Source organism: Acidimicrobiales bacterium (genome assembly GCA_041394265.1).
GTDB lineage: Bacteria > Actinomycetota > Acidimicrobiia > Acidimicrobiales > SZUA-35 > JBBQUN01.
In genome coordinates this window covers 1376179-1487948 of the sequence record JAWKIO010000005.1, presented here as the reverse complement: position 1 = coordinate 1487948, position 111770 = coordinate 1376179, and the positions used below count along the sequence as shown (strand labels likewise).

Sequence of the window (111770 nt, the reverse complement as noted above, 5' to 3'; positions counted from 1 at the left end):
AGCATTCATCGACGCGCTCACCATCGGTCTCGAACGCGAGGGGTTCGAGGTGCGGATCGCTCGCGACGGTGCCGAGGCGATCGCCGCCTTCGATGAACGGGAACCCGACCTGATCCTGCTCGACCTCATGCTCCCGCGGATCTCGGGCATCGACGTCTGCCGCGACATCCGCACCAAGTCTCGTGTCCCGATCATCATGGTCACGGCCAAGTCGAGTGAGATCGACGTGGTCGTCGGACTCGAGGTCGGCGCCGACGACTACATCACCAAGCCCTACCGAATGCGTGAACTCATCGCACGAATGCGGGCGGTGATGCGCCGGTCCGACGATGTTCGTGACGACGCCGACCGGACGCCCGACGAGGTGCTCGAAGTCGGCGACGTCCGCATGGATCGAGCGAGCCACGAGGTCTTCGTTCGCGACGAGAAGGTCGCGCTACCGTTGAAGGAGTACGAGCTCCTGTCGCTGCTGCTCGAGAACGCTGGGCGGGTCCTGGCGCGCGACACGCTCATCGACCGCGCCTGGGGTCACGACTACGTCGGCGACACCAAGACGCTCGACGTCCACATCAAACGGTTGCGGGGCAAGATCGAAGACAACCCGAGCCAGCCGGTCAGGATCGTCACGGTGCGGGGCGTCGGCTACAAATTCGAGCGAACTGCTCCCTGAGCGCCGAACATCGCGCCTGCCAGCACCTACCATCGGGTTCGTGACGCCATCGGGCAAGAACGACACGCCGCCAAAGGGCGAGCAGCGCCGAGTTCGGCGTTCCAACCGCGAGTGGAAGTCGGTCGACCCGGCGACGTCGAAGAGTCGCGGCGCCAAGGCCTTCGTCGTCAGCCCCTTCGCCCGGTTCGCCCGCGCCCATGGACTGTCGGTTGCCGGCGACGCGCTCGTCACCATCTCCCTGGCCGATTCGTTCTTCTTCTCGCTCGACCCGAACGACGCCCGCTACAAGGTTGCGCTGTACCTGATTCTCACCGTCGCACCCTTCGGTCTGATTGCGCCGTGGCTCGGTCCGGCAATCGACCGACTCAAGGGCGGGCATCGCTACATGGTCATCGGTTCGGCGGTGGTGCGGGCCACGCTGGCACTGCTCATGGCGCTGAACACCGACAGTCTCGTCATGTTCCCGCTCGCGTTCGGGATGCTGGTGATGGGCAAGGCGTACCACGTGGCCAAGAGCGCCATGGTCCCGACGCTGGTGCCCGACGAGACACGATTGGTCCAGGCCAACTCGCGGCTGTCGATCATCACCGCGCTGTCGGCAGCGGTCGCCGGCATCCCAGGTGTGCTGCTGCTCACCATCGGCGGGGCGTCGTGGACGCTGTACTTCGACGTCTTGATCTTCCTCGCGGCTGCCGCCCTGGCGATGAAGATTCCCGCAACCAAGGTCGCAAGCGAGAAGGCCAACGAAACCGAACGGCACGAACTACGGGGCAACAACATCGTGTTGGCTGCGAGCGCCATGGGGTACATGCGGGCCGTGGTCGGGTTTCTCACGATGCTCCTGGCCTTCGAGCTGCGAGGTGGCGTCGATCCGGGTCCGACGGCCACCGGTGTCGAGATCGGTCACCGGATCCGTGAACTGACGGGCCTCGGTCGCCTCGACCTGTCGTCGGGTGGTGCCCCGGCGTGGCACTTCGGTGTCGTGCTCGCGTTCACCGGTCTTGGTGGCCTCGGCGGCGCGGTCACCTCACCCAGGCTGCGGGCGATGGTGAAGGAGGAGAAGATCCTTGCCGGTTCGCTGGCGGGTGTCGGGGTCGCCGGTGTGCTGGCGTCGCTGGCGGGCGGTCTCGTCGGTGCGGCCACCATCGCCTTTGCGGTTGGTGTCGCCGGCGGCGATGGGGAAGCAATCGTTCGATGCCATCGTGCAGCGAGACGCACCAGAAGCCAATCTCGGTCGTTCGTTCGCCAAGTTCGAGAGTCAGTTCCAGTTGCTGTGGGTGTTCGGCGCCGTGATCCCCGTGATCATCCCGATCCCGGCCCGGCTCGGGTTCCTCGGGCTGGCCGGCACCGCCGGTTTCGCGGCCGTCAGCTACTACCTCGGGCGCGACCCTGCGCCGACGGTCAAGGCGCCGAAGGCGGCCACCGAGCGGCTCCGCCGCGTCAGCTTCCGCCGTGGCCGGACGGCAGCAGACACCAACGGCGCCGACACCGGCACCATCGATCTCGCCGACCGGCCGCCCGCCACCGAGACCACCGACCTGTTCGATCAAGACCTCTTCGCTGACGACGATCCGGTGTTCGAGGCCGAACCGACTCGGGAGTATGTGCTTCCGCCGCAGGCGCCGCCGACCGGACCGCCAACGGTCGATCGGGACTGAGAGGCCCGAAGACTTCTCGAGCGGCCGAATCAGAGGTCGTCGAGGCCTGAGAGGTCGTCGGGGATCTCGATGTCGGGCAGCTCCATGTCGGGGTCGAGTCCGACCCGCGCCAGCCACAGTCCGGGAGCGTCGAGTTCGGCCGCGGTCGGCATGTCGAGTTCGTCGCCCCACAGCTTCTCGATGCCGGCGTCACCGACGCGCTCGATGATGCCATTGATGAAACGCCGGCCACGATCGAGCGTGCCCTCGGTGATGTTGATGCCGAGAAGACGCTCCATGAACCGATCGGCGGGGTTCACCGCGAGGGTTCGTTCACGCATGGCCTGACGGATCAGCGCATGGTTCGGCACCAGCGTGAGGCAGACCCGCTCGACGGCGAAGTCGACCATGCCGAGGAAGGCGGCAACCAACGCATCGAGCTGCGGCATGAGCAGGTCGTGGGTCCGGGTTCGCATGAGCGAGAGGATGGCCTCGGGGTCGTTGAATTGCTCGGAGAGTTCCTGGATCTTGCTCAGGTCTTCCAGACCGCCGATGTGGCCGAACTCCTGCTCGATGCGCGCTGGGTCGAGGCGGAAGGCGGTGGCGAAGTCGATGAACAGGGCGTCGAAGTGGCGGCGGACGTGCGGGATCGTGATCAGCGCGTGGCTCGCCAGTTCGTGGACCAGGATCCACATGCGGAGCTCGTCGACTGGAACGCCCCATTCGTCGGCGGCATCGTCGATGGCCGACGGCACCACGAGCACCCGATCCGACGAACGGGGGACCGGCAGCTCGTACTGACCGAGCGCATGCTGGCCGAGATGGCCGATCATGGCGCCGGCACTGGCCGCCACCATCATGGGGGCAAGACTCGAGAACATCGTGCCGAACATCGCGGCGAAGGGATCGGCTCCGGATGCGAGATCGGGCGGGCCGACCTGGCCGATGGCCTCGCCGAAGCGTTCGAAGAACTGGCGATAGGCGTCGAGCGAGTCGGTGGTCCACTGGGCTCGGGTGACCGGCTTGACGCCAACCGAGGTGGAGTGCAGCGCTGGTGACGAGGCAACGCCTGGAACCTCGGCAAGGTAGAGGAGGGCGACGCGGGCGAGATCTTCGAGCGCGATGCGGACCTTCGGCTCGACGTTCGGTTCGCTTTCACCCTCGGAGGCGACCGCCTGCGCGATCTGGGCTGCTTGCTGCCATGGGTCGGCGTTTCCGAAGGCCCCGAACAGTTTGCTCAGATCACCAAAAGGAAACTCGCCCCCACCGAGTGGATCGGAACCAGTCACAAGGGCATCGTAGAGCGGTGAGAGCAATCGCGGTCACCGGGGCAGCCGGAGCACTGGGTCGGCGGACCCTTCGTCAGTTGGCGGCACATCCCGACATCGACCGCATCGTCGCCATCGACCGTGTCGCGCAGGCGTCACCGGTGGCCAAGGTCGAATACCTCCGCCTCGACCTGCGGCGCCAACCGATCGACCGAGCCATCACCGGCTGTTCGACGATCGTGCACCTGGCCGAAGAAGCCGGCCAGCCGAACGACTCGACCGCAACGATGACCATGCTCGCCACGGTGCTCGATGGTGCGACGGCCGCCGGCGTGCCCCATGTCGTTGCGCTCTCGTCGGCCATGGCCTACGGCGCACATCCTGACAATCCGATCCCGCTCACCGAGGCTCAACCGCTCCGTCCCGTGCCGGAGCTGGCCTACGCCGTCGCCAAGCGCGATCTCGAGGAGTCGGTGTGGGCGTGGGCCGAGGCCGACACCAGCCGCCGGGCCACCGTGTTGCGACCGACCACCACCTTGTCGGAACAGGGGGTGGCGTGGGCGGCGCGTGTGCTGCGCAGTGCCACGATCGTTCGACCCGACCAGGTCGACCCACCGTTGCAGTTCCTGCACTACGACGATCTCGCTTCCGCCATCGCTTACGTGGCGCGCCGCGAGCTCGCCGGCGCCTACAACGTGGCGCCCGACGGTTGGATCGGACCCGACGTGTTCCGCGACCTCGTCGGTGGGGTGCAGCTCCGGGTGCCGGAGCGCGTCAACGACAACTGGCTGGCGGCCACCCGAAAGCTCGGCCTGCGCTCGTCGCCGCCGGGCATCGAGGCGTACGTGCGGTACCCGTGGGTCGTGTCCAACGATCGGTTGCGAACCGCCGGGTGGGTCCCGACGTTCTCCAACAGCGAAGCCTTTGTGATCGGCACCCCTCCACCGCCGTGGTCGGTCACGGCCCAGCAGCGACAAGAGCTCGCCCTCGCCGCCGCCGGGATCGGCTTGGCCGGTGTCGCCGCGGTCGCAGCCGGGGTTGCCCGCCGTCTTCTCCGCTGACCCCCGCCGAATCCCTCCGGCGATCGGCGGTGCCGATCAGCCGATGGATCGGCGGTGTCAACCGGCCCGGCTGCCGATGGTGATGTCGGCGGTGAAGGTGTCGTCGCCCCGGCGCACATCGAACTCGATCTGATTGCCGACGCCCGCTCGGCGGATCGCCTGCACGATGCCGGCCAGGTGTTGGAGCGGCTCGCCGTCGACCGAGAGGAGGACATCGCCTGCTGCGAGGCCGGCAACGGCCGCCGGACCTCCTGGTTCCACCGATCGGAGGACGATCCCGTCAGCGACGCCCTCGCCCTCGATGCCCAGCCAGCCGATGTGGGCCCACCCGGTCTCGCGGATCGTGTGCGCCGTTGCCCGCAGCGACTCGATCGGCAGCGCTGATGCCAGGTGGCGGTCGCAGGCGATGACCATGGCGATCGTGTTGCCGCGATCATCGACCACCGCGCCGCCGGGGCCGTGCACCGGGGTCCGGATCGTGGTCTGCAGTGCGTCGAAGACCATGTCGCCGCTGCTGGTCATGACGTCTTGGTCGGTTGCAGACAGCTCGCCGCCGACTGCGGTCGGGGTGGTCTGTCCGCTGGCAGCGAGGATCCAGACCGTGCTCCCTGGCGTCATTGCGGCGTCGTCGTCGGTTGAAGCGAGCCGGACTGGCTCAGGGAGAAGGTCGGGGTCGAGGGTGGCGACGACGGCCAGGTCGCTGAACGGGTCCGAGCCTGCGACCAGGCCGGCAAGCGTCTCGTCCGAACCAGTCGCGATGAGCACCTCCGATCGACCGCCGAGCTCGTGCGCACTGGTGAGCACCATCCCGTCGACCACCAGGCCGGTGGCAACGAGTGAGCGATCGTCGGCGTCGAGCAGGGCGACCACTCCCGACGCACCCGCTTCGAGGGTGGGGGGAAGCGTCGAGCTGACCAGGACCTGCGTGGTGGTGGCGGTTGCAGTTGTCGAGGTGGTCGAGTCGTCGTCGCTCTCGCGACCGTCCTCGTCGCCGTCGTGCGAGGTCGTGGGCGTAGGCGTCGCATTGTCGCCGTCGGGGGACCAGATCGGCGCCGAGGTGGCGAGGAGCGTGGCGTCGTCGACATCGTCGGAGCCGCCGGTAAATGGCCTGGCCACCGCCGTGCCGAGCACGACGACACCGATCAAGCCGATGGCGCAGCCACCGAGGAAGGAAAACGAGCGCCAGCGAGCTCGAGGCGCCGGTGACAGGTCTCGGAGTGCGGCAGCGTTGGCGGATGCAATCTCCGAGGGATGACGCCACTGGCGCAACGACGGATCGGGCGGCGGCCCGAGCGGGGCGTCGTCTTCTTCGCCGTCGTCTGGTGTCACGGGTCCAGACAGTACAACTCTCGGTGGGCGGAACTTCCGCGACCCCCAGAATGCGGCGGGATCCGGCCTAACATACGCAGTCGTGACCCCTCCGGAACCTTCCTGTCTCCCGCCGGTGTCCGGCGACACCTGGGTCGGATTGTCGGAAGCACCGTTGCCGCTCGATGCCGTGTCCGCCTGGGCCGTGCGTCCCGACTGCGGCGCGGTGGTGGTCTTCTCAGGAACGGCTCGCGACCACTCGGTCGGTCGTGACCAGGTCGATCGCCTCGAATACGAGGCCTACGAGGAGCAGGTCATCCCTCGCTTGGCTGCCATCGCCGATGCCGCTCGCGAGCGTTGGCCCGACCTCGGTCGCATCGCGTTGATCCATCGGATCGGTCATGTGCCCATCACCGAATCGGCGGTCGTGGTGGCCGTCTCGGCCCCGCATCGGGGCAACGCCTTCGACGCTGCTCGCTTCGGGATCGACACGCTGAAGTCGACCGTGCCGGTGTGGAAGAAGGAGCGGTGGGCAGAAGGTGAGAGCTGGGGCCTCGAGGCCCAGCATCTGGTCGAGATCGACGACCTTCCGGCGGAAGGTTCGGCATGAGCCGCGACCTGGCCATCGACCTGGGAACGGCCAACACACTGGTGTGGGCCCGAGGCGAAGGCATCGTGCTCAACGAACCGTCGGTCATTGCGCTCAACACGCGCTCGGGCGATGTGCTCGCCATCGGTCGAGACGCCTGGCGCATGATCGGACGCACGCCCAGCCACATCGTCGCCGTCCGGCCCTTGCGCAAGGGCGCCATCACCGACTTCGAGATCACCGAGCGCATGATCCGCCTGGTGTTGCACCGGGCCGGGGTCAGTCGGTTCAACCGGCCCCGGGTCATCATCTGCGTGCCGTCGGCGATCACTGCGGTCGAGCAGCGTGCGGTCCGTGAGGCGGCTCGCCGCGCCGGCGCCGCCGAGGCCCACCTGCTCGAACAGCCCATGGCGGCAGCCATCGGTGCCGGTCTGCCCATCGAGCAACCGGTTGGGTCGATGGTCGTCGACATCGGCGGCGGCACCACCGAGACGGCGCTCATCTCCCTCGGGGGCGTGGTGGCGCTGGAGGCCGTCCGGGTCGGCAGCTTCGACATCGACGCCGCCATCCAGGCATTCGTCCGGCGTGAACACGGCATCGCCGTCGGTGAGCAGACCGCCGAGCAGATCAAGTTGGCCGTCGGGTCGGCCTGGCCGACCGTCGACGACGAATGGGGCGCCGAAGTGCGCGGCCGCGAACTGATGAGCGGACTGCCCCGCACCGTCACCCTCACCGCTCCCGAGGTACGCGAGGCCATCGAAGAACCGGTGTCGGCCATGGTCGACTCCGTCGTGTCGTGTCTGGGTTCCGCCCCACCGGAGCTGGCGCAGGATCTCATCGTTCGCGGCATCCATCTGGTTGGTGGTGGGGGCATGTTGCGCGGGCTCGATACTCGTATCGGCAATGCAGCCCGGGTCGACGTCAACCTTGTGAAGCAACCACTCGAATCGGTCGTCCTCGGTGCCGGCCAATGCATCGAGTCGTTCGACGAGGTTGGCGACATGTTCATGTCGAGCCGCAGCCGTCGCTGAGTCGAGCGTCCCATCGGCGTGCAGTAGCCTCGGCGGTCATGCAACCCTTGACGACCGCCGATCTCGCCGCCCTCACGCTCGACAACGTGGCCCTCAGCGTCACCCCGACCAAGACTGGCGACGTGGTCACGGTCACCATGAATCGGCCGGAGCGCCGCAACGCGCTGTCGCTCGATCACATGCACGATCTCATCGCGGCCTTCGAGGCGGTGGCCCAGACCGAGGCCGTGGGTGTCATCGTCGCCGGGAACGGCCCGGCCTTCAGCGCCGGCCACGACTTCGCCGACATGGCGGGAGCCGACTACCGCTTCACCCGTGATCTGCTCAGTGTGTGCACGCAGCTCATGCTGTTGATCCAAGACGTTCCTCAGGTCGTCATCGCCCGGGTGCACGGCATCGCCACCGCGGCCGGCTGCCAGATGGTGGCGTCGTGCGACTTGGCCGTGGCTGCCGACGTGGCCACCTTCGCCGCCCCCGGCGGACGTGGCGGCTGGTTCTGCCACACCCCGATGGTCGGTATCAGCCGCAACATCGGACGCAAGCGAGCGATGGAGCTGTCATTGACCGGCGACGCCATCGATGCCGAGACCGCACTCGAGTGGGGATTGCTGAACTCGGTCGTGCCCTCCGACGAACTCGACGGGGCGGTGTTCGACCTCATGTTCCGCGCCACCCGGGGCAGCCGGTTCTCGAAGGCCATGGGCAAGCAGACGCTGTATCGGCACCTCGATCTCAACCTGCCCGAGGCGTACCGCCACGCCGTCGAGGTCATGGCAGCCACCAGTCAGAGCCATGACGCCCAGGAGGGCATGGCGAGCTTCGTCGAGAAGCGCAGCGCCACCTGGGAACATCGCTGAGGACGTCCTCGTCGTCTGACCCAACGCAGGCCGTTCAGGGGCTCTGTCGAAGGTCTTCGATCTGCTCCAGCAGGTGGCGTCGCAACGCGTCATCGCGGGCCAACTCGGCCGCTCGACCGTAGGACCGGCAAGCGTCGTCGATCCGGTCAGTGCGACGGAAGGCCATGGCGAGCGCAGCGTGGAACGGACCGTAGGCGTCGAGCTGCGTCGCCAGTGGGCCGAGCAACTCGAGTGCGGCGTCGGGATCATCGGCTTCCATCACGGCGATCGCCCTGTTCATGGCAACGACGGGGGTAGGGCTGATCGCATACAGATGGTCGTAGAGCCCGACGATCTGCGGCCAATCCGTCGTCTCGAAGGTGGGGGCGTGGCAGTGCACCGCCTGGATCGCCGCCTGCAGCTGGTAGGGGCCGGGCTCGTCACGTTCGATGCAGGCGCGCACGAGGTCGTGGCCCTCGTCGATCTGGGATCGAGTCCATCGGCTGCGGTCCTGATCGCGGAGCACGACGATCGCACCATTGCGACGGCGGGCGGGCATTCGTGCATCGTTGAGCAAGAGGAGGGCGAGCAGCCCGCTCGCCTCGGGTTGGTCGGGGAGAAGCTCGACGACGGCGCGGGCCAGCCGAATGGCTTCGAGCCGAAGGGCTCGTTGTTCCTCGTGCGCGTCGGCGGCGGCGTTGTAGATGAGGTAGATGACCGACAACACGGCGGCGATACGCTGCGGAAGCTCGCGCCCGTCAGGCACACGGTACGGAACACTGGCGGCGGCGATCTTGTACTTCGCCCGGGTGAGGCGTTTCGCCATGGCCGCCTCGGAAACGAGAAAGGCCTGGGCGATCTCCTCCACCCCGAGTCCACCGATCAGGCGGAGAGTGAGCGCAATCTGGTGTTCGACACGCAGCGAGGGATGGCAGCAGGTGAAGATGAGCGCCAGCCGATCGTCGGTGAGCGACTGCTGCTCGATCTCGGCGGTGGCGTCGTCGAACGGCCCGTTCTCGGCGGCACTGCTGCCGACCACCCCATTCTGGGCAGCGCTGCGTTCGAGCTTGTCGCCCCGGACCTGGCGGCGAACGACGTCGATGCCTCGTCGACGTGCGGTCGTGACGATCCAGCCGTGCGGATTGGGCGGGATCCCGTCGCGTTGCCACCGATCGCTGGCGATCACGAAGGCATCCTGGACCGCATCCTCGGCCAGACCGATGTCGCCGAAGCGACGAGTCAGCGTGGCAACCGCGTGTCCGTAGACGTCGCGAAACACCGCCTCGATGCTCGTTTCGGGCGGCGGTCCACCGTTCAACGGGCTGCGTCAGGGAGGTGGTCGGCCATCCGTCCGGTTGCGGCGAACGGCTGCACCTCGATGGGTCGCCCGATGCACTCGGCAACCCGAGCGGCCCACGCCAGGGCGACATCGAGGTCATCGGCCTCGATGATGTAGAAGCCAGCGATGTGCTCCTTCGCCTCGACGAATGGACCGTCGGTCATGACCACGTTCCCTCCGTCGGCGGTCACGACGGTCGCCGCGTCGGGGGTGTGGAGGCGGCCGCTGAAGGCGAAGTTGCCACGGGCGATCATGTCCTCTTCGAGTTCGATCATTGCGGTCATCATCCGCTGCATGTCCGCCGGTGGCGCCGGAGGGCCCGGTGGGTCGGCATCGTCCTGGGCCGCGTAGGTCGAGAGCAGGTAGTGCGGCATCGTGCGCTCCTCAGGCCTCGAAGCCGATGGCGGCAAGTGGGCGGTACATGGTGATCTTCGGCGGGCCGGCCATGAGCGGTCCCATCGAGGCGATGGCCTCTCGCATCGCCTCGGTCTGACCGTGTGCCTGAGCAGATTCGGCATCGGCCATCACGGCGAAGAACGCGAACGTGTCGTCGTCACTGCGGTGGTAGGAATACACCTCCAAACCGGGCTCGTGTCGTGCGGCGTCGACCATCGAGACCAGGACGGCCTCCATGTCGTCACCCTTGCCGTCTTGGCACGCGATCGTGCCCATCATCGTCACCTTCGACATGTCTTGCTCCTCTGTTTCTGAGATGGCTGTGCTGACAGGCGTCGCGATGCCTGCGGTTGGTGATCTCACGAACGAGTGTGATCGATCAGGACACCTTGGCCGAAGAAACTCAGTAGGAAATCACGGCTCGCCGTCGTTGGTGTCGGTCGGTGGGGGACCGAGGAGGTCCTCGGCTGCTTGCCGCACCTGCCAGTCCCGGTCGGCGAGCGCGGCCTCGAGGGCGGCATCGACCTCGGGCCCGTCGAAGGGCGCAAGGGCGATGACCGCTCGGCGGCGCACGGTGGCCTTGTCGTCGAGTGCTGCGAGGATCGTGGCCTTGCCTGCATGCAGTGCACCGAGCGCTGCGACCGCCGACTCGCGGGCGAGTGCATCGGCGTGGTGGAGCGCCTGATCTTCGAGCGCAGCCACGATCGACGGGTCGGCGTCCTCGAGCTCGCCGAGGACGAACGCGGCAAGCTCGGCGAGGTCGGTCTCGGTGCCGAGAAAGCCGGCAACGGCGGACGCGAGCGATCGGCCGGCGTGGTGGCGCGCCGTCAGCTCGAGCGCCCGACGGCGCACGATGGGCGACGGATCGGCGAAGGACTGCTCGAGCTGTGAGGCCTCGAGCCGATCGGCCCTCAGTAGCCCGCCGAGGGCCGCCGCCCGCAGGTTCGGGTCGTCGTGACGGATTGCTTGCTCGAGTGTCGCGACATCGGCCCGGTGACCTGCGATGATCACGGAACGCAGATCGAGCAATCGGGGAGGTGGGTGGTTATCGAGCACTAGATCTGGAATGCTAGTAGCGCTGTGCCATCCGGAGCGGCGAAGCCTGCACAAGCCCGCAACGTAATCTGGGCAGGAATCAAGGAGTCAACAACACATGTCTCACATGGTCATCTATCGAGGGACCGACGGTAAGCCCGCCTATCACGAAGTCGAAGACATCCACGACGCCGTGCAATACGTGGAACAGCTGCGCAACGATCAGGGCGTCGAGCACGCCACCATCCACCGGATGGAACAGGTGAACTTCGAGTACCGCCCGTACTTCCGAGTCGAGCTGCGCTCCGCGTCCGGCGAGCTCCTCAGCGGTGGCCCCGCTCCGGCCGCTGTCGCTGCTGCACCCCCCGCCGCCCCGGCTGCAGCACCTGCCGTCGAGGCCCCACCGACCGCTGCTCCGCCCCAGGACGTGCCCGCTCAGGCTGCTGCCGCCCCCACGGTGGTCGAAACCGCAGCGCCGGCCGAGTCGGCCCCGTCGTCGAGTGAGCCGAGTGTTTCGGGCTCAGACGCCGACAACGGCGTCGGCGCTCGTCGAGGCCTGTTCGGCCGCTGAGACGGCTCCCTGCTCGTTGCGAGTGGGGTCGAACCGAAGAATGATCGCTGCGTGGGGTGATGTCGGGCGGGCCGGCGTCACCCTGCGGCGCGTTCGAGGAGCAAAAGGGTCAGCAGGAACGCCAACCCGAGGGCGACGGCGAGGATGACGCCGATGATGACCACCAGCGAACCTAAGCTGATGAGCGCAGTGAGTCGTCGCCACAGTGGCGTGCGGACACGGGGAATCTGTCGTTTTCTCGAGTCCGGGGCCGAAGCTGACGATGTCTGTGACGCTAGTTCCATGCGAAGTGCCCTCGAGTTCTGGGCTGCCCGACGACGAAGGAAGACCCGTTGACCTCTGATTTCGACCCGCTCGACGGTCTGTCGTCCGGGGAGGACCTCAATCTAGCTGGTCGAGACGAGGCACTCCGCCGCCTGCGACGCCGGTCCTGGTTGATGGTGGGGTTTGGGTTCGTGTTCGTGGTGAGCCTGATCTCGGCGATCGGCTTCATCATTCGCCCGTCGTACGTGGCGATCGTGCCCGGCTCGGTTCGCGACACCGAGCCGTTGGTGAGCGTCGAAGGGGTTGCGACCTACCCCAGCGAGGGCGAGCTCGACTACACGACGGTTCGTCTGCGCCAGGACATGGACCTGTGGACGTACCTGTACGAGAAGTGGAAGGGCGACGGTGAGTTCATCGACGCCGACACCTACTTCGGAACGCTCACTCCCGACGAGAACCGCGAGATCAACCTGGAGCGGATGACCAGTGCCAAGGACACGGCGATCGCCGTGGCGCTCGATCAGCTCGGATTCGACACCATCTCCGATGCCGGGGTCGTGGTGGCGCAGGTCGTCGAGAACAGCCCGGCGGTCGGCCTGCTCGAGGTCGGCGACGTGTTGTCGAGCATCAACGGTGAGCCGATCACCAGCGACGTGCAGCTGGTCGAGCGTTTGAGCAAGTACCGGCCCGGCGATGTCGCCACGTTCGAGGTGACCCGTGGCGCCGAAGCGCCCCAGGAGATCTCGGTCACGCTCGGCGAGCGGCCCGACGACGGTGAAGCCGGATTCATTGGGATCTCACCGGCCACGCTGGCCGACATCAGTGACCCGCCGTTCGAGATCGACATCGATTCCGGGTCGGTCGGCGGGCCGTCGGCCGGGCTCGCGTTCACGCTCGCCATTCTCGAGGAACTCACGCCCGGTGAACTCACGGGGGGAGCGAAGGTCGCGATCACCGGCACCATTGGCATCGACGGCACGGTTGGTCCGATCGGCGGCATCGAGCAGAAGGCCGTCGCCGTGCGCGAGTCGGGAGCGGCCTACTTCATCGTCCCATCGAGCCAGCAGCCCGAAGAGCTCGAGGTGGTGCGGGAACGGGTCGGTGATGGTGTCGAGGTGATCGAGGTCGACAGTCTCGATGCGGCACTGGAGGCGCTCGGCCGTATCGGCGGCGATGTGCAGGCCGTCGAGGAGTTCGCCATGGCCCAGGGTTGATCCGGCTCGGCGAAGGGCGGTACGACGCGCTTGACCGTCTCGCCACGACGCGCATCGGGGTGCGTACGAATAGTGGCGAGAATGCCTCGGTGGACGAGGAGAGGCGCCCCGGCGTTCTACTATCTAAGGATGGCCCTCGACCCTGATCAGCAACTGGATCCGACCAAGATCGCGAGCCGGGAGTTCTCGTCGTCGTTTCGAGGGTACGACGCCGACGAAGTTCGGGCGTATCTCCGTCAGCTGTCCGACCAGCTCCGCGCCGAACAGTCGGCCCGCCCCGCCACCCAGCACGACGCCGCCCGTCTCGACGAGCTGTTGGCGGAACGCAAGGAGCTGCTGGCGAAGATCGATCGCCTCGAGGCCGATGTCGAGGCGGCGAAGGCCGACACCGCAGCGGCCGTCGAGCGAGCCGAAGCGGCCGAGGCGCTCTCCGACCCCACCACCTGGGACGAGTCGCGGATCGATGCACTCGTCGGCGCCGAAACGGCCCACGTGCTCGAGGCCGCACGGAGCGCCGCAGCGTCCATCCGGTCCCGCGCCGAGGCCGACGCCGATGCCCGGCTGAAGGTCGCCGAGGAACGCCAGCGCACCACCGAAGAGGAAATTGCCGAGACCCGGCGGATCACGGCCGAGGAGACGGCGAAGCTGGTGGCCGACGCCGAAGCCAAGGCGTCGGCGCTCGCAGCCGAGAGTGAGGCCGCAGCCGAGAAGCTGCTCAGCGACGCGACGGCCAATGCCGCCAGCTCCGACGAGGCAGCGATGGCGGCGGCGAACGCCCTGCGGGCCGAGGCCGCTGCCGAGGCAGATCGTCTGCGCAGCGAGGCCGAGGCGACGGCGGCCGAGATGCGCGCCGAGGCCGAAGCCGATGTCGACAACGCCCGGGATCGCGCTCGTGAGGAAACGCGTCTGATGCTGGCCGAGGCCCAGTCGGTACGAGAGAAGGTCCTCGCCGATCTGATCAAGAAGCGCCGGACCGGGCGGACCCAACTCGATCAGATCAAGGCCGCGCGCGACCGCATGGCTCGCTCGCTGGCCGTCGTGCGCCGCGAGCTCGACGAGGCGATCGACGAACTGGCTGCGTCGGTCCCCGAAGCGAAGGCCGCCATGGAAGAGGTCGGGCGGGCCGCCCAGTCGGCACCCGACGAGCGGGTCGTGCTCGATCTCGCCAGCGAACTCGATCGTCAGCGAGCACGCGAAGCCGCAGAGATCGACGCGGTTGGTGTGGTCGACGCCGTTGCCGAGCAACCGCCGGCTCCAGCCTCCAGCACACCCGAACCCGAGCCGGCAGTGGCCGACGCCTCCACCGATGTGCCGGCCGAGGAGGCTTCGAGCGAGTCCAAGCCGGCGACCACCAAGGTGTCCACCAAACCGGCGCCACCCGCTCCTCGCGAGACCGCTGCAGTGGCCGATGTAGCTGGCGACTCGGCGAAGCCGAATGATCGTGAGGCCAAGATCCCTGCGATCTTCGCCCACCTCCACGAGCAGGCCAACGCATCAGGCGAGACGGACGATCTCGGCGACGATGTCGTGATCGAGCTCGACGACGAGGACGACACCGAGGTGCCGCAGGTCTTCCTCGATCGTGACGTGGCCATGACCCGTTTCGGTCCGGCGCTTCGCCGCCAGCTCAAGCGAGCGTTGGCCGACGATCAGAGCGACGTGCTCGACCGAGTCCGCCAGGCCAAGAAGCAAATCACCATCGAGGATCTCCCACCGATCGAGCGTCAGGTGTTGGCTTTCCTCGATGCAGTGGCCGACAGTCTCCACGGCGCCGCTCGGGCCGGCGCTGCAGCGGCTGGTGACTCCGGCGGCTCAGGTGTCGATGACGCCGTCAGCGAGCTGATCGAGCGGTTGGCCACCTCCGTGGCAACGCCGCTCCGACACCGGGTCGAACGGTCGATCACCGGTGTCGACGGTGACAAGGAAGAGGTCCTCGAACCGATCCGGGCCAACTACCGTGACGCCCGCTCCAACGACGTGCCCCAGCTGGCCGACGACGCGCTGGCTGAAGCGTTTGCCATCGGTGTCTATTCGGCGCTTGCCGACAACACCAAGGTGGTATGGATCGCCGATCCCCGTCACCACCCCAGCCCGGATTGTCACGACAACACGCTCGCCGGGGCCGTCAAGAAACCGAGCGCTTTCCCGACCGGCCTGCGACTCCCACTCGGCGGTCCAGGCTGCCGGTGTCTCGTGGTGTCGGAGTCCATGGCAAAGGCGCAGCTCGTCACGACCTGATCGTGCCCCTGGCATCGGGTGGAACGGCGTGACGGGCTGGTCCGCGCCCTCAGGAGATGGGGCATCTGCTTGTCGGCCCCGCTCCCGTCTCGTCGGCCGGGTCCGGTAACCTCGGCGGGAATGCGCCCCATGATGAACCGCGATTCGTCCAGCCGATCGCCCCGCTTCCGTGTCCCGATGGTGATCGGTGTGGTGCTGTTGTTCACGCTGTTCCTTTCGGCCAGCGGCATCGCCCGGCTCTATACGGAGTGGCTGTGGTTCGACAACATCGGGTTGTCGTCGGTCTGGAACACGCTGATCCGGACCCAGGTGGTCCTTGCGTTCGTGTTCACCCTCACCTTCTTCGGGCTGCTCTGGGTGAACCTCTACCTGGCCGACCGGATGGCACCGCCGTTACGGCTCGGTGGCCCCGAAGAGGAGCTGATCGAGCGATATCACCAGCTCGTCGGTCCGCATGCCGGCAAGCTCCGGATCGCGATCGCGGCGTTCTTCGCGGGCTTCGCCGGACTGCAAACCGGTCGGCAGTGGGAAACCTGGGTGCTGTTCCGCAACGGTGGCGACTTCGGTTTCAAGGACCCCCTGTTCGACAAGGACGCCGGCTTCTACGTCTTCCGCCTCCCGTTCTGGACCTTCCTCATCGACTGGTTCTTCGCTGCACTGGTCTTCACCCTGATCCTCACCACGATCGCCCACTACATGAATGGCGGCATCCGGGCGGCGTCGGTGAACAATCGGGTCAGCCCGAACGTCAAGATGCACCTCTCGATCCTGCTGGCGATCCTTGCTGCGTTGCGGGCCGGGGCCTATTGGTTCGACCGGTTCGAACTCGTCACCGGGACCCGTGGGTTCTACACCGGGGCCCTGGCGACCGATGTCGAGATCCAGCTGCCGGCGCTCAACCTGTTGACCTTGGTGTCGCTGTCGCTGGGCGCGCTGATCATCTACAACATCCGACGCAAGGGGTTCGGCCTTCCCATCGCGGCCGTCGGCATCTGGATGGTCGTGCACATCGTTGCCGGCAGCATCTTCCCTTCGCTGTACCAGCGGCTCCAGGTCGAACCCCAGCTGTCGTCGCAGGAGGCGCCGTTCATCGACCGCAACCTGAAGGCCACTCGCTTCGCCTATGGCCTCGGGACGGAATCACTCACCCGTGAGACGTACGCGTACGAGAGTTCGATCTCCCCGGATGGTGTTTCCGCGTCGCAGGACGTCTTCGGTCGGGTGCAGGTGCTCGACCCCGTGCTGGCGGAGGAGACGGTGCGCAAGGACGAGGCGCAGCGAAAGGAATACACGTTCTCGAAGCCGCTCGACGTCGGCCGCTACGTGGTCGATGGTGAGTTGGAGCCGGTGGTGTTGTCGGCCCGCATGCTGAGCCTCAGCCAGGCCGATCAGGGTTGGGAGAACCAGCATCTGGCGTACACCCATGGCTATGCGGCGGCGATTGCGTCGTCGAACGAGACCGACGGCCGCGAGCTCGTGTACCTGATGCAGGGCATCGGGCCGAACCTGTCGATCGGCAACGGACTCGACACCGTCCTCGATCGGCCACAGGTGTACTTCTCCGAGGGACTTGGCGGGTTCGCCGTCGTCGGTGCACGGCGCGACGAGATCGACTATCCGGGCGGGAGCGGATCGAGCAATACCAGCTACCGCTACGACGGCAATGGTGGCGTTCCGATGGGGTCGTTCATGCGCCGCCTGGCGTTCTCGCTGCGCTTCCAGGATCTGAGCACGCTCATCTCCGGTGAGGTCACATCCGACTCGAAGGTGATCTTCAATCGCGACGTGGTCGAGCGAGCCCGGACGCTGGCGCCCTTCCTGGAGTTCGACAGTGATCCATACCCGATCGTTGCCGAGGGCCGCATCCAATGGGTGATCGACGCCTACACGACGACCAGCCGCTTCCCCTACTCACAGTCGAATCGGGTCACCTCACTCAGCGGCGGTGACGACCTTTCGTCACGTGGCATCAACTACATCCGGAACTCGGTGAAGGTCGTGGTCGATGGCTTCGACGGCGACGTGATGTTCTACGTCGTCGATGACGCCGATCCGATGATCGAGGCGTATGCGAAGGCGTTCCCGAGCCTGTTGACACCGGTCGATGAGGCCCCGGTCGAGGTGCGCGACCACTTCCGTTATCCGATCGACCTGTTCAAGGTGCAGACCGAGATGCTGGGCACCTACCACGTCGAGGACCCGGTCCAATTCCTCCAAGACGACTTGTCGTGGCGGGTGGCCAGTGAGCCGCTTCGTCAGGCCGAGGCCGGGACCACCACGACTGCGCAGGGGCTGATGGAGCCGCAGTATCGGCTGACATCGCTGCCTGGTGGCGAAGACATCGAGTACGTCGTGCAGCGCGCGTTCGTCCCGAGTTCGGGCGCCGAGGAGAGCTCGAACCGACCGGAGCTGACGGGTGTGCTGGTCGGCCGCTCCGACGGAGCGAACGCCGGCAAGCTCGTGCTCTACGAGCTGCCGCCCAACACCGTTGCGGCGCCCGACCTGGTCGACACCGACATTCGCAAGTATCCGCCTGTCTCGGAGTACATCACGCCGCTCGACCTCCAGGGGTCGAAGGTGCAGTGGGGCGAGATGCAGCTCGTCATGGTCGAGAACACGATCGTGTACATCCGGCCCCTGTACGTCGCCGGCGCCGGCGGTACGAACAACGTGCCCGAACTGGCACAGATCGTGGCCGTGAGCGGTGATCGCATCGGGATGTCGCCAACCCTGTCCGGAGCCTTGGCCAAGGTCACCTCGGGGGCGGCGACGCCGTCGACCGACACCTCCAGCGACACCGACACCTCGTCGGGGGGCGTCGTCGACGCTCCGACCGACCTCGATGGGTTGAGCGCCGCCGAACTCCTCGGCCTGGCAGGGGAATTCCTCGACTCGGCCGACCGTTTACAGAGCGAGGATCCGGCAGCAGCCGAGGAGCTCCGGGTACGAGCACAACAAGCACTGGACAAGCTGGGCGAGATCCTCGGAATCGAACCCGCAGTCCCCACCTCCGAATCGGGCACCGCCTGATCGAGCGGGACTGCGCATCCCATCGGCATCAACCGAAAGCGTGCCACCACCATGATCTTCAGAATGAACCGCCCGACGACCGTCCCCGCTCCCGAGGATTGCCTGCCCGGCCGTAGCGTCGAGATGCGCGTGCCGGCCCGTCACTTCGTGCTCGATGCCCCCGTGGCCGGCCCGTACCCCGACGGTCTCGAGACCGTGGTGTTCGGCATGGGCTGCTTCTGGGGGGCCGAGCGCTTCTTCTGGCAGACGCCCGGCGTCTACACGACGGCCGTCGGCTACGCGGGCGGCACGACGCCGAACCCGACCTACGAAGAGACCTGCACCGGGATGACCGGTCACACCGAGGCGGTGCTCGTGGTGTTCGATCCGGCCAAGGTCGATCTCGATGCGTTGTTCAAGATCTTCTGGGAGAACCACGATCCGACTCAGCTCATGGGGCAGGGCAACGACATCGGGACCCAGTACCGGTCGGCGATCCTCACGAACTCCGACGAGCAGCTGGCCGCAGCGAAGGCGAGCCGCGAGGTCTACCAGCAGCAGCTGAGCGAAGGTGGCTTCGGTGAGATCACCACCGAGATCGCCCCGATCGGGCCGTTCTTCTTTGCCGAGGAGTACCACCAGCAGTACCTGGCCAAGAACCCGGGCGGTTACTGCAACCACGGGTTCTGCCAGCTCGCCTACGCCGGCGCCTCCAGCTGAGGTCGGCCATCTGCCGGGCTAGAAGTGGGCCCACATGAGGATGCGCTTGAAGGTGAAGAGGTAGGGATGTCGAATCCCTTCCTGTGAGATCAGCTGGTCTCGGTAGGCCTGACAGAACTGGTCGAAGCGTGTCGTTTCGCCGGGGATGTCAGGCCGTTCCGCGTCCTCGCTGTCAGCGGCCACCTCGGCTCGGTCGAGAGCGTCGAGCGCCAGGCGGAACGGGTTCAGCGTCGTGCTCTTCAGCCACTCGACGACGTCGGCGGTGCCCGGGAGTTCGTGGGTGAACACTCGCAGGGCCACGTACTGGTCGACAGCGCCGAGGCCGTGGAGGATCTGGGCATAGTGCTCGGGAGCGAGGACGGTGTCGGAGGGGAGCAGCGGCGGACCCTCGGGGAACCATTCGGGATGGTCCTCGGCCACTCGCGTCGCCAACCCGTAGGCGGGGTGATCCTGGTTGGTCGGGATCTGGATCGCGAGCTGGCCGCCGTGTTCGAGTGCCCAACGCCACTGGGCGATGACCTCGTGGTGATGGTCGACCCAGTGCAAGGCGGCGTTCGAGAAGATCAGCCCGGGAGGGTGGGGGAGCGGGTGGTCGCCGAACGAGGCGAGGTCGCCCTTCTCGAAGCGGAGATCGCTGCGTCCCTCAGCGAGTGGGCGGGCCTTGGCCAACATGGCGTCGCTGGAGTCGACGCCGATCACCTCCGTGGCGCCCAGGCGAGCGCCGAGTTCTGCGGTGAGCGTGCCCGGCCCACAACCGAGGTCGTAGATCACGCCGCCGTCGGCCAACGGTTGGCAGAGACCGACGAGCTCGTCGAACGGGAGACGCCGCTCGGCGGCGAAGCGGTCGTACTGCTCAGGCTTCCAGGCATCGGCGGTCATGGTTCGAGTGTGACATGCGCGGCCGTCCCGGTGGCAGTGAAAGTTTGGGGTGATCTAGCCTCGGTTCCCGACCCGTCCAGCCCTGGCTGCGGCGGTCCAGCCGATCGAAGGAGCCCGTCATGACCATCACCCCGCCATCTCCTGTTGGCTCGTCGGCGCCGGAGACGGTGCATCGTGGGGTCGACGATCTGCCATTCGTGAAGCTGCCCGACGGCACCGAGTTGCAGGTCGTTCAGGTCGACCTGGCCACCGGGATCTGGGTGCTGCGAACCAAGTTCCACCCGGGCACGACCCTGCAGCGCCATCGCCACACCGGCCAGGTGTACGCGTTCACCGAGACCGGTCACTGGTACTACCTCGAGTCGCCAACCGAGCAGAACAGTTCTGGGTCGTACCTGTTCGAGCCGGCCGGGTCGGTGCACACCCTGCACGTGCCAGAATCGAACACCGAGGTCACGCTCGTGTCGTTCGCCATCTGGGGAGCGAACCTCAACCTCGATGACGACGACAACGTGATCAGCGTGACCGATGCGCACTCGGTGCTGCACTCCTACCGCCGACTCTGCGAGGAACAGTACGGACTCGTCGATGCGCCGGTGATCGTGGTAGGTCTCTGACGCTCGGACTACCGGGTGACTGACGTCATTCTCGATGACGTTGCAGGTCACGAGGGTGGGCGCTATTCTTGATCTTCCACTCAGCGCGGGGTGGAGCAGCCAGGTAGCTCGTCGGGCTCATAACCCGAAGGTCGCAGGTTCAAATCCTGCCCCCGCCACTCCGTGAATCCCCAGGTCAGCGGCCTGGGGATTCTTCGCGTCTGGGGTGGCGTCTACCGGCGGTGTCTACCGGATGGCCTCGCAGCAGAGCTGTGACCAGGGTGTTCGCGAGGGTGAGCCGGTGGATGTCTACCGGCCTTCGGTCGAGGTGTCGTCGTCCGGGTGGCAGGCGGGGTGGTCACGGTTGGTGGTGAGGAGGGCGGCGAATCGGTTGGCGGCGTCGGCTCCCATGCCGGGCAGGACGTGTTGGTAGGTGGCCATGGTGAAGCCGGGGTTGGCGTGGCCGAGGCGTTCGGATACGACCTTGACGGGGACGCCGGCGGCGATGAGCAGGGTGGCGTGGGTGTGGCGCAGGTCGTGGAACCGGATCGCCGGCACGGCGAGTCGGGTCACTTGCCGGGCGAAGAGTTGGCTGATCGTCTCGGGGTGCAGTGGCCGGCCGGTCGGGTTGGTGAAGATCGGGTCTTCGAGCTCGACGGGATGACCGTCGGCTTTCTGCTGGCGCCGCCACCGGGCAAGGGTGGCTTCGGTGGCGAGGTCGAGGTCGATGCTTCGTCGGCTCGAGCGGGTCTTGACCGGCGTTTCGACGGAGCGCCCGCCGATGGACTTGCGGGTCCGGGCGATCGACAGCGTGTGGGTTGCGTCGTTCCAGTCGCTCCAGCGGAGCCCGGCGAGTTCGCCTCGCCGCATCCCGGTGGTGGCGGCGACGACGAACGCCGGGTGCAGGCGCAGGTGGCCGGTGGCGTCGAGGAACGTGGCGAGTTGGTGGGCGGTCCAGCAGTCGGGGCTGTGCCGTCGTCGGCCACGCGGTTTGGGGGCTCGTGCGCCGTGGGCAGGGTTGGTGGCGATGAGGCGGGCGTCGACGGCCTGGTTCAATGCCGCTCGGCAGATGACGTGGACGTCGTACACGGTCTTGGCGGCGAGGCCCTGCCGGCGTGATCCGCCGGTGGCGAGGAGATCGGTGTAGAGACGGTCGAGGTGTTCGGTGCGCAGTGACCGGAGCCGGAGGTGCCCGACGGCGGGGGTGATGTAGTGGTCGATCATCCAGCCGTAGCGGTGGGCGGTGCTCGGGTCGAGGTCATGGCGCCGGACCGGGAGCCACTGTTCGGTGAGGTAGCGGGCGACGGTGAGCGGGTCGGCACCGGTCGGGGTGTCGACCGCCGCGAGTTCGAGGTCGAGGTTGGCGGCGATGGCTTCGGCGTCGGCGCGGGAGTGGCCGGCGGGGTGCCAGCGGCGGTGTTCTCGGCCGGTGATCGGGTCGATGCCGTCGTAGGCGACGACGTAGAAGCGGGACTTGCGTTGCACGATGTAGGTCATCGCTACCCATCGGCCGGCGTGACGACTTCGGAGTTAACCCGAAGATCCTCGGAGTTGCAGCCGACGGCGGCACCTGGTCGGGGTCGGGGTCTTGTAACGCATCGGCGAGGTTCGCCGGACCGAGGGTGAGAGAGCTGGGCGCTGAGCGATCTGCGATCGGTTGCCACGTGGCGGCGGCCAACGCCGCGGAGCACGAAGGCAGGAGCAGCTCAGGGCGTGCTCATCGCGCCTGGTGGGCGTCGATGACCTGGCAGCGGTGGGGGTCGGTGCAGTCGGTGGGGTCGAGCGATTCGGCGACGTCTTGGAGGTCGAGGATTCTGGCTCGGGATTGTTGGAGTCGGGCGATTTGTTCGTCGATGTCGTCGAGGTGGCGGGCGAGGAGTTGGCGGGTGTGTTCGCAGGTGCCTCGGCCGGCGTCTTTGAGTTCGAGGATGGATTGCACTTCGGCGAGGGTGAGTCCGCTGGCTTGTGCCTCGCGGATGAAGTGCAGCCGTTCGAGGGCGTCGGTTCCGTAGTCGCGGTAGCCCGAGCTGGTCCGGTCGGGTGCTGGCATGAGGCCGATCGACTCGTAGTAGCGGACGGTCTTGGTGTTGACCCCGACGGTGTCGGCGAGTTCCCCGATCCTCATGATCCCGCCGTCCTCATTGGTGGCAGAGGGTGTCGATGACGGTGAGGAGGTGGTGGAGCTGGGTTGCTGTCACAGCGACGATGACGGATGCCGCCGCCATGGCGGCGATGTCGTAGCGGGCGGCCATCGCCGGTGGGTGGAGGAGCGCGGTGACTCGGGTGGGGACGTCGCCGCCGGTGGCTGCGAGCGCTGGTGCGGGGTCGGGGGTGGCTGCGAGGGCGGCGCGTGCGATGGCGGTGGCGACGGTGGTCCGGTCGCCGGTGGAGGTGGCGGCGTCTTCGTCGGCCCAACGCTCGAGCGCTGCACGGAGGCACCGGGTGAGGGGTCGCGTGATGGGGGTGTCGATGGTGGCGGCGAGGGCGAGGTAGCGGTCGTGGCGGTGGCGGAGGTGGGCTTGTTCATGCGCGAGGACGGCGCGTCGTTCGGCGGGGGAGAGAATGTCGAACATGGCGGTGGTGATGACGATCCCGCCGCGTTGGCCGGGTTGGGCGTAGGCGAGGGGGCGGTCGGAGGCGACGAGGTGGATGTGGTCTGCGTCGGTGCCGGCGTCGCGACGCCAGATCCGGGCGACGCTGACCATCCGGCCGGTCAACAGGGCGGTGGCGGCGAGCGAGCCGAGCCCGACGAGGGTGGGTGGGGGGTGGTGGACGCCGAGGGCGTCGTGACACCACTGCAGGGACTCGCCGAACCAGGGGTGGTGGGCGACGTAGGCGAGAGCTAGCGCGGCGGCGGTCGCCCAGGATGCGAGCAGGAGCGCGCCGATGGTGAGCGCCAGGAGACGAGCCGCAATCGCCGGTCGCAGCCGGCGCGAGAGCACGGGGACGGCTGCGGCTGCGGCGAAGGCCAACGCGAGCGGAACGAGCAGGCGGATCATGGTTGGTCGAGTTTGCCGAGGATCGTGCGCAGGTGCTGCTGGTCGTCGGTTGAGAGCGAGTCGACGAACCCGGCGAGGAGCGAGGGTCGGTCGGCGACTCCGGCGAGGGTGTCGTTGAGCCGTTGGGTGGCGAGCTCGGTTTCGGTGACGGCGGCCCGGTAGGCGTAGCCGCGTCCTTGGGCGATGCGTTCGGCGAGGTCCTTCTTCCAGAGGCGGGTGAGGACAGTCATCACGGTGGTGTAGGCGAGGTCGGTCGCCAGGGCGTTGGCGACTTCGGCCGGCGTGAGGGCGGTGTCGGCGGCCCACAAGATGGCGAGGACGTCGGCTTCGAGTTCGCCGTCACCGCGGCGTCGTGTCCGCTTGCCCATCACCGGCTGGCTCGGTCGTGTCGCATCGGGTTCGAGGGTACTGGTCATCGGCGCAGCACCTGGCGGCGGTGCTCGTACTCGGTTTCGTCGATGTCGCCTCGGGCGAAGCGTTCCCGCAGGATCTGTTCGGGATCCCGAGGCGGGGTGTCAAGGTTGTGCCGTACGGGTTGGTTTGCTGATCGGGCGACCGTGACGACACCCCAGATCACGAGTCCCCAGAACACCAGCATCGAGGCCGACATGGCCAGCCATGCCCATCCGTTCCAGTCTCCGTGCCACCACATCATTCCGGCACCTCCACTCGGTTCGTCCTCTCGGACTTGTTGTCTACGACACAGTGTCGTATGGCTTGATTGATCGGTCCAGGGTCTTGGGTCATGTGAGGTAGGCGAGGGTGGTCGCCATGCCTGCTTCGAGGTGGTAGGTGTTGTGGCAGTGCAGCATCCACTGACCGGGGTTGTCGGCGATCACATCGACGGCAGCCCGGCCCATGACCGGGACGAGGAGGGTGTCCTTGCGGGCAGCGCCGGGTGTGGCGAGGGCGAAGGTGTGACCGTGCAGATGCATGGGGTGGACCATCATGGTCTGGTTCGAGAACACGAGCCGGACCCGTTCACCGGCGTCGACGGTGAGCGGTTCGTGGTCACCGAAGGTGGCGCCGTTGATCGTCCACCGGTAGGCACCCATGTCCTGACCCAGTGCGACGTCGACCTGTCGGTCTGGTTCGCCGGTGGGGTAGGCGACCGACTCGGCGGCGACGGCGGCGGTCACGTCGAGCATGAGGCCGGAGTGCTCGGCCAGTGTCGACACCGGCTCGGGCGTGCCCGCGGTCGAACCGGTGGAGCGGAGCCAGGCCAGTCCGGCGCCGGTCTTGCCTTCGGCTGACGCCACGATCGGTGCGATCCCGTCGGCGACGGCGACGGTCACGTCGACGCGTTCACCCATCCCGAGCAGGATCGTGTCGACCTCGACCGGAGTGACGGGGAACCCGTCGAGGTGGGTGACGGTCAGGGTGTGCCCACCGATGCCAAACCGGTAGATCGTGTCGGACCCGGCGTTGATGATCCGGAGCCGGATCCGACCGCCCGGGCGGGTGCCGATGGTGATCGGATCGGACGGGGCCCGGCCGTTGATCAGGTGGAGCGGGTAGTCGACGTCGCCGAAGGCGTTCATCCCCATCATCCCGCCACCGTCGCTGTCGCTGTTGCCCATCATCCCGCCCATGCCGCCGTGACCCATCCCGCCCGCGGCTTGGAGGTCGGCGAGCACGGTGTCGGGTGAGGCGCCGTCGATGCCGTCGATCCAGTCGTCGAGGATCAGGATCTCCTCGGCGTCGTAGCCGCCGGGCTCATTCGGGTCTTCGACGATGATCGGCGCGTACATGCCTCGGTCGAGGTCGAGGCCCATGTGCGGGTGGAACCAGTAGGTGCCCGGGTCGGGGACGACGAACCGGTAGGTGAAGTCGCCGCCGGCGGGGATCGGGTCCTGGGTGAGGTGGGGGACGCCGTCCATGTCGTTGCGGATGGCGAGCCCGTGCCAGTGGATGACGGTGGGGTCGGTGAGCTGGTTGCGGAACCGGACCGTCAACTCATCCCCGGCACGGACCCGGATGACCGGGCCGGGCACACTGTCGCCATAGCCCGTGGTGTCGACCACGATCCCGCCCAGATCCACCGTGGCCGGTCCGGCGGTCAGGTCGACCGAGGTCGACCCGGCGCCGCGCCGTTGCGCCTCTCGGGCGGCGATCGCCGGATCGGTCGGCAACATCAACCGACCCGACGGCGCCGGGGCGGCAGTGGACGGGCTCGAGCTTCCGCTCGTGCACCCGGCCAGCCACACCCCGGCGACGACCGCGCCGCCGGTCGTCAGGAAGCGGCGCCGGTCCCAGGTCATCCGAGATCCAGTGCCTGCATCTCGGCGATCTCGGCGCTCTGAGCAGCGATGATCGCCTCGGCCAGGGTGCGGACGTCGGGGTCGGCTCCGTCGTCGATGACGGTTTGGGCCATGTCGATGGCGCCCTGGTGGTGTTCGATCATCATCTCGGCGAACAGCCGGTCGAACTCGGCGCCGCTGGCCGCTTCGAGGGCCGCCATGTCGTCATCGCTCATCATCCCCGACATGTCGTGGTCCATGCCCTCCATGTCGGCCGCCATTTCGTCGTGGCCCCACGTCTGGAGCCATCCCCGCATCATCTCGATCTCGGGGTCCTGCGCCCCCTGGATCCGGGATGCAAGGTCGAGGATCGCGGGGTTCTCGGTCCGGTCGGCAGCGAGGGCGGCCATGTCGATGGCCTGACTGTGGTGGGGGATCATGCCCTGGGCGAAGGTGACATCCGCGTCGTTGAACACCGCCTCAGCACCGGCGGACGTGTCCGCTGCGGACGTGGCGGTGTCGCTGCCGCCGCATGCCGCCAGGGTGAGCGATCCGGCGCCGAGCGCCACCATCACTGCGAACGTTCTGATCATCGAGTGCCTCCGGGAGAGACCCGCACGGTTGCGGATCCGCGAAATGTACGACGCGGTGTCGTAGAAGTCCGTGCAGGTCGATCCCGGATCGGTGTGAACTCAGTCACCACAATTCGACAGCCGCTCGGGTCGGAGGTCCAGGCGGCGGAGGAGCTGGGCGTTGGCGGCCACGATGATGGTCGAGAGGCTCATCGCTACCGCTGCGGCGGCCGGGGGGAGGGTGAGGCCGGCGAAGGCGAACACGCCGGCGGCGACGGGGATCGCGATGAGGTTGTAGGCGGTCGCCCACACCAGGTTCTGGATCATCTTCGAGTACGTCGCCCGTGAGAGATCGATGACGCCGATGACGCTCCGCGGGTCGCTCGAGGCGAGCACGACACCCGCGGACTCGATGGCGACGTCGGTCCCGGCACCGATCGCGATGCCGACATCGGCTCGGGCCAGGGCGGGGGCGTCGTTGACGCCGTCGCCAACCATGGCGACCTTCAAGCCACGGGACTGGAGTTCGGCGACCTTGGCGTCCTTGTCCTTCGGGAGGACGTCGGCGAAGACCTCGTCGATCCCGAGTTCGGTGGCGACCCCGTCGGCGACCTGGCGAGCGTCGCCGGTGATCAACACCACTTTGGCGCCGCGTTCGTGGAGGGCGTCGACGGCAGCGCGAGACTCCGGTCGAATCTCGTCAGCCAACGTGACCGCCCCAGCGATGTCGCCGTCCACGACGATCCACAAGACCGACCCGCCCCGCTCCCGCCAACCTGCGACCGTGTCGGACAGCCCGTCGGGCTCGTTGAGGTCGAGTTCGTCGAGGAGTGCCGGTCCGCCGACCTGCACGGCGCGGCCGTCGACGGTGGCTCGGACACCGCGCCCGGTCAGGGCCTCGAAGGCATCGGCCTCGGGAACAGCGTCGTCGTTCTTCTTGGCGGCGGTGACGATGGCGCGTGCGATCGGGTGTTCGCTGTCGGCCTCGGCCGCCCCAGCCAGGGCGAGGACCTCGTCGGCGTCCCAGCCGTCGGTGGCGGCGTGGTCGACCACGGCATGGTTGCCCTTGGTGAGGGTGCCAGTCTTGTCGAACAGGACGGCGTCGATGGTTCGCATCCGCTCGAGAGCGAGCCGGTTCTTCACCAGGATCCCGGCCTTCGCCGAGGTGGCGGTCGAGATCGAGATCACCAACGGAATCGCCAGCCCAAGGGCGTGAGGGCAGGCGATCACCAACACCGTCACGGTACGGATCACACCCTGCGCGCCGTCGCCCAGAGCCAGCCACACCGCCATCGTGACGACCGCCGAACCCGCAGCCAGATAGAACAAGGCAGCTGCGGCCCGATCCGCGAGGGCCTGGGCGCGGGAGTTGGAGGACTGGGCGTCGGAGACCATCCGTTGGATCCCAGCGAGGGCGGTGTCGTCGCCGACGGCGTCGATGCGAACCCGGACCGACGAATCGGTCGACACCGTCCCCGCCACGACCCGGTCGCCCTCACTGCGGCGGACCGGTCGGGACTCGCCGGTGATCATCGACTCGTCGAACGACGCCTTCCCCTCCGCGATGGTGCCGTCGGCAGGGACCCGGCCACCTGGGCGCACCAGCACGACATCGCCGATGCCGAGCGAGGCGATCGGTACCTCTTCGATGGTGTCGCCGTCGACCCGTTCGGCGGTGTCGGGCAACAACTCCGCGAGGGCGGCCAGGGCGCCCTGGGCCTGGCCGATCGCCTTCATCTCCTGCCAGTGGCCGAGGAGCATCACCGTGATCAGGGCGGCGAGCTCCCACCAGAAGTCGAGATCACCCCAACCGAGCGAGGACGCGAGCGACGAGACGTAGGCGACGGTGATCGCCAGCGCGATCAACAGCATCATCCCCGGCTGGCGGTTCCGGATCTCGACGACACCGCCCTTCAGGAACGGCTGGCCGCCCCACAGGTAGATGACGGTGCCGAGCACCGGGGCCACCCACGCAGCCCAACCGCCGTCGATCGAGTACCCGAACCATTCCTGGATCTGCGGTGAGAACACCAGCACCGGAACGGCCAGCAGCAGGTTCCACCAGAACAACCGGCGGAACATGTCCGGGTCGTGCCCGGCGTGCTTGTCATGACCGTCGTGGCCGCCGTGGTCGTCATGACCTTCGTGCGCCTGGTGGTCGTCGTGCGCTCCAGGGCCGGTGTGCGCGTCGGGGGGCGGTTGTGTGGTGTCGTGTGACCGTGCGGTGTCGTGTGGCTGTGCGGTGTCGGCTGGTTGGTGGTGGTCGGTGGTGGTCATCGGAGCCACGGGAGCGTGGTTCGTGTGGTGTCTGGTTCCGGTCTACACCTTCCACCCAACTGGAAGGTCAAGTGATCGGGTGGCCGGGCTCAGTTGCCCGTATCGCAGCTGCGGATCGAGGTGCCCTCGAACTCGGGGACCGGTCGGGCGGCAGCTTCTTCGGCGGTCTCGGCCGGACCGTTGGCATCGATGTCGGCGATCAGCCAGTCCATCTCGTCGATCTCCCTGCGCTGAGCCTCGATGATCCCGACAGCGAGCTCGCACACACGGACGTCGTCGAGTTCGGCGCGTTCGCTGGTCATGATCGCGATCGAGTGGTGAGGGATCATGGCGCGCATCCAGGAGGTGTCCTGCACGGTGGTCTGGCTGCGGACCAGCCACAGCGACCCGGCGAACAGGGCGACGGCGCCGATCCCGATGGCGATGTTGAGGCGCCTGTTCTTGTACATGGACAGCATGAACCCGAGCATGATCACCGCCATCGTGGCGCCCATCAGGATCGCCATGTAGGCGCGAGTCTCGCTCCACCGCACGTGATCCCAGGCGTAGGTGTTCAAGTACATGAGACCGAACATCACGACGGTCGACGTGGCGATCATCGCTGCGAACCGGCCGTAACTCATGTGCACACCACCACTTCCGCCACCGCCCTCGTCGTGCGTTGATTCGTCCGGGGCGTTGACGTCGGCCTCGGGCTCGAGCGTGTGGGTGTCGGCGGGGTGGGTGTCGATCACGGGTCTCCTCCTGCGTGGGTGCGTCCAGCTGGGGAGGTACCCCGTCGCGGTCGTTTACAAACGACACCGTGTAGGAGGAGGCGCGGTCAGGGCGATGCGGTCGCCTTGTAGACGTCGGTCCAGGACGCGCCGTCGTCGGTCGAGGTGGCGATGTTGCCGCCATGGGTGGTGACCCACCACGTGTCGCCCTCGACGTGGAGAGTCTCGACCTCGCCCGGTGCCGACCTATGGTCCGCCCACGGTCCCGCCGGGTCTGTGGCGGTGAAGATGGTTCCGTCTTCGGCTACCCCGACCAGCCTGCCGGAGCCGAGCCATTCGACCTCGATCATCGTCGGCGCGTCGCTCACCGCGTCCCACGACGCGGCGCCGTCGTCACTCACCGATAGTCGGCCGTCCCAGTCGGTCCCGACCAACCGGTCCGGGTCGCTCGGGTCGACGGCGAGGTCGCGTGCTTCGAGCTCGCCGAGCTGCTCCCATCTCCCATCGGCGTCGCGTCGCCAGATCCGGCCCGCGGTCTCGGCCGCGTAGAGCCGATCGGGGAGGGAGACGAGTGCGTGGAAGTCGGCCTCACCCAACAGGTCGATGACCTCCCAGGTCTGGCCGCCGTCACGGCTCTCGGTGAGACCGAAGAACGGCGGGTGATCTTCGACGTGATACTCCTCGAGCCGCAGATCCGGATGCCCGCTCACCAAGAGGGTGCCGTCGTCGAGAGTGGTCATCGCCATCAGATCGTGCCGTTCCGAGCCAAGCAACACCGCTCGATCGGTGGCCTCGATCCGCCACAGCCCGGTGTGGCTGGCGACCAGCACCATCCCGTCCGCGTCGATCGTGAGGTCATGCACGTGCACGAGATCCCCGGCACCGGCCACGACCTCGCCCGACTCCGAGGAACCGCAACCGGCGACAACCGCCGTCACTGCCAGCGCGGCGAGAAGGTTTCGCAGTCGAGAGTCGAAGCGGCCGATCCGTCGATCAGTGTGGGTTTCCATGTCGACCGCCACCGTAACTACGACAACGTGTCGTACACTACTCGGCGACCCCGCCGAAGGGGTCTGAGGCGGACAGCCTCCGAACCGACACCGATCGCGCCAACGCCCTCGACGAGGTCATCGTGAGACTCATCCGCCAACTCATCGCCACGACGATCGTCGCCATCGCGGCCCTCACCGTTCTCGCCACGGCCCCGGCCGGGGCGCACACCGGGTTCGAGTCCTCCGACCCCGCCGACGGCGCTACCGTCGATGGCCCACTCGACGCGATCTCCCTGGTGTTCACCGGACCGGCGGAACCGACCGGCACCGGGTTCGAGATCCTGGACGGCTCCGGCACGCTCCGCACACCGACTGACGCCTCCACGGCCGATGGATTGACCTGGGTGCTGCGCTTCGACCCGCCCCTCGATGGTGGTCAGGTCGGGGTCCGATGGATGGTGAAAGCCCCTGACGCCCACCCGATCGACGGCAGCTTCAGCTTCACAATCAACGCTGCGCCACCCGCGCCAACCACGACGGTTCGGCCCTCCGGCGTCGCAGAAGCCGTCGACGAGTCGGCCGCGGACGTCGACGGTGCCCAAGACGTGGTTGCGGCCGAAGCAGTTGAGTCGTCTGCGACAGAAGGGGCCGCCTCCACTGATCTCGACGCGTTCCTCGACACCGGCGAGCCGTCAGCGACGCCGGCCCGCGTCGGCGCAGTGGCACGTGCGATGACCTTGGCCGGGACCCTGCTCGGCGTCGGGGCGCTCGTGTTCGCCGCGCTTGTCCTGCACGGCGAACAACGCGACGTTCGCCACGTGCTGTTCTGGGTCCGTCGTGCCGGGCTCCTGGTCCTCGCCGGCGTGGTGGTCGAACTGGCCGCCCAGGTCGTCGTCGAAGCCGGCGGCGACTGGTCGGCGCTCACGTCCCCGACGGCGATCGGTGACGTGATGGGGTCTGTGTTCGGAGTCGCCGTCGGCCTCCGCCTGGCCGGAGGGCTGGCCATGGCCATCGGCCCGCGCTTCGATCTCGTCGCCGTCTCGTCCTCGGACCGCCCGGCGGTTCGGGACCTGGTCGGGGTCGGCGCCCAGCGAGTCCATGGAACCCTGCCACCCGAGCTCGACATTGGGCCGGCCGGTCACAGCGCCGGCGCGCCTCGGCACGCCGCAGGCGACCACGCCTGGCAACCCAGCACCTCGATGGTCGCCATCGTCGGGGCGGTCGCGGTCGTCGCTGCCCACCTTTTCGACGGGCACACCGTGGTCAAGGGACACCGGTTCTGGACCGGCCTGGTCGATGTCGTCCACGTGGCCGCAGGGGCGGTATGGGTCGGGGGAGTGGTCATGCTCGCCGCCGTGTTGTGGCGACGCCACCGACACGGCCGCCGCCTCCGGGCGCTCCACCTCGCGCTCCGGTTCTCGGTCGTCGCGACCATCGCCCTCGTCGCGGTCGCGGTCGCCGGACTCGCGCTCACCGTCATCGTGCTCGACGCGCCATCGGGCCTCTGGTCGACCCAGTGGGGCCGCACCCTCATGGTCAAGACGGTCCTGGTCGCGTTCGCCGCCGCCGGCGGCGCGTACAACCATCGGGTGCTCATCCCGGAACTGAGCGCCACGCCGGACGATCCGGAGCTGGTTGCCCGATTCCGGACCGTTGTCACCTTCGAAGCCGTTGCGCTGGCCGCCGTCGTTGCCGCCACTGCTGTGTTGACGGGAGCCACCTCATGAACCCCCGCCCCTTCTTCTCCGCCGCCGCTGTCGCCGTGATGCTGACGGTTGGTGTCACGGCATGCGGCTCGAGTGACGAGCCGACGACGGTGGCGCTCGACGACCCGGAGCTGGCGCTCGGTGCCGAGGTCTACCAACTGAGCTGCGCCTCGTGCCACGGCACCGACCTGCGAGGCACCGACAAGGGCCCGTCCCATCTGTCGATCGTGTACGAACCCAACCACCACCCCGACGAAGCGTTCCGTTCCGCCATCCTCAACGGCGCCCCCCAACACCACTGGCCCTTCGGCGACATGCCCCCGGTCGAGGGTCTCTCCGACGATGAGGTCGAGGCGGTCATCGCGTTCGTCCGCTCCGAACAGCAGCGCCTCGGCTTCGAGCAGTGATCAGGCTCCGCCTCGCCGAACTCAATCGCCGCCACATCGCCCTTGCCGGCGCCGCCGCACTCGTGGTGGTTGCGACAGCTGCCGCTGCCGTGGCGTTGTTGCCGGACCCGTCCGACGCGCTGCGCCGCGATCTCGAAGCGGAGTTCGACGGCGCCTACCCGGCCGAACCCGCCGGCGGTGGCGACGTGATCGACGTCGACCTGACCGCAGCCGAGACGACGGTCGCCCTGGTCGACGGCGTCGAAACCGACGTGTGGGCCTACAACGGCACCGTCCCCGGACCTGCACTGCGGATCGAGCTCGGCGACACGATCCGAGTCCACGTCCGCAACGATCTCGACGCCGCCACCACGATCCACTGGCACGGCATCCGGGTCCCCAACGACATGGACGGCGTCCCCGACGTCAACCAGCCTCGCATCGAACCCGGTGCAACCTTTGTCTACGAGTTCACGCCACCCGACGCCGGCACGTACTGGTATCACTCCCACACCGACGGCAGCCAACAACTCGTACGCGGCCTCTACGGCAGCATCGTCGTCGACGACCCCGGCGACGGCACCGACTACGGCGCCGACGAAGTCTGGATCCTCGACGACTGGCTCCTCGACGACACCGGCCAGATCGATCCGGCGTTCAACACCCCCGCCGATCGCACCCACAACGGCCGCTGGGGCAACCTGATCACCGTCAACGCCAGCACCACCACCGAGCTGAAGGTCGCTCCCGGAGCGCGAATCCGGCTCCGGCTCGTGAGCGCATCCAACGGCCGGGTCTACGTCCCCCACTTTGGTGACCTCGACGTCACGGTCGTCGCCGTCGATGGCCTCACCGTCGGCGACCACCCCGACCTGGCAACGCTCACACTGGCGCCAGGCAACCGGATCGACGTCGACATCACCACACCGACCGAGCCCGGCACTCACCAGGTCGTCGACACCTTCACCGGCGGCCCCCAGCCGCTCGCCACGATCGTCGTCGACGACACAACCGACGACCGGGCCGATGCTCTGTCGTTCGAACCGGCCACGAACCCGGCGGTCCCCGACTGGGACACCGCACTCGAAGCCCCGGTCGATCATGAACTCCTCTTCGAAACCCGCAACGAGGACGACGAGTGGATCTGGACCATCAACGGCGCCGCCTACCCCGACCACGAGCCCCTCGAGCTCACCGCGGGCGAGTTCACCAAGATCCGCCTCGTCAACCAGACCCACCCCATGCACCCCATCCACCTGCACGGCCAGTTCTTCAAGGTCCTGACGCGCAACGGCGAACCCGTCGACGAGCCCTACTTCCGCGACACCGTCCTGCTCGAGATGCTCGACGAAGTCGAGATCGGCCTCGTCCCCCTCGACGTCGGCGACTGGGTCCTGAACTGCCACATCCAGGAACACGGCGAAGCCGGAATGATGACCGTCATGCAGGTCGCACCCGACCGCTGACCGGCGGCGCCGTCGACCGAAGCTGCGCGAAGAACGTTCCGTCGGTCTACTCAAGCAAGATGAACTTGAAGAGAAGGCGTGCAGCCGTAGACTGTTCAAGTCATCGCTTGAACGTCGAGTGCGAGGTGGGTATGGGTGTCGGGGAGCATGAGGCGAAGGCGGCCCTGTTCGATGGGTTCGCGCAGGTGGCCAAAGCGCTGTCGACGGGACGCCGCGTCGAGTTGATCGATGTGCTCGAACAAGGCGAGCGCCACGTCGAGGAACTGGCCGCGGCGATCGACCAGAGCGTCGCCAACACCTCCTTCCACCTCCGTGCCCTCGCCGCCGCCGGTCTGGTCCGCACCCGCCGCGACGGCAACCGGGTCCACTACCGCCTGGCCTCCCCGCAGGTCGCTGCGCTGTGGTCGGCGCTGCGGGACGTTGCGATCGCACACCACGACGAGATCGATGCGCTCGCTGTCGACTATCTCGGTGACCGGTCCGGTTTCGAACCGATCGGACGAGCCGAACTCGCCCGACGTCTCGACGACGGCGACGTCCTCGTCATCGATGTCCGGCCCGAACCCGAGTACGCAGCCGGACATATCGCCGGCGCCCGCTGCATCCCCCTCGACGACCTCGACCGCCACCTCGCCGAACTCCCCGACGACCTCGAGGTCGTGGCGTACTGCCGCGGCCCGTTCTGCGTGTATGCCGACGACGCGGTCCGCCGCCTCACCGCTGCAGGGCGCCTGGCGCGCCGTCTGGAGGACGGCTTCCCGCAATGGCGCAACGCAGGCCTTCCCGTCGCGGTCGGCGCAGGCGTAGGTGGTCGATGATGGCCTCACAGGAGCACTGGGACACGATCTACCAGACCCGACCAACCGAAAACCTCGGCTGGTATCAGCCGTCACCGTCGACCCTCGATCTCGTGTTGCGCTACTCGACGCCGACCGATCCCGTCATCGACATCGGCGGCGGCGACAGCCACATGGTCGACGAACTCGTCGCAGCCGGCTATCAGGACGTGACGGTCCTCGACCTATCCGTCGCTGCACTCGAACGATCCCGGACACGGCTCGGCGAAGCCGCCGACAACGTCGCGTGGATCCGTGCCGACATCACCGACTGGGAACCGACCTCGACCTGGTCGCTCTGGCACGACCGCGCCGTCTTCCACTTTCTCGTCGACCCCGATGATCAGCGTCGCTATGTCGAGACAGCGCGGCGAGCCATCGCGCCCGGAGGCCATCTCGTCATGGCGACGTTCGCTCCCGACGGCCCTGAGCAATGCGCCGGCCTGCCGGTGCAGCGCTACGACGCCAAGGCCCTCGCAGATGTCTTCGGCTCGGGCTTCCGGCTCGTCGAACACGCGGAGGTGTCAGGGCAGGCAGTCGAGGTCGGGGATCGTCGCCCCTACGTGGTCGTGGTGCTGCAGCGGCGGTGACGGCCAAGTCGTCGATTCTGCGGTCGCTGCCATGGGTTCGGTAGGGCCTGGGTGTGTCCGGCCGCCGAGGCGCAGCCCTCGGTGGCTGACCTGCATGGGCCGCATCGGTGAGCCCGTTGCGGCGTCGGCGCCTGCCGACTGTTGTATGAGTGTTGACGACTAAGTAGTCATTGTTCATACTGTGTTGGTGTGGGAAGTCGAGGTCACCGACGAGTTCGCGGGTTGGTGGGTGACGCTCGATGCCGATCAGCGGGCGGCGCTCGGTGTGCGGATCGACCTGTTGGAGAGTCGGGGGCCAGATCTGGGGCGGCCGTCGGTCGATCGGATCAAGGGGTCGCGTCATCACAACATGAAGGAACTGCGGGCCAGCGAGGGTGGGGCGTTGCGGGTGCTGTTCGCGTTCGATCCGCGTCGGCAGGCGATTCTGTTGCTCGGGGGCGACAAGTCCGGCCAGTGGGCGGAGTGGTACGAGTGGGCGATCCCTGCGGCTGATGTTCTCTATGACGAGTACTTGGATGAGCTCCGTGAGGAGGGGTTGATCGAATGAGTGGACACACGAAGTGGTCCGAGCTTCGGGACAAGATGATGGAACGGCCCGGCGCGGCTGAGCGGGTCGAGCGGGCGCGGGCTGAACTCGATGAGGAGCTGCGTCTGTATGAGCTCCGTCATGCCGAGGCGTTGAGTCAGGTCGATGTCGCCGGCAGGTTGGAGATCACCCAGAGCGCAGTGTCCAAGCTCGAACACGCCGAGGACGTCCGGGTCTCGACGCTGCGGGACTACCTCGAAGCGCTCGGCGCTCGGCTCGAGCTGGTCGCAGTGTTCGACGACGAGGATCGTCGGGTGCCGGTGCATCTCGGCAAGGAACCGGCGGCCTGACCGTGCCTGCTCACGGAGCGTGGCCGACCCGAGGAGACTCCTTGAGTCTCGGCATCTACCAGGGATCTACCGAGACACCGGTAGGCAGGGGGGAGTAGAGGGGAACAGCAGGGAAGCCGGAAATGGCTGATGAGCTGGGAAAACACTGCTTGGCCTGGGGAGACCTGGAAGACCGACAACGGTCTCATAACCCGAAGGTCGCAGGTTCAAATCCTGCCCCCGCCACCGTGGGGTCACCGCACCTTCGACGGAGCGTACGCCCCGGATTTCTCGTGGCGGTCAAGTGCACCCTGGAAACACGGGACTGGAGCTTGGAGATCTGACCGAGCCGGCGACGAGTGAGTCGTCACAAACCTCGGTGTTCGATCATTCGGTCGAGGAGCGCGGTGAGCCGCCGGCTCTCGGTGAGGGTCAGCGCGTCGGTCAACGATGACAGCAATCCGGCGGCCTCGGTCGCGCCGAGGCTGAGCGCTTCGGCACCTCTAGGGCTGAGCGTCACGTGGACGCTGCGAGCGTCATCGGGGTTGGGTTCGCGCTGGACGAGCCCGCGCGTCTCGGTGCGCTCAACGAGTCCTGATACCGATGACCGGTCGAGCCCGAGCGCATGAGCGAGTTCGGTGATCGTCATGCGCCGATCGCGCAGGATGCCGATCATGCGAAGTTGCGTGAGGGACAGATCGTGTTCGGCCGCGACTCGGGAGAGCGCGGCCATGACTGCGAAGGCAACGGCGCCAAGCGCTTCGATCAGGTCGGCGCGTGAGGTGTCGGGTTCAGTTGGCATATATGGTATTACCCCATAAATTGGATGGTATTACCACCATAGTTGTTCGACTCTGGCTCAGGCCGCCGATCGACACGCCGAGTCGTCGAGGAGATCGACCGTGACCCACGAGCTGACACTCCTACCCCTCGCTGCTGAAGCGTTCACGCCGCCCACCGACCGTGACATGAGTCCGTCAGAGCGACGCGAATTCGTACGAACTCATCGGACCTGCGTGTTCGGGACCCGGCGTAAAGCCGACGGACCGGCGATGTCGGTCGTCTACTACATCCCCACCGAATCAGGGGAACTGCTGGTGTCCACGATGCGCGACCGGGGCAAGTCCCGCGTCATCGCCCGCGACCCGAAGGTGAGCATCTGTGTGCTCGACGAGCGCTGGCCGTTCTCCTACCTGCAGGTCTACTGCAACGCCGTCGTGGACTCGGATCCCGATCTCGTCGTCGACGTGATGATGGCGGTTGGTGGTCGGATGTCCGGTGAGCCGCTCGGCGACGACGCCCGCCCGTTCGTCCAGGCGATGGCCGCCGAGGAAGACCGAGTCGTGCTGCGATGCACCCCGTACAGCACGTTCGCTCAACCTCCCCGGCACCTCCACCGCAACGACCAGGAGGATCGCATCACGCACTGGCGCTCCGGCATCGTGGCATGGGACGCACCCGACGAGTGACACGACTTTCATCCCGAAGTTCCTCGACGACGGTGTGATCGTGGTGGCGCTTGGTGAGATGGTCGATGTGAATCATGGAAGGGCTCCGTTCGGGTGGTCGTGGTCGTGTTGATGCCACCAGGCGGCGAGGTAGGTCGCGGCGGCGAGGAAAAGGCGCCCGTTCGCAGGGTCATTGGCGCGGGCGTCGAGGCAGGCGAGGGTGTACTTGGCCAGATGAGCATCGTGGTGGGGTGCGGCGTTGTCGATGAGCTCCTGGGTGATGGAGACCTCCTGTTCAGACGTGGCGTGCCAGGCAGCCGCCGCTGCAGTGGAGGGGTCGAGGTGCGTGACAACCACCTCGCTGGATCGATGAGGCGGGTCTGGCTCCCAACTCGGATCGATCGGCCCGGTGCTCTGTGTGGCGCGGAATCCGAGCACGTAGGTGGCGGCGATGTCGATGGCACGCCGCGAATCAGCGGCTCGGTGGGCGATGGCCAGTGCCGCTTGGGGCAGCGTCAGGCAATGGGTCCAACCGTAGGGGGCACTGGCCGGCTCGTCCTGGAGCATCGACATGGCCGCGAGCGTCAGCAGTTGGCGGCGGGCCTCGTCGATGGGCAGGTCCTGGGTGACATCCGCCAGTAGTCGGTGGGCCAGTCCGGTGTCGTCGACGAGCGCCATCGTCGGCTGCACGAAGTGACTGGAAGGCTCACGGTCCGCCTTGGGTGAGACGAGCCGATCGGTCAGCGACACCTCGGACGCCGCGGGCCGCTGCTGGTTGAACCACCGCAGCTGCCAGTCGGGATGCCGGGCGATGTCGCCGACAAGGGTGCGTGCCATCAGCGCCGGGTTCATTCGGGCCGGCCGGAAGCGGGGAAGCAGTTCCAGGAGGATGGCGCCGTGGGCGGCGCCCCCGAGTTGGGGGAGCACGATGTCGACGAGGTTGTCGACGATCTGGTCCTGGTCTCGGCGGGCGCACAGGGCGACGAATGCATGATCCGCAGTTGCTGGATCGCCGTGGCGCAGAGCGTCGGCGAGAGCATCGAGTGGACGTTCAATCGGTGAGATGTCGGCGATGGTTGCCGTAGACGCCCCGGTGGTGGCCCAGGTGGCGGCGACATGTGCGATGCGTTGTCGCGCCGATTCGCGCCGAGGTCGCGAGACCATGGGAAGTAGCTGTGCTCGCGCCATCAGCTCCAGCGGTGCGTGAAGGGTGAAGGAGCTCGCCTCACCATCGCGCGGCACCGACAACTGTTCGCACGCTGCGTGGAGCAATTCGGCGTCGGTCATCTGGTCGAGTCCACGGGACGTCCACGCGCTGGCGATGTCGTGGGGTTCGAGCTGGCTGAGCGGGTCTTGGCTTGCAGTGTTCACGGGACGGTCTCCTTTCCGAGCGGGTCTTGTTCAAGTCGTGACGACGGTTCGGCCGGTGCCGTGTCCGGTTTCGACATGGCCAATGGCTGCGGCGGTGTCGCTGAGTTCGAAGGTGCGGCCGACGATCGGGCGGACGGCACCAGTCCGTGCGAGTTCGACCACGGCTGCCAGGTCATCCCCGTCGGGCTTGGAGAACAGCGGCACGAGGCGCTGCCGCGTGAACGGCGACAGCGCCGCAGCAGCAGCGAAGCGACGCATCCCGGTCAGCGACCGCGGGTTCTGTCCGCCGACCACGACGAACGTGCCCGTCGGTGTCAACGCATAGCGGAGGGCCTGGATTGGCCGGCTGCCGACGAGGTCGATGATCACGTCGTAGCGGCCGGTGTGGGTCGCGATGTCGTCGACCTTGTAGTCGACGAGATGGTCGGCGCCGATCGACCGGACGAGATCGAGGTTTCGTGCCCCGGCCACCCCCGTCACCTCGGCTCCGTATGCCTTGGCGATCTGCACGGCGAAGGTGCCGACGCCTCCTGATGCGCCGATCACGGCGACGTGCTGTCCGGCCTCGACCCGGGCGGCGTTGCGCATCGCTTGGAGCGCGGCGACCGCAGCCGTTGGGATGGCGGCTGCCTGTTCGACATCGATCGAGTCGGGCCGATGGACGGTCATCGATGCGGGAACGACGGCGAACTGTGCGAAGGCTCCGGTGCCGAAGCCGACGATCTCGTCGCCGATGTCGATGCGGCTGACGCCTTCGCTCAGCGCGATCACGGTTCCGGCGATGTCGGTCCCGAGCACCGCTTGCCTGGGGCGTGTCGTGCCGTATCCCATCAGGCGGGCGAGGTAGGGCCAGCCGCGCATCTCGAGGGCGTCGCCCCGGTTGACGCCGGCGGCGCGGACATCGACGAGCACGCTGCCAGCAGGAATTGCCGGTCGGTGGATGTCCTGGAAGTGGAGGACATCGGGGGATCCGAAGCGGTCTCTGGTGATGGCTTTCATTTCGTAGCTCTCGTGTGGTTGTGCGTGGGCGTTCCGGTGGGGCGTTGCTGGGGCGGGCGTGGTCATGACGTGGCTCCGACCATTCGGTTGTCACCCCTGCTGGCATCAACGAATGGGGTGGCGCCGCGTGCGGTCAGGTGCTCGAGCCGGCGACCCTTGGTGAGGAGCCACAGGGCGAACCAGAACTCGGCGACGAGGGCCGGGGCCAGCACCATGGGTGATGCTGAGCCGTCGTAGCTGGGGATGAGGAAGAAGCTGAAGGTGTCGATCAGGTAGCCGGCGCCGGCAAGTCCGAGGAGCACGCCGAGCGGGCGGGGCATCTGCCGCGATGCGAGAGCCAGGTAGCCGACGATGAGGGTGCTGACGCCGAAGAACGCCAGCCCGAGGATGTACCCGTACTTGTGGGCGTCGAGGTACAGCAGTGCCAAGGTGTCGGTCTGGTCGGCGCCAAATGTGCCGAGATAGTCGGCGTCGTCGATGATCCGCACTGCCTGGAACATGTTGAGCAGATTCAGTCCGATGACTGCGGTCTGGGTCATCCGGAAGGCCGCCGCAAGAATCGACAGTGTCTGGCTGAGCGGTCGGAGCAGTTGGTAGAGGACGACGGCGATGGCGACATCGGCGATGAACATGACGATGTCGGCGGCGAGTCCGGCTCGGAACAGCATGCGTGAGTCGATGATGTTCTGGGCCGTGGCGCTCGGGTCACCCGATTCGATGAGCTGTGAGCGCACGCCGACCTCGGCGAAGAGGCCGCAGGCGATGATGATCACGTAGAGCACGCCTGCGGTTCGTGCGGTCGCGAATCGTGAATGTGGCGCTGCAGCTGTGTCGGCAGTGTTGTGATGGCGGGTGTGGGTCTGGGTGGTCATGACAGGTTCTCCGTCGTGGTGTGTTGTGTTGGGTTGGTGGCTGGGTTGGGTCGTTGGCCGATCCAGATCGCCGTCAGGACCAGTGCTGCGCCGACCAATTGGGCCGGCGTGAGGGTCTGGTGGAGGACGACGAGTCCGGCGACGGTGGCGACGATGGGGCTGATGAGACCGAGCAGGGACACCTGGGCGACGGGGAGTCGGGAAACGCCTCGGAACCAGATCAGATAGGAGATGGCGGCGCCGCCGGTTGAGAGCCAGGTGAACCCGATCAGGTTCTGACTGGTGAGGGATGGGGGCGGCCCTTCGACCGCGTACGCGATCGGTGCGAGTAGGACGCCGCCGGCGATGAGTTGCCAGCTGGTGAAGGCCGCGAGTGGGACCGGCCGTCCCCAGTGCTTTGTCAGGACGACACCAGTTGCCATGGAGAGCGCACCGGCGAGCCCGGCGAGGACGCCGACGGTGTCGAGTGCCGCGCCCGACCGCAGCACCAGCAACCCGACTCCCGCGACTCCGAGGATGCCGGCGACTGCGGTCGTGCGGCGGAATCGCTCACCGAGAATGGGGATCGCGAGTCCCGCGGCGACCAGCGGTTGGATCGAACCGAGGGTGGCGGCGACGCCGCCCGGGAGTCGGTAGGCGGCGACGAACAACAGCACGAAGAAGGCGCCGATGTTCAGCGCGCCGAGCACCGCGGCCTTCCACCACCACGAACCGGTTGGGCGCCGCCGCGTGATCGCAGTCAGTGTCAAGCCAGCGGGAAGCGCCCGGAGCGTCGCTGCCAGGAGAGGCCGTCCCGATGGCAGGAGCTCGGTGGTGACGATGTAGGTCAGTCCCCACGCTGCTGGTGCGAGGCCGGTGATGATCGGATCGAAGCGCCGGTCCGTCGCTCCAGACGCCGACGGCGCCACGGTTGCGTGCCGCTCGATGGTGGCGGTCATGACGATCTCCTCTCGTGTCGGGCGGGCCAGGCGGCAAACCTGAAATGTCATTCTCAGAAGTATCTTCCAGGCAAGATACTTCTGAGTATCCACACGCAAAGACTTGCTGTCAAGAGTCTTGCTGGTAAGATTCTTGTGTGGACGCAAAACGAGAGACGGATGTGATGGACGAAGTCGTCGAAGAGGTTCGAAGGTGGCTCCCCGACCTCGACGTCGCTGGGCTGCCCATCACCGGTCGGATCCTGCGACTCGCCCGCTACCTCGAAGCCGGTCGAGAAGCAGAGCTCGCCCAGTTCGGACTGACGCTTGGCGACTTCGACATGCTCGCAACGCTGCGGAGGCGTGCGGCCGCAGAGGCGATGAAGATCAGAGATCTGCAGCTTTCGTTGATGCTCTCCTCGGGCGGCACGACCAAACGGCTCGATCGACTCGAAACTGCCGGATTGATCGAGCGACTTCCCGACCCCAACGATCGGCGCGGCACGCTCATCAGACTCTCACCAACGGGTCTCGAGCTGATCAACGAAGCGGTCCCGGCCATCACCCGCTACGAAGCCGATGTCGTGACCAGCGCCATCGGATCCGAACGCAGCCGGGCAGTCGTCGAGAACGGCCTGCGGCAGATGCTCATCGCCAAAGAGTCTGCATCCGCCGAAGCCCCGTAGGCGCCCATCGAGAAGCGAGAGGAGCGAACCCATGCGTACCGCCACCATCGATCCGGAGTTGCTGGCGAACCCAACCGCCGTGCTCGCCACGAACGGGCAAGACGCCCATCCCCAGCTCACCGCCGTCTGGTACATCGTCGAAGACGACCGGATCTGCATCTCGATCGACGAATCGACGAGAAAAGCCAAGAACCTCGCCATCGAGAGCCGATGCAGTGTCTTGACCTTCCATCCCGAGACGCCCAACTATTACGTCGAGATCCGCGGAAGCGCCCGAATCGAGCCCGACCACGACTACCTGTTCGCCGATCGCCTCGGTCAGCGCTATGGCACCGACATGCGTTCCTTCGACAGCATCGACACTCGGCGGCTGCGGGTGGCCATCGATCCGCTGAAGGTCATTGTCACCGACGTCCGAGGCTGACGCTCTGTCTGCACCGCCCGAGCGCTCGACTGACCGGGATCCGTCCGCTGGTCGGCCTCGACGGTCTCGTGCCTGACACGATGTCGTCATGACGATCGAAGTCTCCCATGCCGAACGCGTGATCTTCCCCGACGACGGGATCACGAAGGGTGACGTCGTTGAGCACTACCAGCGGGTTGGTCAACGGATGATCGAACTCGTCGCCGACCGGCCGCTCACCCTCCAGCGATTCCCGAAGGGCATCGCCGTCAAGGGTTTCATGCAGAAGAATGCTGCGGACCACTTCCCGGAGTCGATCCGGCGCTTCGAGGTGCCGAAGGCCGACGGTGGTGTCACCACCTATCCGGTCGTCGATCGGGCCGAAGATCTGGCGTACCTCGCCAACCAGGGCACCCTGACGTTCCACATGTGGGCGAGTTCCGTCAGCGCGCCGGACCACCCGGACTGGTTGATCCTCGATCTCGACCCCACGCCGGGCGACCTCGACGGCGTGCGGCGCGTCACCTTCGCCGTGCGAGACGTGCTCGATGACGCGGGGCTGACCGGCTCGGTGCTAGCGACCGGTTCGTCAGGCTTCCACGTGTGGGTCCGACTCGACCGATCGTCGACCACGGAGGAGACCGTTGAGGCGGCCCGGGCGCTTGCCGGCCTCGTTGCGTTGCGCGTGCCCGACCTCGCCACCACCGAGTTCCTGAAGAAGGATCGGTCAGGGCGAGTGTTCGTCGACTGGCTGCGGAACAATCCGACGGCGACAACGGTGGTCCCCTTCTCGCTCCGCCCGAAGCCGGCAGCCCCGGTTGCCGTCCCGGTCAGGTGGGACGGACTCGAGTCCGCTCGCCCCGACGGGTGGTCGATGCACACGCTCGGGGATCGGCTCGACCTCACGTTCGGGACCTCGCCGCAACGGCTTCCCGTCGCCGCCATCGTGGCGACGGCTCGCGAGGCGGGTGTGGATCTCGACACGTCCCAGGATCGCTTCGGCCGGCGTAGCCGCCGAACGTGAAGCAGAGCGGTCGGTGCAGCCGCTGGACATGAGGCAGGGCGGCGAACTCGATCGCAGCGTCGACCACGTTGCGTCACGCTCGTCGCAGTGGCTCGAGTGCGATGACGTAGTCGGCGAGGCGGGCCGCGGTCTCGATCGCGGCGTCGATGTCGTCGGGGTCGGGAGCCTCCCAGGCCTCGGAGATGCGGCGCCAACGGTCGGCGCCGAGGAACACGCCTGCTTCGGGTTCGTCGCCGAGTTCCGGGCGCCACCGGTGCGATGCGGCGAGAAGCCGATCGAGCACGGCCTGGTTCTCGCCCACCTTTGGGTACTCGGCATGGAAACCGATCTCCAGCATGAGGTCGCCGTCGACTCGGACGAGTTGTGCCTCGTAGTGCTCGCGGGTTGCGCCGTCGTACCAGACCTTGATCCCGCGAGGATGGACGCTGGACTGCATCGTGCCAGCGACGTCGACAGCGAAGCCCTCGAACACGTCCTGCACCTGCTGGAAAAACGACGGTTCCACGAGGTGCCTACGTGTCGGTGCCGGCACCGGACGCCGATGCCGGCGTCTGCCGGGAGGTCACACCACCTCCGCTGCGGCGACGGGATCTTCCTGCGCCCATGCAAAATGCATACGCCCGTGATCCGCGTTGGCCGCCATGATGCCTCCCACCGTCCCGTCGGCCCACGGTGCACCGGGAATCCTCGATGCCAGATCGTCATCGGACAGTTCGGCCAGCAACGCGAGCGTCTCGGCTCTGACCGCTTGACCGATTCGCACGAGTTCCACGAACGATTTGCCGCTGTGCTCGGCCTTCCACTCCTCGGTCCATCCATGGATCGAGGCCATGACCTCGTCCATCGACTGCGGCGAACCATCGCTGCGCAATCGTGGTGGCAAACCTCGATCACCCGAGAGGTGCCGCCGGAACATCTCGTTCCAGTTCTTCTCGATCAGCGATGTGTGCACGAAGTGATCGGCGAACGACCAGCGGCTCTCGGGGTCGTGCTCGCTGAAGGTACGCGGCGCCGTCAATTCCTCGCTCGTCATCGCCCCCAATCGTTCGAGCATCCACGCTCGGTCGCGGTTCAGCTTGATCTCGATCTCGATGCGGTCCATGGACCGAAGCTAACGACATGGTCGCGACAAGTGAAAATTCGAGCCCTTTGCCATCTGCTCGCTGTGAGAGAACGGGGACGGGCCTATCGACGCACTCGCCATCCGCGCCTTCGGCTGGCTGCGGCAGCGAATCGAACGCATCGGAGCATTCGAGGACCTGGTCGAAGCAGGCTGCGAGTTCTTCGGCTGCAATTCCACCGCCGGCGGGGTGTGACCCGACCCGCCTCTCCGACGGTGAGAGGCCACGGAGCCAGATCGGCCCGAAGGAGCCAGATGCCACCGCTTGTGTGAGGGATCGCCAAAGGAATCGTCGTGTCGGTGTGGGCGTGACAAGCTCAGGCCATGAGCTCGTTGCGTCTCGGTATCCATCTCCCCCAGTACGGTCGGGCGGCGTCGCCCGAGGCCATCCGCCGGGTTGCCGTACAGGCCGAGGAGCTCGGCTTCGAAGATGTGTGGGTGAGCGACCATCTCGTTCAACCAGCAGCACAGGACTATCCGTCGCCCTACTTGTTCGACCCGCTGCTGACGCTTGCGTGGGCGGCGGGGGTGACCGAACGTGTCGGACTGGGAACCAGCGTGCTCGTGGTCCCTCAGTATCACCCGCTCCAGCTGGCGAACTCGCTGGCCAGTCTTGATGCACTCAGCGGAGGGCGGGTGACGGTCGCAGCTGGCGTGGGCTGGTCGAAGGCCGAGTTCGAGGCGCTCGGCCAGGACTTCTCGAGTCGCGGCGCCCGCACCGATGAGGCGATCGACATCATGCGTGCGGTGTGGAGCGAGTCACCGGCGTCGTTTCATGGTGAGCATTACGCCTTCGATGACATCAAGGTCCTCCCGCAGCCGGCTCATCGCATCCCGATCTGGATCGGTGGTGGTGCGGCGGCAACCTACGACCGAGCTGTCGCTCGCGGTGACGGGTTCCATGCGATCAGCACGCCTCCTGACGAGTTGGCGAGGATCATCGGCGACCTCCGGGCGCGGTTGGACACCGAGCGGCCCGGCGAGACGTTCACGTTCTCGTATCGAACGGGATGGGATCCCCAAGGGATGGCGCACGAGCAGATCCGCGACGAGACGGCGGCCTATGCCGAAGCGGGCGTGACGCACGTGGTGTCCGCCCCGTGGCGGACCGACGCCGATGCCTGGATTCGTTCGATGGAGCTCTTGGTGGAGATCGTCGAGCCGCAGACGGCTGGGTGACCGGCGAGGGGGCGCCTCACGACTACGTCGTGGGCGGCCCGGTCGGGCGGCCTGACGAGGTTGCCGACGCGTTCGGTTCGTTCCTCGCTCGGGCCAGGAACGCTTGATGAAGCGTGTACTATGACGATAGTCATAGTACACGACGAGGAGGAAGCAGAATGGCCGGGATTCTCATCGAGGCCGAGTCGTTCGGAGACCTCGGTGGCTGGGTCGTCGACTCGCAGTTCGAGTTGCAGATGGGCTCGCCCTACCTGTTGGCGCACGGTTGGGGTCGTCCCGTCGCCGACGCCCGAACGACGATCGACGTCGTGGACGCCGGTAGCTATGCCGTGTGGGTTCGGGCCAAGGACTGGGTGCCCGGTCACGCGCCGGGCCGTTTCACGCTCTCGATCGGCGGCGTCGAGGTTGGTGGCGAGCTGGGCGCCAACGGTCGAGACTGGTCGTGGGAACAGGTCGGAAATGTCGACCTGGAAGTTGGTCCGGTCGAGCTGACACTCCACGACCTCACGGGATTCGATGGTCGATGCGACGCCATCTTCCTGAGCTCCGATGGTGGCGTGCCGGTCGATGGCAGCGGCCCCGATGCTCTGGCGTGGCGGCGATCCTTGCGAGGCCTCCCGGCCGAGCCGGTGCGGGTCGGCGAGTTCGACATCGTGGTCGTCGGCGGTGGGATCGCAGGCTGCGTCGCAGCCCTCACCGCCGCTCGGCGGGGCCGCAGCGTCGCCCTCGTGCAGGATCGGCCGTACCTGGGAGGCAACGCCAGTAAGGAGATCGGGCTGAGCCCTCGTGGTGAGAACGGCGGCATGGTCGCCGAGCTGTCGGCACGCGACGACAACGGTGATCTCGTGGCCCGTACGGTGCTCGAAGCCGAGCCGACGCTCTCGCTGTTCCTGGAACGGCGGGTGTACGCGCTCGAAGCCGAGGGCGGCCGGATCATATCGATCGACGTCCGCCAGGCCATCGCCGGAGTCGAAGAGCGGATCGTTGGTTCGGTGTTCATCGATACGACGGGGACCGCGGCACTCGGGCGGTTGGCCGGAGCCGAGATCCTCACCGGCCGCGAAGCTCGCGGCGACTTCGGCGAGTACTACGCCCCCGATGAGGCCGACGGGGAGCATCACGGCAACACGGTCTTCTTCCGGACTCGGATGGCCGACGGGCCTCGGGAGTTTCCCGACGTTCCGTGGGCGACCGAGGTGTCGAAGGACTATGCCAACCTGAGCGGCCAGCTCGTGGAGCCCGGTCGGGAGAACGGGCCCGGCCCGGCGGCGAACCCCGACGACGAGGTCTTCCAGTTCAACGACGGCGGCGAGGTGGAGGACGACAACCTGCCGGTCATGCAGCTCTTCCCGGCGACCCACTTCTGGGAGTACGGCCAATGGCTCGACCTCGAGGCCGACGGTGAGCTGATCCGAGACCATCTGCTGCGCGCGTTGTTCGGGACGTTCTCGAACGTGAAGCGCCTCGACCCAGACGCGTACGCCAACCTCGAGTTCGATTGGGTGGCGTGGGTGCCGGCCCAGGGTGAGTTCCGTCGCTACAAGGGCGACTACGTGCTGACAGAGAACGACATCCGCTCCCACACGGTCTTCCCCGACGCCGTCGTCCAGAACGACGGAGCGTTCTGCATCCACATCCCGAACCAGCCGGGGGAGGGGCGCTACGACTTCCGTCTGAAGGACTGGGTGTGGGACGTGCGGGACCACAAGCCGTATTCGATCCCGTTCCGCTGCCTCTATTCCGCCAACGTCGACAACCTGATGATGGCCGGCAAGCACATCAGCGTGACCCGGGTGGCCGGCACGACCACCAAGTTGATGGGCAATGGCGGCCAACACGGCGCCGCCGTCGGCGTGGCCGCCTCATTGTGCGTCGAGCACGACACCACCCCGCGGGGCGTGTACGAGGAGCACCTCGCCGAGTTGCAGAAACTCGCTGGGGAGTTGACAGGGTGCGGTCACCTCCATGAACCCACCGGTGAACGCGACGCGCAGCTCGGTGCTCGCGAGTCGGCCGAGCGGCACATCGGCTACGTGCTCGATGGCAACATCCAATCGATGCAGGGCGACTACGTGGGGAGCACGTTCCACAATCTGATGGGCGTCGGCGGGCTACCTCCACGGCACACGACCGAGGCCGAGATCGTCGAAGAGGACACCGAAGACGAGTCCACGGTGTTCCGCATGCGCTACTCGAGCGCACACGAAGCGGTGGGGCTCGAGACGCGTTGGGAACGGATCGGGCCGGACTGGAAGATCACGGCCGCCCGGCCGGTCGAGGTCTGACGAACCGAGGGAGGAGCGGAGCAATCAGCTTCCGTACGCGAAGGGTTCGCCGAGGTCGAACCATGCCGCCATCTTCGGTGAGGTGGTCTCCCAGTTCGGTTCGAACAACTCGAGGAGGACCCGGTCAGGCGCCTCGACCATCAGGTAGTTGCCGTCGGGAAAACGCTGGACACCTTTGGGAAGCTGGACACCCTCGGCCTGCATCGCCTCGGCGAGTGCATCGAGGCCGCGGATCACCAGGCCGACGTGGTTGACGGCATTGCGTTCGGTCGAGCGGGGCGGCTGATCGTAGAAGTGAAGTCGGCCCGAGCCGACGGCGACGAAGATGTTGCGGGCGCCGGCGTAAGTGAAGTCGGCGACCACCGTTGCGTCGAACCAACGACGGTAGAACTCGAGTGATGCCTCGATGTCCGATGCCATCAGGTGGGTGTGGTGGACGGATGCCTGCCAGTCGGTCATGTTGCTCCTCGTCGTTCCCGGCGAGCACTGCCCCACCGCATGATCTGATGGACAGCATAGTTCGGGATGGCTGCCAGCTTGCACGTCTGCTTCCTGTGGCGGCCTCAGCGCTTGGTCGATTCGAGCAGCAAGGCCGCCTCGTCGCAGGCCGAACGAAGCGGCTCGGCGGAACCAGTGGTACGAGCCAGCAGGAGTCCGCCCTCGATCACGCTGACGATGAGTGTCGCCAATCGTCGTGCTCGCGCGGGATCGAAGCCGTCGCGCAGGAGTGAGCCGACATAGAGCGATTGCCAGTTGGAGAAGAAGTCTGCGCTGACTTCTCGCAGCGCCTCGTCGGTGTTGGCTGTCTCCAGCGCGACCGTGGCTACCGGGCAACCCATCGCAAAATCGGACTCCTCGAGACCCGTGGCCAGGACGTCTGCGGTGCGGCGGATCGCCTCGGCGGTGTCGGTGCCGTGTTGGATCGCCTCCGCTGCACGTTGAAGGACGCGGTCGCCCGAGTAGACGAGCGCCTCACGTGCCAGCTGATCTTTCCCCTCGGGGAAGTGGAAGTAGATCGATCCTCGGGATGCCCCGGCTGCGTTCACGACGTCGAGCAACGAGGTGGCCTCATACCCGTTCGCCGCAAAGAGGCGGGCCCCGGCGCGGATCATCTCCCGGCGTGTGTCATTCCGTGCACCCATCTGGTCACTGTACGCCGCCAGGTGCGAGTGGTCAGCGCCCGCCGGTACGTTGCCGAGGCCCCCAAAATGGTCTGTCGACCATCCGAGCATGGGCCGGTCGACCTATCGTCGGGGAGTGAGGTTGCTCTCCGGCCTGGGCAGAACGGCGACTAGTTTCGCTTGCCGTGCGGATGATCTCAGCAATGCTCGGTTTGTTCACCTTCGTGGCGATGACGCCGGCGGCTGCGTCCGCCGGCTCGCTGGAGCGGCCGGCGCCACCCACCGGTGCTCGATGCTCCGATGGTGGTGACGACCTCTCGGTCTCGTGGAGTGCTTCGTCGGATGCCGGCCTGGTGGACGCCTACAACATCTATCGGGGGGTTGGATCCAATCCGCTGGCGACGGCCACGCCCGAGGTGGTTGCGACCGTCGAAGCCGTTCCGGGAGGGGCCGACTACGCGTGGACCGACGTCGACCGGCCCTTCGGCACCTACAACCGCTATTTCGTGCGCGCCGTCGCCGGAGGGGCGGAGAGCTGGCGCTCCAACGACGTTGTCTGCTTCGCATCCGACCCGATTCCGCCCACCAAGCCCACGTACTTGCGGGTGTCGAGAGTCGACACCGGTCTCATGTTCGAATGGGATCCTGCCACTGATGAGACGGGGATCGAGAGCTATCGCCTCAGTGCCGGCAGTCGGGGCTACGACCGCGTCGTGGCCGAGGTGTCGGGCGACCAGACGAGCGCAGTGGTTCCCCTCGAACTGTTCGTGGCCGGTGGCGAGTACCGATTCTGGGTACGCGCCCATGACGGCTACAACAGCAGCGGGGCGTCGAACGCTGTCATCCTGATACCCACGGCCGACACCACTCGCCCGGGGCGTGCCTCAGGGCTGACGGTCAACGTGACCGAATTCGCCAACGAACTCGAGTGGTTGCCCGCGGAGGACAACGGCGCGGTCAGCCACTACCTCGTCTACCGCTCGGTCGACGGTGCCGAGTTCGAGGTCGTCCACGAGACCCCCGTCGCCTGGACCGAGTGGCAGGACCTCTCCGTCGAACCCAACCGGACCTACGCCTACTATTTGCGAGCGGTTGATTTGGCCGGAAACATCGGTTGGCGGAACGGCATCGTCGCGGTTTCGACCGGCCCGGCAGAAGACTCCGCGCCGCCGACGTTCACTCGATTTGGCAGTGCTGGTGCCACCGCCGCTGCGATCACGATGGGTTGGGAGGTGTCCGACAACGTCGGTGTCACTGGTCTCTCACTGTCGGTGTACGACACCGATGGAGTTCTGGTTGCCGTGGCTCACCCGCCGGTCGACACCGCTTCCTACACGGTCAACGGGTTGCGTTCGGCTACTCGCTACTTCTTCGTGCTCGAGGCCCGCGATGCAGCCGGCAACGTCGGCACGAACCGAACCAGCGCCTGGACCGAGTCCATTCGACCCGAGCCGGTCCGCAACATGGCGGCGGTCGCAACTGCCGAGGGCGTCGCGCTGTCGTGGGACGCGTCGGTCTCGGATGTTGGCATCCGCGAGTACTGGGTGTTCCGGGCTGTGAACGGTGGCGACCATGTCGAGATCGTGCGAGTCACCGAAACGTCCTATCTCGACGTTGCGGTCGAGAAGGGTGTGACCTACAGCTACTACGTCCGACCGGTCGACACCTTTGGCTTCCCCGGATGGCGCAACGGCTTCGTCGTCGTGCGCGCCGCCTGAGCATCGGGTCATCTCCGAGCATGGAGAGAACGGGCGTCGGAGGCGTCAGTTCAGTTCACCGACCAGACGGTGCAGCATCCGCCGTGCTGCGAGTCCGGCGCTGAAGCTCGAAGCGAGAGAGGCGAGGTGAGCGACGCTCATCGGGCCGCTGCGCGAGACTGTTGCGATGGGACGCCGGTTCGTCGAGCCAGCCGAGCGAGCCTCGTCGCCGGGAGGGTGGGTCTGCCCGCGAGGCGAGAGACCGGCGTGGTCATGGACGCCACCAGGTGGAGCTGTTCCACGGTTGGACCGAATGCCAAGAGCTGTCCGCTTCTGGTACCACATGCCGCTCGTTGACCGCTGGGCCTATGAGTGGATGTGGTCGCGTGGTGGTTGGGACGTCGAACCGTGGCAGCCGCCGGCGGCACCTCCGGGAGCTGGTGTTCGGGAGCCTCGTCGACCCATTGCGCCGGCGGACCGTCGATCTCGAGCCCGTCGGCCTCGACGTGTGACGCACGGAGGCTGACCAGTAGCGTCGGGCGATTCGAAGGGCTCCCCGCCCTGGGGGTGGATCTGCCCTCGTGCCGCAAGCCCAGCATTCCTACTGTCGGTGGTATGCGGCGAAGGATCTCAGCACTGTGTGTGGCGTCGATGGCGCTCCTCGGCACGCTCGGCCTACCGAGCCCGGCGGGAGCACTGGAACCGAGCCGAAGCGGTTCGTCTGCGATCTGGCGGTGTCGGCCGGCGGGTTCACCGCAACCTCGACGACGGCCGACGGCTCGGTCGACCGATACGTCGTGGAACGCAATGTCTTCGGCCGATGGTGGTGGCGGGGTCGGACCGACGGGGCTGGTCGATCGTTCGTCGACGGGGTCGCCCCCCAGAACGCAGCTCGAGCCGACTACCGGGTGGTGGCCAAGGCAGCGGACGGCACGGTGTTGGATCGTGTCGACTGCGGGCTCTCGCCGGGGACTCTGAGGTGCATCGTGACCTTGACGGCGTCGGGTTACGAGATCCGGGTCGACACGGCGTTCCTCGGTCCGGACGCAGACATTGTCGTCCGTCGCTCGGTGGCGACCGGGGGCCCGGAGTACTGGCGGGGTCGAGTCGATGTGTCCGGCGACATCGTGCCGTATGCCGACGGCCCGTCTCCGACGGGCTCAGCCGACTATGCGGTGTGGGCACGTGTGGACCGTCGGATCGTTGCCGGCGCCGACTGCCCGGCTGATGTTCTCGCCCGCTCCTGTGTGACCCCCGTGCCGAGTGCCCGCGCTACTCGGTTCCCGGCAAACCCCGAGCCCGAACCCGAGATCGCTGCGGCGGTGCTCGCCCTCGATCCCGTCGCTCAGCAACTTCGTGTCGGCCCTGATGGGCGGGTGTTCTACCTTCGCGGACTCGAGCAGCGCGACTTCCTGGCTGATCTGCGGGTGTACGACCCGGCAACCGGTACGGCGACCACCCTGCTCGAGACCGGCAACTTCCTCGATCTGCTCGACATCCTGTACATCGACGACGCTGGCGGCGTGTACCTGCTCTTCGACAGCAACGAGGGGATCTCGCTGCGGCGGCTTCGTCCGGACGGGTCGATGGAAGACCTTGGGTCCGACGACGGCACACCGGACCTACTCTGGGTGATCGGCCGAGTTGCAGACGGACGGGTGCTGCTACGTCGCACCGAGACTGACCTGAACGGAGCTCTCGTGCAGCGTTTGGTCCTACGCGATGCGGCATCGGAGAACCAGACCGTCGTGGTCCAGCTCGACCCGTCGACCGCTGTGAGCTCGCTCACCACCGACGGCGACATCGTGTTCGTACGCTTCGGATTTGGTGAGCCGCTCCGGTACTTCGTCGCATCGGTGGACTGCATCGCCAGTTCCTGAGCCGGGCACTCGTGCGGTTGGACCCTGGGCGCACGCGCCGTGGATCGGCGGGCGCATGTAACTCCAGTGTGTGGAGGGCGTCGGGACGAGCATGACCTTCCGCGGCCTGGATCATCTGGTCGAGCGACACGGCACGGCCGACAAGTCCTATTTCGACGGCACACATCGGTGCCGGCATCCAGTGGAGACGCTCGAGCGGTGGCGGCCCGAGATGGCTCGGTTCGGCATCACACGGATCGCTGATGTCACCGACCTGGACGTCATCGGGGTTCCGGTCCATCAAGCGATCCGTCCGAACGGTCGCAGCCTCTCGACGTCACAGGGCAAAGGAGCAACGTCGGCTGCCGCTGCCGTCTCGGCCTTGATGGAGGCCGCCGAGCTGTGGCACGCCGAGCACCACCGACTGCCGCTGCGACGGGCGTCGATCGACGAACTCGAGCGCGAAGGGGTCGCGACCGCCGACCTCGGACGGGTCCCACGGCGGGCGGACACCCAGCTCGATCGACACCGACCGTTGCTTTGGGTCCCGGGAGTCGACCTCGTCAGTGGCGAGCCCACGATGGTGCCTGAGTTGTTGGTGTCGATGGATCACACCCCGCCACGGGACCCGCTGACCGACCACTTCGCCGTCTCCAGCAACGGCCTGGCGTCAGGGAACCACATTCTCGAGGCCATCGCCCATGCGCTGTTCGAAGTGATCGAGCGCGATGCCTGGGCGATCGAGGTCGATCGACGTCAACGTTGCGGCGACCACGTGGCGATCGATCCGGAGACGGTCGACGATCCGACGGTGCGCGATCTTCTGGCCGCAGCGTGCGCTGCCGACGTCGGCATCGAGCTGGTCGACATCACCTCGGACCTCGGGATGCCGTGCTTCTCGGCGACCGTGTACGAGGACGACGACGCACCCCTGCGTCGGGTCCCACCGTCGTCAGGGGCCGGATGCCACACCGATCGGGGCGTGGCCGCCTGCCGAGCCATCTCCGAAGCGATGCAGACTCGCCTGACCGTCATCGCCGGTTCACGCGACGACATCACCGAGGAGCTCCACACGGTACGGCGAGTGTCGACGGCGGCCGGTCAGTTCCAACGCCAACTCCGGCGCCGGCCTCGCACCGGGTCGTTTCTCCAAGCCCCCACACACGAGACTCGTTCCGCGGCCGACGACGTCAGTCTGGCACTCGAGTCGTTGGTGACCGCCGGCATGTCGCAGGTGGTCGTCGTCGACCTCGCGATGCCAGACATCGGCCTACCGGTCGTGCGAGTGATCGCCCCCGGCCTCGAAGACACCGACGGCCATGGGACCATCGACCGGATTCATCGGCTGACCGAACGGCAGCAGGCATCATGAGCGCCTCGATCGCGGTCTTCCTCGGTCCGTCGCTGTCGACCACCGAGGCCATTGAGATTGCGCCCGACTGCACCATCCATCCGCCCGCAGCCTGCGGCGACGTCTATCGGGTGGCCGCCACCGGACCCGACACCATCGTGTTGATCGACGGTCTGTTCGAGTCTGTCCGATCGGTGTGGCACAAGGAACTCCTCTGGGCACTCCAGGCCGGCATTCGGGTCATCGGGGCGTCGAGTATGGGAGCGTTACGGGCGGCCGAGTGCGCAGCGTTCGGAATGGAGCCGATCGGTCGAATCGCGAACGACTATCTCGCTGGCAACCGCAGTCGCGATGGCGATGTGGCCGTCGCCCACCGAGAGGGTGACGGTGCGTGGAGCGCAACGTCGGTGCCACTGGTCAACGTCGAGGCGACCTCGGAAGCTGGTGCTGCCGCCGGCGCCATCTCCGACGAACAGCGAGTGCTCATCGACGAGGCTGCAGCCCAGCAGTTCTATGCCGAACGGACCTGGCCCTCGATCATCGAAGCGGTGCGCGAGGTCGATGCGGCGGCGGCGATCGCACTGGAACAGCATCTCGCCGACAACGGCGTCGTGGACCAGAAGGCCGAAGACGCTCGCGCAGCCCTGCGAGCCGCCATCGATCCTCGGAACGTCGGCACCGACGGCACGTTCCTCGAGAGCTGGAGGCTCTCGGAAACCGGCTATTGGTCGAGGGCCCAGGCGTCGTTCAGTGCGCAGAGGTCAAGCTCGACCGACGGCGCGCTCGTTGCCATGGCGAATGACGAGCTTCGCCTTGACCCCGAGCAGCATCGCCGGAGCACGATCGACGCTCGGCTCCGGCTGTTCGCCCGGCGCTGGGCCGGCGCCGCCGGCGTTCGATTCGACGCGCACATGCTCGCCGAGACTCGCGCCGGACTCGACCAGCACCTCGGGACCGGATGGGTCGATGCGCCGCACTTCGACGAGACGGGTGTGGCCGAACTGGTGGAAGCCGAGACGGCATTTCGCTGGGCCGATGACCGGTCGAGGCACGAGGCCGACCAGGATCTGTTCCGTATCTCGCAACTCTGCGGTCTCGCCGGCGACTATGCGACTCGAGCGCGCGACAAGGCTGCGGTGCTCGACGAGACCGGTACGACCGATGCCTCCGTTGCTGTCGATGGCGATGCCGTCGAAGTCCTTCGCTGGTGGCTCGAGTCCCTCGGCCGTTCCCTGCCCTCCGATCTGGCCGGCTTCCTCGCCGACCACGGCTACGACGACCTCGACGCCCTGCTTCGGGCCGTTCGCCGCGAGCGTGCGTACCGCGAGCAACGGCAGTCAGCTCCGCCACGCCCCTGACCGGCTGGCGCAATTTCGTCGGCGCTCAGCCATCGAGCGCGGCGGAGGCAAGCCCGGCGCGAATGACGGCGACGTGATCATCGATGTCACCTGTCGAAGCCTGCCGCACGATCCGGCGGGCCCGTTCCAACGGGGCGGACGCAATGGCCGCGCCGATCTCGTCGCCCGCGAGCGTGAGCGCACCTCCGTCGGCCGGCATCGTGAAACGCGGGTAGTGGGCGGCGAACACCGTGGCACGTTCGACCGCGGCGAAAGCGCCGCCGATGGCGTCGGGGAGCGCTGGAGGAAGGGCCGACAGCATCTTGGCGATGGCCTCGAGGCGTCCCGTGTCGCCGCCGGCCAGCGTCGTGGGTCGTAGCGACTGCGCGATGGCGGCGTCGTAGTGACGCGACGGACGCAGGATCACGCGAGGTCGAGTCTCGCTGAACACATCGAGCGGAGGGTCGGTCTCGCACATCGCCCGGTAGCCCGATCGGAAGCCCTCGCAGAACGCATCGATCGTTGACGGGGACCATGTCGCCAGGCCATTGGCAACACGTTTGCGGGCGCGATGTCTCGATGCCGTCTGCGGCCGACGGCGGACGGCATCGGTGCCTAGCCCAGTCCACGGTCCCGGCTCTGTGAGGCGAAACTCTGCGGCGAGCCCGCTCGGCTCGACGTAGCCGCCGAAGGCCAGCCACCCCGTATGGTCCGGCGACGGCCGTTCCGCTACTGAGCGCGAGCGTCGGGGCCGCAACACCACCTCGGCGTCGAGGACGACCGGTCGGTCACCGTTGATGTGGATGTTGCCGACATGGAGATCGGCCGAACCGAGCAGGGTCGTCAGCGCCAGCAACGTGCCGGCGCACCCCAGGTAGCGTTTGTGCGCATGCCCGTCGACAGGTGGGCAGTGCGGGATGTACTCCATGTACCCGTAGTCGGTGCGCTCGATGACCAGCGGTGGGCGAAGGTCGCTGTCGACGACTCGATCGAGCCAGCCGACCAGTTCGGCGAACGCAGCATCCATGTCGACCGGTCGCGCCTTGTAGACGATTATCACGCCAGCTTTGCTTCCGAGCGCTGCGGACCCGCCGACGAGCCCATGGAAGGTGCGGACCGGGAGTTCGAATCCGAACCGCTCCGACAGCATTGGCGCGTCGGCAAGCAAACGCTGAACGAGCCCCCTTGCTTCTGCCACTCGCTCGGTGAGGCGCTGCTCGAGCAGCGCTGACAACGCCGGGATCGAGGTGAGTAGCTCGGCGAGCCCCCCATCTTCGAGTTCGCCGAGGAATCGGTCATGGTCGCCTGTCGCCTCGGCGGCCATCGAACGGCGCCACCGAGCCCGAGCGAACCGATCGAGTAGGACATCGCCCGCAAGATCGGCGAGGTCGTCGGCGATCGAGACGACGAGCGCCGGAACGACGCCAGGGTCCAGCACCGCATCGTCGAGCGCACCGAGTCGTTCGTGGACGAGCGGATCGAAGGCCCGTGCGAACGGACTCTGCCGCCCGACCGACCGGTGCGAATCGGCCAGAATGGCAGCTTCGCCTCCGGATGGCCGGGCGGTTGGGGTCACCAGCGTGTTGCGGTGTGCAGCATCATGTTGCCGAGCACGACCGGACCACCGATCTTCTGCCGCTGCCACGTGACCGGCGCGACTTTTGCCTCGCTTGGAGAGGGCAGCGGTTCGCTTGGCTGGCTGAAACCGACGACGTCGGCGTCGAGGCCGAGCGAGGAGCGCATCTCGCCGGCGATCTCATCTGGTACCCGGTACGACTCCAACTCGGTCTCGGGAATGAAGTAGGTGCCGGACGCGGTCGCAATGACCGCTCCGGTCACCTCGGGGTTCTCTGCCATCGATTCCATCTCCTCACTGGGTCGGGTGTCTCCCGAGCGGCGACACCACTCGGGTCCATGACGCCGGTTGACGCCCCCGGTTACGCGATCGTCCGGTCGGTGATGCCGGACGGTGCAACGTGAGCGGCGACGACCACGGAGCCACACCAGGAGGGTGGGGCAAGAGCCGGCGCGGTTGCGGCGCACTACGCTCCGAACCTCGGTGCTCGACGGCAACTGGTCCACAGAGACGCCGATGATCTCGACATGACCGCTCGACAGCCAACGCTCATCGGCCTTCCCTACGACGGTTCGTCGTCGTACCTCCGCGGACCGGCGCGAGCTCCCGCCGCCGTGCGCCGAGTCCTCCACTCCGGTGCCGGCAACTGGTTCACCGAACACGGGGTCGATCTGCACCCGTCGCTCGAACGGTGGATCGACGGCGGCGACCTCGATATCGACGACGACCCGGCAACGGCTCGATCGCAGATCCGTGCGCACGCAGCCGGTCTTGCCGAAGCGGGCAAGCCGATCATCGCTCTTGGCGGTGATCACTTCGTGACGCTCCCGCTGGTCGAAGCACTCTCGCCGCGTGTCGGGCATCTCACCATCGTGCACATCGACGCCCACCCTGACTTCTATGACGAGCTCGACGGTGAGCGGCTCAGCCACGCCTGCCCCTTCGCTCGCATCATGGAAGCTGGCCTCGCTGACCGACTTCTGCAGTTCGGCGTCCGGACGATGACGGCCCACCAGGCGGACCAAGTCGAGCGATTCGGGGTCGAGGTGTTCACGGCGGCGGACTGGGACGGTCGTGTTCCCCCGCTCGACGGTGACGTCTACCTCACCATCGACGTCGACGGCCTCGATCCCGCCTACGCACCGGGCGTCTCACACCACGAGCCCGGCGGTCTGACCACGCGCCAGGTCATCGACCTCATCAATCAGGTGGGCGCGCAGCCCGACGTGATTGTCGTCGGGGCCGACATCGTCGAGATCAACCCCGATCGAGACATCAACGACATGACCGCGGCCGTGGGGGCCAAGCTACTCAAGGAGCTCCTGGGTGTGATGATCACACAACCCTGAGCTGGAGATTGTGCAGGCGACGGGCGAGGTGGCACTGTGGCTCCACACACCGGCACGTGGGATGGGGCCCCGGCCGTCGACGATCCGAGAGGTGACACCCATGGCATGGGACTTCCAGACCGAACCCGAGTTCCAGGCGAAGCTGGACTGGGTCGACGATTTCTGCCGACGTGAGCTCGAGCCGCTGCACTATGTCTTTCCGCACGCCGTACGCTCGAAGCATCCCAAGGTGAAGGCGCTCGTCGCCGACCTCCAGCAGCAAGTGAAGGATCAGGGTCTGTGGGCGTTGTTCCTCGATGAGGATCTGGGAGGGCCGGGGTTCGGTCAGCTCAAGCTGGGTCTCATCAACGAGATCCTCGGCAAGTATCCGGCAGCGCCGCAGATGTTCGGCGCCGCAGCGCCCGATACCGGCAACATGGAAATGCTTGCGGCCTACGGCACCGAGGAGCAGAAGAAGCGCTGGCTCGAGCCGTTGTTGAACCAGGAGATGTTCTCGGCGTACTCGATGACCGAGCCCCAGGGCGGTTCCGACCCCAACCTGTTCAAGACCCACGCGGTGCGCGATGGCGACGAGTGGGTCATCAACGGTGAGAAGTGGTTCACCTCGGCCGGTCGGGTCGCCGACATCCTGTTCGTGATGTGCACCAACGGCATGTACGTGGTGCCGCGTGAGACGCCGGGCGTGACGATCATGCCGGAGCCGCGCAACCACAATCACATCATCTATGAAGACGTCCGCGTTCCCGCCGACCATCTGCTCGGCCCCGAGGACGGCGCCAAGGTGTTGGCCCAGCGGCGTCTCGGTGGCGGCCGCATTCATCACGCCATGCGCACGATCGCCAAGTGCAACCTGGCCTTCGACATGATGTGTGAACGAGCGCTGAGCCGCGAGTCGCACGGCAAGACCATCGCCGAACACCAGATGGTGCAGGAGAAGATCGCCGAGTCCTACGCCCAGATCCGTATGTTGCGGCTGCTCGTGCTCGAGTGCGCGTGGAAGATCGACAACACCTCCACCCAGGAGGCTCGCACCGACATCGCGGTGGTGAAGTTCACGATGTCCAAGGTGCTGCGAGAGGTGTCCTTCAACGCCCTGCAGATCCACGGCTCGTTGGGCACCACCGATCTGACGCCGTTGCAGGAGATGTACGCGTCGGCGCCAACGATGGGGCTGGCCGACGGTGCCGACGAGGTCCACAAGTCAACGGTTGCTCGTCGGGTGCTCAAGGGCTATCGCCCGCACGAGGGGTACTGGCCCCGCGAGTACATCCCCCACAAGAAGGAAGCGGCGTGGGAGGCCTACGAGCCGAGGTTCGAAGCCGACCCCGAGCTGCGCGAGGTGGCGGAGGGCTACCGCAAGTACTTCGCCAACCGTCGCTGAGCGCAGTCACGCCAAGCCGGTGTTGCACGGCGAGGTAGTGTGCGGCATGGCCGGCCGGATCGATACCCACCACCATGTCGTCCCACCTGAGTACGCGAAGTGGCTGCGCACGAAGGGCCAACTCGCCGGTGGCCTCCCGATCCCCGAGTGGTCACCGACCTCCGCACTCGAACTGATGGACCGGCATCGCATCGACACTGCGGTGCTCTCGGTCTCGACGCCTGGCACCCATCTCGGCGACGGGAGCGATGCGGCGGCCATGGCCCGGCTCGTCAATGACTACGCGAGCGCCGTCGTCAGTGATCTCCCGGGGCGGTTCGGGTTCTTTGCCACACTCCCACTCCCCGATGTGGATGCAGCCCTCGTCGAACTGGCTCGAGCGCTCGACGAACTCCACGCCGACGGCGTCGTGCTGCTTGCCAACCATCGAGGTGTCTACCTCGGCGACCCCGTCTTCGATCCGGTGTTCGACGAACTCCAGCGCCGCAAGGCCGTCGTCTTCATCCACCCGTCAACACTTCCCGGACTGGCTCCCGTCGACGGCATCCCGCCGTTCGTCGCCGACTTCCTTCTCGACACCACGAGAGCTGCGGTCAATCTGTGCCGGTCCGGCACGATCGAGCGCTGCCCTGACGTGCCCATGATCTTGTCCCACGCGGGCGGCTTCGTTCCCTACGCGGCCATGCGGTTGTCGAGCGCGGCCTCACCCACCGGGAATGCAGTGGACGGACTCGAGCTGCTCAGTCGCTTCTACTTCGACACCGCGTTGTCCGGCAGCCCGTACGCGCTCCCCAGCCTGCTGTCGTTCGCCCGACCCGGCCACGTGTTGTTCGGAACGGACTGGCCCTACGCACCCGACGCCGCCGTCGCCGCCTTCACTGGTCTCTACGAGAAGTACCTCCTCGATGAAGACCAGCGAGCTTCCATCGACCGCAATGCAGCTGCGTCCCTCCTGCCGAGGGCTCGCGGGTAGGACGCCGCCCGGAGGTGTCGTCGCCGGCGGTCAGGTGTGAAGCGCAAGTTTGTCGAACGCCTTGTCGACTTGTCGTGCGTCACCGGCCACGGCAAAGCCGGCCAGTACGAGGTCCGGCGTCTTGACGGCGGCGACAGCTGCTCGGTTGTCGTCGTCGTTCATGGTGCTGAACATGTCGTCGGTGTAGACGCTCACGAGGAGACCTCTGTCGAGTGCTCGTTGGAAGCTCCGGCGGAGTGCCGACGAATCGCCGGTGAACACTCTGACCGGGTGAGCGAGCATGGGCGGATACGAGCAACCGTCGCCATCGGCGTAGGCATCGCCGGTCAGTGACGGATCGGCCGTCCCGAAACCGCTCGGTAGGAAGGCAGCGACGTTGAGTTTCTGCCAGACCTCGAGATCAGAGCGAACGGCAAGTGCGATCTTGACCCGGGTGCTCACAGCGAGTGCCCGGTTGACGGGTTTGGAGGAGGTCATCCCTCGATTCTCGCTGAACCCTGGATCGGCGGCTTGTACGTTGTTGATGTGGAAGAAACGCTGCCACCGCAGTGCCGGGTCGTGGCCTGGCGGCCGGAGGTCCCAGGAGTTTCCGAGGTCTTCCACGCCCGGATCTTCGACTACGGCTATCCGACCCACGCCCACGACACCTGGACGGTGCTCATCGTCGACAGCGGGGCCATCAGCTACGAGCTCGACCGGCGACCCTGTGGAGCTGAGGTGGCGACGGTTGCGATCCTGCCGCCGGGGGTCACCCACAACGGCAAGCCGGCACCGGGCGCTCCCGGTTTCACGAAGCGGGTCTTGTACCTCGACGAGAGCTTCTTGCCCATCGATCTCGTCGGGGCGGCGGTCGATCAGACCAACATTGCCGATCGGGCCCTTCGTCGCGCTCTCGTCGAGTTTCACGAGCAACTGCTGGCCGGCGCCGACCACATCCAAGCCGAGTCCTCGCTGGCGATGATCGCCGATCGCATCACGCGACACCTCGAGCGCAACACCCTCGATCCAGATGTCCGAGATGCCGGCGTCGCACAGCGGCTACGTCTGCTCCTCGACGACTCGCAATCGAATCCGATCACCCTTGCCCAGGCCGCTGCGCAGCTGGACCGGAGCAAGCCCCACTTGGTTCGCAGCTTCAGAGCGGCGTACGGGGTAACGCCTCACGCCTACCTGATCGGAAAGCGGGTCGAGGCCGGCCGAAAGCTCCTACTGGACGGAATGCCGCCCGCCGAAGTGGCACACGCAGTCGGCTTCTACGACCAAGCCCACTTCTCGAAGCACTTCAAGCGGCACACATCGATCCCCCCTGGGGCCTACGCCCACAGTCACCCTGCGAACCTCCCCGCCGCGGGTGCCCGATGGACGGGCGTGTCATCGGGCGGTAGCTGAGTGTTGCCGAGGATCATGTCGGCTGCCCGTTCGGCGATCATCATCACGGGGGCGTAGATGTTGCCGTTCGTGATGACCGGCATCACCGAGGCGTCGACCACACGCAGGCCCTCGACGCCGTGCATCCGCATCGTGGTGGGGTCGACCACGGCGAGGTCGTCGACCCCCATCTTCGCGGTGCATGACGGGTGCAGGGCGGTTTCGGCGTCACGAGCGATCCATTCGAGAATCTCGTCGTCGGTCTCGATCTCGGGTCCGGGTGAGATCTCACCGCCGTCGAACGGGGCAAACGCAGGCTGGCTCAGAATCAGCCGAGCGGTGCGCACGGCCTCGATCCACTCCCGGCGGTCGTCATCGGTCGAGAGGTAGTTGAACCGGATGGCCGGGTGCACGGTCGGGTCGGTCGAGGTGATCTTCACGCTGCCGCGGACGTCGCTGTACATCGGCCCGATGTGGACCTGATAGCCGTGGCCGTTGGTCGGAGCCGAGCCGTCATAGCGGATGGCAATCGGAAGGAAGTGGAACATGAGGTTCGGGTACTCGACGTGATCATTGCTGCGTACGAACGCTCCCGCCTCGAAGTGATTGGTGGCGGCCGGGCCCCGGCGAGCGAGCCATTGCAGACCGATCAGCGGCATCTTCCACTTGGCGAGATGCGGTTGCAGCGACACCGGCTGGGTGCAGGCGTGCTGGATGTAGACCTCGAGATGGTCTTGCAGGTTCTCGCCCACGCCGGGAACGGCAGCCACGGTGTCGATCCCGAGCCCTTGCAGGTGATCGGGATCACCGATACCTGAGAGTTGGAGCAGCTGGGGTGTGTTGAACGCTCCGCCGCAGCTGATGATCTCGTCGGCGTCGACGACGTGTGTGCGCCCGTTCCGGCGGTACTCGACACCGACGGCGCGGGTACCGGAGAACAGGATCCGGTTGGCCTGGGCCCGAGTGACCAGCGTGAGGTTGGGGCGATCGAGGATGGGATGGAGGTAGGCCCGTGCGGCGCTGAGCCGCCGGCCCCGCACCACGTTCTTGTCGAAGACGGCAAAGCCTTCTTGCTGTCGGCCGTTCACGTCGCTCGTGCGATGAAAGCCGGCCTGTGGGCCGGCGTCGAGCCAGGCATCGAAGAGCGGGTTGTCGGCCGGCCCGGTCTCCAGCCGTAGCGGTCCGTGGTCGCCACGCCATTCGTCACCGCCGACGAGACGGTGTTCCATCCGTTTGAAGTACGGCAGGCAATGGGCGTAGTCCCAGTGCTCCATGCCATCGGCGGTCGCCCACTTGTCGTAGTCCATTGGGTTGCCCCGCTGGAAGATCATGCCGTTGATGCTGCTGGAGCCGCCGAGCACCTTGCCCCTGGCGTGGTACACCCGGCGGCCTCCCATGTGCGGCTCGGGTTCGCTCTCGTACTTCCAGTCGTAGAACCGGTTCCCGATTGGGTAGGTGAGCGCTGCGGGAATGTGGATGAAGACGTCCCAGCGCCAGTCCATGCGACCGGCCTCGAGAACGAGCACTCGATGCTCGGGGTCGGCGCTGAGCCGGTTGGCCAGGGCACAGCCGGCAGATCCGCCGCCCACGATCACGAAGTCGTAGCGAGTCGTACCGGTGGTCACGCCAGTCGTTCCGTGTCCGGCGGGGCCGAGGCGGCAAGAGGACGAGGCATCGGATGAGCCTAGTGAACCGCTGCCCAGGCTTCTGGCGTGGGTCGGTCCGAGTCCGTCGAGCCTGTGCGCGCCAGGGCTAAAGGACGCCGACGTCTCGGGCCGCCTGTACTGCGGCCTTGCGGTCGCCGACGCCGAGCTTGCGATAGATCGCTGCGCAGTGGGTCTTGACCGTGTTGGGAGACACGAAGAGCTCGGACGCGATTTCGCGCTGGGTGTGCTTGGTAGGCAGGTAGCGAAGCACGGCGATCTCCCGTTCGGTGAGAGGCTCGACCAGCGTGGGAGGCGTTGCTCGCTGCTGCCGGTTCTCCGATCGAGAACTGCCGGTCAGACGGTGACGGGATTCGATCCGTGCCACGTATCGGCCGACGATGCCGGGGTCGGCGCAGCGATCGACGACGGTTCGGGCCTCGCTCACCAGTGCGGTCCCCATCGGTTCGCCGAGATCGAGCAGAGTGTCGCCGCACAGGGCGAGGGTGTACGCCAGGGCGAGATCGCCGGGAATCTGTCGAGCCAGCTCGACCGCCTTCATCGCATCGGCTCGAGCCGCCGAGGGGTCGCTGGCACCTCGAGCCCGGAGGGCGTAGGCCGGAGCGATCCGATAGTAGGAGCGCATCGCCAACTCGTCGGCGGTGTCGAGTGCTCGTTCGGCGCCGGAAGTGTCGCCCGTGTCGTCGAAGTCGTTGATGGCCTGGTAGACGCAGCTCAGGACGTGGGTAGCTCGGAGGTCGTCAGCCGCCGACTTCCGAACCGCGATCTCGAGCACGTTCCGCGCGTCGGAGGCCTGCCCCGCCCACATGAAGGCGCCACCGGCGGTCGTGGCGAGCTCCGGTCCGTGGGTCTCCAGCTGGCCGGTGATCGTGACCTCCCGCGCCAGTTCCAGCCCGGCACCGACGTCACCGTGAGCGACGGCCAGGTTCATCCGTAGTGACGCGGTGAGCATGGGATCGAAGCCGGGTGGGGCGAGACGGTGGGTGGTGTCGACCCACTCCTGGGCCCGCACATAGTCGCCGCCGATGTAGTCACACCAGCCCCACGCGAGCGCGCACGCCACGTCGGTGGTTGCCGGTGCGCCGATGCGTTCGAGGAGGCTTCGGAGCGTTCCGATCTGGCCGTAGGAGATCAGCTGCGGCGCGAGTACATACATAAGTCGGGCGGCCGCCGCGTGGTCGCCTGCCGCGAGCAGGTGCCCGCTCGCCCGAAGGTGATCACCGTCGGACTCGAACCAGATTGCAGCTCGCCGGTGGAGTTCTCGAAGGTGCTCGGGTTCGAAGACCTGCTCGGCTTCGAGCCGTAGCAGATCGCGCAACAGGTGGTGGTAGCGGTACCAGGAACCGGTCCGGTCGAGCCCGATGAGGAGCTGGTTGGCCTTCGCCGTTTCGACCAGCCAGTGTGCGCCACCCGTGCCGCCGGTGACGGCGTCGACGATCGAACCGTTGAACTGTTCGAGGATGGAGGTCTCCAGCAGGCGTCGTCGCTGTTCGTCGCTCTCCCCGGCAAGGAACTCATCGGTCATGTAGTCGACGACGAGTTGATCGTCGCCTCTGAACGCCTCGATGAACCGATCGGGGTCGGAGAAGCGATGCAGTGAGAGCCCCGCAAGCACCAGACCGGCTGCCCATCCTTCGGTTCGCCCACACAACTGCTCGACGACTCGCTGGTCGAGGTGATGCCCGTCGCGGCCGAGAAGTCCTGAGGCCTCCGACGTTTCGAATCGGAAGTCGTCGCCCCGGATTTCGGTCACCTGGTTTCGAACGCGCAGACGGCCGAGCCGGAACGGCGGATCGACCCGGGTCGACACGACGATCGTGACGGCCGGAGGGCAGAGTTCGATCAGGCGCTCCATGCCGCGATGCACCGCTGCATTGTCGATCAGGTGGTAGTCGTCGATCACGAGAATCAATGGCTCGGCGAGGTTGGCAAACTCGTTGATCATCGCCGGGACGAGCGACTCCTCGTTGACGTCCGAACTACCGACGAGCGGTCGAAGTGCACTCGCTACGAACGGATGGGCTTCCCCGATGGCGGCAACGAGGTACGACCAGAAGCGAACCGGGTCGGCGTCGGTGTCTTCGACCTGCAGCCAGGCGGAGGGTTCGGGACGGCCGGCCAGCCACGAGGCCAGCAACGTCGACTTGCCGGAGCCGGCCGGAGCGCTTGCAAGCACCAACCGGACGTGACCAGCGAGGCCGGCATCGAGTCGGTCGGTGAGCCGAGGTCGTTCGACCAGGCGGTCGGGCAGCGTCGGCAGGGCCAACTTCGTCGCCGCCAGTCCGCTGTCCCAGTTCCCGGTCATGGCGTCGACCCTACGTCGTCGGCGGATCGTCGAGCCCGCCGGTGACCGAACTCACCCGGGTGAGATGCCGGACCGGACGAGGTCGCCTGGTACTGGTCGCCTTCACCATGGGGACATGTCCGAGCCCACCCCGTACGAAATCCTGCTGCGAGGCCGTCCGAGCCGGCGACTCCTGCGGCCGCTCCTCGACGACTTCACGGTCGACGCCTCGGCCGAGACCGTGACCCGTCTCGTGGGTGACGTCGGCGACCCAGCACACCTCCACGGGATTGTCGCCCACCTCACCTCTGTCAACCTCGAGATCATCTCGATCGCCCCCGTCTCCTCGCCGCACGTCGACACCACCAGCAAAGGAACGTCATGACCACCATCCACGAACCACTCACCGCATCACGCCCAACTCGGCTGTCTGCCGACGCCCAGATGTCGGCCATCACCCAGGACCGCTACGGGTCGGCCGATGTGCTGTCGCTCGACGTCATCGCTCGACCCACACCCAAGTCCAACGAGGTGCTCATCGAAGTGGTGGCGGCCGGCATCGACCGCGGCACGTGTCACCTCATGACCGGCACGCCCTACCTGATCAGGATCGCCGGCTACGGGTTGACCAAGCCGAAGGACCGCGTCCCCGGGCTCGACCTCGCCGGTCGAGTCGTCGCCGTCGGACCCGACGTCACCCGATTTGCGCCGGGCGACGAGGTCTTCGGTGTCGGCAAGGGCTCGCTCGCCGAGTTCACCGTCGCCGATGAGGACAAGCTCGCCCTGAAGCCTGCCGGCGTGCCCTTCGAGCAGAGCGCCGTTGCGGCGGTGTCCGGTATCACCGCCCTCCAGGCGTTGACCGATGTCGGCCGTGCCCAGCCCGGACAACGCGTGCTGATCATCGGGGCGTCCGGGGGCGTCGGCAGCTTCGCCGTCCAGTTGGCCAAGGCCCTCGGCACGGAGGTGGCCGCCGTCGCCGGCCGGCGCAATCTGGACTTCCTGCGCACACTCGGTGCCGATCACGTCGTCGACTACTCGGCGCAGGACTTCACCGAGACCGACGAGCGCTACGACCTCATCATCGACATCGGCGGGCGCAACAGCGTTCGACGCCTCCGCAGCGTCCTGACCGCCACCGGCACGCTCGTCATCGTTGGTGGCGAAGGCGGCAACCGCATCACCGGTGGTGTTGGCCGCCAGCTCCGGGCGATGCTGCTCTCGCCATTCATCCAGCAGCGCCTCACGACCTTCATGAGCAATGGCGATGCCGCAGTCCTCGATCGGCTCGCCGGCTACCTGAGCGATGGAACGGTCACGCCAGCCGTCCGAGCGAAGTTCGGCCTCGCCGATGCCCCAACCGCGCTCGAGCACCTCGCTGCCGGCAGGGCGAGCGGCAAGACAGCGATCCTCGTGAGCCAGGAAGGCCTCGACCGTGTCGAGTAGGCAGCCGTCTACAAGTCGGGACACCGACGTGGGTTCGCGGCGCCCCCAGCTGCTCCATGCCTTGCCGTGGTTGTGGCTCGGTCTGTCGGCCACCTGGGCCGCCGTGATCCTCGCTACCGGCCAGCTGGCCTGGCCACTCGCGCGGTGGATCGCCACCACTGTCGGCCCGCTCACCGCACTGAGGTCTCGACTGGGCTGACGCCCTGGAGGCGTTGCGAAGCCGAGTGGCGATTCGACAACGATCACGCAAGTGGCTGAGATCGGGTGATGACCAACAACATTGCGGTACGGACATGACGGCCTCGGCTGCGTCGCTGCGCTCGTCGGAACGAGCCGTTGCCCGGGCGCTCGTCACGCTCGAGCACATGAACAGTGAGAACACCCAGGAGTGGGACCGAACGATCAAGACGTTCAGCCATGCCCGCTACGAACTGCCCGACGGCCGGATCGTCGACGGCGGCGACGATGTCATGGACTACTGGATCGAGGGCCGCACGGCGATCCCTGATCAGCGCAACGAGCTCATCAGCCTGGAGGTCTGCGACGGCGGCCAGGTGCTGTTGTACTTCTGGCTGCGAGGCACGCCGGTCGCCACAGGGAAGCCGTTCGAGACCAAGTTGTGGGCGGTGTTCGACTTCGATGACAACAACTTGATGACCAACGAGCGGGTCTATCGCAAGCGCCCGTCGGCAGCGGTCATCGCCGGTGATGCCGCTTCGGAGACGGTCTCGCCGTGATCGCCGACCTCGGCGGTCTCGTCGCGTTCGTCACCGGCGCAGGCTCGGGCATCGGCCACGCAACGGCGAGGTGTATGGCCGAGCAGGGAGCGACGGTCGTCGCCACGGATCTCCGATCGCGATCGGGTGACACCGAGATCTTGCCGGTCGACGTCACCAATCGAGCGGCCGTGGTTGCCGCCATCGACGCTACGGTCGCCGAACATGGCCGGCTCGACGTCGTCGTGTGCAGCGCCGGTGTCGTGTTCGCCGACGACAACGCCCGGGCGAGCGACGATCGAGCCGACTGGGACCGGTGCATGGCCGTCAATCTCCACGGCACGATCCACACCTGTGAGGCGGCCGTTCCTCACCTGAAGCTGAGTCCGCACGCAGCGATCGTGACGATCGGATCGATCTCAGCGCACGCTGCGAGGGCAACCGCTGGTCCCTATCCGACGAGCAAGGCGGCCGCCCTCCGCTACACCAAGAGTCTGGCGCTCTCGCTCGCACCAGCGATCCGGGTCAACGCAGTGTGTCCAGGTGCCGTGTGGACCGGCATGCAGGAGCGGATCGCAGCGGAGTTCCAGCAGATCCGGGGCTCCGCCGCGCCCGACGACGAGTCGACCTTCTTCGCTCGCTACGAGGCGACCACGCCGCTTCGTCGCCCGCAGACTCCGGAAGACGTCGCCAAAGCGGTGGCCTTCCTCGCCTCGCCTGACGCCGGCAACATCACCGGCCAGTGCCTCCACGTCGATGGTGGCGCCGTGATCCGCGATTGACCAGAGGAGAACCCGTGACCGTGTCGTTGTACGCCATGACCTGTGGGCACCTGACCATTCCCACATCCTTCCTGCTCGCCGGGCGCGACGGCACCACCAGGGTGCCCGTGACCTCGTACCTGGTCGACCACCCTCGGGGTCGGGTCGTCTTCGACACCGGGTGTCACGTCGCAACCCAAACCGACCCGACCGCTCACGTCGGCGAGGTCCTCGCCCGGTTCCACGCGTTCGACTACGGCGCTGGTGAGGACGTCGGTGCCCGGCTGCAGGCATTCGACATCGACCCCGCCTCGGTCACGCACGTGGTCAACTCCCATCTCCACTTCGATCACTGCGGTGGCAACGCCTTGCTCCCCAACGCCACGGTGATCGTCCAGCGACGGGAATGGGAGGCGGCGCAGGAAGGGGGCGAGCGCCGAGGGTACGTCGCAGCCGACTTCGACACCGGCCAGCCCACCTTGCTGCTCGACGGCGACCACGACCTCTTCGGCGACGGCACGGTCGTCGTCTTCCCTACGATCGGTCACACCCCTGGGCATCAATCGCTTCGAGTGCGGACCGAAGGCGGCGAGTACATCCTGTGTGGCGATGCCTGCTACCTCGAGGAGGCGCTGCGAACGATGACGCTGCCGGGCGTGATCGCCGACCCGGACAGTGCCACCCGTACCTTCCAGCTCTTCCGCAGCCTCGAGCGGCAGGGTGCGAAGCTGATGTTCGGTCACGACCTTGCCTTCTCGGCCTCGGTGCCCCAGGCGCCGACCCCGTTGGCGTGAGTGATGGGCAGATGTACCGACGGCCTGACATTATTTGATCAACTGCTCAAAGAGTGTGTCATCATGGCCTCATGAGGTCACCAAAGAGCACGCGAGTAGCACCGACGCCGTCAACCGAGCAGCCCCGATTCCTGTACGACGACTGCTGTCCCCTTTGTCGTGGCTACACCGCCACCTTCACCGGACTCGGATGGGCCGGCCGGCAGGGGTTCTCGACGGTCGACGCCTCGGTGGTGAGTGCACTCGATTTCGACCTGGCTCGTCACAAGATTCCGCTGTACGACCCGGTCACCGGCAACGTGGAGTACGGCCTGGACGGGATTCTCGGCGTGTTCAATGCACGCGTCCCGGTCCTCGCCCCCGTCACTCGAGTGCGACCCGTGCGTCGTTCCCTCGACGCCCTCTACTGGTTCATCACCTACAACCGCCGCCACATCGTCAGCGCGGCCCCGCCCGCTCCCGGCAAGGTCGATTGTGCACCGGACGACAATCCGCTCGCGGTGGCCGCCTATCTCGGCTTTGCGACCGTCGCCGGCGTTGGGCTGGCAGCGATGTCGGGAACCGGAGTTGCCGTCGCCGGTGCCGGAGCGGCAGGCGCTGCGCTCGTTGCCCAGCGGCGGGGCGCCTGGGGGATCGGTGGGCGCCAGGCAGCAGGGCACGTCGGATCGGTCGTCGTGGCGGCTGCGGGCGCCGGAGCGCTCACCGCAGCGGTCGCAGGGTCTGTGGCTGCCGCCAACCTCGCCGCCGTGGGCGTCGGGGCACGCAAGATCTGGCTACGACGCTGGATGCTCGCCGAACGCCACGGTGCGACGGACCACCAGGACGACTGACATCAGGCAGCGCGGAACCAATCCTCGTCAGCGAGATATACCTACTGCCGTTCTCGGTCGAAGCTGTCGTCGATCAGCACGACGTCTCGTCCGGCCCTCGCAAGGAGGCTGGCGGCGATCGATGCTCTGAATCCACTGGCGCAATGTACGAGCAGGCGACCGGGAGGCAGCTCGTCGAGCGAATCCAGCAGTTCGTCGAGCGGCAGATGGACCGAGCCGTCAATGGCGCCGGTGCTGCGTTCGTCGGGTCGACGCACGTCGAGCACGGTGCCGTCGTAGGTGTCCAGGTGGTCGAACGTGGTGACGGGGTAGTTGTTGCGATCGTCCCCCCAGGTATTCGGCCGCCCGGCTGCGGCGCCTCGTGGTCGGTCGATGCCAATCAACGCGAGCTGGCGTTGGGCCTCGGTGATCTCCTCACTCGTCGGAGCCAGCAGGGTCAGACCGATGCCCCACGGAATCAGCCAGCCGAGGTAGGTGAGGAACGAGTCATTCAGCTCGATGTTGATGGTCCCACGAACATGGTCGGCGGCGAACAATCGTCGCCCCCGGAGGTCGACGACCCACTCGCCACGATGCAGACGGCGACCGAGTTCCGCGGCGTCGACCGGTGCCGGTGTCGACAGGTCGATCGGCCAGGCCCCGGCCCGATTGAGTGGGTCCATGTGTGCGTAGTACGCCGGGTGTGCGGTGAGTCCCGAAAGGATCCGATCGACGAAGGTGTCCTCGTCATCAGTGGTGAGTGCGACGTTCACCTCGCGCTCGGTCTGCATCGAGCCGTCAGACTCCGATTCGGACTGCGTCGAGGCGCAGAAGCTACCGAATCCGTGCGTCGGGTGGATCGTGGCGCCATCCGGCAGCAGATCGGCCAGCTGGCGGACCGAGTGATACTGCGACCGCGTGGCCTCCCTCGGATCGATCCCGTCGACCAGGTCAGTTCTTCCGACGGTGCCGTAGAGCAGCGAACCGCCGGTGAAGGCAGCGGGTGGTCGGCCGGCGCCGCGGACGACGTAGCTGAGATGGTGGGGCGTATGGCCGGGTGTGGCGACCACTTCCACCTGGAACGACCCGACATCGAAGCTCGAGCCCCCGATCACCGGCTGATGTTCGAAGGCGAGTCCTTCGGCGTCGGCGTGTACGTGTAGCGCCCCGGTCGCTCGTGCGAGGGCGAGGCCACCAGACACGTAGTCGTTGTGCACGTGGGTCTCGACGATGTGGGTGATCCGCGCGCCGAGCCGTTCGGCGAGGTCAAGGATCCGGTCGATGTCTCGTTGTGGGTCGACGACCAGCGCCACCTTTCCGTCGTGGACGAGGTAGCTGCGGTCACCGAGCGCAGGTGTCTCGATGGTCTCGACATTGAACGATGCGGTGGTGGGTGTTGGCATGGCGCCTGTCCTTCCCCGGTGGAGCCGGAAGTAGTCATCGTTGGTGTCTGCGCTCGACGAGCGATTCGCGACTACCGTCGGCGACATCGATCCATTGATCGACTCGACACCACAACTGATCGAGCCACTCGATGCGCTTACCGGCGTCGGCAGGGATGTCGCTCGCAGCGATCCGCCAGGCGCCGACCCGGATGGGCTCCGTGAGCGGCGCAGACTTGGCGAGGTCTGCGAAACCCGTGAATCGGTCGAGACCTGAGTGGGCGATGACCACGACATCGCCGGGCATCGTGTCGAGCAGAGCGAGGACGCCTCCGGGTCGCGGCGGGAGCACGTGACGAAGCGTCGCCAGCCGCTCGGCACGATCGGGGTGCCCTTCCTGGAGCTGGGCGAGCGCCCGGCCGAGGCGACCGGGCCGGAACAGGCGGCCCTCAGGAAAGATCACGGTCGGTCGTCCCTCGAAGGCCGCGGCACCGAGCTGGCGAACTGCGGCAACCGCTGCGGGCCGGTCGTCCCGATCGATGAACACCGAGCCTGTGCGCGTATAGATCAGGTCGAAACCGGGGTCAGCGAGAAGTTCCGCCATCATCACGCCCCGGGTGGCGATACCGAGGCGTTGATACAGGAGCGCGGGTAGCGAAGCATCGACGACGCTGACGTGTCGGCACAGCAGGATGGCGGGCGCAGGAGTGAGGGCCTCGATCGCTCCGGGCTCCAGTTCGAGCCGAAGGCCCAGAAGCTGCTCGGCGCGCCGGGCCAGGAGGTCGATCGACCAGCGCTGCAGCCGCTCGTGACGCTCGATCGACGCCGCATCGTCGAGCCGAGTGCCGAACCCAGCCCGCACCCAATAGACGGGAGCGAGCAGGATCTCGACGCTGTCGTTCAGCCCGTACTGCAGGAGGAAGAGCAGTGTTCGCGCGGTCGGCAGCCGACGGCGCCGCGGGAGGAGGTCGATGATGATGGCAACGGGGAGTAGTAGGGGACTGAGGAGCAGCCCGAGCGCGGTGGCCCCGAGCATCGTGGGGATGGTGCGGGCACGTCGAGCCCATCGTGATCGGAACGTGTCGTCGAGCATGGTCCCTCGTGGTCCCCGGTGAGAACACATCAGGGACGAGTCCTCTTCCCGCCCGATGTCTGCATCGACGAAATGGTGACGGCGGGAACAGATCCACCAGCCGTCGGGTTCCCAGCGTGTGCAATCGCCGAACCAACAGCCGAACGCTGAGCGCCCCGATGGAGGGAACGCCCCACTCGCCGGAATTTGGATCGACCGGCTCGTCGGTGTCTACGACGCCGATCACACGCTGCGAGGTGAAGTCGCATACTGGGTCGGTGCGCGCCTCGGCCGTCGTCACTGCTCACTCTGTGACATCACGCACGGAACGATCCGCGAGAAGTCGGCGTGGACAGCGTGTCGGAATGGCCTCCCCGTCGAGTTCGTCACGTTCCACCGAGACGACCAGCCCGACTCGATTCGAGAGGTGCTCGCCGGCCAGGCGCCAGCTGTCCTCGCCGAGACCGATCGAGGCCCGCTCCTCCTGGTCGGCCCGGCTGGACTCGCAGCGTGCGACGGCTCGACCGACGAACTCGTCACCGCGATCGAAGCGTCGGTGAAGGACCTCGGCCTGGTCTGGCCCGCACCGAAGGCTGTGCGATGACGCTGCGTATCGGCGATCGTCTGCCCAGCGTGGAACTGACCGACCACGATGGGCAATCGTGGAGTGCGACGTCGTGTCGTGACCGTCCGCTCGTGCTGATCTTGCACCGTCACCTGGCTTGACTGCCCTGCCAGGAACACGTGATCGCCGTGCGCGATCACCTCGACCAGTTCGGTGACGCCACGATCGCCGTCGTCACCTTCGCCGACCCGTCCCGGCTCGCAGCGCACCGTGCCCACTTGGTCGTCCCGTTCCACGTGGTCGCCGACACCGAGCGCCAGCTCTACCAGCTGCTCGGTGTCGGGACCGGCTCGACGCGACAGGTATGGTCGCTCGGGACCCTCCGCATGTACTGGCGGCTCCTTCGCTCCGGTCGGCGCCTGCAACGACCGACCGAAGACCTTCACCAGCTCGGAGCCGATGTCGTGGTCGGTCGCAACGGCGTCATCCGCTATCTTGCTCGTCCGTCGTCCCCGGATGCACGACCGCCGGTCAGCGAGCTGATCGCTGCCCTCGACTGAGCCACCTGTGCTTTAGTCCGAGTACTCGTGGTCCCAGCGCACCTCCACTTCCCACGTGTCCTCCCATTCACCGCAGTCGTCGTTCCAGCCGCTGTCGTCCCACGAGTCAGCCTCGTCCATCCAGGCCTCGTCGTTCCAGCTGCCGTCGTCCCACGAGTCGGCCTCGTCGGTCCAGGCGTCGTCATTCCAGCCATCGGCGTCGTCCTCCCAGACGCCGCTCGCCGGGTCGCCCTCGTCCTCGAGCCAGGAGTCGGCAGCGTCCCAGCTGTCCTCCCCGTCAGCCCAGCGGTCGTTCGTGTCGTCGACCGATGACATCGGTGCATCGGGTGTCGATGGGTTCTCGGACACCGGCTCCGGGTCTGGGTCTGCATCAGGGCCCGGCAACGGCGTGCCGGTGCTGCTCGAAGTGACGAAGTCGGCGAAGGCCGGAAGCTCGGTGTACACACCGGGTGTCGACCCTCCACAGGCTTCGCCCCAGCTCACGATGCCGGCGAGTCGCGGACCATCGGCGGTGGTGATGACCAACGGTCCGCCTGAATCGCCGTAGCACGAATCCGTTCCCGTTCCGCCGGCGCACACCTCGCTGAAGGCGTCGTTGCCGACGCTTGCTGCGCAGGCGGCATCCGACACCAACGGGACGGTCGCCATTTGGAGCCTGGCGTGTTCGGCTTCGTCGTCTTCCGAGGTCGCCCCCCATCCGCTCACCACGGCGGTCGTTGCCGTCGCCAGCTCGTCAGCGGTCGCCGGGGTGATCGGCTGCGCGCCAACACCCAACGCCAGCGGCGTGCTCAGGGTGATCACCGCTACGTCCCCGAGTTCGGTCGAGGCGTAGCCCGGGTAGGCGATCATCGATGCAGCCCCGACGCTCTGTGCGAAGGTGTCGTCCCGGAGGTCGGCGGTTCCTGCGACGATCCGCAGCTCGCCGGCCGAGATGCCGTCGAGGCAGTGGGCGGCGGTGATGATCGTCGTGGCGTCCAGGATGCTGCCACCACAAAAGTGCCCCTGTGCGTCTTGGAGCGAGACCTGCCACGGCACCTGGTCGATGCCGATGTCGGTGCCACCGACGATCGCGTCGGCGGTCGACGACGTCGCGAGAAAGGTGACGGGCGCAGCTGCGAGTGCTGCGAGAGTGGGGATGATGAGGTGCTTCTTCATGTGCTTCTCCGTTGCGGTGATGTGGAGAAGTCAGCGTCGGCCGCCGGGCTGGCCGGAACCTGAACGAGCCTGAACGTGGCGTTCAGGTCCTTGGCCTTCGAGGGGCTGCATCGCCCGAATCGCGGCTAATTCAAGACGCAGCAGGCAGCTCGACGCGAAAGCGGGCGCCGCCGATGGGGGCGTCGCTCAGCGTGACCGACCCACCGTGACGATGCACGAGTTCACGTACCAGGGCCAGGCCGAGTCCGGTGCCGCCAGAGTCGCGCGATCGGGCGTTGTCCAGCCTGACGAATCGTTCGAACACGGCGTCTCGTTCGTCGGTCGGCACACCAGGTCCGTCGTCATCGACGATGAGCACGACTCGGTCGGACTCGGTGCGAAGCTGACACATCACGCGATGCGTGGCGTGGCGCGACGCGTTCGCCAGCAGGTTGTCGATCACTCGGACTGCGTCGTCGTGCGCCATTCGTGCGGTTGCTCCCGAAACACCGCTGAGATCGAATTCGACGGTGGTGGAAAGGCGATGGGTGGTCACGATGTCGAAGACGACGTCATCGACATCGACGAGGACCAGTGGGCGGCCGACCCGATCTCCGGCCTCGGAGCGAGCCAGCGACAACAGGTCGTCGACGAGTCGTTGCATACGTTCGGCCTCGCATCGAACGTCGCTCGCCATGTCGGCCCAATCGGTCCGGTCGGCGTGTGCCAGCCCAACGTCGAGCTGAGCGGTGATCGAGGTAAGCGGGCTCCGGAGTTCGTGCGCTACATCGGCCGAGAATCTCCGTTCTCGATGTTGTGCCGCCTCGAGACGTCCGAGCATTGAGTTCATGGTTCGAGCGAGTCGCCCGATCTCGTCAGTGGCGTTCGGCTCAGGAACCCGCCGTGACAGGTCTCGTCCTGCGATGTCGTCGACCTCCGAGCGGATCGCTTCGACCGGCTCGAGTGCTCGACCAGCCATGATCCAGACCATGAGTGCAACAGCGGCAGCGAGAGCCGGGACGGCCACGGCGGCGATGCGGCGCACGGTGGCCAGCGTGCGGTCGACGCCGTCCAGCGAACGTGCGACGACGACGATCTCGTCGCCCGTCTCGACGTCAGCGGCAACGAGTCGAAGATTGTCGTTGCCGCTGGTCTGCCCGAGCGATGGAAGCGACGCATCGATGGGTTGCTCGGTTTCCACACCGTCGAGTGCCGCCAGGATCTCGGCCGCATCAGGGTTGGCGTCGTTGTGGATCTCGAGCACGGGTTGGTCGGGGAACTCGACGATGCCGACGAAGGTCTCGAAGTCGACCGGAAACGAGGCGTTGCTCAGCTCGTTCGTGTCGTCGATGCTCGTCGCAACATCGATCGCTCGGTTCGTGATGCTTCGGTCGACCTCGTCGATCAAGCTCGTGGACAGGACACGATCGAGGCCCACGGCGCCGATTGTCAAGGCGATCAGGGTGACGATCGCCGAGATCATGGTCAGACGAATCCGCATCGACACGATCAGCGCTTCTGCGAGTCGTCGACGATTCGGTAGCCGACGCCCCGCACCGTCTCGATCGAGCGCCGACCGTAGGGGGTGTCGATCGCTGCACGGAGACGAGACACGTACACCTCGACGATGTTGGGGTCGCCGCCGAAGTCGGTGTCCCACACCTCGTCGAGAAGCTGGGTCTTCGTGACGACCAGCCCGTGTTGGGTCATGAGGTATTCGAGCACGGCGAAAGCTCGCGGTGACAGTTCGATCTCGCTGTCGCCTCGCCAAACGCGGCGACCCAACGGCGAGAGTCGAAGGTCGCCGACTTCGAGGTCGGTCTCGCGAACCGAACTCGACGCCGACCGTCGAATCAGCGCCCGCACCCGCGAGAGCAACACCGGATAGCGAAACGGCTTCCGCACGTAGTCATCGGCTCCGGTGTCGAGACCCTCGACCTCGTCGAACTCGCCATCCTTTGCCGTCAGCATCAAGATGGGAGTCGTTGAGCCTTCAGCCCGCAGCGTCGCGCAGACTCGGTAGCCGTTGAGCCCGGGGAGCATCACGTCGAGCAGGATGGCTGCGTACTCATTCGCTCGCGCCAGTTCCAGTCCGATCAGACCGTCGGGGGCGACATCGACGGCGAAACCGTCGGCGTTGAAGCCGCGCCGTAGGGCCTCGGCGATGCCGGTCTCGTCCTCGACGATGAGTAGACGCACGACGTGCAGTCTGCCACCGAGAGAAGGCGGCGACCGGTACGGTTCGTCGCGTCAGGGGCGCGCGAGTCGGCCACCCGCATGGATTGCCCGAGTCGAAGCGTTCTCGGTCACCGCAACACCGGCCGCCCGAGGTGTACGGCGAGGTTGTCCAGGAGTGCTCCCCAACCTTCCTCCATCTCGCTGAAGAACTCGTGCTCCCATTCGTCCCCAGCGCCGTAGCCGCTGGTGACCACGCGGATGATGCAGCTGCCACCCGATGTCGACTCGACGAGGAACTCGGTTGCGAGTGGCGAGAGCTGCGACAGGTCGCGGTTGGCGGTCGGCATGTTGTCGGCAACCGGCCATGGCTCGGCGTAGGCGAGGCGATGTGGTGGCGAGAACTCGGTGACCGTGCCGACGGAGGTGTAGTCGCCGAGATCGAAGGTCACCTCGCCGCCGACCCGTGGATCGATCGTCGCAGGCACCATCCACGCGGTCATGCCGTCAGCCGTTGCGATGGCCTCCCATACCTGTTCGGGAGTGGCCGGCACCTCGTAGGTGCGCGCCATCCGGTGTTCATGGCGGCCGGTCGATTCGGGGTTGCTCATTTGGGTTCCTCCGGTCGGGGGTAGGACGAGACGGTCAGGCGGTGGGGCCGACCGTCGTCGTGGTGGTAGCGGGCGACGAGCGACGTGAGTGCGGTTTGTAGTTCGGCCGCGAACGACGCTCGATCTTCGGCGGATCGGAAGCCGACGACGGTGTCGACCGTCAGGGTCGGGAGCCTGGAGGTGGCGGACGCCCGCTCGTTCAGCGCTCCGACTTCCGTCACGTTTCTGGCGTTCACGGCGATCAGATACGCCGCCGAGAGTCGGTCGGCCACGTCAGCGGGATCGATCGGCGCAGTCGCCAAGACGTCGGGGTCGACGACCAGCCGATGGCCGACACGCCGAAAGAGCCGCTCGGTGATGCCGCCCCATTTCCGCTCCTCGGCCAACTCGATCAGACCGTGCGCCTCGAGTGCCTTCAGGTGATAGTTCGCCTTCTGCCGGGTGAGGCCCACCGCAGTCGCAACGGTTGCTGCCGACGCTGGCTCGGTCAGCGCATCGAGAATCGCCGAACGGATTGGGTCGAGCGCCACCTCGACGGCAGCGGAGTCGGTGAGTACACGAAGTTCCACAGCGACGAACGTAGCCCTTGACAAATAAAATTGTCAAGCGTGAGTTCAGCGGCTCCGGAACGACAGGTCGACATAGGGTGGGGCCGGAGAGTCGTGCGCCGCCGTGCACTAGCGTCGAAAGCCACCAGTCCTGCGTCGCCGGCTCGCCGGCATTCAGGGGAACCAGGGGAGAGCAACGTGACGATCACCGATGCCGCCGACCAGGCTCGCAACTACTTCCTGCGTCCAGCGATCGGCATCCCGGACACGCCGATCGACGCTCCCGCGGCATGGCGTGGTCCCGACCTGCTGGCACATCCTGATCGCTGGCTCGTGGAGCTGTCGGAGTCGTTCGTCGGTCAGCTCGGTGACACGGCCGACCGCTTGATCGCTGACGGCGTCGACCTGGCGGACGTGACCCGCGATCGATTCGGCCTCCCGGGCCACGAAGCGATGATCGAGGAATGTCGAGCCACCCTGACGTCGGGGACGGGTGTGGTCTGCCTGCGCGGGCTTCCCGTGCGGGAGTGGGGTGACGAAAAGACGGCTGTGGCGTACTGGGGCCTCGGGCATCACCTTGGTTTGCCCGGTGCACAGAACCCCGACCGCGAACTCCTCGGCCATGTGAAGGACTACGGGGAAGCGTCGACCTCGCCGCTCGTGCGCCTCTATCGCACGACCGGTGACATCGCGTTCCACTGCGACGCTGCCGACGTCGTGGGTCTGCTCTGTCTTCGTGCCGCTCAGGAAGGCGGCCAGAGCCGGATCTCGAGCTCGGTCGCCGTCTTCAACGAATTCCTCCGGCATGACCCCGACCTGGTGAGCGAGTTGTTCGAACCGTTCGCGATCGATCGGCGCGACGAGCAGCGGCCAGGTCAATCACCCACATTCTCCATCGCTCCGTGTGCGTGGGACGGTGAGGTGCTGCGGACCTTCTGGCACAGCGACTACATGCGCAGCGCGGAGCGACACGATGGCGTCGAGATCAGCGATCGACGGCGACGTGCGATCGCGCTCTACGACAAGTTGGCAGACTCCGAAGCGCTGCGCTTCGACATGTGGCTCGAGGAGGGCGACATTCAGCTCATCTCGAACCACACGGTCATCCATTCACGGACCGGCTACGTCGATCATGTCGATCCTGACGAGCGCCGGCACCTGTTGCGACTCTGGCTTTCGCTCAGCTGAGGGGCGTCGCTCCGGCCCCCGTCGGATCCCGCGCCGCTGAGAACTCACACTTTCTTGATGCGGATGGTCCGCCATCGGCACGCGGCGTCGTGGCCCCACCGTCCCAAGCCGAGGAGCGGATCGTTGTCGTGGACCTCGAAGGCGATGTCGCCGTCGTACACCGCATCGAGGGCGAACGGAACAGCGTGGAAGCTGCCGATCCCGTTGCCGAACAGGCCGCCGATCGAGCCGGACGTGCGGTGGTCGACGAGCACCTGGCTGCCGTGGAACGTGTCAGGGGTCTTGCGCAACATGATCGTAGCTACGGGGCGTGGCGAACCAGCCGTCGAGGTCTCGTCCGTTGAAGATCGATGCGAAGCCGTCGTCTCCGTTGTTCATCGTTGCGGCTCGGCGAGTTGGTCCCGGAGGATCGCTCGCTGCACCTTGCCGGACGGCGTCCGTGGCAGGTCATCGATGATGGCCCACCGGCGGGGGATCTTGAAGGTGGCAAGTCGCTCACGGCAAAGGGCTTCGAGCTGGTCGGTGTCGATCTCGGCCCCGGCGGTAGGGACGATGATGGCCATCACGATCTCGCCCCAGCGGGGATCGGGTGCGCCGATGACGGCGACGGCGTCGACGGTGGGGTGGGCGACGAGGACGTCTTCGACCTCGACGGGGGAGAGGTTCTCGCCCCCGGTCTTGATCATGTCCTTGAGTCGGCCGGTGATCCGGAAGTACTGGTTCGGGTCCATGACCGCTTCGTCGCCGGTGCGGAGCCAGCCCTCGCTGTCGATCGTCGACGCCGTGGCAGCAGCGTCGCCGAAGTAGCCGTTGGTGACTCGGGGGCCGCGTACGCAGAGTTCGCCGGGTTCGCCGATCGGTACCGTCGCACCGTTGGCATCGACGATCTTGATTTCGGTGAGGGCAATCGGCCGGCCGACGGTGGTGTGGCGGATCTCGTCCGGGTCGTCGGGTGCGGTCATGAGCGCGGTGCCGCTGGTTTCGGTCATGCCGAAGGTGATGACGAGTGGGGCACCGAAGCGGTGCTCGACGTCGGCCATGGCGGTGGCGGCCATCGTGGAGCCGCCGGTGAACACCGTCTCGACGCTGTCGACGTCGGTGTCGGCGAAGCGCTGGTGCGACATCACCATGTGGAGGAGCGTGGGTGCGAGAGAGACGACGGTCGGGTGTTCCTCGTCAATCGCGTCGAGGGTTGCCTCGGGCGTGAACGGAAGCGTGACATGGCGTGCTCGCACGGTCAGGCCGGCCATGACACCGAGCACGTTGCCTGCGGTGTGGAACAGGGGCATCGGGTTGAGGAAGGTCGAGTCGGCTCGAAGGCCGAGCCGGTCGGCGAACACCCGGCCGGTGAGGGCCATGGCTCGGTGAGTGATGCGGACACCCTTGGCGGGCCCGGTCGTGCCGGAGGTGAACTGGAGTTGTGCGAGCGAGTCCGGGTCGGGTTCGATGAGTTCGGTCCAGGGGGTGCTGTTGGCAAGGTCGAGGAGTGCTCGACCCGTGCCGTCGAGCTCGACGTGATCAAGGCCAGGAGCGACGGATCGGACGATGCTTGCGAGATCCTCGCCCCGGTAGTCGTCGGCAACGAGCGCGAGTTCGGCACCCGACACTCGCAGGACGTGCTCGACTTCGTCGGGGCGGAGGTTGGGGTTGATGGGCACGAGGACCGAGCCAGCGAGCGCGATGCCCATTTGCGCGAGGACGACATCGGCACTGTTGGGTGCCCACAGCGCGACGGGAGCACCGGCGAGCCCCTTCGAGACCAGCCATCGGGCAAGCCCGGAGGCATCGTCGAGGAGCGAGGCGAAGGTCCACACGCGACGTTCGCCGTTGTCGTGCACGACGAACGCCTCGGCGGTCGGAGCGTCGGCGGCCGCGCTCCGAAGGACGGCACCGACGGTCAGGCCGGCTGGGTCCGAAGCCGCTCCTCCGTCGGCCCAGGACAAACCCGCCTGGCGATCTCGCGTCTTGTCTGGAGCAGGAGGTGCGGGCGGAGCCATTCGCTGGAATCTAGTCTCGCCGCCACGAGCGCAACCTGAGGAGGACAACGCGTCGTGACGAGTGTGCCTGCCATCGGTGTCGATCTCTGGTCCGACGACGTGCTGATCGATCCGTACCCGACCTACGCAGAACTTCGCGCGCAGGGACCGGTGCTGTACGACCCCGATCGTGAGGCGTTCGTGCTCACCCGCTACGACGAGATCCGCCAGGCGGTGCAGGACTGGGAGCGGTTCAGCTCGGCCCAGGGTGTCGGTGTCGGAGCGAAGGGCAACCGGATGGCGGGGAACGGGGTGCTCACCACGGATCCGCCTCGTCACGAACAGTTGCGAAAGGCGATGAACCGCAAACTGGTCGCTCGATCGCTGGTCGAGCACCAACAGTTCCTCGACACAACGGCGGCCGAGGTCGTGGCCGAGTTGGTGACGCGAGGCTCGTTCGAGGCCGTGGCGGATCTCGCACAGCGCTACAGCATCGACGTCGTCGCCGCGCTCACGGGTCTGCCGGTCGAGGGCCGTGAGCACTTCATGCGGTGGGCTGATGACGGGTTCAACCTGACCGGCCCCGACAACGACTTGGCCAGCGGCGGCTTCGAGGGCTTCTACGAGATGTACCGGTATTGCTTCGAGTTCCTCACCCCGGACCGCTTCGCCGACGGTGGTTGGGGTCGCGCCTTCCACGATGCCGGCGCAACCGGCGAGCTCGAGCCCGAGGCTTGCCCCGGTCTGGTGATGGCAATCGTGTGGGCCGGGACGGACACCACGGTCAATGCCATCTCGGCTGCCCTCTATCTGTTTGGCACGCATCCTGATCAGTGGGACCGGCTGCGAGGCGACCGGTCGTTGATGCCGAGCGCGATCGCCGAGGTGTTGCGTATCGAACCTCCGGTGCAGCGGTTCACGAGGGTCACAACGACCGATGTCGAGATCGGTGGTGCGACGATCCCCGAGGGGTCGAGGGTGGTGCTGTTGTTCGGGTCCGCGAACCGAGACGAGCGCCGGTTCGGCGATCCCGATCGTTTCGATATCGAACGCAACCCGACCGATCATCTGGCGTTCGGTCGGGGGATCCATCGCTGTGTCGGTGCCGGCCTCGCACAGCAGGAGATCACTGCCGTGCTCGACCAGTGGATCGATCGGGTCGAGCGCTTCGAGGTGAGCGAAGCAGCGTGGCGCCGCAACAACGGCCTCCACGGCCTCGCCCATCTCCGAGTCACGCTGAGGTAGCGCCTCCCGTTGAATCAGCGGAGATCGAGCCGCATGAGGACGCGAGGGAAACCGTTCAAGACCGAGTCGGTGGTGGCTGCCTTGGTGAAGCCTGCCTGCTCGAACAACGCCACGGTGCCGACATAGGCCATGGTCGTGTCGATCGGTGCTCCCTCGTTGTCGAGCGGGTAGCCCTCGATCGCCGCGGCGCCGTTCGCTCGTGCGAACTCGACGGCCCCCGCCAGGAGGTGGTGGGAGATTCCCTTCTTGCGGTGGCCGGGACGGACACGGATGCACCACACCGACCACACGGGTAGATCATCGACGTGTGGGATCTTGCGGTTGCGAGCGAAGCTGGTGTCGGCCCGCGGGTGCACGGCGGCCCAACCGACCACCTCGCCGTCGTCGTACGCGAGCACACCAGGGAGAGGGTCTTGGTGGACGAGCAGCTTGGCCCGCTCGCCGCGCGCCGGCCCAACGAGCTCGCGGTTCTCCTTCGACGACGTGAGGCGATAGCTGAGACACCAGCAGACACTGGCATCGGGCCGTTTCGGCCCCAGCATGGTCGCAACTTCGTCGAAGTTCGTCGCCGGACGCACCTCGATCGCCATGCCGGAAGACTTCCAGCCACCCGACGAGTCCGTCAATGCCATGATGCGCTGAACCGAACGACGGCGGGGCTCGATCGAACCCTTCGCCCCGACGAAAGCGAGCATGCGCCATGTCACTGCAGCAGTTCCAGAACGTGGTCGATGGGCAGATGACCGACGCCGCTGACCGCGCGGTCTACGGCGTGGTCGAACCGGCGACCGGCGAGGTCTACGCCGAAGCGCCCCGCTCAGGTGCCGAGGACATCGACCGTGCCTACGTCGCTGCCGGCCGCGCCTTCGAAACCTGGGGCCGCACCACGCCACGGGAGCGGTCGGAAGCACTGCTACGGATCGCTGATGCCATCGAACGGAGGACGGAGGAGTTCGTCGCTGCCGAGTGCCGCAACACCGGCAAGCCGATCCACATGACTCGCTCCGAGGAGATGTCGCCGACGATCGACCACTTCCGCTTCTTCGCCGGGGCCTGTCGATTGCTCGAAGGGCGCTCGGCAGGGGAGTACCTGGCGGATCACACCTCGTATGTGCGTCGGGAGCCGATCGGGGTGATCGGTCAAGTCACACCGTGGAACTACCCGCTGGCGATGATGGTCTGGAAGATCGCGCCCGCCCTGGCGGCCGGGAACACCGTGGTGCTCAAGCCCAGTGACACGACGCCTGCCACATCGACGATGCTGGCCGAACTTGCCCAGGAGTTCCTCCCTCCTGGTGTGCTCAATGTGGTGTGTGGTGACCGTGACACCGGGCGCCTGCTCGTCGCTCATCCGACGCCGGCGATGGTGGCCATCACAGGGTCGGTGCGGGCAGGGATGGAGGTGGCGGCCAGCGCGGCGACACAGCTGAAGCGGGTCCACCTCGAGCTCGGCGGCAACGCCCCGGTGGTGGTGTTCGGTGATGCCGAAGTCGAGGAGGCAGCCGTCTCGATTGCCGAGGCCGGCTTCTTCAATGCCGGCCAGGACTGCACGGCAGCGACTCGGGTACTCGTTGATGCGTCGGTCCACGACGACTTCGTTGCCGCCCTCGCCGAAGCAGCTCGGGCCACCAACGTCGGTATGCCCGACGAAGAGACCGCGTTCTTCGGGGCCCTCAACAATGCCGACCAACTGTCCCGTGTCGCAGGCGTCGTGGACCGTCTCCCGGCCCATGCGGAGGTGGTGGCCGGTGGGGCCCGGCTGGAGCGACCCGGGTTCTTCTATCCGCCGACGGTGATCGCAGGGCTCGAACAACACGACGAGGCGGTGCAGGAGGAGATTTTTGGTCCGGTCATCACCGTGCAGTCGTTCGGCGACGAGGCAGAAGCCATCCGACTCGCCAACGACATTCGGTACGGACTGGCCGCCAGTGTCTGGACGAACGACCACGGTCGAGCGATGCGGGCATCACGCGATCTCGACTTCGGGTGCGTGTGGATCAACACCCACATCCCCTACATCTCGGAGATGCCCCACGGCGGGTTCAAGCACTCGGGCTACGGCAAGGATCTCTCGGTCTACGGCCTCGAGGACTACACCCGCATCAAGCACGTGATGAGCCGACTGCAATAGCGGCGAGGAGAGATCGCATTGGCGGCCACCGTCGGCGAAGCGAACCACACACCTGCGTCAGACCCGCTGGTCACTGCCCCGCCAGGCTCCACTCGCCGATGGTTGTCACACCCCGTGGTCATACTGTTTTCATGGGATTCGGGTCGGCGAAGGATGCGGGGAAGAAGGGGCGGATCACCGCTGATCCGTCGACGCCCTATGTCGCCCAGCTGGCCAATCAGCTCCTCACGTTCTCCTCCATGCACGATGTGGAGGATCTATCGGCCGATGAAATGGCCGACCTGTTGCTGGTAATGGCCAACGCCGCCGAGCACCTCGAGACCCAGACCGGCCAGTTGGCGCTCGCCGCGCATCGCCGTGGTGTGGGCCGCCATCTCGGTTCGAGGTCGACCGGGGCGTGGCTGGCGCATCGGGCGAAGGTCACCCCAGCGCACGCATCGCATGATCCGTCGTTCGGAAACTGGTCGCGTTCGCCCGCTTCTATCTGGCGCATGAGGACGGCAAGATCACCGGCTACCACCTCGACCATCTCGGGGAGTTGTGGCGCAACAACCCCAAGCTCGAAGATCTGCTGTATCGGGACGAGGAGATGCTGTGCGACGCCGCCTGCAGTCTGCCGCCGCAGAAGTTCGGTTTGGTATGCCAGAAATGGTTGTCGCTCGCCGACCCGGATGGGGCGTACGAGAAGTATTTGTTGAACCTGGAGCGCCGGTTCTATCAGTCGTCGAAAGACCTGGACGGCAACTTCCATCTCGCCGGACGGCTCGATCCGGTGAACGGTGAGATCTTCGATCAGCTGGTGTCGAAGCGGGCAGCGGAGTTCTTCGACGCCGATTGGGCGAAAGCGGTGGCGGAGGCAGCGCCGGGTGAAGTGATCACCAAGTCGATGCTGCGTCGGAGTGACCGGCAGCGTCGCCTGGATGCGTTGGTGTCACTGGTGGTCGACGGGTCATCCACGCCCGAGGGGGCGCAACGTCCGGAGCCGTCGATCATCTTCGGCCTCGATGTGTTGAGTCTGTCGGAGTTCATCGCCCAGATGCTGCATGCCGACCTCGGTGACTGGGCACCCGACACCGACACCGGCACCGACGGCGGCACCGCTGCTGCTGCGACCGCCGCTGGAAGCAAGGATGCTGCCGGCCACGAAGGCACCGCTGGTTCCACGGCCACCGCCGCCCGGGAAGAAGCTGCCGCATCGGCGGCTGGTAGCGGGGCGAGCGGCCACACGGCCCCGCACGACGCCAGCGCCGACAGTGGTAGATCCGTGGTGTCAGCGCCCGCCCGCAACGACCACGCTGCCTCTGGCGCCAACACAGCCACCGGGTCCGACGCTGCCGGAAGCGACGCTGCCACCACCGCGCACGCCACCAACCCCACGACCTCCACCAACACTGCGACTGGCACCACGTCCGGCGGGCTGCGGCTGCCGGACCCGCCGTACCCGGTTCCTGCCGGCCCGTCCACCGCAGCGGCGGTCGATCCGATGCGACGCTGCGAGACCTTGCGGGGCACACCGATCCCGTTCCGGATCATGCTCCAACACCTGTTCGAAGCCCGCATCCGCCGGATCGTCTACACCGCACCCAACATCATCATCAACGCCGGCCAGTCCCGCCGCCTGTTCACCACCACCCAGAAACAACTGATCAAATTCCGTGACCGCTGCTGCACGTTCCCCGGCTGTCACCGCGACGCCATCTACTGCGAAGCCGACCACCTCCGAGCCTTCGTCGACGGCGGCCCCACCGACCTCACCAACGGCCAATGCCTGTGCCGCTACCACCACGACCTCAAAACCCGCAACAAGTTCTACTGCGAACCCCTGCCCGACGGGACCATCGGGTTCTTCCTCCCCACCGGCATCAAACTCGAGTAACCCCCCGGCGCATCCAGAGCAGCACGCCAGCCACACCACACCACGCACCGACCCGAACCGACGTTCGAGGCCGGCACCGCCGCGTCTGCTCCTGTGCCGAGGTGGCGCTGGGCCGAAGCGAGACGACGGAGGTCGACTGCGGGATGCCCTCAACTCCGGCACGTGAGATCGCAAGCACGGGCGCCCGCAAGCAGGACGTGGTCGAAAGCCGCTACCGCGGTGCTGTTGCCGTTGCGAGAGCGTGCAGCGTCGTCGCAGACATCAAACCCCACACCAGAGCCGACCTTCGATGGTGGTCGAAGGCGACGTCGATTCCGTCGATCTGACGACGAGTGTGGCGTCCCGGATCGTCGATTCGATGCTGTCTTCTTCCGGCTCCCCGAGCTCGGTGAACTGGAACTCATACCCTCCGGCAATGACGACGTCTTCGGGGGACCAGAAGCCCTCGATCTGCCCGACGATCGGCTCGCCGTCGATGATGGCGAGCGTGTCGGAGTCACCGCCGAAGAAGACGTCGTCGGCCTCATCGCCGCCACGGCGGAACCAACAGCCGACACCCTCGAGACCGGTGGTGTCGAGGGCGTCACGTGTGATCGCCGTCAGCACGAGGCCCGTTGTGCTTGGTGGTGCGGTACCAGGCTCGGACCAGGCGGCACCGATCAGTTCGGTTCCCACCTCCACGACCTCGCCCCGACCGAGCCACGTGGTCGGCATGCCCTCGCCACTGGCCACGAGGTAGGTGCCGTCGTGGTCGTAGTCGATGGCGGTGGTTTCGGCCGGCAGCTCGAACACCGCCACCTCGTTCCCCGTGTCGGGGTCGAAGACGCGGGCGACAGGGCTACCGCCCTCGTCGAGGGCGACCACGATGGCACCGTCGCCCCGCATGGCACCATCGATCACTTCGGCGTCGATGTCGATCACCGCGCCGACGAGGGCAGGCGACGCCGGGCTCGTGAGGCTGATGAAGCTGATTGTTGATCGGCCCTCGTCGTCGGATGAGACAACGAGAGTCTGGGCGTCGAGCCACCCGAGCGGTCGCGGAAATATCGGCGGCTGGGTGCCGTCAGGGGAGGGCAGTACATTTCCGATGGCCGCTGGGTCGACAACCGGGTCTCCGGTCGCGGCGTCGACGACGGCAACCCCGATACCGGCGATCTGTACGGCGAGCATGGAGCCATCGGGTGAGCCAGCAGGAAAGGTGCCATTGGTGCGGACCACAGCGTCGGGGACGGCTGCCGGATCGTTCGGGTCGACGCGATAGAGACTGCCGACCGCCGGCTCGCAGCAGTCTGACACCCAGAGCGCATCACCGACCGCTTCGACCTCGACGAGCCGCTGCGCACCGCCTTCCTGATCGGGGTCGGCCGCTGCGGCGCCCCACCCAAGCACTCGGGTGACCACCTCGCCGGTGTCCGTAGCGACCTCGACCAGATCGAAGGTCGTCGTCTCGATGCCCCAGATCGTCGACGGCAGTGCTTCACCGGTGGTGTCGTCCACCGTGGTGTCGCCGCCCGGTGCGGCGGTCGTGGTGGTCGTTTCGCTGCTTTCGGTCGGATCTGCCGCGCTCGTCGTCGTCGGCGCAGTGCTCGTGGTGGCGGACGATTGGCCATTGCCGCTGCTGCCGCACGCGGCGGCAGCCAACGCAAGGGTCAGGATCGTCGCGATCAGGCGTCCGGAGGTCGGATGGTTCGACATGATGTTCACACTTGTCTTTGCCCGGTCGGCGGGAGGAGTTCCGTCAAGACTCGAGATCACCGCTGTCGACCCGTTCGATGGTGAACTCGACCACTTCGTCGGGCCCGCCGGATCGTGAGCGTTCGTACCGGATGAGCCGACCCGATTCGTCGAGGACGACACGTTCGCTGCCGGCGCTCGTCGACAAGGTGAAGGCGACACGACCAGAGTCCTGCGCCCCAGCGACCGACAGGCCCTCCAGCTCGGCAAGCACGCGCACGGCACCGACCCGGGTGTCGAGCTGACCGGTCGCGATGGGCAGCGCTGGCAGCAAGAGTCGCCAGGCCTCCCCGCTCGGATCGTCGAGTGTCGTCGTCTCGTCGTTTCCGAGCGCCGCACGGAAGGTGGCCAGTGCGTTCCCTGGTGGTGCCGCCGCCGATCGTTCGAGGGCGGCGAGGACGTCGGCCGTCGAGCCCGGCCATTGGCGAAGCGCACCGCCCTCGATCTCGATGGCGTCGATGGTCGGTGCGTAGGCGTAGCGTCCGTCATCGAGATAAACATCCACGCCGGACCGAGGGGCGGCAAGGCCGGTGTGTGTTCGTGCGGCGACCGTGGCATCGCCCGTCGGGGCCGGCGATGTTTCGATGGCTTTCACGTAGTCGTTCAGATCGACCGGTTGATCGAAGAGGTCACCCTGCGTCGACGACTCGGTGGCCGCATCGATTCGGGAGACGTTGCGGTCGGGGTCGGCGGCGACGATCTCGACATCGGAGCGGCGTTCGATCACTAGGGCAGCACCGGCGATCAGCACGAGCACCGCCGCAGCTGCAGCCATGACGGGCCGCAGCTGTCGTCGGGACGAGCGGTCGGCGTGCTGCGCCCGGATGTGCCGCTCGAGGGCAGCACGAGCAGACGAGGTGCTGGCCGGTGTGGGAGGAGCGACCGCTGGTTGTTCGGCGGTGACCTCTGCGAAGCGATCGTCGTTCATCGAAATGCCTCCAGTTCGGCTCCGAGGCGAGCGCGTGCGCGACTCAGCCGCGACCGGACGGTGCCGATCGGAATGTCGAAGGCTTCGGCGATCTCCTGGTATGTCAGGTCGGTCCATGCGACGAGGAACACGAGTTCGCGGTCGTCGGGTCGGAGCTGGTCCACTGCGGCGAGCGCCGGTCCCAGGGCCCGGACGGCGTCGGTTTGCTCGACGATGCGAAGATCGGGTGTGTGGTGTTCCGTGGCCCACCCGCGGAGACGACCGATGGCTCGGCGTCGGCGAGCGGACGTCCTGGCTCGCCGGCGAAGAAGATTCGCCGCGACGCCGTAGAGCCACGGCAAGGCGCTTGGCCGTTCGAGGTCGTAGCGCTCCCGCTGGTCGAAGGCGATGCGGAATACTTCGGCGGCGATGTCCTCGCCCTCGTCGCCGGCTCGAGCGACGCAATAGCGATGGAGTGCAAGCCAGTGCCTCTCGAAAAGCGCGGCGAATCGTTCGGGATCGTCGAAGGACTGGGCGATCAGTTCGGCGTCGGACGACGCCCCTTGATTCATCATGGAGGGACCGGGGCGAGCCTCACGTCGGATCGGAATGCTGTGGACAACACACACCACAGCCTTCCTTGCCCGATCTGCAGCGCTCGGTTCCATTTCGGTCCGGTCGTGGTCGCTGACGCTCGAGTTGATGAGGCGCCATGGTCTCGTCGCGATCGCACCTGTCCAGTGTGACGGCCCCTACCGGTCACAGACGTACCGGGTCCCATTCACTGTCGATCATACTGGACATATTGTCCAGTATGATCGACAACATGTCTTGTTCGGTGATCGGCGACCAATCCAGCCTGCTCGCCGTCTTCGTGCCCTTGTCCGTTCATCTCTACCAGGCGGATGAGTCGTGAGTTCAACGCGTGATCGCATCATCGAAGCCACCCTGCAGCTCGTGGCCGAGGAAGGCTTGGCCGGCGTGACCATGGTCGCCGTTGCCAAAGCGGCCGGTGTCGCACGAGCAACGCTCTACAACCACTACACCGATGTCCCGAGCGTCCTGGCCGACGCCGCCAGGGTCCACAACGAGCACGCCATCGCGGGTCTTCGACAGGCGATGGCCGTGGTCTCCGGTCCCTCGCAGGGCATCGAGCAGCTCGTGCGCTACGTGGCCTCGATCTCGATGCATGGCCACTCGCTCTCCACCCACCATCACTTCCCACCCGAGCTGCGCAACCAGCTTGGTGCGTTCGACCTCGAACTCGCTCAGCAGCTCGAGACCACGCTCGTCGGCGGGGTGGCAAGCGGCGAGTTCCGGCCGGCTCTCGACATCGACACGACAGCGACCCTCCTGCTCCACGCACTGGTCGGTGTCTCCGAGCTCGTCGCGGCGACTCCCGATCGCGCCGCTCCCATCGCCGACAGTGCGATCGCCACGCTGCTGGCTGCCATCGGCGCCGATCCAAAGGACAGATCATGACGCAGAACATCGAAGGAAGATCCGTGCTCGTCACCGGCGGCACGTCCGGCATCGGACGCGCCACCGCCGAACAACTGGCTCGCCTCGGTGCCGAGGTGACGATCACCTCGCGCTCGCTCGAGACGGCGGCGGCTGCTGCTGCCGAACTCTCGGCGGCGACAGGCTCGCTGGTGTCTCCAGCCGAGCTCGACCTCTCGTCGCTTGCCGGTGTGCGTGCGTTCGCGGCGGACCATCTGAAGAAGCACGATCGACTCGACGTGCTCATCAACAATGCAGGGACGATGGCCGGCAAACGGCGTACCACCGGCGACGGCTTCGAGTGGACGCTCGCCGTCAACCATCTCGGCCCGTTTCTGCTCACCAATCTGCTCACCCCGCTCCTGGTCGACAGCGCGCCGGCCCGAGTCATCATCGTCAGCAGTGAGAACCATCGGGGAGCAAAAGGAGGCCTGAACTTCGACGATCTCCAGATGACGGAGGGCTACACGCCGTCGAAGGCGTACGCCTCGTCCAAGCTGGCCAACATCTTGTTCACCGCCGAAGTCGATCGCCGTCTCGGCCCGCAAGGGGTGATGGCGCGAACGCTCCATCCCGGCGTCGTCGCCACCAACTTCGGCAAGGGCCCCGGTAGCCCCCGTTGGATGGGCGTCGCCATGACGATGCTCAAGCCGTTCTTGGCGTCCCCCGAGAAGGGCGCCGCCACGAGCGTGCATCTCGCTACCGCTCCCTCGGTCGAACTCGAAGGCGGCCTCTACTGGTCGTCGAGCAAGCCGAAGCAGCCGAGTCAGCCGGCGCTCGACCATGCTGCAGCACGACGGCTCTGGGAGGTCTCCGCCGAACTGGTCGGCCTCGAGTAAGCAGCGTTCCCCGATGAGTGGTGTTCACCAGGTCATGATCACCTTGGCGGCTGAGCCAGAGCGAAGCGCATCGAAGGCGGCGTCGTGATCATCGATCGAGAAACGGTGGGTGAACAGTGGGCCGAGGTCGAGGCCATCCTGCAGCAGTGCCGCTGCCTTGTACCAGGTCTCGAACACTCGTCGGCCGTACACACCGCGGAGCGTGAGGCCGCGGAAGATCACCTTCGTCCAGTCGATCCCGGCACCGCTCGGGAGAATGCCGAGTAGGGCGATTCGGCCGCCGTGGTGCATGGCGTCGACCATCGCGGCCAGACCGGCCGGCGCTCCGGACATCTCGAGCCCGACATCGAATCCCTCGGTCATGCCGAGCTCGGCCATCACGTCGGCCAGGGTCGTGGAGCGCGGGTCGACGGCCCGAGTCGCTCCCATTCGTCGGGCGAGTTCCAGTCGTTCCGGGTGGAGGTCAGTGACGACCACGTGTCGAGCACCGGCGCGCTGAGCGATCGGAATTGCCATGAGACCGATCGGACCGGCGCCGGTGATCAACACGTCTTCACCGACGAGGTCGAACGTGAGCGCGGTGTGCACAGCGTTGCCGAGCGGGTCGAGCACGGTCGCAGTGTCGTCGTCGATGTGATCAGGAATGACATACACGTTGGCGGCAGGGACGCAAAGGTACTCGGCGAATGCGCCGTCACGACCGACGCCGACACCGATGGTGTTGCGACACAGGTGACGTTGTCCGGCACGGCAGTTGCGGCAGTAGCCACATGTGAGGTGACCCTCGGCGCTGACTCGGGCGCCCTCGACGACGCCGGTGTGTTCCCGGTCGGTGACCTGGTCGCCGATCTGCACCACGTGTCCGAAGCATTCGTGACCGATGGTCAACGGCACCGGGATCGTGGCCGCTGCCCACTCGTCCCAGTCGTCGATGTGGAGGTCGGTCCCGCAGATCCCCATCTGGGCGACCTCGATCAGTACCTCGGTGGGGCCTGGCGTCGGGCGCTCGATCTCGCAGATCTCGAGGCCTGGCCCGGCGTGCACCTTCCGCAGGGCTCGCATGGTGGTCATCGGATCACGTCGAGTTCACGGCCGACAGCGACGAAGGCATCGATCGCCCGGTCCAATTGGTCGCGTGTATGGGTGGCGTTCATCTGGGTTCGGATCCGGGCAGTGCCCTGCGGGACGACCGGATACGAGAACGCGGTCACGTAGACGCCGAGTCCCAGCAGGCGATGTGCGAACTCGCCAGCGAGGGCGGCGTCACCGAGGAGGACCGGGATGATCGGGTGACCCGAGCCGAGCAACGTGAACCCGGCGCCCTCCATCCGAGAGCGGAAGTGCGCAGCATTGGCGACCAGGGCATCGCGGCGCGCAACGCCATCGCGCGCGAGCCTGATGCCTGCGGACGCGCCGGCGAGCAGCGGCGGGGCGAGCGCGTTGGAGAACAAGTAGGGCCGGGCTCGCTGGCGCAACAGGTCGACGATTCGCTGGTCGGCGGCGACGAATCCGCCCATGCCGCCACCCAGTGCCTTGCCGAGTGTGGAGGTCGTGATGTCGACCCGGTCGGTCACTCCATACAGCGCCGCGGTTCCGCGTCCGTCGGGGCCGATGAAGCCGGTGGCGTGGCAGTCGTCGAGCATCACCATGGCGTCGTGACGCTCGGCGATCTCACAGAGCCCGGCGACGTCGGCGGCGACGCCATCCATCGAGAACACGCCGTCGCTCACGATCAGCACGGTGCGCGCCCCGTCGGCGAGCGCCGCTCGCACTTGGCGATCACAGTCGGCGAGGTCGGCAGTATCGAAGCGATACCGGCGGGCTTTGCACAGACGAATGCCGTCGATGATCGAGGCATGGTTGAGCGAGTCCGAGACGATGGCATCGGACTCGTCGAGCAGCGGTTCGAAGACGCCACCGTTAGCGTCGAAGGCGGCAGCGAACAAGATCGAGTCGTCGTAGCCGAGCCAGTCGGCGATCTCGTGCTCGAGCGAGCGGTGCAGATCGCTGGTGCCGCAGATGAAGCGAACCGATGCCATCCCGAACCCGTGGCTCGCCATGGCTTCCGACGCCGCGGCAATCACCGCCGGGTCGTCGGCGAGACCGAGATAGTTGTTGGCGCACAGGTTGAGCACAGCGTCGCCGCCGGACACCTGGATCTGGCCGGCCTGCGGCGACGTGATGATCCGCTCGGCCTTCCAGAGCCCGGCCTTCCTGATCTCGTCGAGCGTGCCGTCCAACCGCTCGTAGAACGCCTCGCGACCCTGTGCCTCTGCCACGTTGCGAGACTACTCGGACGCTGGATGGCCGTCGGGCTCGGCCGCTCGTGGAGGCCCGTCAGTACGGCGCGGATCGTGGGGGTGACGTCGTCAGTCGCCGGTGATCGATGTGTCCGCCACGGTCGTTGCGTCGGCGAGGGGAACGAGGTCGGAGGCGGTCCTGGAGTCACTCGTCACGATCTCGAACACGACGCCGGGTTGCGGGGACCACACGAGAAACGTGAGCGGTCCATAGGAATCGGAGACGGTCGCGCCGGCCCACGCAGTTCCGACTGCGACATCGTACGGCGTGAGCGTCGAGCCGGTGCTGGCTGCGTAGAGCAACGGGTCGACCCAGTCCGTGACCTCGTTGATCGTCAAGGTTCCCGAGGTCTCGGCAAGCGTGGTGCGTGGCGAGGAATCGACACCGAGCTCGCGGTACGGAACGAACTGCTCATAGCCGTCGGGCAGTCCGGCGAACGCCGCCCGGTAGGGCTGCGCCGTGGTGTCGACTCGGGCCGACGCAAGCACGTCGCGCAGCAGACCGAGCTCGACGTTCCCCGAGGCCGCGATCGTCGGCGAGGTGTCGGTGGCGAGAACCGTGTACGACCCCCACGCCGCCTGTCGGTAGCGGGTGCCGTCGATCACGATGTCCTTGGCATCGTCGAGAAGCTGCCATCTGCCCTCGAACGCGGTGACCATGATCGGATTCACGAACGCTCCTGATCGGCGTTGGGCGATCGCCGTTGCGGTCCAGTAGCCGTTGCGCCAACCACCGGCACGCTGTGCCGTCACGAACGGCCCGAAGTCGACAGGAGGCGCCTCTAATGCGGGAACGATCGAGCCGGGAGCGGCACCGCCGCCGAGCTCGACGGCAGGGATCAGAATCGGCTCCGCCTCGGTTGCTGCAATCAGCGCTTTGCTTCGGCCTGTCTCGTCCGACCCCGACACAAGTGTCGACACCATTGCTGCGCCGAGTCCGAGAACGACGATCGCCGCCGCCGAAGCCCAGATCGTGCGGCGCCCCCGACGTACCGGCTGTGCATCCTGCGCCGACAGGAGTTCGACGTTCGAGACCGGGCGCGGCGCCTCCGCCTCGGTCACGAGCGTCGCTTGATCCGGCGCATCGGCCCAGTGGTCGAGGATTCGTTCCCAGATCGCATCCTTCTCCGCCTCGGTGAGCGGCGGGACCTGCGGGCGGGCCGACGCAAAGGTCTCGAGGTCATCCATCGTTCGCTCTCCTTGGTGCCATCTGCCTTCGTAGTTCGGCGCGGATCCGGTGCCGACGGGAGCGGACCGTGCCGGTTGGGATGCCGAGGACCGATGCCACCTCATCGTGGCTGAAACCCTCCCACGCGATCAGGACGACGAGGTCTCGATCGTCCGGGCGGAGCTGTGCGACAGCGAGCCACACTCGATCGACATCGGCTGTGGCGTCGAGGTGATCGACGACCTGTTGTGCTTCCTCGGCGAGCGCAGGCTGACGCATGGCGTGTCGCGCCGTGGCCTTCAGGCGGCGTTGCTCGGAGCGCCAGTGTCGTCGGATCAGATTGGTCGCAATGCCAAAGATCCACGCTCGCTCGGTCCCGCGAATCGGGTCGAAGCGGTCGAAACTCTCCAACGCAATACGAAACGTTTCGGCCACGATGTCACCCGCAACCTCGGTACCCAGGCGCCGAGCCACATAGCGATGAACGGCATCGACGTGCTCTCGGTAGAGCGAAGCGGCGGCGACGCGGGCCGGCGCCGAGTTGTCAGATGCCGTGCTGGCCCCGTCCATGACCAACTCTTGCCCGCTGTGGAGCCTCCGTTCAGAATTCTTCTCTCAGTCGAGTGCCTTCATGAACGACCAGAGCCCGCCTTCGTGGTCGCGGGCGCTGTACTCGCGGTAGCCGTAGGGCTGGTCGACCGGCGGGTACACGATCTCGGCGCCCCGCTCGCTGGCGAGCGCGTGGTGGGCATCGACGTCGTCGACCATGATCGCCATGGTGGCGGTGGCCGCGCCGAGCGTCCTGGGAGATGCCAGCTTGAACTCGCTGGTCTCGGGATGGAGCCAGACGACGCCGTCGCCAGCTTCGAGCGAGGCGTGGACCGGGTGGCCGTCGCCGTCGTGTTCGATCGTTCCTGGTCCGAGCCCGAAGACGTGTTGCAGGAACTCGAATCCGGCTTCGAGGTCCTGGTAGACGAGGATGGAAATGCGCTGGCGGACGGGGTTGTCGAATGCGGTCATGTCGTGGAGTACCTCGATGAATCGGTGACCGGTGTGGTCGGGGTGGTCGAGTTGGCTGAGAAGAACGCTGAGGTGGCTTCGCAGTCGCGCGCCTGCGGCGAGGCGAGCCTCGGTGGCAGCGAGGTGGGTCTGCAAGGTCGAGGCGAGATCCCATTCGGGATCGTTGAGCGCCGCCTTCACCTCGTCGAGCGACAGGCCGAGACGGCGGAGCATGGCGATCCGGTAGAGCGCAGCGAGGTCGTCGTCGGTGTAGATGCGATGTCCTGCCTCGGTACGTGAGGAAGCCGTGAGCAGGCCGATCTCGTCGTAGTGGTGCAGTGTTCGCACCGTCACGCCCGCAGCGGATGCGATTTCACCGATGCGATAGCCCTGGGGGTCGGTGTCCATAACGCCAACGTAGAACCTCACGTCGCGTCAGGAGCAAGTGTTTCGAGGCTCCGATGGATCTCCCGTGAGCTCGGGTGAGCTCAACGAACACGGAGACGCGTCAGGCCGGCTCCATGCGGCGCGGAAAGCGTATGGTGAAGGTGCAGCCCTCGCCGGGGGAGGTCACCAGGTCGATCGTGCCGTGGTGGGCCTCGATGATGGAGCGGGCGATCGCAAGACCGAGCCCCGAGTTGCCAGTCTTTCGTGACCGAGAATCGTCGCCACGAAAGAATCGGTCGAACACACGAGTGGCCCGATGCTCATCGAGACCAGCGCCCGTGTCGGCGACGACGACCTCGGGCCCGCTCGGTTGATCGCGCACCGACAGAACGATGGCGGCGCTGGAATCGGTGTGGGTGAGTGCGTTGTCGACGAGTGCGCCGATGACCTGTTGGAGACGGAACAGATCACCGATGGTCTCGACGGCGGTGGGCGGTGTCTCGACCACGATCGATCGTTGGGGTTGGACCGCTCGAGCGTCGCTGGCTGCATCCTCCACGAGCCGATTCAGGTCGACGCGGTCCTCCCGCAGCGGGCGCTGCTGGTCGAGGTTGGCGAGTAGGAGAAGGTCCTCGACGAGATCCTTCATGCGGGTGGTCTCGCGCGTCATACGGCGCAACATGTCCTCGACCTCGTCGGGATGTTGGAACCTCCCCTGGTCGTAGAGCTCGAGATATCCCTGGATCGATGTGAGAGGGGTTCGCAGTTCGTGTGACGCGTCGGCGACGAACTGGCGACGGCGTTCCTCGATGGCGTCCCGATCATCGAGCATCAGGTTGAAGGCGTGCGCCAGCTTCCCGGCCTCGGTGTGATGGTCGATCTTGTCGACGCGATGGGTTCGGTCGCCGCCGGAAATGGCTTCCGCCGCTCGGGTCACTCGGCGAATCGGATCGAGGCCGAGCCGTTCCACCCACCACACAGCAGCGGCGATCGTCGCCAGTACGAGCGCGCCCATCATGACGAGTACGAGTTGGAGCCTGCGAATGGCGCTATCGACCTCGTCGAGTGGGAGCGCGACGATGAGGAAGGCGCTGCTGTCGGGAAGATCGCTCACCGCAATGCGGAACCGGACGCCGTTTGCCGATCCGTCGACGGTGGACGGGTTGGCCGTCAGCGCCGTGAGCTCGTCCGAATCAGTGGTGACGAGGGGAACATCGTCGATGAGCTGCCCTTGCAGCAAGGGCAACAGCTGCTCCTGATCGACGATGCCGACGAAAAGCCGAGAGATCGGTGCCTCCGGGGCGACGGGTGCCGCCGAGATCGCCGGATCGAGCATGCCGACAGGTCGGTTCGGAACGCGAGCGAACGGTCGTGCCGCCGTGAGTTGCTCGTCCACCTGCGAAATCAGGAAGGCCCGCTGGCTTCGGACCAGGACGAGTCCGCCGACGATCACGAGCGCAAGGACAGTGACCATCGCTGCGATCAGGCGGACGCGCAGACTCACTGCAGTGCCCGCCGTTCGGTACCGCTACCGGCGAGGACGGTCTGAGGGCTCACGGCTCGACTCGGAGGCAGAAGCCGATGCCACGGATGGTGTGGATGAGTCGCGGTTCCACCTGGTCGATCTTGCGCCGTAGATAGCTGATGTAGGTGTCGACCACCGCAGAGTCGCCGTCGAAGTCGTAGGCCCACACGTGGTCGAGGATCTGATCACGGGACAGCACACGCCCGGTGTTCACGAGTAGGTAGTGGAGCAGCTTGTACTCGGTCGGCGAGAGCTGTACGGGTTCGCCCGCTCTGGTGACTCGATGGGCGTCGTCGTCCATCGTGAGGTCGGCGCATCGCAGTTCCCGTCCCCCGTCACCCACGCCGGGCTTGGGGAGGCGCAGCTTCACTCGGGCGACGAGCTCGGCCACGGCGAACGGTTTGGTCACGTAGTCGGCACCGCCCGTGGTGAGTCCCCGCACCCGGTCTTCGGTGCCATCCCGGGCGGTGAGGAACACCACGGGGGCCGACGATCCACGGTCGCGAATCCGCTGGAGCAAGGTGAAGCCGTCGACATCCGGGAGCATGACGTCCAACACGATGACGACCGGATGCAGCGCCGTCACCAGGTTCAGCGCCTCGGAGCCGGTCTCTGCCGTGGTCACGTCGAAGCCGGCCATGTCGAGCGCCGACTCCACGATGAAGCGAATGTTCTCCTCATCGTCGACGACGAGCACACGAGGTCCCGGCTCCGTGCTCATTGTCGACGCATCGATTCTGCGATCGAGTTGGCCTCCTGCTCGACGGTCGCAGCGTCGACCAATGCTGTTGCCTGCTCGGTCAGTACCGATGCTCGATCGGCCAGGAGTTGTTCGGCGGTGCCCGATTCGAACAACGACGCCTCGAGGTCGTCGAGCTGCTGCTGGTAGAGCGCCTCGAATTCGTCGTTGGCATGGAACCGTTCGACGAGCGTGTTCGATCGTCCGAACCCTCCGGCGCCACCACGGCCCTGCTCGAAGCCTTCGGGCGGGGCGAACCCCTCAGGTAGGTCGCCATCTTCGGGAGGCTCGAAGCCTTCCGGAATCTCACCATTGGCAGGTGCGCCATCGGGGGCTCCCCCCGGAGGAAACCCGCCCCCGCCGAAGCCGCCGCCTCCACCGAGTCCGCCGAATGCGAGGTTCATGTCCCAGGGCACGACCGTGAACTGCTCCGACGATGCGTCCCACCACAGATACGAGTTGTTGCCCGGTCCGTCGATGTCGTCGAAGTTCTGCACGAGCTCCATCATGGCCAAGTAGGTCGCAAACGACTCGATGTCGAGACGATCGGCCAGCTCGTCCGCAAAGGTGGCGTCGTCGGATTCGTTGATGAACTGGAGGAAGTCGATGAGCGGCGTGAGATCGGCCACCTTCTTGCCGCCCTCCTGATCGAAGACGTCGTTGTACGAGTCAGGGTCGTCACCCCGGTAGGACCAATCTCCGGTGCTCTCGGCTTTGTAGAGAGCACCCGAGTCGGCGAAGCTCGAGTCCTGCCAAGCATCGTCGGAGGGGTGCTCGATCATCAGACGCAGCGCTGCGTCACCTCCGTTGACCGAGAAGGCGACATGGGCAGCCTCTTGCGAGGCCAATCCTGCCTCGCGCAAGAGATCCAGCGCGACGGCCTCGTTGAGCGAGGTCTGCGAGTTGTTCGAGCGGACCACGATGTCCACGTAGCCCTGGTGTTGCTGGCCCTCAACGAACTGATCGAGGCGAATCAGCCACGGCAGGCCTTCAGGGTCGTCTGCCGACACTCCGCCGCCGACTCCACCACCGCCGAACCCTCCGGGTCGGCCGCCGGCGCCTCCCGCGCCGTCGGGAAGTTCCGGCCTATCGGCAGCGTCGCCGCCAGCGAGGCCTCCTCCTGGTCCTCCACCGAAGCCGCCGGACAGGCCGGCGAGCGACGAGTTGCCCTTCAGGCGAGCGCCGGCCCGCTCGTAGGTGACGCCGTCGATGGTGACCGTCACCTCGATCCACTCCTTCTCGCCTGTGTCGGCGAGCGTGGCGATCATTGCGTCGTAGTCCTCCTGCACGTAGCTGAGCTCGAGGTCATGGACCACCGACGCGTCGAACAACGCCGTTCCATCGGCGGAGACCGTCTCCGATTCGGACGTCGACGCAGCGTTGGCTGCCTCGGCGCTGGATTCCTCGGCGGCCGGGTCATCGCTGCCGCCACAGGCGGAGACGAGGAGTGCGGCGACGCCAACGGCGCAGAGTGTTGTTCTGATCGACATGAAGACCTCCTGACCGACCATCGAACCGACACACTCTGGCCATTGTCTTCATGGTGTCTGTGAACTTTCTGTGAGCGGACGTCAGAAGATTCCATGTGTGCTCACAGGGATCTCACAAGGTGCCCCGTTAAACGTTTCGTCACCGTTCGTTCACCTTCGGAGAAGGGCCGCATGAAAACCACGCTTCCGTTCGTACTCGACCTGGTGGCAGTGTCCATCCTGACCTTCGGGCTGTACTTGCCTCGCCACCGCCGACGTGATCTCGTCGTGTCGTATCTCGGCGTCAACATCGGGGTGCTGGCGGTTGCCGAGGCCTTCACCTCGACCGATGTGACCGCCGGACTGGGGCTGGGACTCTTCGGCGTGCTGTCGATCATCCGGCTGCGATCCTCCGAGCTCGATCAGCCCGAGGTCGCCTACTACTTCGTGTCGCTGGCGCTCGGGGTGCTTGGAGGCGTCCCGATTTCGCCCATGTGGTTGGCCCCTGCACTGATGGCCGCGTTGCTCGCCGTCCTGTACATCGGCGACCATGGCCGGCTCCTTGGTCGCTACCGGTCACAGCGCATGAACCTCGATCGTGCCTTCACCGACGAGAACCAGCTGATTGCGCACCTCGAGCGTTTGCTCTCGGCGAAGGTGCACCGCATCACGGTTCGCCGCGTCGACCTGGTCAACGACACCACCGACGTCGATGTCCGCTTCGAGATTGCTGGCGGGCCCTCGCCGATCGCGCCCTCGGCGGGGTCGCAGGCAGTGGAGCTCGAAGCATGACGCTCCCGGACACGGGGATCGATCTCGACGGGCTCCTCGCACATCTTGACGGTGTCGGGTTGGAGGAACTCGTCGCGACCGCCGAGCTGCAGACCCGCAAGGACCGAAAGTACGTGGTGCCCGTCACGGTGCTACCGCAACTCGTCGATGCGATCGCCGACGAAGGCAGGGTGCTGACGATCGGCGACCGCACGAGGTTCCGCTACCGCTCGGTGTACTTCGATACCCCACGGCTCGACTCGTATCTCGACGCCGCACGGCGCCGGCCATCGCGGTTCAAGGTGCGAACCCGCCTCTACCTCGACAGCGACCTGTGCATGCTGGAGGTGAAGACCAGAGACCGGCGCGGCAGGACCGTGAAGCACCGCGAGGCCTGCGATCCGGCCGAGGAGGGCGGACTGTCGGCGTTCGGGCGAGCGGTTGTCGGATCGATCGATGCGACCCGGCCCTTCACCAGCGAACTCGTGCCCACGCTGACGACGAACTATCACCGAACCACGCTGTTGGTCGGTTCCGGCGAGGCGGCGCGCGCCACGATCGACACCTCGTTGTACTGGCAAGTGGACTCGAGCGACCTGGGACTCGGACCGTTTGCTCTGATCGAAACCAAGACGACCGGGAAGCCGTGCGCCGTCGATCGGCTGCTGTGGCAGACGGGCCACCGTACGACCACCATCAGCAAGTACTGCACGGGACTTGCACTGGCCCGACCTGAGCTCCCGGCCAACAAGTGGAATCGAGTTCTACGCCATCAGTTGGGCTGGGTGCCCGCTCACGGTCGGTGACGTTCGGCTCTATCTCACACCGGCTCAGCGAATGACGATGAGTCGGTCGAGCGAGGTGGTGAGATGACGACGAGCCTGACGACGCGCACGGACGACTCGACTGGTCGTGCCGTTCGGCGTTGGGGGCCGCTCGGAGCGGCGGCGCTCGTGTGGTGGGCGTTGTACCACTGGAACCAGCCGTTCTGGGACTGGCTGATCTACGACACCGCAGGTCTGGACCGGACGTCGCACTGGGGTCAGGCGGTCCACTTCTTCTTCTACGACGTCACCAAGATCGCACTGCTGCTCTCCGGGGTGATCTTCGTGGTGACGGTGCTGCGCAGCTTCATGTCGGTCGAACGCACTCGAGCCTTGCTGGGCGGGAGGCGCGAAGGCGTCGGCAACGTCGCCGCGGCCGGGTTGGGGGTGGTGACGCCGTTCTGCTCGTGCTCGGCCGTCCCGGTGTTCATGGGGTTCGTCGCCGCCGGCGTCCCTCTCGGTGTGACCCTGTCGTTCCTGATCGCGTCGCCGATGGTGAACGAAGTGGCGATCGTGCTGTTGTTCGGGCTGTTCGGCTGGAAGATCACCGCCCTCTACATCGCATCAGGTCTGCTGATCGCCGTGCTCGCCGGCACCATGCTCGGTCGGCTCGGGTTGGAACGGTGGGTGGAACCGTTCGTGTTCGAGACCAAGCTCCGTGGCAAACAGATCGACCCGTCAAAGGGATTGTCGTGGGACGACCGCCTGGCGATGGGTCGCGAAGAGGTGCGCACCATTCTTCGCAAGATCTGGCCCTATCTGCTCGTCGGCATCGCGCTCGGCGGAGCGATCCACGGGTGGGCACCCGAAGCGTGGTTCGCCGATCACGCGGCTGGTCCGCTGGGGGTGCCGATCGCCGTCGGACTCGGCGTCCCGCTGTACTCCAACGCTGCCGGCGTGCTGCCCCTCGTCGAGGTCCTCCACGACAAGGGCATGCCGATGGGCACCCTGCTGGCGTTCATGATGAGCGTGGTCGCCCTCTCGCTTCCTGAGCTGATCCTGCTGCGGCGGGTGCTCAAACCCAAGCTGATCGTCACGTACGTCGGCGTCGTCGCCGTCGGGATCCTGGCGACCGGTCTCACCTTCAATCTCGTGCTCTGAAATGGGCATGCTCGAAAGGCACACCGTGATGGACATCAAGATCCTCGGCACCGGCTGTGTGAACTGCAACAACCTCGAAGCCAACACGCGCACAGCGCTCGCCGACCTCGGCCTCGACCTCGAGATCGACAAGGTGACCGACCCCGGCGAGATCGTCGGCTGGGGCGTGATGTCGACCCCGGCACTGGTGATCGACGACGAAGTCGTCGTGTCGGGCCGGGTTCCTCCGGCTGATCAGATCAAAGCGCTGCTGGCGAGCCGCTGACCGCCGTCTGGTCCTGATGGGAGGCGAGGTCGGCGCTGCTCGTGAGCCGAAAGGTGAGGAGCCACGTGGTGACCACGAAACCGGTCGAGCCCCAGAGCGCAGCGTCGAGTCCACCCCACAGGTAGAGCACGCCGGACAGGAGGGTGCCTACGAGGCGCCCCGTGGCGTTGGCCGAGTAGTAGAAGCCGACGTCGAGGCTGACGTCGTCGCCCTGGCTGTAGGCCAGGATCAGGTACGAGTGCAGCGACGAGTTCACTGCGAACACGGCGCCGAACACGATCAGTCCGCCGACGATCGCCACCGTGGTGGCGATGTCGAGCGCGACGAGGATGGCGATCACCGCCGAGACGGCGGCAAGCAGGAGCGCCCAGGTGCGAGCAGCAGCGATCTCGGCGTCGAGATCACCCTTGGTCGAGCGCAACAGTCGGGGGGCGATCGACTGAATCATGCCGTAGCCGATGACCCAGGCGGCGAGGAACCCGCCGATGCCCTCGTACGACCAGCCGAGCACTTCGTCGAGGAACACCGGCAGCGCCACGACGAACCAGATGTCGCGAGACCCGAACAGGAAGAACCGTGCGGCGGAGAGTCGGTTGATGGCGGTGGACTTGGACAGGATCGATCGCAGCGCCGGCTTCTTCTTGGCCTTGCCGATGTCCTCGTTCAACAACACCCCGACCGATACCAGCGCGACGGCGATGAGACCGGCCATCGCCCAGAGCGCGGCGTCGTAGCCCAACCACGACAGCAGGGCGGCGCCGAGGAAGAACCCAACGCCCTTCAATGCATTCTTCGATCCGGTGAGGATGGCGACCATCCGGAACAGGGCGCCGTCGCCGGCGACGAACTTCACGGCACTCTTCGAGCTCATCTTCGTCAGGTCCTTGGCCACACCCGACAGCGCCTGGAAGCCCATCACGTACCCAACCGACGCAAGCTCGGGCCATGACGCATCGTGGAACGTGAGCGCGGCGAGGGCGACGATCTGGAGCCCGAGTCCGACGAGCAGGGTGCGATTGAGACCTGAGCGGGCACCGACCCATCCGCCGAGGAGATTGGTGACGATCCCCATGAACTCGTAGAGCAGGAACAGAAACGCGATCGAGACCGGCGAGTAGCCGAGGTCGTGGAAGTGCAGCAGGACCAGCATGCGCAGGGCGCCGTCGGTCAGTGTGAACGCCCAGTAGCCGGCGGTGACGAGAACGTAGTTGCGCAGTTGCACGGCTCAGGCCCCGAGGTCGCGAGCGATCCTGGCGGCGAGGTCGGCCATGCGGAACGCGTAGCCGTATTCGTTGTCGTACCACGCCAGTACCTTCACCAGCCGGCCGTCGGTGACCATCGTGGAGGGGGCGTCGACGATGCCGGAGCGAGTGTCGTTCACGTAGTCGGCCGAGACGAGTGGCCGGGTCTCGTACCCGAGGATCCCTGCGAGGTCGCCGTCGGCCGCGGTGCGGAACAGCTCGTTGACCTCGTCGACGGTGGTGTCTCGGGCAACGGTGAATACGGCATCGGTGAGCGAGGCGTTGAGTAGCGGCACTCGGACGGCGATGCCGTCGAGTTTGCCGGTGAGTTCGGGGTAGATGAGCGTGATCGCCGTTGCCGAACCGGTCGAGGTGGGAATGAGCGAGTTCAGCGCCGAGCGGGCCCGGCGCAGGTCCTTGTGTGGGGCGTCGACGATGACCTGGGTGTTGGTGACGTCGTGGATGGTAGTGATCACACCCCGCTCGATCCCGATCCCCTCGTGGACCACCTTCACCACCGGAGCGAGACAGTTGGTGGTGCACGATGCGGCGGTGACGATGTGATCCGACGCCGGGTCGTAGAGGTGGTCGTTGCAGCCCATCACGACGTTGAGCACACCGTCGCTCTTCACCGGCGCCGCCACGATCACCTTGCGTACCCCGCCGTCGAGGTAGGGCTGGAGGAGTTCGGTGGTACGGAACTTGCCCGAGGCTTCGAGCACGATGTCGACCCCGTGGTCAGCCCAGGGCACCGCGCCAGGCGTGTCGAACGAGCTGTGCGTGATCGTGCGGCCGTCGAGGGTGATGGTGTCGCCGTCGGTCGCGATGTCGGCGTCGAGTCGGCCATGGACGGTGTCGAACTCCAACAGGTGCGCCGAGGTGGTGGCGTCGGCCTTTGGTTCGTTGATGTGCGCCAGCTCCAGCTCAGGATGCTGGCGCAACCCTCGAACGACGAGGCGTCCGATGCGGCCGAAGCCGTTGATACCGATGCGGACGGTCATCGCACACCTCCGCCCAGAGTGGCGATGCGAGCGTCGAGGTCGGCGATCACCTCGTCGAAGGCGGCATCGTTGCCGGTCTCGACCGGATCGGGGAGCGACCAGTGCCACCATCCGGGTTCGGGCTCGAGTTCTTCGTGGGCTCGATCGCACACCGTCACGACCAGCCCGGCCTTCACCGGCTCCTTGAGCTTGCGTGGCCGACTTGTGGAGAGGTCGAGTCCGGCTCGCTTGGCGGCTGCGACCGCACCAGGATGCACCTGCGCCGCTGGTTCCGTGCCGGCCGACGACGCTCGACCACCGGTCCGGTCCCGCCACAGCGCTGCGGCGAGCTGTGAGCGGGCCGAGTTGTGCGAACACACGAACATCACGGTCCCCCGGGGGCGATTGGTCGCCAGTTCCAGATCGGCGAGTGGTCCTCGAACGAGGCGAACATACCGGCGGCGACGGTCTCCGGCGGAGACGAACCGTTCGATGAGCCCGACCTCTTCGAGGACGTCGAGATGGTGCGCCAGCAGATTGGTCGGCAGGTCCAGCCGGAGACCCAACTCCGACGGCGATCGATCCGACACCGCCAGTTCTTCCACGATGCCGAGTCGGTGCTCTTCGCCGAGTGCGGCATGGAGGCGGGCGCGTTCGCTTCGGTTGAGGTTCACTCTCGGGACGGTATCCGCTCCCTGGCTATTGAGTCAACATTGATTGAGTTAACAACGGGTGGCCGGTGCGAGAATGCTGCACAACGCTGCGAGCTGGTTCTGGCGTAGCGAGAACCATGCCCATTTGCCCCGCTGCTCTCGGTCGAGCACGCCGGCCTTCACGAGGATCCCAAGGTGGTGGCTCACGGTTGGCTGGCTTCGATCGACCAGATCGGGAAAGTCGCAGGCGCACACTTCGCCGTTCGCTGCGGACGCCACGATCGACACCAGGCGGAGGCGAACCGGGTCGGCCAACGCCTTGAACACGATCGCCAGCTGTTTCGCCGTGTCGTCATCGAGTGCGGCATCGGACAATGGAGCGCAGCATGCCTCGAGTGACGTCATCGAGATTTCCATGGGAAACATATTGACATATGTCGATGCGAATGGCAACGTATCGATCATCATCGAAACGGCAGGGCCGGTGCTCGGCCTGAACGAAAGGGATCCGACCCATGCGTCTCCAGCTCGCCCTCAACGTCGACAACCTCGACGACGCCATCGACTTCTACTCGAAGATGTTTGCCGCCGAGCCCGCCAAGATTCGACCCGGCTACGCCAACTTCGCCATCGAGAACCCGCCACTCAAGCTGGTGCTCTTCGAGGGGGCGGGCGACAACGGCAGTATCAACCACCTGGGCGTCGAGACCGAAACGTCGGACGAGGTCTTGGCGGCCGAAGCCCGACTCTCGGATTCCGGCCTCGAGACCACTGGCGTCGACGAGACGGTCTGCTGCTATGCCGAGAAGACCGAGACCTGGGTGTACGCCCCCGACGGCAACAAGTGGGAGTGGTACGTCAAGCGGGCCGACGCCGAACAACTCCAGAACGTCGTCGCCGGCGCCAACGCCGGCGTTCAATGCTGTGCTCCGGCGCCCGCCGTCGACCAGGATGCCGAAGCTGGCGCAGGGGCGTCGTGTTGCTGACGAGGTGATGCTGGTTCTCATCGAACCTCAGCGGCCCGTCGGTGGTGCGGGCGTCGCAGGGTCGATGTGTCTCGGGTGAAGGCCCCTCGCGGGTTGATAAGGATGCCTAACATCTGATAGTTGTAGAGCTTATCTACTGTACCGGGTTGCCCGTGAGTGTGCTGCTGTTCAACACGATGGCACCCAAGCCGACCCCTCTGAACCAGCGAGGTGCATTCATGACCGAATCCGTCGTCGGTGCGGCCGCCGTCTTCGAGCATCTCAACGGCAACCACGCCGACACGGTGCTCTTTCTCGCCCGATACCTCGCCGGCGACGATGCGTTGACGGATGCCGAACTCGTCACTGCCAGGGTCGGCGGTGTCGAAATTGATGTCTGCGGCACGGCCGGAACGAGGCGAGTTCGTGTTCCGGCACCTGCGCCGATCGCCACCACATCGGATCTCCACGGCCTGCTCATGGGCTGTGTTGGTGACGCCCGCGCTGCTGATCCCGACGGCGAGCTGACCTCGATCGAACGCGAGCTCGCAGTCCGGGACGCCATCCCGACACGCGTGGTCGAGGTGGTGGCGGTGAGTGATCGTGCGGACGGCCTCCGTCAGATCACGTTCGGAGGGCTCCGGGGGCACGTTGCATTGGGGCCCGACGACTTCTTCCTCGTGATCCGTCCCCGGGACGAAGCGGAACTGGACGCGCCGGTGTCGTTTGCCGACTACCGCAACCGCGCACCCGAGGATCAGCCCGGGTGGGCGTACTACACGTGCCGGGAGTTCCGTCCGGAGACCGGCGAACTCGACGTATGGGTCGTGCTCCATCATCACGATGGTCCGATTTCCGGTTGGGCTCGGCGAGCGACGGTCGGCGACAAAGTCGCGCTGTGGGGTCCTCGGCGATCCTTCGAGCCGCCGGTGGATACCTCGTCAGTCCTACTGGTTGGCGACGAGACCGGTCTCGGGGCCTTTGCTTCGATCCTCGACGCATACGCGCTGCGAGTTCCTGTCACGGTGGTGGTCGAATCCGACGACGGTCATCCCGTCATCGATCTGCCTGCCCGTCCGAAGGACACGGTCATCTGGGTCGCTCGTCGCGGCGAGCGAGGCGCGGGTGGGGCGCTCGTCGATGCGGTGCGCAAGCTCGACATCGAGGCCAGTGGGGTCTACGCATACGGCGCTGCGGAATCGCGTGAAATCACCGCGGTCCGCAAGCTTCTCCGCTCAGAACGAGAGATCCCTGGCGTGCGGGTCCAGATGGTCGGCTACTGGCGGCGCGCAGTGGCCGGGGATTGACGGCATTCTCGAGGTGGGCCGCCCTATCCGATCGTGTGGTCGCGAAGGAGCTTGGTCATCTCGATCACGTGGAGTTCCTCGGCGCCGATCTGGCTGCGGGCGTATTCCTCGAGGTAGATCGATTGGCCTTCGGCTCGTTCGAGCAGCTTTCGGTACAGCTCGAGTGCTCGGCGCTCATGAGCCACCGATTCGTGAAGGATGACCTCGATCGAATGGTCGTGCGACTCCTCGATCGGAGCGATCCCCTGTTCCGGGTGGCCGCCGAGTCCGGTCAGGATCTCACCTGCTTGTTGTGCGTGGAGGAGCGACTCGGTTGCCTGCGCTCGCATGAAGTCGACGAGCGGAATGCGATTCGGCCCGGTGATGACCAGTGAGTAGTGCGTGTAGCGCACGACCCCTGACAGTTCGGCCTTCATGATCTCGTTGAGGACCGGGACGAACCGGTCGGGATCGAACAGCGAGTTCACCATCGCATGCCTTTCGTGTTTCGGGGGTGGTGCCGACCGCTCATGCGATTCGACGTTGCGCTTTCGCCTGGGCCTTCGAACCGGCGAGTCGCCGCTGCAGGCGGTTGCTCACCGACCCTCCGGCAACGACTCGCAGGACATCGCGTCGTTCCTTGGCAGAACGTACCTTGGTGAGGACCACCGGCGTACCGTTGGCAGGTTTGATGGCGACGACAGGCCCGGCGCACGCCCCAATGCACTTGAGGCGGACGATCGGAATCGATCCGTCGAGGGAGCGCATGAGTGCGGTCGTCTCCGACCGATTGCGGCATGACTTGCCGTCGCACACGGCGACGATCGATGCGGGCGTCGAGGTCATCGCCGCACCATACCTCAGATGGTAGGCATTCTTTACATCTGTGGATCATTGTGTCGGCCGAGGCCGGAGGTAGAGGGCCGTCTCGCCGTTGTCGGAAGGGTCGTCCGAGTCACGCACCATCGCCGTGCCGATGCCCCGGCCGACGATCGTTGGATCGCCGAGCAGGTAGTCGATACCTGGCGACCTGGACGCATCGAACCCCGCGTCGGCAAGGATCTCGAGCCATGGGGGATGGTCGGCGATCCGGTATCGCTGGATGATGCCGACGTCCGTGTGACGGTGACCTACGACGAAGACCTCAGTCGGTGCCTCGCCACGGACTCGGGGGTCGTACTTCTCCTCGACGTCCGAGCGAGCGTGAGGGCTTCTCCACCAGGTCTGGACAGGCGGGCTCCCGAGCCAAGTGGTGAGCATGTCGAAGTCACACTCGGTCAGCCGTCGAAACGAGATCACCGTCGCAGTCTCGCGTGGCGCGCTGCCTATGGTGGCCGAATGCAATCTGCGACCGCGAAGCTCTGGGCATTGCAGAACAAGCACGATGGCGATCGCCGCCGCCTGTTCGTTGCCGTGAACCGCTACGTCGACGCAACTCGAGTGCTCTACCCGGGTTCGTTCGTCGATGTCGCCGCCTCGTTCGTCTTCCCGGAAGTGACCTACGTCGACATGGATCGCCGGGCGGCGAAGTTCTTTGCCGACGGCGAAGGAGTCGACGGCATCGTGGCCGCCAACCAGGTCAGTGGTGGGGAACGACTGGTCGAGTTCATCGGTGCGGACTACGGCGATGACCTCGGCCTGGCCGACGAGTCGTTCGATCTTCTGCTGTCGCTCTATGCAGGGTTCATCTCGGAACACTGCACCCGGTATCTCCGCATCGGAGGCCATCTTCTGGCCAATCCCAGCCACGGTGATGCGGCGATGGCCTCGATCGACGAGCGATACCGGTTGGCGGCAGTCGTCACCTCCAGTGGTGCGTCTGGCTACGGCGTCAGCGACCGCGACCTGGACTCGTACCTCGTGCCCAAGAAGCCCCAACCCGTCACCGTCGATCGACTGCACGAGCTCGGTCGAGGCATCGCCTACACCCGGTCGCCCTTCGCCTACCTCTTCCGGCGCGTTGCCTGAGCGGGCCGGTCGGGCGTCGGCAGTTCGGTCCCGCGGATACGAGCTTCGGCGAGCTCTCTTGTCACCAGTTCGCTGAAGGTCCGTCCTGCGGCTTCGAGAGCGGTGGTCGAACGCTGAGCTCGGCTGAGAACGAACGCGCCTTCCACCGTGGCCACGAAGACTTGAGCGAGCTGCGCAGCCCGTGCCTCGGGAAGGCCCGCCTCGCCGAGGTGTCGAGCCGAGGCGTCGATCCAGGAATCGAAGACTCCCGCTGTCGCGAGCCGCATCGGCTCGTTGGTGTTCGCCACCTCGCGTGCGACGCCGCCGATCGGGCAAGGGTCGATGAAGTCGGTTTCCTCGAGTACGGCGGCCGCTCCCGCGAAGAAGTCGGCGTAGGCCTGCGCTGGGTTGGATGCTGCACCGGCGATCGCCTCGAACAGCTCCCGATAGGCCGCCCCCGTGCTCTCGACGACGGCGACGGCCAGCGCTTCCTTGCCGCCAGGAAAGAAGTGATAGATCGATCCGATCGTGGCGTGCGAAGCCTCGGAGATCTGGCTCAGCGACGTGCCGTCTCGACACGCGACCCACCGAGGCATCGACGAGGCGACAGTGTTCGCTCAGCGCTTC

Annotated in this window: 117 protein-coding genes and 1 tRNA gene (2 of these 118 only partly in view); 56 read left to right on the top strand and 62 right to left on the bottom strand. The window is 66.5% G+C overall.

Annotated elements, in window-relative coordinates:
* Both R2733_07205 and R2733_07200 read left to right on the top strand, forming a co-directional pair.
* Window positions 1-670, top strand: the 3' portion of a protein-coding gene (locus tag R2733_07205; protein ID MEZ5376290.1) for a response regulator transcription factor. The gene continues 38 nt to the left of window position 1, outside the view; only the last 670 of its 708 coding nucleotides appear in the window; its start codon lies off the left edge, out of view; the stop codon is at window positions 668-670.
* A gap of 40 nt (window positions 671-710) precedes the next feature.
* Window positions 711-2234 (top strand): hypothetical protein, encoded by a 1524-nt coding sequence (locus R2733_07200; protein MEZ5376289.1) that lies wholly within the window; start codon window positions 711-713, stop codon window positions 2232-2234.
* A gap of 123 nt (window positions 2235-2357) precedes the next feature.
* On the opposite strand, the gene R2733_07195 is transcribed toward R2733_07200, so the two are convergent.
* Window positions 2358-3596, bottom strand: a complete 1239-nt coding sequence (locus R2733_07195; protein MEZ5376288.1) for a zinc-dependent metalloprotease — start codon at window positions 3594-3596, stop codon at window positions 2358-2360.
* Between the two features lie 17 nt (window positions 3597-3613).
* Here R2733_07195 and R2733_07190 point away from each other — a divergent pair, with 17 nt between their 5' ends.
* Entirely contained in the window at window positions 3614-4636 is a 1023-nt protein-coding gene (locus tag R2733_07190; GenBank protein ID MEZ5376287.1) for an NAD-dependent epimerase/dehydratase family protein, read from the top strand.
* A gap of 57 nt (window positions 4637-4693) precedes the next feature.
* Here R2733_07190 and R2733_07185 read toward each other — a convergent pair whose 3' ends face one another.
* Entirely contained in the window at window positions 4694-5965 is a 1272-nt protein-coding gene (locus tag R2733_07185; protein MEZ5376286.1) for a S1C family serine protease, read from the bottom strand.
* An 82-nt stretch (window positions 5966-6047) separates the two neighbouring features.
* Here R2733_07185 and R2733_07180 point away from each other — a divergent pair, with 82 nt between their 5' ends.
* Genes R2733_07180 through R2733_07170 form a run of 3 tightly spaced genes read left to right on the top strand, consistent with a single transcriptional unit; the run spans window position 6048 to window position 8421 of the window.
* Complete coding sequence (locus tag R2733_07180; protein ID MEZ5376285.1) at window positions 6048-6554, top strand: molybdenum cofactor biosynthesis protein MoaE; 507 nt, start codon at window positions 6048-6050, stop codon at window positions 6552-6554.
* Complete coding sequence (locus R2733_07175) at window positions 6551-7564, top strand: rod shape-determining protein (GenBank protein ID MEZ5376284.1); 1014 nt, start codon at window positions 6551-6553, stop codon at window positions 7562-7564. Before R2733_07180 ends, R2733_07175 begins: the two co-directional genes overlap by 4 nt.
* 38 nt (window positions 7565-7602) lie before the next feature.
* Window positions 7603-8421 (top strand): enoyl-CoA hydratase-related protein, encoded by an 819-nt coding sequence (locus R2733_07170; GenBank protein MEZ5376283.1) that lies wholly within the window; start codon window positions 7603-7605, stop codon window positions 8419-8421.
* A gap of 34 nt (window positions 8422-8455) precedes the next feature.
* Here R2733_07170 and R2733_07165 read toward each other — a convergent pair whose 3' ends face one another.
* From R2733_07165 to R2733_07150, 4 genes are all read right to left on the bottom strand, one after another.
* Window positions 8456-9679, bottom strand: a complete 1224-nt coding sequence (locus R2733_07165; GenBank protein ID MEZ5376282.1) for a DUF6596 domain-containing protein — start codon at window positions 9677-9679, stop codon at window positions 8456-8458.
* A 35-nt stretch (window positions 9680-9714) separates the two neighbouring features.
* Complete coding sequence (locus R2733_07160; protein MEZ5376281.1) at window positions 9715-10113, bottom strand: YciI family protein; 399 nt, start codon at window positions 10111-10113, stop codon at window positions 9715-9717.
* 10 nt (window positions 10114-10123) lie between these two features.
* Window positions 10124-10429 carry a putative quinol monooxygenase gene (locus R2733_07155; GenBank protein ID MEZ5376280.1) on the bottom strand — a complete coding sequence of 102 codons (306 nt, stop codon included), beginning with the start codon at window positions 10427-10429 and terminating at the stop codon, window positions 10124-10126.
* A 120-nt stretch (window positions 10430-10549) separates the two neighbouring features.
* Entirely contained in the window at window positions 10550-11191 is a 642-nt protein-coding gene (locus tag R2733_07150) for a hypothetical protein (GenBank protein ID MEZ5376279.1), read from the bottom strand.
* 97 nt (window positions 11192-11288) lie between these two features.
* On the opposite strand from R2733_07150, the gene R2733_07145 reads away from it, so the two are divergent.
* On the top strand, window positions 11289-11741 hold the full coding sequence (locus R2733_07145) for a hypothetical protein (GenBank protein MEZ5376278.1): 453 nt from the start codon (window positions 11289-11291) through the stop codon (window positions 11739-11741).
* Between the two features lie 77 nt (window positions 11742-11818).
* On the opposite strand, the gene R2733_07140 is transcribed toward R2733_07145, so the two are convergent.
* Window positions 11819-12025, bottom strand: coding sequence for a hypothetical protein (locus R2733_07140; protein MEZ5376277.1), 207 nt, complete (start codon window positions 12023-12025; stop codon window positions 11819-11821).
* Window positions 12026-12073: 48 nt separating this feature from the next.
* Between R2733_07140 and R2733_07135 the strand changes: the two genes are divergently transcribed.
* From R2733_07135 to msrA, 4 genes are all read left to right on the top strand, one after another.
* Window positions 12074-13219: a S16 family serine protease gene (locus tag R2733_07135; protein ID MEZ5376276.1), complete on the top strand. Its 1146-nt coding sequence runs from the start codon at window positions 12074-12076 to the stop codon at window positions 13217-13219.
* A gap of 129 nt (window positions 13220-13348) precedes the next feature.
* Window positions 13349-15457: a DivIVA domain-containing protein gene (locus R2733_07130; GenBank protein MEZ5376275.1), complete on the top strand. Its 2109-nt coding sequence runs from the start codon at window positions 13349-13351 to the stop codon at window positions 15455-15457.
* 120 nt (window positions 15458-15577) lie between these two features.
* Window positions 15578-18487 (top strand): UPF0182 family protein, encoded by a 2910-nt coding sequence (locus R2733_07125; GenBank protein MEZ5376274.1) that lies wholly within the window; start codon window positions 15578-15580, stop codon window positions 18485-18487.
* A 63-nt stretch (window positions 18488-18550) separates the two neighbouring features.
* On the top strand, window positions 18551-19186 hold the full coding sequence (gene msrA / locus R2733_07120; protein MEZ5376273.1) for a peptide-methionine (S)-S-oxide reductase MsrA: 636 nt from the start codon (window positions 18551-18553) through the stop codon (window positions 19184-19186).
* 18 nt (window positions 19187-19204) lie between these two features.
* On the opposite strand, the gene R2733_07115 is transcribed toward msrA, so the two are convergent.
* The gene (locus tag R2733_07115) at window positions 19205-20065 is read right to left on the bottom strand and encodes a methyltransferase domain-containing protein (GenBank protein ID MEZ5376272.1); all 861 of its coding nucleotides are present in this window, start codon (window positions 20063-20065) and stop codon (window positions 19205-19207) included.
* A 119-nt stretch (window positions 20066-20184) separates the two neighbouring features.
* Between R2733_07115 and R2733_07110 the strand changes: the two genes are divergently transcribed.
* Complete coding sequence (locus R2733_07110; GenBank protein MEZ5376271.1) at window positions 20185-20682, top strand: 2,4'-dihydroxyacetophenone dioxygenase family protein; 498 nt, start codon at window positions 20185-20187, stop codon at window positions 20680-20682.
* A gap of 84 nt (window positions 20683-20766) precedes the next feature.
* Window positions 20767-20840, top strand: a tRNA-Met gene (locus tag R2733_07105).
* A gap of 130 nt (window positions 20841-20970) precedes the next feature.
* Here the strand turns inward: R2733_07105 and R2733_07100 are convergent.
* The 10 genes from R2733_07100 to R2733_07055 form a co-directional block, all read right to left on the bottom strand.
* Window positions 20971-22158 carry a tyrosine-type recombinase/integrase gene (locus R2733_07100; GenBank protein ID MEZ5376270.1) on the bottom strand — a complete coding sequence of 396 codons (1188 nt, stop codon included), beginning with the start codon at window positions 22156-22158 and terminating at the stop codon, window positions 20971-20973.
* A 220-nt stretch (window positions 22159-22378) separates the two neighbouring features.
* Window positions 22379-22786, bottom strand: a complete 408-nt coding sequence (locus R2733_07095) for a heavy metal-responsive transcriptional regulator (GenBank protein ID MEZ5376269.1) — start codon at window positions 22784-22786, stop codon at window positions 22379-22381.
* A gap of 13 nt (window positions 22787-22799) precedes the next feature.
* A complete protein-coding gene (locus R2733_07090) occupies window positions 22800-23660 on the bottom strand; it encodes a M56 family metallopeptidase (GenBank protein ID MEZ5376268.1) in 861 nt (286 codons plus the stop codon).
* Window positions 23657-24076: a BlaI/MecI/CopY family transcriptional regulator gene (locus tag R2733_07085; GenBank protein MEZ5376267.1), complete on the bottom strand. Its 420-nt coding sequence runs from the start codon at window positions 24074-24076 to the stop codon at window positions 23657-23659. The genes R2733_07090 and R2733_07085 overlap by 4 nt, the downstream gene beginning before the upstream one ends.
* A complete protein-coding gene (locus R2733_07080; protein MEZ5376266.1) occupies window positions 24073-24315 on the bottom strand; it encodes an SHOCT domain-containing protein in 243 nt (80 codons plus the stop codon). The genes R2733_07085 and R2733_07080 overlap by 4 nt, the downstream gene beginning before the upstream one ends.
* A gap of 88 nt (window positions 24316-24403) precedes the next feature.
* Window positions 24404-25921 carry a multicopper oxidase family protein gene (locus tag R2733_07075; protein MEZ5376265.1) on the bottom strand — a complete coding sequence of 506 codons (1518 nt, stop codon included), beginning with the start codon at window positions 25919-25921 and terminating at the stop codon, window positions 24404-24406.
* Window positions 25918-26493 carry a DUF305 domain-containing protein gene (locus tag R2733_07070; protein MEZ5376264.1) on the bottom strand — a complete coding sequence of 192 codons (576 nt, stop codon included), beginning with the start codon at window positions 26491-26493 and terminating at the stop codon, window positions 25918-25920. The genes R2733_07075 and R2733_07070 overlap by 4 nt, the downstream gene beginning before the upstream one ends.
* A 99-nt stretch (window positions 26494-26592) precedes the next feature.
* The gene (locus tag R2733_07065; protein ID MEZ5376263.1) at window positions 26593-28749 is read right to left on the bottom strand and encodes a copper-translocating P-type ATPase; all 2157 of its coding nucleotides are present in this window, start codon (window positions 28747-28749) and stop codon (window positions 26593-26595) included.
* An 89-nt stretch (window positions 28750-28838) separates the two neighbouring features.
* Window positions 28839-29483 carry a DUF305 domain-containing protein gene (locus R2733_07060; protein ID MEZ5376262.1) on the bottom strand — a complete coding sequence of 215 codons (645 nt, stop codon included), beginning with the start codon at window positions 29481-29483 and terminating at the stop codon, window positions 28839-28841.
* A gap of 86 nt (window positions 29484-29569) precedes the next feature.
* Window positions 29570-30472: a hypothetical protein gene (locus R2733_07055; protein ID MEZ5376261.1), complete on the bottom strand. Its 903-nt coding sequence runs from the start codon at window positions 30470-30472 to the stop codon at window positions 29570-29572.
* A 122-nt stretch (window positions 30473-30594) separates the two neighbouring features.
* On the opposite strand from R2733_07055, the gene R2733_07050 reads away from it, so the two are divergent.
* The 7 genes from R2733_07050 to R2733_07020 all read left to right on the top strand — a co-directional run bounded on the left by R2733_07050 (window position 30595) and on the right by R2733_07020 (window position 36314).
* Window positions 30595-32181: a CopD family protein gene (locus tag R2733_07050; GenBank protein ID MEZ5376260.1), complete on the top strand. Its 1587-nt coding sequence runs from the start codon at window positions 30595-30597 to the stop codon at window positions 32179-32181.
* The gene (locus tag R2733_07045; protein MEZ5376259.1) at window positions 32178-32567 is read left to right on the top strand and encodes a c-type cytochrome; all 390 of its coding nucleotides are present in this window, start codon (window positions 32178-32180) and stop codon (window positions 32565-32567) included. Before R2733_07050 ends, R2733_07045 begins: the two co-directional genes overlap by 4 nt.
* A complete protein-coding gene (locus R2733_07040) occupies window positions 32564-34012 on the top strand; it encodes a multicopper oxidase family protein (GenBank protein ID MEZ5376258.1) in 1449 nt (482 codons plus the stop codon). The genes R2733_07045 and R2733_07040 overlap by 4 nt, the downstream gene beginning before the upstream one ends.
* A gap of 107 nt (window positions 34013-34119) precedes the next feature.
* On the top strand, window positions 34120-34830 hold the full coding sequence (locus R2733_07035) for a metalloregulator ArsR/SmtB family transcription factor (protein ID MEZ5376257.1): 711 nt from the start codon (window positions 34120-34122) through the stop codon (window positions 34828-34830).
* Window positions 34827-35438 (top strand): class I SAM-dependent methyltransferase, encoded by a 612-nt coding sequence (locus R2733_07030; protein ID MEZ5376256.1) that lies wholly within the window; start codon window positions 34827-34829, stop codon window positions 35436-35438. The genes R2733_07035 and R2733_07030 overlap by 4 nt, the downstream gene beginning before the upstream one ends.
* 187 nt (window positions 35439-35625) lie before the next feature.
* The gene (locus R2733_07025) at window positions 35626-35985 is read left to right on the top strand and encodes a type II toxin-antitoxin system RelE/ParE family toxin (GenBank protein MEZ5376255.1); all 360 of its coding nucleotides are present in this window, start codon (window positions 35626-35628) and stop codon (window positions 35983-35985) included.
* Complete coding sequence (locus R2733_07020; protein MEZ5376254.1) at window positions 35982-36314, top strand: XRE family transcriptional regulator; 333 nt, start codon at window positions 35982-35984, stop codon at window positions 36312-36314. The genes R2733_07025 and R2733_07020 overlap by 4 nt, the downstream gene beginning before the upstream one ends.
* A 346-nt stretch (window positions 36315-36660) precedes the next feature.
* Here R2733_07020 and R2733_07015 read toward each other — a convergent pair whose 3' ends face one another.
* The gene (locus R2733_07015; protein ID MEZ5376253.1) at window positions 36661-37095 is read right to left on the bottom strand and encodes a MarR family transcriptional regulator; all 435 of its coding nucleotides are present in this window, start codon (window positions 37093-37095) and stop codon (window positions 36661-36663) included.
* A 100-nt stretch (window positions 37096-37195) separates the two neighbouring features.
* Here R2733_07015 and R2733_07010 point away from each other — a divergent pair, with 100 nt between their 5' ends.
* Window positions 37196-37762 (top strand): pyridoxamine 5'-phosphate oxidase family protein, encoded by a 567-nt coding sequence (locus tag R2733_07010; protein ID MEZ5376252.1) that lies wholly within the window; start codon window positions 37196-37198, stop codon window positions 37760-37762.
* Window positions 37763-37834: 72 nt separating this feature from the next.
* On the opposite strand, the gene R2733_07005 is transcribed toward R2733_07010, so the two are convergent.
* From R2733_07005 to R2733_06990, 4 genes are read right to left on the bottom strand one after another with little or no spacing between them, the layout of a single operon-like run.
* Window positions 37835-39112: a hypothetical protein gene (locus tag R2733_07005; protein MEZ5376251.1), complete on the bottom strand. Its 1278-nt coding sequence runs from the start codon at window positions 39110-39112 to the stop codon at window positions 37835-37837.
* A 30-nt stretch (window positions 39113-39142) separates the two neighbouring features.
* Window positions 39143-40177, bottom strand: a complete 1035-nt coding sequence (locus tag R2733_07000) for an NAD(P)-dependent alcohol dehydrogenase (protein MEZ5376250.1) — start codon at window positions 40175-40177, stop codon at window positions 39143-39145.
* Window positions 40174-40983, bottom strand: a complete 810-nt coding sequence (locus R2733_06995) for a DUF4386 domain-containing protein (GenBank protein ID MEZ5376249.1) — start codon at window positions 40981-40983, stop codon at window positions 40174-40176. The genes R2733_07000 and R2733_06995 overlap by 4 nt, the downstream gene beginning before the upstream one ends.
* Window positions 40980-41921 (bottom strand): EamA family transporter, encoded by a 942-nt coding sequence (locus R2733_06990; protein MEZ5376248.1) that lies wholly within the window; start codon window positions 41919-41921, stop codon window positions 40980-40982. Before R2733_06990 ends, R2733_06995 begins: the two co-directional genes overlap by 4 nt.
* 137 nt (window positions 41922-42058) lie before the next feature.
* On the opposite strand from R2733_06990, the gene R2733_06985 reads away from it, so the two are divergent.
* The 3 genes from R2733_06985 to ligD all read left to right on the top strand — a co-directional run bounded on the left by R2733_06985 (window position 42059) and on the right by ligD (window position 44013).
* Window positions 42059-42586 (top strand): MarR family transcriptional regulator, encoded by a 528-nt coding sequence (locus R2733_06985; GenBank protein MEZ5376247.1) that lies wholly within the window; start codon window positions 42059-42061, stop codon window positions 42584-42586.
* A gap of 31 nt (window positions 42587-42617) precedes the next feature.
* Window positions 42618-43010, top strand: a complete 393-nt coding sequence (locus tag R2733_06980) for a TIGR03618 family F420-dependent PPOX class oxidoreductase (GenBank protein MEZ5376246.1) — start codon at window positions 42618-42620, stop codon at window positions 43008-43010.
* An 88-nt stretch (window positions 43011-43098) separates the two neighbouring features.
* Complete coding sequence (ligD, locus tag R2733_06975; protein ID MEZ5376245.1) at window positions 43099-44013, top strand: non-homologous end-joining DNA ligase; 915 nt, start codon at window positions 43099-43101, stop codon at window positions 44011-44013.
* Between the two features lie 73 nt (window positions 44014-44086).
* Here ligD and R2733_06970 read toward each other — a convergent pair whose 3' ends face one another.
* Together R2733_06970 and R2733_06965 are read right to left on the bottom strand one after the other, a co-directional pair.
* On the bottom strand, window positions 44087-44518 hold the full coding sequence (locus R2733_06970; GenBank protein MEZ5376244.1) for a hypothetical protein: 432 nt from the start codon (window positions 44516-44518) through the stop codon (window positions 44087-44089).
* A 57-nt stretch (window positions 44519-44575) separates the two neighbouring features.
* Window positions 44576-45115 (bottom strand): DinB family protein, encoded by a 540-nt coding sequence (locus R2733_06965; GenBank protein MEZ5376243.1) that lies wholly within the window; start codon window positions 45113-45115, stop codon window positions 44576-44578.
* Between the two features lie 342 nt (window positions 45116-45457).
* Here R2733_06965 and R2733_06960 point away from each other — a divergent pair, with 342 nt between their 5' ends.
* Together R2733_06960 and R2733_06955 are read left to right on the top strand one after the other, a co-directional pair.
* Window positions 45458-46312 carry an LLM class F420-dependent oxidoreductase gene (locus tag R2733_06960; GenBank protein MEZ5376242.1) on the top strand — a complete coding sequence of 285 codons (855 nt, stop codon included), beginning with the start codon at window positions 45458-45460 and terminating at the stop codon, window positions 46310-46312.
* Window positions 46313-46470: 158 nt separating this feature from the next.
* Window positions 46471-48597, top strand: coding sequence for an FAD-dependent oxidoreductase (locus R2733_06955; protein ID MEZ5376241.1), 2127 nt, complete (start codon window positions 46471-46473; stop codon window positions 48595-48597).
* 24 nt (window positions 48598-48621) lie between these two features.
* Here the strand turns inward: R2733_06955 and R2733_06950 are convergent, their stop codons facing one another.
* A complete protein-coding gene (locus R2733_06950; GenBank protein MEZ5376240.1) occupies window positions 48622-49056 on the bottom strand; it encodes a VOC family protein in 435 nt (144 codons plus the stop codon).
* Between the two features lie 104 nt (window positions 49057-49160).
* Complete coding sequence (locus R2733_06945) at window positions 49161-49739, bottom strand: TetR/AcrR family transcriptional regulator (protein ID MEZ5376239.1); 579 nt, start codon at window positions 49737-49739, stop codon at window positions 49161-49163.
* A 164-nt stretch (window positions 49740-49903) separates the two neighbouring features.
* Here R2733_06945 and R2733_06940 point away from each other — a divergent pair, with 164 nt between their 5' ends.
* The 4 genes from R2733_06940 to R2733_06925 all read left to right on the top strand — a co-directional run bounded on the left by R2733_06940 (window position 49904) and on the right by R2733_06925 (window position 55983).
* Window positions 49904-51436: a fibronectin type III domain-containing protein gene (locus R2733_06940; protein MEZ5376238.1), complete on the top strand. Its 1533-nt coding sequence runs from the start codon at window positions 49904-49906 to the stop codon at window positions 51434-51436.
* 560 nt (window positions 51437-51996) lie between these two features.
* Window positions 51997-53295, top strand: a complete 1299-nt coding sequence (locus R2733_06935) for a hypothetical protein (protein MEZ5376237.1) — start codon at window positions 51997-51999, stop codon at window positions 53293-53295.
* A 91-nt stretch (window positions 53296-53386) separates the two neighbouring features.
* Window positions 53387-54646 (top strand): YcaO-like family protein, encoded by a 1260-nt coding sequence (locus R2733_06930; GenBank protein MEZ5376236.1) that lies wholly within the window; start codon window positions 53387-53389, stop codon window positions 54644-54646.
* Complete coding sequence (locus tag R2733_06925; GenBank protein ID MEZ5376235.1) at window positions 54643-55983, top strand: TfuA-like protein; 1341 nt, start codon at window positions 54643-54645, stop codon at window positions 55981-55983. Before R2733_06930 ends, R2733_06925 begins: the two co-directional genes overlap by 4 nt.
* A 25-nt stretch (window positions 55984-56008) precedes the next feature.
* Here R2733_06925 and R2733_06920 read toward each other — a convergent pair whose 3' ends face one another.
* Window positions 56009-57538 carry a DUF4135 domain-containing protein gene (locus tag R2733_06920; protein ID MEZ5376234.1) on the bottom strand — a complete coding sequence of 510 codons (1530 nt, stop codon included), beginning with the start codon at window positions 57536-57538 and terminating at the stop codon, window positions 56009-56011.
* Window positions 57535-57819, bottom strand: a complete 285-nt coding sequence (locus R2733_06915) for a hypothetical protein (GenBank protein ID MEZ5376233.1) — start codon at window positions 57817-57819, stop codon at window positions 57535-57537. The genes R2733_06920 and R2733_06915 overlap by 4 nt, the downstream gene beginning before the upstream one ends.
* A gap of 246 nt (window positions 57820-58065) precedes the next feature.
* On the opposite strand from R2733_06915, the gene speB reads away from it, so the two are divergent.
* The 3 genes from speB to R2733_06900 all read left to right on the top strand — a co-directional run bounded on the left by speB (window position 58066) and on the right by R2733_06900 (window position 61241).
* Complete coding sequence (gene speB / locus R2733_06910; GenBank protein ID MEZ5376232.1) at window positions 58066-58887, top strand: agmatinase; 822 nt, start codon at window positions 58066-58068, stop codon at window positions 58885-58887.
* A gap of 100 nt (window positions 58888-58987) precedes the next feature.
* Window positions 58988-60268, top strand: coding sequence for an acyl-CoA dehydrogenase family protein (locus tag R2733_06905; protein MEZ5376231.1), 1281 nt, complete (start codon window positions 58988-58990; stop codon window positions 60266-60268).
* Between the two features lie 46 nt (window positions 60269-60314).
* Window positions 60315-61241: an amidohydrolase family protein gene (locus R2733_06900; GenBank protein MEZ5376230.1), complete on the top strand. Its 927-nt coding sequence runs from the start codon at window positions 60315-60317 to the stop codon at window positions 61239-61241.
* 30 nt (window positions 61242-61271) lie between these two features.
* On the opposite strand, the gene R2733_06895 is transcribed toward R2733_06900, so the two are convergent.
* On the bottom strand, window positions 61272-61718 hold the full coding sequence (locus tag R2733_06895; protein ID MEZ5376229.1) for a DUF2000 domain-containing protein: 447 nt from the start codon (window positions 61716-61718) through the stop codon (window positions 61272-61274).
* A gap of 48 nt (window positions 61719-61766) precedes the next feature.
* Here R2733_06895 and R2733_06890 point away from each other — a divergent pair, with 48 nt between their 5' ends.
* The gene (locus R2733_06890) at window positions 61767-62630 is read left to right on the top strand and encodes an AraC family transcriptional regulator (protein MEZ5376228.1); all 864 of its coding nucleotides are present in this window, start codon (window positions 61767-61769) and stop codon (window positions 62628-62630) included.
* Here the strand turns inward: R2733_06890 and betA are convergent.
* Window positions 62567-64234: a choline dehydrogenase gene (betA, locus tag R2733_06885; GenBank protein MEZ5376227.1), complete on the bottom strand. Its 1668-nt coding sequence runs from the start codon at window positions 64232-64234 to the stop codon at window positions 62567-62569. The two genes, R2733_06890 and betA, sit on opposite strands and share 64 nt — an antisense overlap.
* 127 nt (window positions 64235-64361) lie before the next feature.
* Window positions 64362-66578: a LuxR C-terminal-related transcriptional regulator gene (locus tag R2733_06880; GenBank protein ID MEZ5376226.1), complete on the bottom strand. Its 2217-nt coding sequence runs from the start codon at window positions 66576-66578 to the stop codon at window positions 64362-64364.
* Window positions 66579-66693: 115 nt separating this feature from the next.
* Here R2733_06880 and R2733_06875 point away from each other — a divergent pair, with 115 nt between their 5' ends.
* The 6 genes from R2733_06875 to R2733_06850 all read left to right on the top strand — a co-directional run bounded on the left by R2733_06875 (window position 66694) and on the right by R2733_06850 (window position 71101).
* Window positions 66694-66942 carry a hypothetical protein gene (locus R2733_06875; GenBank protein ID MEZ5376225.1) on the top strand — a complete coding sequence of 83 codons (249 nt, stop codon included), beginning with the start codon at window positions 66694-66696 and terminating at the stop codon, window positions 66940-66942.
* Window positions 66939-68000 (top strand): NAD(P)-dependent alcohol dehydrogenase, encoded by a 1062-nt coding sequence (locus R2733_06870; GenBank protein ID MEZ5376224.1) that lies wholly within the window; start codon window positions 66939-66941, stop codon window positions 67998-68000. Before R2733_06875 ends, R2733_06870 begins: the two co-directional genes overlap by 4 nt.
* A gap of 293 nt (window positions 68001-68293) precedes the next feature.
* Window positions 68294-68737: a nuclear transport factor 2 family protein gene (locus R2733_06865; GenBank protein ID MEZ5376223.1), complete on the top strand. Its 444-nt coding sequence runs from the start codon at window positions 68294-68296 to the stop codon at window positions 68735-68737.
* Window positions 68734-69498 carry an SDR family NAD(P)-dependent oxidoreductase gene (locus tag R2733_06860; GenBank protein ID MEZ5376222.1) on the top strand — a complete coding sequence of 255 codons (765 nt, stop codon included), beginning with the start codon at window positions 68734-68736 and terminating at the stop codon, window positions 69496-69498. The genes R2733_06865 and R2733_06860 overlap by 4 nt, the downstream gene beginning before the upstream one ends.
* A gap of 14 nt (window positions 69499-69512) precedes the next feature.
* Window positions 69513-70271, top strand: a complete 759-nt coding sequence (locus R2733_06855) for an N-acyl homoserine lactonase family protein (GenBank protein ID MEZ5376221.1) — start codon at window positions 69513-69515, stop codon at window positions 70269-70271.
* A gap of 71 nt (window positions 70272-70342) precedes the next feature.
* Complete coding sequence (locus R2733_06850; GenBank protein ID MEZ5376220.1) at window positions 70343-71101, top strand: hypothetical protein; 759 nt, start codon at window positions 70343-70345, stop codon at window positions 71099-71101.
* A 41-nt stretch (window positions 71102-71142) separates the two neighbouring features.
* On the opposite strand, the gene R2733_06845 is transcribed toward R2733_06850, so the two are convergent.
* Window positions 71143-72483: an MBL fold metallo-hydrolase gene (locus R2733_06845; protein MEZ5376219.1), complete on the bottom strand. Its 1341-nt coding sequence runs from the start codon at window positions 72481-72483 to the stop codon at window positions 71143-71145.
* Window positions 72484-72517: 34 nt separating this feature from the next.
* On the bottom strand, window positions 72518-73555 hold the full coding sequence (locus tag R2733_06840; protein MEZ5376218.1) for a 1-acyl-sn-glycerol-3-phosphate acyltransferase: 1038 nt from the start codon (window positions 73553-73555) through the stop codon (window positions 72518-72520).
* Window positions 73556-73673: 118 nt separating this feature from the next.
* Here R2733_06840 and R2733_06835 point away from each other — a divergent pair, with 118 nt between their 5' ends.
* Both R2733_06835 and R2733_06830 read left to right on the top strand, forming a co-directional pair.
* On the top strand, window positions 73674-74138 hold the full coding sequence (locus tag R2733_06835) for a hypothetical protein (protein MEZ5376217.1): 465 nt from the start codon (window positions 73674-73676) through the stop codon (window positions 74136-74138).
* A gap of 149 nt (window positions 74139-74287) precedes the next feature.
* Window positions 74288-74659: an AhpC/TSA family protein gene (locus R2733_06830; GenBank protein MEZ5376216.1), complete on the top strand. Its 372-nt coding sequence runs from the start codon at window positions 74288-74290 to the stop codon at window positions 74657-74659.
* 12 nt (window positions 74660-74671) lie between these two features.
* Here R2733_06830 and R2733_06825 read toward each other — a convergent pair whose 3' ends face one another.
* The 5 genes from R2733_06825 to R2733_06805 all read right to left on the bottom strand — a co-directional run bounded on the left by R2733_06825 (window position 74672) and on the right by R2733_06805 (window position 79148).
* Entirely contained in the window at window positions 74672-75814 is a 1143-nt protein-coding gene (locus R2733_06825) for a trypsin-like serine protease (GenBank protein MEZ5376215.1), read from the bottom strand.
* A gap of 130 nt (window positions 75815-75944) precedes the next feature.
* Complete coding sequence (locus tag R2733_06820) at window positions 75945-77294, bottom strand: HAMP domain-containing sensor histidine kinase (GenBank protein ID MEZ5376214.1); 1350 nt, start codon at window positions 77292-77294, stop codon at window positions 75945-75947.
* A gap of 8 nt (window positions 77295-77302) precedes the next feature.
* Window positions 77303-77992, bottom strand: coding sequence for a response regulator transcription factor (locus R2733_06815; protein MEZ5376213.1), 690 nt, complete (start codon window positions 77990-77992; stop codon window positions 77303-77305).
* A 107-nt stretch (window positions 77993-78099) separates the two neighbouring features.
* Window positions 78100-78579, bottom strand: coding sequence for an SRPBCC domain-containing protein (locus tag R2733_06810; GenBank protein MEZ5376212.1), 480 nt, complete (start codon window positions 78577-78579; stop codon window positions 78100-78102).
* On the bottom strand, window positions 78576-79148 hold the full coding sequence (locus tag R2733_06805) for a helix-turn-helix domain-containing protein (GenBank protein ID MEZ5376211.1): 573 nt from the start codon (window positions 79146-79148) through the stop codon (window positions 78576-78578). Before R2733_06805 ends, R2733_06810 begins: the two co-directional genes overlap by 4 nt.
* 177 nt (window positions 79149-79325) lie before the next feature.
* Between R2733_06805 and R2733_06800 the strand changes: the two genes are divergently transcribed.
* Entirely contained in the window at window positions 79326-80315 is a 990-nt protein-coding gene (locus R2733_06800; protein ID MEZ5376210.1) for a TauD/TfdA family dioxygenase, read from the top strand.
* A gap of 44 nt (window positions 80316-80359) precedes the next feature.
* On the opposite strand, the gene R2733_06795 is transcribed toward R2733_06800, so the two are convergent.
* Window positions 80360-80608 carry a hypothetical protein gene (locus R2733_06795; GenBank protein ID MEZ5376209.1) on the bottom strand — a complete coding sequence of 83 codons (249 nt, stop codon included), beginning with the start codon at window positions 80606-80608 and terminating at the stop codon, window positions 80360-80362.
* Between the two features lie 81 nt (window positions 80609-80689).
* Window positions 80690-82312, bottom strand: a complete 1623-nt coding sequence (locus tag R2733_06790) for a class I adenylate-forming enzyme family protein (protein MEZ5376208.1) — start codon at window positions 82310-82312, stop codon at window positions 80690-80692.
* A gap of 54 nt (window positions 82313-82366) precedes the next feature.
* Here R2733_06790 and R2733_06785 point away from each other — a divergent pair, with 54 nt between their 5' ends.
* Complete coding sequence (locus tag R2733_06785; protein ID MEZ5376207.1) at window positions 82367-83536, top strand: cytochrome P450; 1170 nt, start codon at window positions 82367-82369, stop codon at window positions 83534-83536.
* Window positions 83537-83550: 14 nt separating this feature from the next.
* Here R2733_06785 and R2733_06780 read toward each other — a convergent pair whose 3' ends face one another.
* Complete coding sequence (locus R2733_06780; GenBank protein MEZ5376206.1) at window positions 83551-84168, bottom strand: GNAT family N-acetyltransferase; 618 nt, start codon at window positions 84166-84168, stop codon at window positions 83551-83553.
* Between the two features lie 68 nt (window positions 84169-84236).
* Here R2733_06780 and R2733_06775 point away from each other — a divergent pair, with 68 nt between their 5' ends.
* The gene (locus R2733_06775) at window positions 84237-85667 is read left to right on the top strand and encodes a gamma-aminobutyraldehyde dehydrogenase (GenBank protein MEZ5376205.1); all 1431 of its coding nucleotides are present in this window, start codon (window positions 84237-84239) and stop codon (window positions 85665-85667) included.
* 257 nt (window positions 85668-85924) lie between these two features.
* Here the strand turns inward: R2733_06775 and R2733_06770 are convergent, their stop codons facing one another.
* Window positions 85925-86077 carry a hypothetical protein gene (locus R2733_06770; protein ID MEZ5376204.1) on the bottom strand — a complete coding sequence of 51 codons (153 nt, stop codon included), beginning with the start codon at window positions 86075-86077 and terminating at the stop codon, window positions 85925-85927.
* Between the two features lie 128 nt (window positions 86078-86205).
* On the opposite strand from R2733_06770, the gene R2733_06765 reads away from it, so the two are divergent.
* The gene (locus R2733_06765) at window positions 86206-87543 is read left to right on the top strand and encodes an HNH endonuclease signature motif containing protein (GenBank protein MEZ5376203.1); all 1338 of its coding nucleotides are present in this window, start codon (window positions 86206-86208) and stop codon (window positions 87541-87543) included.
* A gap of 261 nt (window positions 87544-87804) precedes the next feature.
* On the opposite strand, the gene R2733_06760 is transcribed toward R2733_06765, so the two are convergent.
* Genes R2733_06760 through R2733_06750 form a run of 3 tightly spaced genes read right to left on the bottom strand, consistent with a single transcriptional unit; the run spans window position 87805 to window position 90759 of the window.
* Window positions 87805-89238: a hypothetical protein gene (locus R2733_06760; protein MEZ5376202.1), complete on the bottom strand. Its 1434-nt coding sequence runs from the start codon at window positions 89236-89238 to the stop codon at window positions 87805-87807.
* A 43-nt stretch (window positions 89239-89281) separates the two neighbouring features.
* Complete coding sequence (locus R2733_06755; GenBank protein ID MEZ5376201.1) at window positions 89282-90205, bottom strand: hypothetical protein; 924 nt, start codon at window positions 90203-90205, stop codon at window positions 89282-89284.
* Complete coding sequence (locus R2733_06750) at window positions 90202-90759, bottom strand: RNA polymerase sigma factor (GenBank protein MEZ5376200.1); 558 nt, start codon at window positions 90757-90759, stop codon at window positions 90202-90204. The genes R2733_06755 and R2733_06750 overlap by 4 nt, the downstream gene beginning before the upstream one ends.
* Window positions 90760-91096: 337 nt before the next feature.
* Here R2733_06750 and R2733_06745 point away from each other — a divergent pair, with 337 nt between their 5' ends.
* Both R2733_06745 and R2733_06740 read left to right on the top strand, forming a co-directional pair.
* A complete protein-coding gene (locus tag R2733_06745) occupies window positions 91097-91666 on the top strand; it encodes a TetR/AcrR family transcriptional regulator (GenBank protein MEZ5376199.1) in 570 nt (189 codons plus the stop codon).
* Window positions 91663-92523 carry an SDR family NAD(P)-dependent oxidoreductase gene (locus R2733_06740; protein ID MEZ5376198.1) on the top strand — a complete coding sequence of 287 codons (861 nt, stop codon included), beginning with the start codon at window positions 91663-91665 and terminating at the stop codon, window positions 92521-92523. Before R2733_06745 ends, R2733_06740 begins: the two co-directional genes overlap by 4 nt.
* Window positions 92524-92547: 24 nt before the next feature.
* On the opposite strand, the gene tdh is transcribed toward R2733_06740, so the two are convergent.
* From tdh to R2733_06700, 8 genes are all read right to left on the bottom strand, one after another.
* The gene (gene tdh, locus R2733_06735) at window positions 92548-93594 is read right to left on the bottom strand and encodes an L-threonine 3-dehydrogenase (protein MEZ5376197.1); all 1047 of its coding nucleotides are present in this window, start codon (window positions 93592-93594) and stop codon (window positions 92548-92550) included.
* On the bottom strand, window positions 93591-94802 hold the full coding sequence (locus R2733_06730; GenBank protein ID MEZ5376196.1) for a glycine C-acetyltransferase: 1212 nt from the start codon (window positions 94800-94802) through the stop codon (window positions 93591-93593). The genes tdh and R2733_06730 overlap by 4 nt, the downstream gene beginning before the upstream one ends.
* A 90-nt stretch (window positions 94803-94892) precedes the next feature.
* Window positions 94893-96011, bottom strand: a complete 1119-nt coding sequence (locus tag R2733_06725; protein MEZ5376195.1) for a hypothetical protein — start codon at window positions 96009-96011, stop codon at window positions 94893-94895.
* Complete coding sequence (locus tag R2733_06720; protein MEZ5376194.1) at window positions 96004-96561, bottom strand: sigma-70 family RNA polymerase sigma factor; 558 nt, start codon at window positions 96559-96561, stop codon at window positions 96004-96006. Before R2733_06720 ends, R2733_06725 begins: the two co-directional genes overlap by 8 nt.
* A 45-nt stretch (window positions 96562-96606) precedes the next feature.
* Window positions 96607-97398 (bottom strand): MerR family transcriptional regulator, encoded by a 792-nt coding sequence (locus tag R2733_06715; protein ID MEZ5376193.1) that lies wholly within the window; start codon window positions 97396-97398, stop codon window positions 96607-96609.
* Window positions 97399-97498: 100 nt separating this feature from the next.
* The gene (locus R2733_06710; GenBank protein ID MEZ5376192.1) at window positions 97499-98881 is read right to left on the bottom strand and encodes a HAMP domain-containing sensor histidine kinase; all 1383 of its coding nucleotides are present in this window, start codon (window positions 98879-98881) and stop codon (window positions 97499-97501) included.
* 49 nt (window positions 98882-98930) lie between these two features.
* Window positions 98931-99623: a response regulator transcription factor gene (locus R2733_06705; GenBank protein MEZ5376191.1), complete on the bottom strand. Its 693-nt coding sequence runs from the start codon at window positions 99621-99623 to the stop codon at window positions 98931-98933.
* Window positions 99620-101131: a CotH kinase family protein gene (locus R2733_06700; protein MEZ5376190.1), complete on the bottom strand. Its 1512-nt coding sequence runs from the start codon at window positions 101129-101131 to the stop codon at window positions 99620-99622. The genes R2733_06705 and R2733_06700 overlap by 4 nt, the downstream gene beginning before the upstream one ends.
* A gap of 171 nt (window positions 101132-101302) precedes the next feature.
* On the opposite strand from R2733_06700, the gene R2733_06695 reads away from it, so the two are divergent.
* From R2733_06695 to R2733_06680, 4 genes are all read left to right on the top strand, one after another.
* On the top strand, window positions 101303-101902 hold the full coding sequence (locus R2733_06695; protein MEZ5376189.1) for a DUF4956 domain-containing protein: 600 nt from the start codon (window positions 101303-101305) through the stop codon (window positions 101900-101902).
* Window positions 101899-102687 (top strand): polyphosphate polymerase domain-containing protein, encoded by a 789-nt coding sequence (locus R2733_06690; GenBank protein MEZ5376188.1) that lies wholly within the window; start codon window positions 101899-101901, stop codon window positions 102685-102687. Before R2733_06695 ends, R2733_06690 begins: the two co-directional genes overlap by 4 nt.
* Before the next feature lie 63 nt (window positions 102688-102750).
* Window positions 102751-103806, top strand: a complete 1056-nt coding sequence (locus R2733_06685; protein ID MEZ5376187.1) for a permease — start codon at window positions 102751-102753, stop codon at window positions 103804-103806.
* A gap of 28 nt (window positions 103807-103834) precedes the next feature.
* Window positions 103835-104071, top strand: coding sequence for a thioredoxin family protein (locus R2733_06680; protein ID MEZ5376186.1), 237 nt, complete (start codon window positions 103835-103837; stop codon window positions 104069-104071).
* On the opposite strand, the gene arsJ is transcribed toward R2733_06680, so the two are convergent.
* The 4 genes from arsJ to R2733_06660 are packed head-to-tail and all read right to left on the bottom strand — an operon-like array spanning window position 104046 to window position 107350.
* Window positions 104046-105293 (bottom strand): organoarsenical effux MFS transporter ArsJ, encoded by a 1248-nt coding sequence (arsJ, locus tag R2733_06675; protein ID MEZ5376185.1) that lies wholly within the window; start codon window positions 105291-105293, stop codon window positions 104046-104048. The two genes, R2733_06680 and arsJ, sit on opposite strands and share 26 nt — an antisense overlap.
* Before the next feature lie 3 nt (window positions 105294-105296).
* On the bottom strand, window positions 105297-106313 hold the full coding sequence (locus tag R2733_06670) for an ArsJ-associated glyceraldehyde-3-phosphate dehydrogenase (protein MEZ5376184.1): 1017 nt from the start codon (window positions 106311-106313) through the stop codon (window positions 105297-105299).
* Window positions 106310-106966: a helix-turn-helix domain-containing protein gene (locus tag R2733_06665; GenBank protein ID MEZ5376183.1), complete on the bottom strand. Its 657-nt coding sequence runs from the start codon at window positions 106964-106966 to the stop codon at window positions 106310-106312. The genes R2733_06670 and R2733_06665 overlap by 4 nt, the downstream gene beginning before the upstream one ends.
* Before the next feature lie 48 nt (window positions 106967-107014).
* Window positions 107015-107350: a metalloregulator ArsR/SmtB family transcription factor gene (locus R2733_06660; GenBank protein MEZ5376182.1), complete on the bottom strand. Its 336-nt coding sequence runs from the start codon at window positions 107348-107350 to the stop codon at window positions 107015-107017.
* Between the two features lie 110 nt (window positions 107351-107460).
* Here R2733_06660 and R2733_06655 point away from each other — a divergent pair, with 110 nt between their 5' ends.
* Both R2733_06655 and R2733_06650 read left to right on the top strand, forming a co-directional pair.
* On the top strand, window positions 107461-107931 hold the full coding sequence (locus R2733_06655) for an ArsI/CadI family heavy metal resistance metalloenzyme (protein MEZ5376181.1): 471 nt from the start codon (window positions 107461-107463) through the stop codon (window positions 107929-107931).
* Between the two features lie 218 nt (window positions 107932-108149).
* Window positions 108150-109217 (top strand): SIP domain-containing protein, encoded by a 1068-nt coding sequence (locus R2733_06650; GenBank protein MEZ5376180.1) that lies wholly within the window; start codon window positions 108150-108152, stop codon window positions 109215-109217.
* A gap of 23 nt (window positions 109218-109240) precedes the next feature.
* Here the strand turns inward: R2733_06650 and R2733_06645 are convergent, their stop codons facing one another.
* From R2733_06645 to R2733_06635, 3 genes are read right to left on the bottom strand one after another with little or no spacing between them, the layout of a single operon-like run.
* Window positions 109241-109684: a ferritin-like domain-containing protein gene (locus R2733_06645; GenBank protein MEZ5376179.1), complete on the bottom strand. Its 444-nt coding sequence runs from the start codon at window positions 109682-109684 to the stop codon at window positions 109241-109243.
* 40 nt (window positions 109685-109724) lie between these two features.
* Window positions 109725-110042, bottom strand: coding sequence for a hypothetical protein (locus R2733_06640; GenBank protein MEZ5376178.1), 318 nt, complete (start codon window positions 110040-110042; stop codon window positions 109725-109727).
* Between the two features lie 45 nt (window positions 110043-110087).
* The gene (locus R2733_06635; GenBank protein ID MEZ5376177.1) at window positions 110088-110495 is read right to left on the bottom strand and encodes a GNAT family N-acetyltransferase; all 408 of its coding nucleotides are present in this window, start codon (window positions 110493-110495) and stop codon (window positions 110088-110090) included.
* 39 nt (window positions 110496-110534) lie between these two features.
* Here R2733_06635 and R2733_06630 point away from each other — a divergent pair, with 39 nt between their 5' ends.
* Entirely contained in the window at window positions 110535-111164 is a 630-nt protein-coding gene (locus R2733_06630; GenBank protein ID MEZ5376176.1) for a hypothetical protein, read from the top strand.
* Here the strand turns inward: R2733_06630 and R2733_06625 are convergent.
* Window positions 111140-111739: a TetR family transcriptional regulator C-terminal domain-containing protein gene (locus R2733_06625; protein MEZ5376175.1), complete on the bottom strand. Its 600-nt coding sequence runs from the start codon at window positions 111737-111739 to the stop codon at window positions 111140-111142. The two genes, R2733_06630 and R2733_06625, sit on opposite strands and share 25 nt — an antisense overlap.
* Window positions 111740-111752: 13 nt before the next feature.
* Between R2733_06625 and R2733_06620 the strand changes: the two genes are divergently transcribed.
* Window positions 111753-111770: the start of a hypothetical protein gene (locus R2733_06620; protein MEZ5376174.1), read on the top strand. 246 nt of this gene lie beyond the right edge of the window; only the first 18 of its 264 coding nucleotides appear in the window; its start codon is at window positions 111753-111755; its stop codon lies beyond the right edge, outside the window.

Bases quoted from the DNA above. Each gene is read 5' to 3' on its own strand.
- R2733_07175 (MEZ5376284.1), top strand. From the start codon at position 6,551: ATGAGCCGCGACCTGGCCATCGACCTGGGAACGGCCAACACACTGGTG.
- R2733_07170 (MEZ5376283.1), top strand. From the start codon at position 7,603: ATGCAACCCTTGACGACCGCCGATCTCGCCGCCCTCACGCTCGACAAC.
- R2733_07160 (MEZ5376281.1), bottom strand. From the start codon at position 10,113: ATGCCGCACTACCTGCTCTCGACCTACGCGGCCCAGGACGATGCCGAC.
- R2733_07155 (MEZ5376280.1), bottom strand. From the start codon at position 10,429: ATGTCGAAGGTGACGATGATGGGCACGATCGCGTGCCAAGACGGCAAG.
- R2733_07145 (MEZ5376278.1), top strand. From the start codon at position 11,289: ATGTCTCACATGGTCATCTATCGAGGGACCGACGGTAAGCCCGCCTAT.
- R2733_07140 (MEZ5376277.1), bottom strand. From the start codon at position 12,025: ATGGAACTAGCGTCACAGACATCGTCAGCTTCGGCCCCGGACTCGAGA.
- R2733_07130 (MEZ5376275.1), top strand. From the start codon at position 13,349: ATGGCCCTCGACCCTGATCAGCAACTGGATCCGACCAAGATCGCGAGC.
- R2733_07125 (MEZ5376274.1), top strand. From the start codon at position 15,578: ATGCGCCCCATGATGAACCGCGATTCGTCCAGCCGATCGCCCCGCTTC.
- msrA (MEZ5376273.1), top strand. From the start codon at position 18,551: ATGAACCGCCCGACGACCGTCCCCGCTCCCGAGGATTGCCTGCCCGGC.
- R2733_07115 (MEZ5376272.1), bottom strand. From the start codon at position 20,065: ATGACCGCCGATGCCTGGAAGCCTGAGCAGTACGACCGCTTCGCCGCC.
- R2733_07110 (MEZ5376271.1), top strand. From the start codon at position 20,185: ATGACCATCACCCCGCCATCTCCTGTTGGCTCGTCGGCGCCGGAGACG.
- R2733_07100 (MEZ5376270.1), bottom strand. From the start codon at position 22,158: ATGACCTACATCGTGCAACGCAAGTCCCGCTTCTACGTCGTCGCCTAC.
- R2733_07095 (MEZ5376269.1), bottom strand. From the start codon at position 22,786: ATGAGGATCGGGGAACTCGCCGACACCGTCGGGGTCAACACCAAGACC.
- R2733_07090 (MEZ5376268.1), bottom strand. From the start codon at position 23,660: ATGATCCGCCTGCTCGTTCCGCTCGCGTTGGCCTTCGCCGCAGCCGCA.
- R2733_07085 (MEZ5376267.1), bottom strand. From the start codon at position 24,076: ATGACCAGTACCCTCGAACCCGATGCGACACGACCGAGCCAGCCGGTG.
- R2733_07080 (MEZ5376266.1), bottom strand. From the start codon at position 24,315: ATGATGTGGTGGCACGGAGACTGGAACGGATGGGCATGGCTGGCCATG.
- R2733_07075 (MEZ5376265.1), bottom strand. From the start codon at position 25,921: ATGACCTGGGACCGGCGCCGCTTCCTGACGACCGGCGGCGCGGTCGTC.
- R2733_07070 (MEZ5376264.1), bottom strand. From the start codon at position 26,493: ATGATCAGAACGTTCGCAGTGATGGTGGCGCTCGGCGCCGGATCGCTC.
- R2733_07065 (MEZ5376263.1), bottom strand. From the start codon at position 28,749: ATGACCACCACCGACCACCACCAACCAGCCGACACCGCACAGCCACAC.
- R2733_07055 (MEZ5376261.1), bottom strand. From the start codon at position 30,472: ATGGAAACCCACACTGATCGACGGATCGGCCGCTTCGACTCTCGACTG.
- R2733_07045 (MEZ5376259.1), top strand. From the start codon at position 32,178: ATGAACCCCCGCCCCTTCTTCTCCGCCGCCGCTGTCGCCGTGATGCTG.
- R2733_07030 (MEZ5376256.1), top strand. From the start codon at position 34,827: ATGATGGCCTCACAGGAGCACTGGGACACGATCTACCAGACCCGACCA.
- R2733_07020 (MEZ5376254.1), top strand. From the start codon at position 35,982: ATGAGTGGACACACGAAGTGGTCCGAGCTTCGGGACAAGATGATGGAA.
- R2733_07015 (MEZ5376253.1), bottom strand. From the start codon at position 37,095: ATGCCAACTGAACCCGACACCTCACGCGCCGACCTGATCGAAGCGCTT.
- R2733_07000 (MEZ5376250.1), bottom strand. From the start codon at position 40,177: ATGACCACGCCCGCCCCAGCAACGCCCCACCGGAACGCCCACGCACAA.
- R2733_06995 (MEZ5376249.1), bottom strand. From the start codon at position 40,983: ATGACCACCCAGACCCACACCCGCCATCACAACACTGCCGACACAGCT.
- R2733_06990 (MEZ5376248.1), bottom strand. From the start codon at position 41,921: ATGACCGCCACCATCGAGCGGCACGCAACCGTGGCGCCGTCGGCGTCT.
- R2733_06980 (MEZ5376246.1), top strand. From the start codon at position 42,618: ATGCGTACCGCCACCATCGATCCGGAGTTGCTGGCGAACCCAACCGCC.
- ligD (MEZ5376245.1), top strand. From the start codon at position 43,099: ATGACGATCGAAGTCTCCCATGCCGAACGCGTGATCTTCCCCGACGAC.
- R2733_06965 (MEZ5376243.1), bottom strand. From the start codon at position 45,115: ATGGACCGCATCGAGATCGAGATCAAGCTGAACCGCGACCGAGCGTGG.
- R2733_06960 (MEZ5376242.1), top strand. From the start codon at position 45,458: ATGAGCTCGTTGCGTCTCGGTATCCATCTCCCCCAGTACGGTCGGGCG.
- R2733_06955 (MEZ5376241.1), top strand. From the start codon at position 46,471: ATGGCCGGGATTCTCATCGAGGCCGAGTCGTTCGGAGACCTCGGTGGC.
- R2733_06950 (MEZ5376240.1), bottom strand. From the start codon at position 49,056: ATGACCGACTGGCAGGCATCCGTCCACCACACCCACCTGATGGCATCG.
- R2733_06945 (MEZ5376239.1), bottom strand. From the start codon at position 49,739: ATGGGTGCACGGAATGACACACGCCGGGAGATGATCCGCGCCGGGGCC.
- R2733_06930 (MEZ5376236.1), top strand. From the start codon at position 53,387: ATGACCTTCCGCGGCCTGGATCATCTGGTCGAGCGACACGGCACGGCC.
- R2733_06925 (MEZ5376235.1), top strand. From the start codon at position 54,643: ATGAGCGCCTCGATCGCGGTCTTCCTCGGTCCGTCGCTGTCGACCACC.
- R2733_06915 (MEZ5376233.1), bottom strand. From the start codon at position 57,819: ATGGCAGAGAACCCCGAGGTGACCGGAGCGGTCATTGCGACCGCGTCC.
- speB (MEZ5376232.1), top strand. From the start codon at position 58,066: ATGACCGCTCGACAGCCAACGCTCATCGGCCTTCCCTACGACGGTTCG.
- R2733_06905 (MEZ5376231.1), top strand. From the start codon at position 58,988: ATGGCATGGGACTTCCAGACCGAACCCGAGTTCCAGGCGAAGCTGGAC.
- R2733_06900 (MEZ5376230.1), top strand. From the start codon at position 60,315: ATGGCCGGCCGGATCGATACCCACCACCATGTCGTCCCACCTGAGTAC.
- R2733_06895 (MEZ5376229.1), bottom strand. From the start codon at position 61,718: ATGACCTCCTCCAAACCCGTCAACCGGGCACTCGCTGTGAGCACCCGG.
- R2733_06880 (MEZ5376226.1), bottom strand. From the start codon at position 66,578: ATGACCGGGAACTGGGACAGCGGACTGGCGGCGACGAAGTTGGCCCTG.
- R2733_06875 (MEZ5376225.1), top strand. From the start codon at position 66,694: ATGTCCGAGCCCACCCCGTACGAAATCCTGCTGCGAGGCCGTCCGAGC.
- R2733_06870 (MEZ5376224.1), top strand. From the start codon at position 66,939: ATGACCACCATCCACGAACCACTCACCGCATCACGCCCAACTCGGCTG.
- R2733_06865 (MEZ5376223.1), top strand. From the start codon at position 68,294: ATGACGGCCTCGGCTGCGTCGCTGCGCTCGTCGGAACGAGCCGTTGCC.
- R2733_06850 (MEZ5376220.1), top strand. From the start codon at position 70,343: ATGAGGTCACCAAAGAGCACGCGAGTAGCACCGACGCCGTCAACCGAG.
- R2733_06845 (MEZ5376219.1), bottom strand. From the start codon at position 72,483: ATGCCAACACCCACCACCGCATCGTTCAATGTCGAGACCATCGAGACA.
- R2733_06840 (MEZ5376218.1), bottom strand. From the start codon at position 73,555: ATGCTCGACGACACGTTCCGATCACGATGGGCTCGACGTGCCCGCACC.
- R2733_06825 (MEZ5376215.1), bottom strand. From the start codon at position 75,814: ATGAAGAAGCACCTCATCATCCCCACTCTCGCAGCACTCGCAGCTGCG.
- R2733_06820 (MEZ5376214.1), bottom strand. From the start codon at position 77,294: ATGCGGATTCGTCTGACCATGATCTCGGCGATCGTCACCCTGATCGCC.
- R2733_06810 (MEZ5376212.1), bottom strand. From the start codon at position 78,579: ATGAGCAACCCCGAATCGACCGGCCGCCATGAACACCGGATGGCGCGC.
- R2733_06795 (MEZ5376209.1), bottom strand. From the start codon at position 80,608: ATGTTGCGCAAGACCCCTGACACGTTCCACGGCAGCCAGGTGCTCGTC.
- R2733_06790 (MEZ5376208.1), bottom strand. From the start codon at position 82,312: ATGGCTCCGCCCGCACCTCCTGCTCCAGACAAGACGCGAGATCGCCAG.
- R2733_06780 (MEZ5376206.1), bottom strand. From the start codon at position 84,168: ATGGCATTGACGGACTCGTCGGGTGGCTGGAAGTCTTCCGGCATGGCG.
- R2733_06775 (MEZ5376205.1), top strand. From the start codon at position 84,237: ATGTCACTGCAGCAGTTCCAGAACGTGGTCGATGGGCAGATGACCGAC.
- R2733_06770 (MEZ5376204.1), bottom strand. From the start codon at position 86,077: ATGCGCCAGCCACGCCCCGGTCGACCTCGAACCGAGATGGCGGCCCAC.
- R2733_06760 (MEZ5376202.1), bottom strand. From the start codon at position 89,238: ATGTCGAACCATCCGACCTCCGGACGCCTGATCGCGACGATCCTGACC.
- R2733_06755 (MEZ5376201.1), bottom strand. From the start codon at position 90,205: ATGAACGACGATCGCTTCGCAGAGGTCACCGCCGAACAACCAGCGGTC.
- R2733_06750 (MEZ5376200.1), bottom strand. From the start codon at position 90,759: ATGATGAATCAAGGGGCGTCGTCCGACGCCGAACTGATCGCCCAGTCC.
- R2733_06740 (MEZ5376198.1), top strand. From the start codon at position 91,663: ATGACGCAGAACATCGAAGGAAGATCCGTGCTCGTCACCGGCGGCACG.
- tdh (MEZ5376197.1), bottom strand. From the start codon at position 93,594: ATGACCACCATGCGAGCCCTGCGGAAGGTGCACGCCGGGCCAGGCCTC.
- R2733_06725 (MEZ5376195.1), bottom strand. From the start codon at position 96,011: ATGGATGACCTCGAGACCTTTGCGTCGGCCCGCCCGCAGGTCCCGCCG.
- R2733_06720 (MEZ5376194.1), bottom strand. From the start codon at position 96,561: ATGGACGGGGCCAGCACGGCATCTGACAACTCGGCGCCGGCCCGCGTC.
- R2733_06715 (MEZ5376193.1), bottom strand. From the start codon at position 97,398: ATGGACACCGACCCCCAGGGCTATCGCATCGGTGAAATCGCATCCGCT.
- R2733_06705 (MEZ5376191.1), bottom strand. From the start codon at position 99,623: ATGAGCACGGAGCCGGGACCTCGTGTGCTCGTCGTCGACGATGAGGAG.
- R2733_06700 (MEZ5376190.1), bottom strand. From the start codon at position 101,131: ATGTCGATCAGAACAACACTCTGCGCCGTTGGCGTCGCCGCACTCCTC.
- R2733_06695 (MEZ5376189.1), top strand. From the start codon at position 101,303: ATGAAAACCACGCTTCCGTTCGTACTCGACCTGGTGGCAGTGTCCATC.
- R2733_06690 (MEZ5376188.1), top strand. From the start codon at position 101,899: ATGACGCTCCCGGACACGGGGATCGATCTCGACGGGCTCCTCGCACAT.
- R2733_06685 (MEZ5376187.1), top strand. From the start codon at position 102,751: ATGACGACGAGCCTGACGACGCGCACGGACGACTCGACTGGTCGTGCC.
- R2733_06680 (MEZ5376186.1), top strand. From the start codon at position 103,835: ATGGACATCAAGATCCTCGGCACCGGCTGTGTGAACTGCAACAACCTC.
- R2733_06670 (MEZ5376184.1), bottom strand. From the start codon at position 106,313: ATGACCGTCCGCATCGGTATCAACGGCTTCGGCCGCATCGGACGCCTC.
- R2733_06660 (MEZ5376182.1), bottom strand. From the start codon at position 107,350: ATGACGTCACTCGAGGCATGCTGCGCTCCATTGTCCGATGCCGCACTC.
- R2733_06655 (MEZ5376181.1), top strand. From the start codon at position 107,461: ATGCGTCTCCAGCTCGCCCTCAACGTCGACAACCTCGACGACGCCATC.
- R2733_06650 (MEZ5376180.1), top strand. From the start codon at position 108,150: ATGACCGAATCCGTCGTCGGTGCGGCCGCCGTCTTCGAGCATCTCAAC.
- R2733_06640 (MEZ5376178.1), bottom strand. From the start codon at position 110,042: ATGACCTCGACGCCCGCATCGATCGTCGCCGTGTGCGACGGCAAGTCA.
- R2733_06630 (MEZ5376176.1), top strand. From the start codon at position 110,535: ATGCAATCTGCGACCGCGAAGCTCTGGGCATTGCAGAACAAGCACGAT.
- R2733_06625 (MEZ5376175.1), bottom strand. From the start codon at position 111,739: ATGCCTCGGTGGGTCGCGTGTCGAGACGGCACGTCGCTGAGCCAGATC.